At 65.5% G+C, this 115,343-nt stretch carries 92 protein-coding genes, 3 pseudogenes and 3 riboswitches (2 of these 98 only partly in view); of the genes and pseudogenes, 47 read left to right on the top strand and 48 right to left on the bottom strand.

The window, feature by feature from the left end; translation table 11 throughout:
- Window positions 1-349 carry the 5' portion of an IS66 family insertion sequence element accessory protein TnpB gene (gene tnpB, locus SBI20_RS02830; RefSeq protein ID WP_317973620.1) on the bottom strand. It extends 14 nt beyond the left edge of the window, so the window shows 349 of its 363 coding nt (coding positions 1-349); it begins with the start codon at window positions 347-349; the stop codon falls past the left edge of the window.
- Window positions 350-459: 110 nt separating this feature from the next.
- Here tnpB and SBI20_RS02825 point away from each other — a divergent pair.
- A pseudogene (locus SBI20_RS02825) lies at window positions 460-1,083 on the top strand (integrase core domain-containing protein); the annotation flags it as partial.
- Window positions 1,084-1,291: 208 nt separating this feature from the next.
- A pseudogene (locus SBI20_RS02820) lies at window positions 1,292-1,666 on the top strand (integrase core domain-containing protein); the annotation flags it as partial.
- Window positions 1,667-1,763: 97 nt separating this feature from the next.
- Here the strand turns inward: SBI20_RS02820 and SBI20_RS02815 are convergent.
- From SBI20_RS02815 to SBI20_RS02765, 11 genes and pseudogenes are all read right to left on the bottom strand, one after another.
- Window positions 1,764-1,968, bottom strand: a pseudogene (locus SBI20_RS02815) (transposase); the annotation flags it as partial.
- Window positions 1,969-2,167: 199 nt separating this feature from the next.
- A complete protein-coding gene (locus tag SBI20_RS02810) occupies window positions 2,168-4,600 on the bottom strand; it encodes a TonB-dependent receptor plug domain-containing protein (RefSeq protein WP_317973619.1) in 2,433 nt (810 codons plus the stop codon).
- Between the two features lie 79 nt (window positions 4,601-4,679).
- Window positions 4,680-5,942: a cystathionine beta-lyase gene (gene metC / locus SBI20_RS02805; protein WP_317973618.1), complete on the bottom strand. Its 1,263-nt coding sequence runs from the start codon at window positions 5,940-5,942 to the stop codon at window positions 4,680-4,682.
- A 124-nt stretch (window positions 5,943-6,066) separates the two neighbouring features.
- The gene (locus SBI20_RS02800; RefSeq protein ID WP_317973617.1) at window positions 6,067-6,558 is read right to left on the bottom strand and encodes an Lrp/AsnC family transcriptional regulator; all 492 of its coding nucleotides are present in this window, start codon (window positions 6,556-6,558) and stop codon (window positions 6,067-6,069) included.
- A 1-nt stretch (window position 6,559) separates the two neighbouring features.
- Window positions 6,560-7,219, bottom strand: a complete 660-nt coding sequence (locus tag SBI20_RS02795) for an RraA family protein (RefSeq protein ID WP_317973616.1) — start codon at window positions 7,217-7,219, stop codon at window positions 6,560-6,562.
- Complete coding sequence (locus SBI20_RS02790) at window positions 7,216-8,046, bottom strand: creatininase family protein (protein WP_317973615.1); 831 nt, start codon at window positions 8,044-8,046, stop codon at window positions 7,216-7,218. The genes SBI20_RS02795 and SBI20_RS02790 overlap by 4 nt, the downstream gene beginning before the upstream one ends.
- Window positions 8,043-8,906, bottom strand: a complete 864-nt coding sequence (locus SBI20_RS02785; RefSeq protein ID WP_317973614.1) for a carbon-nitrogen hydrolase family protein — start codon at window positions 8,904-8,906, stop codon at window positions 8,043-8,045. Before SBI20_RS02785 ends, SBI20_RS02790 begins: the two co-directional genes overlap by 4 nt.
- 1 nt (window position 8,907) lies before the next feature.
- Complete coding sequence (locus SBI20_RS02780) at window positions 8,908-11,715, bottom strand: M14 family metallopeptidase (protein ID WP_317973613.1); 2,808 nt, start codon at window positions 11,713-11,715, stop codon at window positions 8,908-8,910.
- The gene (locus tag SBI20_RS02775; protein WP_317973612.1) at window positions 11,712-13,028 is read right to left on the bottom strand and encodes an MFS transporter; all 1,317 of its coding nucleotides are present in this window, start codon (window positions 13,026-13,028) and stop codon (window positions 11,712-11,714) included. The genes SBI20_RS02780 and SBI20_RS02775 overlap by 4 nt, the downstream gene beginning before the upstream one ends.
- Window positions 13,029-13,047: 19 nt before the next feature.
- Complete coding sequence (locus tag SBI20_RS02770) at window positions 13,048-14,502, bottom strand: amidohydrolase family protein (RefSeq protein ID WP_317973611.1); 1,455 nt, start codon at window positions 14,500-14,502, stop codon at window positions 13,048-13,050.
- Window positions 14,503-14,536: 34 nt separating this feature from the next.
- The gene (locus SBI20_RS02765) at window positions 14,537-15,298 is read right to left on the bottom strand and encodes an IclR family transcriptional regulator (RefSeq protein ID WP_317973610.1); all 762 of its coding nucleotides are present in this window, start codon (window positions 15,296-15,298) and stop codon (window positions 14,537-14,539) included.
- Between the two features lie 450 nt (window positions 15,299-15,748).
- Between SBI20_RS02765 and SBI20_RS02760 the strand changes: the two genes are divergently transcribed.
- The 8 genes from SBI20_RS02760 (at window position 15,749) to SBI20_RS02725 (ending at window position 21,357) form a co-directional block, all read left to right on the top strand.
- Complete coding sequence (locus SBI20_RS02760; protein ID WP_317973609.1) at window positions 15,749-16,348, top strand: cytochrome b/b6 domain-containing protein; 600 nt, start codon at window positions 15,749-15,751, stop codon at window positions 16,346-16,348.
- A 9-nt stretch (window positions 16,349-16,357) separates the two neighbouring features.
- Complete coding sequence (locus tag SBI20_RS02755) at window positions 16,358-16,879, top strand: helix-turn-helix transcriptional regulator (RefSeq protein WP_317973608.1); 522 nt, start codon at window positions 16,358-16,360, stop codon at window positions 16,877-16,879.
- Window positions 16,872-18,119 (top strand): MgtC/SapB family protein, encoded by a 1,248-nt coding sequence (locus SBI20_RS02750; protein WP_317973607.1) that lies wholly within the window; start codon window positions 16,872-16,874, stop codon window positions 18,117-18,119. The genes SBI20_RS02755 and SBI20_RS02750 overlap by 8 nt, the downstream gene beginning before the upstream one ends.
- Before the next feature lie 145 nt (window positions 18,120-18,264).
- Complete coding sequence (locus tag SBI20_RS02745) at window positions 18,265-18,450, top strand: hypothetical protein (protein WP_317973606.1); 186 nt, start codon at window positions 18,265-18,267, stop codon at window positions 18,448-18,450.
- On the top strand, window positions 18,447-18,668 hold the full coding sequence (locus SBI20_RS02740; protein WP_317973605.1) for a hypothetical protein: 222 nt from the start codon (window positions 18,447-18,449) through the stop codon (window positions 18,666-18,668). Before SBI20_RS02745 ends, SBI20_RS02740 begins: the two co-directional genes overlap by 4 nt.
- Before the next feature lie 237 nt (window positions 18,669-18,905).
- A complete protein-coding gene (locus tag SBI20_RS02735) occupies window positions 18,906-19,112 on the top strand; it encodes a cold-shock protein (RefSeq protein WP_317973604.1) in 207 nt (68 codons plus the stop codon).
- A 399-nt stretch (window positions 19,113-19,511) separates the two neighbouring features.
- Window positions 19,512-19,730, top strand: coding sequence for a hypothetical protein (locus SBI20_RS02730; RefSeq protein WP_317973603.1), 219 nt, complete (start codon window positions 19,512-19,514; stop codon window positions 19,728-19,730).
- A 145-nt stretch (window positions 19,731-19,875) separates the two neighbouring features.
- Complete coding sequence (locus SBI20_RS02725; protein ID WP_317973602.1) at window positions 19,876-21,357, top strand: tetratricopeptide repeat protein; 1,482 nt, start codon at window positions 19,876-19,878, stop codon at window positions 21,355-21,357.
- Between the two features lie 55 nt (window positions 21,358-21,412).
- Here SBI20_RS02725 and SBI20_RS02720 read toward each other — a convergent pair whose 3' ends face one another.
- On the bottom strand, window positions 21,413-22,126 hold the full coding sequence (locus SBI20_RS02720; RefSeq protein WP_317973601.1) for a cistern family PEP-CTERM protein: 714 nt from the start codon (window positions 22,124-22,126) through the stop codon (window positions 21,413-21,415).
- A gap of 303 nt (window positions 22,127-22,429) precedes the next feature.
- Here SBI20_RS02720 and SBI20_RS02715 point away from each other — a divergent pair, with 303 nt between their 5' ends.
- The 4 genes from SBI20_RS02715 (at window position 22,430) to putA (ending at window position 29,587) form a co-directional block, all read left to right on the top strand.
- The gene (locus SBI20_RS02715; protein WP_317973600.1) at window positions 22,430-22,831 is read left to right on the top strand and encodes a hypothetical protein; all 402 of its coding nucleotides are present in this window, start codon (window positions 22,430-22,432) and stop codon (window positions 22,829-22,831) included.
- A gap of 102 nt (window positions 22,832-22,933) precedes the next feature.
- On the top strand, window positions 22,934-25,096 hold the full coding sequence (locus tag SBI20_RS02710; protein ID WP_317973599.1) for a TonB-dependent receptor: 2,163 nt from the start codon (window positions 22,934-22,936) through the stop codon (window positions 25,094-25,096).
- Window positions 25,071-25,832 (top strand): energy transducer TonB family protein, encoded by a 762-nt coding sequence (locus tag SBI20_RS02705; RefSeq protein WP_317973598.1) that lies wholly within the window; start codon window positions 25,071-25,073, stop codon window positions 25,830-25,832. Before SBI20_RS02710 ends, SBI20_RS02705 begins: the two co-directional genes overlap by 26 nt.
- A 101-nt stretch (window positions 25,833-25,933) precedes the next feature.
- Window positions 25,934-29,587, top strand: a complete 3,654-nt coding sequence (gene putA, locus SBI20_RS02700; protein WP_317973597.1) for a bifunctional proline dehydrogenase/L-glutamate gamma-semialdehyde dehydrogenase PutA — start codon at window positions 25,934-25,936, stop codon at window positions 29,585-29,587.
- 108 nt (window positions 29,588-29,695) lie between these two features.
- Here the strand turns inward: putA and SBI20_RS02695 are convergent, their stop codons facing one another.
- Window positions 29,696-30,808: an S-(hydroxymethyl)glutathione dehydrogenase/class III alcohol dehydrogenase gene (locus tag SBI20_RS02695; RefSeq protein WP_317973596.1), complete on the bottom strand. Its 1,113-nt coding sequence runs from the start codon at window positions 30,806-30,808 to the stop codon at window positions 29,696-29,698.
- A gap of 101 nt (window positions 30,809-30,909) precedes the next feature.
- Between SBI20_RS02695 and SBI20_RS02690 the strand changes: the two genes are divergently transcribed.
- Window positions 30,910-31,806 carry a LysR family transcriptional regulator gene (locus SBI20_RS02690; protein ID WP_317973595.1) on the top strand — a complete coding sequence of 299 codons (897 nt, stop codon included), beginning with the start codon at window positions 30,910-30,912 and terminating at the stop codon, window positions 31,804-31,806.
- 61 nt (window positions 31,807-31,867) lie between these two features.
- On the opposite strand, the gene SBI20_RS02685 is transcribed toward SBI20_RS02690, so the two are convergent.
- Window positions 31,868-32,419, bottom strand: a complete 552-nt coding sequence (locus tag SBI20_RS02685) for a flavodoxin family protein (RefSeq protein ID WP_317973594.1) — start codon at window positions 32,417-32,419, stop codon at window positions 31,868-31,870.
- Between the two features lie 202 nt (window positions 32,420-32,621).
- On the opposite strand from SBI20_RS02685, the gene SBI20_RS02680 reads away from it, so the two are divergent.
- On the top strand, window positions 32,622-33,014 hold the full coding sequence (locus SBI20_RS02680) for a winged helix-turn-helix transcriptional regulator (RefSeq protein ID WP_317973593.1): 393 nt from the start codon (window positions 32,622-32,624) through the stop codon (window positions 33,012-33,014).
- Between the two features lie 22 nt (window positions 33,015-33,036).
- On the opposite strand, the gene SBI20_RS02675 is transcribed toward SBI20_RS02680, so the two are convergent.
- The 4 genes from SBI20_RS02675 to SBI20_RS02660 form a co-directional block, all read right to left on the bottom strand.
- A complete protein-coding gene (locus SBI20_RS02675; protein ID WP_317973592.1) occupies window positions 33,037-34,311 on the bottom strand; it encodes an MFS transporter in 1,275 nt (424 codons plus the stop codon).
- Between the two features lie 102 nt (window positions 34,312-34,413).
- Window positions 34,414-36,204 (bottom strand): acyl-CoA dehydrogenase C-terminal domain-containing protein, encoded by a 1,791-nt coding sequence (locus SBI20_RS02670; protein WP_317973591.1) that lies wholly within the window; start codon window positions 36,202-36,204, stop codon window positions 34,414-34,416.
- A gap of 21 nt (window positions 36,205-36,225) precedes the next feature.
- Entirely contained in the window at window positions 36,226-38,586 is a 2,361-nt protein-coding gene (locus SBI20_RS02665; protein WP_317973590.1) for a 3-hydroxyacyl-CoA dehydrogenase/enoyl-CoA hydratase family protein, read from the bottom strand.
- Window positions 38,586-39,719 carry a thiolase family protein gene (locus tag SBI20_RS02660; protein ID WP_317973589.1) on the bottom strand — a complete coding sequence of 378 codons (1,134 nt, stop codon included), beginning with the start codon at window positions 39,717-39,719 and terminating at the stop codon, window positions 38,586-38,588. Before SBI20_RS02660 ends, SBI20_RS02665 begins: the two co-directional genes overlap by 1 nt.
- Window positions 39,720-40,042: 323 nt before the next feature.
- On the opposite strand from SBI20_RS02660, the gene SBI20_RS02655 reads away from it, so the two are divergent.
- From SBI20_RS02655 to SBI20_RS02640, 4 genes are all read left to right on the top strand, one after another.
- The gene (locus SBI20_RS02655; protein ID WP_317973588.1) at window positions 40,043-40,390 is read left to right on the top strand and encodes a DUF2147 domain-containing protein; all 348 of its coding nucleotides are present in this window, start codon (window positions 40,043-40,045) and stop codon (window positions 40,388-40,390) included.
- A 110-nt stretch (window positions 40,391-40,500) separates the two neighbouring features.
- Window positions 40,501-41,802, top strand: coding sequence for an OmpP1/FadL family transporter (locus SBI20_RS02650; protein WP_317973587.1), 1,302 nt, complete (start codon window positions 40,501-40,503; stop codon window positions 41,800-41,802).
- 196 nt (window positions 41,803-41,998) lie between these two features.
- Window positions 41,999-43,633 carry a long-chain-fatty-acid--CoA ligase gene (locus SBI20_RS02645; RefSeq protein WP_317976024.1) on the top strand — a complete coding sequence of 545 codons (1,635 nt, stop codon included), beginning with the start codon at window positions 41,999-42,001 and terminating at the stop codon, window positions 43,631-43,633.
- Window positions 43,634-43,696: 63 nt separating this feature from the next.
- Window positions 43,697-44,170 carry a MerR family transcriptional regulator gene (locus tag SBI20_RS02640; protein WP_411911488.1) on the top strand — a complete coding sequence of 158 codons (474 nt, stop codon included), beginning with the start codon at window positions 43,697-43,699 and terminating at the stop codon, window positions 44,168-44,170.
- A 21-nt stretch (window positions 44,171-44,191) separates the two neighbouring features.
- Here SBI20_RS02640 and SBI20_RS02635 read toward each other — a convergent pair whose 3' ends face one another.
- Window positions 44,192-45,139, bottom strand: a complete 948-nt coding sequence (locus tag SBI20_RS02635) for a DMT family transporter (RefSeq protein ID WP_317973586.1) — start codon at window positions 45,137-45,139, stop codon at window positions 44,192-44,194.
- Between the two features lie 152 nt (window positions 45,140-45,291).
- On the opposite strand from SBI20_RS02635, the gene SBI20_RS02630 reads away from it, so the two are divergent.
- Window positions 45,292-45,759, top strand: coding sequence for an Lrp/AsnC family transcriptional regulator (locus SBI20_RS02630; RefSeq protein WP_317973585.1), 468 nt, complete (start codon window positions 45,292-45,294; stop codon window positions 45,757-45,759).
- A 211-nt stretch (window positions 45,760-45,970) separates the two neighbouring features.
- Here SBI20_RS02630 and SBI20_RS02625 read toward each other — a convergent pair whose 3' ends face one another.
- Window positions 45,971-46,939 (bottom strand): bile acid:sodium symporter family protein, encoded by a 969-nt coding sequence (locus SBI20_RS02625; protein WP_317973584.1) that lies wholly within the window; start codon window positions 46,937-46,939, stop codon window positions 45,971-45,973.
- A 177-nt stretch (window positions 46,940-47,116) separates the two neighbouring features.
- On the opposite strand from SBI20_RS02625, the gene SBI20_RS02620 reads away from it, so the two are divergent.
- The gene (locus tag SBI20_RS02620) at window positions 47,117-47,986 is read left to right on the top strand and encodes a LysR family transcriptional regulator (RefSeq protein ID WP_317973583.1); all 870 of its coding nucleotides are present in this window, start codon (window positions 47,117-47,119) and stop codon (window positions 47,984-47,986) included.
- On the opposite strand, the gene SBI20_RS02615 is transcribed toward SBI20_RS02620, so the two are convergent.
- Window positions 47,941-48,897, bottom strand: coding sequence for a LysR family transcriptional regulator (locus SBI20_RS02615; RefSeq protein ID WP_317973582.1), 957 nt, complete (start codon window positions 48,895-48,897; stop codon window positions 47,941-47,943). The genes SBI20_RS02620 and SBI20_RS02615 overlap by 46 nt on opposite strands.
- A gap of 130 nt (window positions 48,898-49,027) precedes the next feature.
- On the opposite strand from SBI20_RS02615, the gene SBI20_RS02610 reads away from it, so the two are divergent.
- The 3 genes from SBI20_RS02610 to SBI20_RS02600 all read left to right on the top strand — a co-directional run bounded on the left by SBI20_RS02610 (window position 49,028) and on the right by SBI20_RS02600 (window position 51,217).
- A complete protein-coding gene (locus SBI20_RS02610; RefSeq protein WP_317973581.1) occupies window positions 49,028-49,726 on the top strand; it encodes a pirin family protein in 699 nt (232 codons plus the stop codon).
- A gap of 118 nt (window positions 49,727-49,844) precedes the next feature.
- Entirely contained in the window at window positions 49,845-50,189 is a 345-nt protein-coding gene (locus SBI20_RS02605) for a hypothetical protein (protein WP_317973580.1), read from the top strand.
- Between the two features lie 149 nt (window positions 50,190-50,338).
- Complete coding sequence (locus SBI20_RS02600; protein WP_317973579.1) at window positions 50,339-51,217, top strand: 3'-5' exonuclease; 879 nt, start codon at window positions 50,339-50,341, stop codon at window positions 51,215-51,217.
- 32 nt (window positions 51,218-51,249) lie between these two features.
- On the opposite strand, the gene SBI20_RS02595 is transcribed toward SBI20_RS02600, so the two are convergent.
- The 3 genes from SBI20_RS02595 to SBI20_RS02585 all read right to left on the bottom strand — a co-directional run bounded on the left by SBI20_RS02595 (window position 51,250) and on the right by SBI20_RS02585 (window position 56,381).
- Window positions 51,250-52,698: a tetratricopeptide repeat-containing sulfotransferase family protein gene (locus SBI20_RS02595; RefSeq protein WP_317973578.1), complete on the bottom strand. Its 1,449-nt coding sequence runs from the start codon at window positions 52,696-52,698 to the stop codon at window positions 51,250-51,252.
- Window positions 52,699-52,861: 163 nt separating this feature from the next.
- Window positions 52,862-53,728, bottom strand: a complete 867-nt coding sequence (locus SBI20_RS02590) for a sterol desaturase family protein (protein WP_317973577.1) — start codon at window positions 53,726-53,728, stop codon at window positions 52,862-52,864.
- Window positions 53,729-53,939: 211 nt separating this feature from the next.
- Window positions 53,940-56,381: a TonB-dependent receptor gene (locus SBI20_RS02585; protein ID WP_317973576.1), complete on the bottom strand. Its 2,442-nt coding sequence runs from the start codon at window positions 56,379-56,381 to the stop codon at window positions 53,940-53,942.
- 844 nt (window positions 56,382-57,225) lie between these two features.
- Between SBI20_RS02585 and SBI20_RS02580 the strand changes: the two genes are divergently transcribed.
- The 10 genes from SBI20_RS02580 (at window position 57,226) to SBI20_RS02535 (ending at window position 69,488) form a co-directional block, all read left to right on the top strand.
- Window positions 57,226-58,320: a putative urea ABC transporter substrate-binding protein gene (locus SBI20_RS02580; RefSeq protein WP_317973575.1), complete on the top strand. Its 1,095-nt coding sequence runs from the start codon at window positions 57,226-57,228 to the stop codon at window positions 58,318-58,320.
- Window positions 58,321-58,374: 54 nt separating this feature from the next.
- The gene (locus tag SBI20_RS02575; RefSeq protein ID WP_317973574.1) at window positions 58,375-59,190 is read left to right on the top strand and encodes an ABC transporter permease; all 816 of its coding nucleotides are present in this window, start codon (window positions 58,375-58,377) and stop codon (window positions 59,188-59,190) included.
- Entirely contained in the window at window positions 59,187-60,002 is an 816-nt protein-coding gene (locus tag SBI20_RS02570) for an ABC transporter ATP-binding protein (RefSeq protein WP_317973573.1), read from the top strand. The genes SBI20_RS02575 and SBI20_RS02570 overlap by 4 nt, the downstream gene beginning before the upstream one ends.
- Window positions 60,003-60,016: 14 nt before the next feature.
- Window positions 60,017-60,496 (top strand): CopG family ribbon-helix-helix protein, encoded by a 480-nt coding sequence (locus SBI20_RS02565; RefSeq protein WP_317973572.1) that lies wholly within the window; start codon window positions 60,017-60,019, stop codon window positions 60,494-60,496.
- Complete coding sequence (locus SBI20_RS02560; RefSeq protein WP_317973571.1) at window positions 60,493-61,356, top strand: urea amidolyase associated protein UAAP1; 864 nt, start codon at window positions 60,493-60,495, stop codon at window positions 61,354-61,356. The genes SBI20_RS02565 and SBI20_RS02560 overlap by 4 nt, the downstream gene beginning before the upstream one ends.
- A 19-nt stretch (window positions 61,357-61,375) precedes the next feature.
- Window positions 61,376-62,011, top strand: coding sequence for an urea amidolyase associated protein UAAP2 (locus SBI20_RS02555; RefSeq protein ID WP_317973570.1), 636 nt, complete (start codon window positions 61,376-61,378; stop codon window positions 62,009-62,011).
- Complete coding sequence (gene uca, locus SBI20_RS02550) at window positions 62,008-65,604, top strand: urea carboxylase (RefSeq protein WP_317973569.1); 3,597 nt, start codon at window positions 62,008-62,010, stop codon at window positions 65,602-65,604. The genes SBI20_RS02555 and uca overlap by 4 nt, the downstream gene beginning before the upstream one ends.
- Entirely contained in the window at window positions 65,601-67,370 is a 1,770-nt protein-coding gene (gene atzF / locus SBI20_RS02545; RefSeq protein ID WP_317973568.1) for an allophanate hydrolase, read from the top strand. The genes uca and atzF overlap by 4 nt, the downstream gene beginning before the upstream one ends.
- Window positions 67,371-67,409: 39 nt before the next feature.
- Window positions 67,410-68,363: a YncE family protein gene (locus SBI20_RS02540; protein WP_317973567.1), complete on the top strand. Its 954-nt coding sequence runs from the start codon at window positions 67,410-67,412 to the stop codon at window positions 68,361-68,363.
- 222 nt (window positions 68,364-68,585) lie between these two features.
- Window positions 68,586-69,488 (top strand): LysR family transcriptional regulator, encoded by a 903-nt coding sequence (locus SBI20_RS02535; RefSeq protein WP_317973566.1) that lies wholly within the window; start codon window positions 68,586-68,588, stop codon window positions 69,486-69,488.
- Here the strand turns inward: SBI20_RS02535 and SBI20_RS02530 are convergent.
- From SBI20_RS02530 to SBI20_RS02485, 10 genes are all read right to left on the bottom strand, one after another.
- Window positions 69,438-70,172, bottom strand: a complete 735-nt coding sequence (locus tag SBI20_RS02530; protein WP_317973565.1) for a TetR/AcrR family transcriptional regulator — start codon at window positions 70,170-70,172, stop codon at window positions 69,438-69,440. The genes SBI20_RS02535 and SBI20_RS02530 overlap by 51 nt on opposite strands.
- A gap of 73 nt (window positions 70,173-70,245) precedes the next feature.
- Complete coding sequence (gene fabI, locus SBI20_RS02525; protein ID WP_317973564.1) at window positions 70,246-71,019, bottom strand: enoyl-ACP reductase FabI; 774 nt, start codon at window positions 71,017-71,019, stop codon at window positions 70,246-70,248.
- Entirely contained in the window at window positions 71,019-72,242 is a 1,224-nt protein-coding gene (locus SBI20_RS02520; protein WP_317973563.1) for an acetate/propionate family kinase, read from the bottom strand. Before SBI20_RS02520 ends, fabI begins: the two co-directional genes overlap by 1 nt.
- Entirely contained in the window at window positions 72,239-73,645 is a 1,407-nt protein-coding gene (locus SBI20_RS02515) for a bifunctional enoyl-CoA hydratase/phosphate acetyltransferase (protein WP_317973562.1), read from the bottom strand. The genes SBI20_RS02520 and SBI20_RS02515 overlap by 4 nt, the downstream gene beginning before the upstream one ends.
- Window positions 73,646-73,684: 39 nt before the next feature.
- Window positions 73,685-75,466, bottom strand: coding sequence for a PHA/PHB synthase family protein (locus SBI20_RS02510; RefSeq protein ID WP_317973561.1), 1,782 nt, complete (start codon window positions 75,464-75,466; stop codon window positions 73,685-73,687).
- Window positions 75,463-77,016 carry a TolC family protein gene (locus SBI20_RS02505; protein WP_317973560.1) on the bottom strand — a complete coding sequence of 518 codons (1,554 nt, stop codon included), beginning with the start codon at window positions 77,014-77,016 and terminating at the stop codon, window positions 75,463-75,465. Before SBI20_RS02505 ends, SBI20_RS02510 begins: the two co-directional genes overlap by 4 nt.
- 26 nt (window positions 77,017-77,042) lie before the next feature.
- Entirely contained in the window at window positions 77,043-78,170 is a 1,128-nt protein-coding gene (locus SBI20_RS02500) for an ABC transporter permease (RefSeq protein WP_317973559.1), read from the bottom strand.
- Window positions 78,167-80,941 (bottom strand): ribosome-associated ATPase/putative transporter RbbA, encoded by a 2,775-nt coding sequence (rbbA, locus tag SBI20_RS02495; RefSeq protein ID WP_317973558.1) that lies wholly within the window; start codon window positions 80,939-80,941, stop codon window positions 78,167-78,169. Before rbbA ends, SBI20_RS02500 begins: the two co-directional genes overlap by 4 nt.
- Window positions 80,938-81,930 (bottom strand): HlyD family secretion protein, encoded by a 993-nt coding sequence (locus SBI20_RS02490; protein WP_317973557.1) that lies wholly within the window; start codon window positions 81,928-81,930, stop codon window positions 80,938-80,940. Before SBI20_RS02490 ends, rbbA begins: the two co-directional genes overlap by 4 nt.
- A 301-nt stretch (window positions 81,931-82,231) precedes the next feature.
- Window positions 82,232-83,269 carry an isopenicillin N synthase family dioxygenase gene (locus tag SBI20_RS02485; RefSeq protein WP_317973556.1) on the bottom strand — a complete coding sequence of 346 codons (1,038 nt, stop codon included), beginning with the start codon at window positions 83,267-83,269 and terminating at the stop codon, window positions 82,232-82,234.
- Between the two features lie 86 nt (window positions 83,270-83,355).
- Between SBI20_RS02485 and SBI20_RS02480 the strand changes: the two genes are divergently transcribed.
- Window positions 83,356-84,153, top strand: coding sequence for a hypothetical protein (locus SBI20_RS02480; protein ID WP_317973555.1), 798 nt, complete (start codon window positions 83,356-83,358; stop codon window positions 84,151-84,153).
- Here the strand turns inward: SBI20_RS02480 and SBI20_RS02475 are convergent.
- Both SBI20_RS02475 and SBI20_RS02470 read right to left on the bottom strand, forming a co-directional pair.
- Window positions 84,131-85,021: an EamA family transporter gene (locus SBI20_RS02475; protein WP_317973554.1), complete on the bottom strand. Its 891-nt coding sequence runs from the start codon at window positions 85,019-85,021 to the stop codon at window positions 84,131-84,133. The two genes, SBI20_RS02480 and SBI20_RS02475, sit on opposite strands and share 23 nt — an antisense overlap.
- A gap of 54 nt (window positions 85,022-85,075) precedes the next feature.
- Entirely contained in the window at window positions 85,076-87,136 is a 2,061-nt protein-coding gene (locus SBI20_RS02470; protein ID WP_317973553.1) for a phosphocholine-specific phospholipase C, read from the bottom strand.
- 237 nt (window positions 87,137-87,373) lie between these two features.
- On the opposite strand from SBI20_RS02470, the gene SBI20_RS02465 reads away from it, so the two are divergent.
- Window positions 87,374-87,628: a hypothetical protein gene (locus SBI20_RS02465; protein ID WP_317973552.1), complete on the top strand. Its 255-nt coding sequence runs from the start codon at window positions 87,374-87,376 to the stop codon at window positions 87,626-87,628.
- Window positions 87,629-87,731: 103 nt separating this feature from the next.
- On the top strand, window positions 87,732-88,070 hold the full coding sequence (locus SBI20_RS02460; protein ID WP_317973551.1) for a hypothetical protein: 339 nt from the start codon (window positions 87,732-87,734) through the stop codon (window positions 88,068-88,070).
- On the opposite strand, the gene SBI20_RS02455 is transcribed toward SBI20_RS02460, so the two are convergent.
- On the bottom strand, window positions 88,067-88,942 hold the full coding sequence (locus SBI20_RS02455) for an exonuclease domain-containing protein (RefSeq protein WP_317973550.1): 876 nt from the start codon (window positions 88,940-88,942) through the stop codon (window positions 88,067-88,069). The two genes, SBI20_RS02460 and SBI20_RS02455, sit on opposite strands and share 4 nt — an antisense overlap.
- A gap of 261 nt (window positions 88,943-89,203) precedes the next feature.
- Here SBI20_RS02455 and SBI20_RS02450 point away from each other — a divergent pair, with 261 nt between their 5' ends.
- The 5 genes from SBI20_RS02450 to tenA all read left to right on the top strand — a co-directional run bounded on the left by SBI20_RS02450 (window position 89,204) and on the right by tenA (window position 96,731).
- A complete protein-coding gene (locus SBI20_RS02450) occupies window positions 89,204-91,636 on the top strand; it encodes a TonB-dependent receptor (RefSeq protein WP_317973549.1) in 2,433 nt (810 codons plus the stop codon).
- Between the two features lie 129 nt (window positions 91,637-91,765).
- Window positions 91,766-91,875: riboswitch (TPP riboswitch) on the top strand.
- Window positions 91,876-92,006: 131 nt separating this feature from the next.
- Window positions 92,007-94,277, top strand: coding sequence for a TonB-dependent receptor (locus SBI20_RS02445; RefSeq protein WP_411911538.1), 2,271 nt, complete (start codon window positions 92,007-92,009; stop codon window positions 94,275-94,277).
- A gap of 38 nt (window positions 94,278-94,315) precedes the next feature.
- Window positions 94,316-95,446, top strand: a complete 1,131-nt coding sequence (locus SBI20_RS02440) for a phosphotransferase enzyme family protein (protein ID WP_317973547.1) — start codon at window positions 94,316-94,318, stop codon at window positions 95,444-95,446.
- A complete protein-coding gene (pnuC, locus tag SBI20_RS02435; protein ID WP_317973546.1) occupies window positions 95,446-96,069 on the top strand; it encodes a nicotinamide riboside transporter PnuC in 624 nt (207 codons plus the stop codon). Before SBI20_RS02440 ends, pnuC begins: the two co-directional genes overlap by 1 nt.
- A complete protein-coding gene (gene tenA / locus SBI20_RS02430) occupies window positions 96,066-96,731 on the top strand; it encodes a thiaminase II (protein ID WP_317973545.1) in 666 nt (221 codons plus the stop codon). Before pnuC ends, tenA begins: the two co-directional genes overlap by 4 nt.
- 23 nt (window positions 96,732-96,754) lie before the next feature.
- On the opposite strand, the gene SBI20_RS02425 is transcribed toward tenA, so the two are convergent.
- The 10 genes from SBI20_RS02425 to SBI20_RS02380 all read right to left on the bottom strand — a co-directional run bounded on the left by SBI20_RS02425 (window position 96,755) and on the right by SBI20_RS02380 (window position 111,273).
- Window positions 96,755-97,966 carry a multidrug effflux MFS transporter gene (locus tag SBI20_RS02425; RefSeq protein WP_317973544.1) on the bottom strand — a complete coding sequence of 404 codons (1,212 nt, stop codon included), beginning with the start codon at window positions 97,964-97,966 and terminating at the stop codon, window positions 96,755-96,757.
- A gap of 359 nt (window positions 97,967-98,325) precedes the next feature.
- The gene (locus SBI20_RS02420; RefSeq protein ID WP_411911537.1) at window positions 98,326-99,768 is read right to left on the bottom strand and encodes an efflux transporter outer membrane subunit; all 1,443 of its coding nucleotides are present in this window, start codon (window positions 99,766-99,768) and stop codon (window positions 98,326-98,328) included.
- Window positions 99,769-99,774: 6 nt separating this feature from the next.
- Window positions 99,775-102,939 (bottom strand): efflux RND transporter permease subunit, encoded by a 3,165-nt coding sequence (locus SBI20_RS02415; RefSeq protein WP_317973542.1) that lies wholly within the window; start codon window positions 102,937-102,939, stop codon window positions 99,775-99,777.
- A 6-nt stretch (window positions 102,940-102,945) separates the two neighbouring features.
- Window positions 102,946-104,130: an efflux RND transporter periplasmic adaptor subunit gene (locus tag SBI20_RS02410; RefSeq protein WP_411911487.1), complete on the bottom strand. Its 1,185-nt coding sequence runs from the start codon at window positions 104,128-104,130 to the stop codon at window positions 102,946-102,948.
- A gap of 422 nt (window positions 104,131-104,552) precedes the next feature.
- Complete coding sequence (locus tag SBI20_RS02405) at window positions 104,553-105,461, bottom strand: LysR family transcriptional regulator (protein ID WP_317973541.1); 909 nt, start codon at window positions 105,459-105,461, stop codon at window positions 104,553-104,555.
- An 81-nt stretch (window positions 105,462-105,542) separates the two neighbouring features.
- The gene (locus SBI20_RS02400; protein ID WP_317973540.1) at window positions 105,543-107,021 is read right to left on the bottom strand and encodes an efflux transporter outer membrane subunit; all 1,479 of its coding nucleotides are present in this window, start codon (window positions 107,019-107,021) and stop codon (window positions 105,543-105,545) included.
- Entirely contained in the window at window positions 107,018-108,028 is a 1,011-nt protein-coding gene (locus tag SBI20_RS02395) for an HlyD family efflux transporter periplasmic adaptor subunit (RefSeq protein ID WP_317973539.1), read from the bottom strand. Before SBI20_RS02395 ends, SBI20_RS02400 begins: the two co-directional genes overlap by 4 nt.
- The gene (locus SBI20_RS02390) at window positions 108,025-108,294 is read right to left on the bottom strand and encodes a DUF1656 domain-containing protein (protein WP_317973538.1); all 270 of its coding nucleotides are present in this window, start codon (window positions 108,292-108,294) and stop codon (window positions 108,025-108,027) included. Before SBI20_RS02390 ends, SBI20_RS02395 begins: the two co-directional genes overlap by 4 nt.
- Window positions 108,291-110,456 carry an FUSC family protein gene (locus tag SBI20_RS02385; protein WP_317973537.1) on the bottom strand — a complete coding sequence of 722 codons (2,166 nt, stop codon included), beginning with the start codon at window positions 110,454-110,456 and terminating at the stop codon, window positions 108,291-108,293. The genes SBI20_RS02390 and SBI20_RS02385 overlap by 4 nt, the downstream gene beginning before the upstream one ends.
- Window positions 110,457-110,550: 94 nt before the next feature.
- Window positions 110,551-111,273 carry a fumarylacetoacetate hydrolase family protein gene (locus tag SBI20_RS02380; protein ID WP_317973536.1) on the bottom strand — a complete coding sequence of 241 codons (723 nt, stop codon included), beginning with the start codon at window positions 111,271-111,273 and terminating at the stop codon, window positions 110,551-110,553.
- A gap of 256 nt (window positions 111,274-111,529) precedes the next feature.
- Between SBI20_RS02380 and SBI20_RS02375 the strand changes: the two genes are divergently transcribed.
- The 4 genes from SBI20_RS02375 to cobN form a co-directional block, all read left to right on the top strand.
- On the top strand, window positions 111,530-112,066 hold the full coding sequence (locus SBI20_RS02375) for a peroxiredoxin (protein WP_317973535.1): 537 nt from the start codon (window positions 111,530-111,532) through the stop codon (window positions 112,064-112,066).
- Window positions 112,067-112,143: 77 nt separating this feature from the next.
- Window positions 112,144-112,385: riboswitch (cobalamin riboswitch) on the top strand.
- A gap of 173 nt (window positions 112,386-112,558) precedes the next feature.
- Window positions 112,559-113,611 (top strand): HoxN/HupN/NixA family nickel/cobalt transporter, encoded by a 1,053-nt coding sequence (locus SBI20_RS02370; RefSeq protein WP_317973534.1) that lies wholly within the window; start codon window positions 112,559-112,561, stop codon window positions 113,609-113,611.
- A 112-nt stretch (window positions 113,612-113,723) separates the two neighbouring features.
- A riboswitch (cobalamin riboswitch) is annotated at window positions 113,724-113,962 on the top strand.
- Window positions 113,963-114,153: 191 nt separating this feature from the next.
- Complete coding sequence (gene cobW / locus SBI20_RS02365; RefSeq protein ID WP_317973533.1) at window positions 114,154-115,233, top strand: cobalamin biosynthesis protein CobW; 1,080 nt, start codon at window positions 114,154-114,156, stop codon at window positions 115,231-115,233.
- A gap of 24 nt (window positions 115,234-115,257) precedes the next feature.
- On the top strand, window positions 115,258-115,343 hold the 5' end (the start) of the coding sequence (cobN, locus tag SBI20_RS02360; protein ID WP_317973532.1) for a cobaltochelatase subunit CobN. It continues 3,169 nt past the right edge of the window; only the first 86 of its 3,255 coding nucleotides appear in the window; it begins with the start codon at window positions 115,258-115,260; its stop codon lies off the right edge, out of view.

Genomic DNA, 115,343 nt, shown 5'->3' with positions numbered 1-115,343 from the left:
CCGGTGGCGCTCCCCATGAGGGCCGCCGCCAGTCAATCCCTTCCCACAGCATGGCCAGTTGCGCGCAGGTCAGCCGCGCCACCGCATCGCCGCTGCTGGGCCAGGGAAACCGGCCCTTCTGCAGGATCTTGTAATAGAGGCAAAAACCCTGCCCATCCCAGTACAACAACTTGATCCGGTCACCCTTGCGGCCGCGGAACGCAAAGACCGCGCCGCTGGCGGGGTTCTGGCGCAGGTGCTCCTGCGCCAGAATGGCAAGGCCGGTGATGCTTTTGCGCATATCGGTCGTACCGCACGCCAGATAGACCCGCGCGCCGGTGCCAGGCCCGATCACGCCGCCGCCGTTCAACACTCAAAACCTCGAGCACCGCCACGCCGGCCTCCATCGCTCATGACGTACATAACGACGTCAATAACGACATGGCTTATCCAATCGAGGCGGTAGCAATCGGGCGCTTACTGTCAGTGCGGCGGCGGCGTGGCCGCAAACGGGCGCGGGGCAGCCGCACGCCGATGCCCGTGCCGCTGGCACCGGGGGCACGCTGGTCGATGGACTTTGTGTCCGACACCTTCGGCGCATCACGCAAGTTCATGATTTTGGCCATCAATGATGACTGCTTCCGCGAGAACCTGTGCCTGATCGCGGATACCAGCATCTCTGGTGCCCGGGTGGCGCGTGAACTCGACACGCTGGTGCGGCTCTATGGCAAACCGGCCTGCATTGTCAGCGACAATGGCACCGAATTCACCAGTCGGGCCATCCTCGAATGGGCCGGCAAGAATGGGATCGAGTGGCATTACATCGACCCGGGCAAGCCTCAGCAGAACGGGTTCATCGAGAGCTTCAACGGCTCGCTGCGCGATGAATTCCTCAACGAGGAACTGTTCGACAGCCTGGCCGATGCCCGCCGGAAGCTGGCCATCTGGCGCTACGATTACAACCACGTCCGGCCACACTCATCTTTGGGAAATCGAACGCCTGCACAAGCGCGTCGAGCGTTCGAGCAGGACGAAGCCATCACGCACGACGCGCTTGTGCAGGCGCAGGGGGCATCGTATTTAACTGCTGGACTCTCGTTATGATCGAGGGACTGACGGGGGGCAGGTCAGCAGCATTAACGCCCTAAGGGCGACGCGGTTCGGGCAGAATTAAGGGGCAGCCAGCCATAGCCACCTGGACACCTCCATTTACCGCTCGCCATAGTTCAGACGGCCCGCGATTGCCTCGTTATCGAGCTGGGTAACTGACAAACACCGCGATTGGTGCGCCGCCAAATAGCGTGAACGTTTACAGCCAAGGCTGCTGTCTGATAATGGCCCCAGCTACATCGCGGGCGAACTGGCCGAATATATCGAGGCCAACAAGATGAGCCACGTGCGCGGCGCCCCGTGTCATCCTCAGACCCAGGGCAAGATCGAGCGCTGGCACCAGACCCTGAAGAACCGCATCCTACTGGAAAACTACTTCCTGCCCGGCGACCTCGAGGCACAGATCAAGGCCTTCGTCGAGCACTACAATCACCAGCGATACCACGAGAGCCTGAACAACGTGACGTCCGCCGATGCCTACTTCGGCAGGGCCCCCGCCATCATCAAACAGCGTGAAAGGATCAAACGACAGACCATCGAGCATCGGCGCTTGCAACACCGCAAGCTCGCCGCCTAACATCAAACCCCAGACGAGGCCCGCACTCCGCTAATTTACGCCGTGAGTTGTGCCGAATGTTCTGACGACGGACAATCTCTCGTGGCGGTCGAGCTCAGCCATCGCAAAATATGCAGACGCCCTGCGGAGGATTCCGTTCGCCCGGCGGAGTTCCTTCACTTCACATTCAAGAGCCCTGATCCGGACCTTCTCATCGGCGCCCAGCGAAGACATCGCCTCCCACTCCGAACCGTAATCGGCGCAACCATACGCACCGCACGATCGCGGATCTCAGGTGAAAACTTGTTCCGGGTTCTGCTCATAACGAAAGCTCCTTCTCATCAATCGGAGCCTCCGGAAACCCGGGACGCTTCAATGGGCAACAATCGCCTCCATTTCCATGCTAAGGGACGGAGCGGCAAGATATTGCTATATTTAGTAAAATTTTAAGTCAGGCTCTCGGAGAAGGGCGGCCGGCGGGCAGGGTTGGTGCGCTGCCTGCCGGTCGCAGGGGGTGGGTACTTAGAAGTCGAACGAGAGGCGGCCGTAGTAATATCCGCCATACGCACCGAACGGCGAGTTGCTGCCGTAAGGTGAGCTGCCGATGGTGTTAGGCACAGTGTTCTTGTCCGGGTAGGTGTTGAACAGATTGTAGGCGCCGAACGACAGCTTCATCGCCGGGATGACCTGGTATCCGACTTCAAGGTCGGTGATCCACTTCGCGCCGTAGCTCTGGTCCGCCGTCGGTTGACCGTTGACCAGGTTGGCGAGGGCCGTCCAGCTGCCGTAGCGGGTTTCCTTGGCATTGATCGAGTACGGGCCCTTCGACCAGTTGAGGCCGAGGATGATCTTGTCTCGCGGCGTGAAGACCGTGAAGTAGCCCTGCGTCTGGCGGTCGAACAAGGTCAGGCCAAGGTTGGCCAGCTGTGCAGGATTGTCGGCGACGTGGGTGATCGTCGTTTTGTTATAGTTGTAGGCTGCGCTGGCTCGCACCTGCCCGAAATGGCCCAGTGAGAAGGTGTAGTTTGCCACCGCGTCGATGCCGCGGGTGCGGGTGTCGATGGCATTGGCGAAAAAGCGCACGTACTGGTTGCCCGAGAACCCGTTGTTCCTCAGGATCTGGCGCACCCCTGCGCTGGACAGAAGACCGGTCAGGGTGATGCGGTCGTCGATATTGATCTGGTAGGCATCGACGGTCAGCGTGAAGCGCGCCAGCGGCGTCATGGTCACGCCGAAGCTGTAGTTGCGCGACCGTTCCGGCTTGAGTGGCTGCGCGCCCAGCGCCTGCGCAATCGGCGAGCCGGTTTGCAGGATCTTGGACTCGATCAGCTGGTACGAGCCGTTGACGAGCGAGACCTGGGTGGCGGTCTGCGCGTAGGCTTGCTGCGAGAGTGACGGCGACCGGAAGCCATTCGAGAAAGCCCCCCGGAAGTTCAGCCAGTCGGTCGCCTTCCACAGCCCCGAGACCTTGCCGCTCCACACGTTGCCCGAGCTGTCGTCGTAAGTCTCGAAGCGGCCCGCGCCGGTAATCAGCAGCCGGTCGGTGAGATCGAGCGCCAGGTCAATATAGGCCGCGCCGACCATGCGCTTGGCGTTCGCCGCGTCCGCCGGAGTGATGACCGTCGCGCCCTGCGCGCCGATCGCGCCCGGCTGGCCCGCGAGCGGCGAGCCCGCCGGGTACACATAGCCGCCATTGGCCCACGATGCCGTATCGAGCGACTTGGTGACATAGCTTTCGTACCGGAATTCCGCCCCTGCCGAGACCTGCAGGTGGCGACCACCGAGAACTTCCAGGCCCTTGGACATGTCGAAGTTGGTGGTCCACTGGTCGAATGCGGCGCTGAAGGTGTCAAATCTGGTGGGGCTTGACGGGCCGAGCGAGGCGTTGAGCGTGTTGTCTGCCCCCGAACGCACGTAGTCGCGACCGTAAGTGGTGCTGAAATCGAGGTTCCAGCCACCGACCTTCTGCTTCATCCCGGCGGTCGCCTGCCAGTCGGTTTCCTTCATCGTGTAGTACGGCGTGAAGCCGTCCGGATAGATCTGGACGATGTCGCTGGTCGTGCTGGGATAGCGGCCCGCCTGCCCCACGCGCGCTTCGCGATAGCCGAAGGTGGCATTGGTGTAGATCGTCAGGGAACCCACATCGACATAACTGTTCTGGGCGAGGCTGACCGACTTCAGGTCCGGCAGGCCGCCCTGGTAGCGGCGGCGATCGCCGGTCGCCTCGCGCGGATCGTCGGCGCCGTTGATGCGGGGATAGATGCGGCCGGTGTAGTCAGAGTTGCGCACCGTTGGCTTCTGCAGCTTGCCTTCGGCGGAGATGACGATCGAGCCATTCCCGCCAAGATGGAAGCCCTTGGACAGCTGCGCAGAGACGGTCTCGCCGTCACTGCCATTGACGCTGTCGCTGTAGCGCCGGCCGGCCTCGATCGCCCCGCTGCCCGCATTGGGGTTGTCCTTGAGGATCACATTGATGACCCCGGCGATGGCATCGGTGCCATATTGTGCCGCAGCGCCGTCGCGAAGGACTTCGATGCGTGCGATCGCGCTGGCGGGGATCTGGTCGAGGTCGACCGGGTTGCCGCCCATCGAGGTCGATCCCGAGTTCAGGTCGATCAGGGCCGAGTTGTGGCGGCGCTTGCCGTTGACCAGAACCAGGACGTGCACGCCCGAAAGACCACGCAGACCAGCCGGGCGCGTGACCGAGTTCCACGACGAGGAACCAACCTGCTGCGACTGGAACGAAGGCACGAGCTGAGACAGCACGTCGCGCAGCTGCATTGAGCCACCGAGCTGGGCGATCTGCTCGCCGCTGATGACGTCGATCGGCGTAGGGCTCGTGGCCACGGTACGCGCCTGCCCGCGCGAGCCTGTGACGACGATGTCCTGACCGCCCTGCGTGCCGGGATCGTCTGCTGCCTGTGCAAAGGCGGTGCCACCAAGAGCAGCGCTCATCGCAAGGATGGACGAAGAAACAAGTATTCTACGCATTAAAACCCCCCAATATTTGTGCGGCGTCTCTGACGCCGCCGGATTAAGTGGCACTGTCCTCCTGGGCGCCCCGCCCTGGTCGGGTAGAGGCGCCTGTTTGTCCGGCGGGTTGTCCCGTCCCGGTGTGCGTGTTCCCGTCGGCAGCCGCCGCAAATGCGCAAAGCGCGCCGTCGAGTTCACGAATCAGGTCTGCGGTGTGTTCCAGCCCCACGTGGAGGCGGATCGCCGGATTGCCGGTTTGCGCCGCGAAAGAGCGCTGGCGGATCTGGCCGTTGCACGGGATGGCAAGGCTCTCGAATCCGCCCCAGGAAAAGCCGAGGCCGAACAGGCGCAGCGCATTGAAGAACGCGTGTTCGGCCATTTCAGGACCATTCAGCACGATCGTGACCAAGCCGTTGCCGGCGCTGAAATGGCGCCTGAATATCTCGTGCCCGCGTGTGCCGGGCAACTGAGGGCAGAGCACCTCGCGTACCATCGGCTGTCCCTGTAGCCAGGCCGCGACTTCCAGTGCTGCATCGCCGTGGCGTGCCAGCCGGGCATGCAGGGTGCGCAGGCCGCGCAAGGCCAGGTAGGCGTCATCGGCCGACACAGCCCAGCCCATGCTGCGCGATCCGCGCTTGATCAGTGCGGCCGCCTCCCCATTGGCGACAGCGCTGCCGAGGAAGACATCCGAATGACCGCACACGTACTTGGTGAGCGCCTGGACGGAGATATCCACGCCATGGGCAAGCGGCTTGAACAGCACGCCCGCAGCATAAGTGTTGTCGATCAGCGTGAAGATGCCACGCTCGCGTGCGAGGGCCGCAACACCTGGAACGTCGAGCATGTCGAGCGTCAGGGAACCTGGCGCCTCCAGCACGATCAGCCGCGTCCTTTCGCCAAGCATGGCGGCAAGATCGTCCATCGCGATGGCGGCAGGGAAATAGCGCGCCGAAACGCCGTAATCGGCAAGAGTGGTCGTGGCAAAGCGGCGGGTTGGGCCGTAGATGGTGTCACAGATCAGGATTTCGTCGCCGGTACGGCATATTGAGAGGATTGCACCGGTCACGGCAGCTAGCCCGGACGGATAAAGTTCAGCCCCCTCGCCGCCTTCGAGTTCGCAAAGCGCCTGTCGCAGCGCGGCCTGCGAAGCAAGGCCGCCGCGCCCATAGGTCGGTGTGGTTCTTCCAAATGCGCTGTAGTCATCGAGCAAAACCGTGGTGCCACGCTGAATAACAGGTGCGGCAGTTCGCAGAACGTCATCGTCGACATGAACCGGGTGGATCATGCGCGTCGCTTCGCTATTTCTGCCATAATCAATAGTCACAATTGGCATTCCTGTTCTGTCATGCGACCGCATTTTGGCCTGCTCGGTGATGTCATTTCCAATGTCAGGCAGCGGCCTCGAAGATCGCATCATGATTTCATGTTGAATTGCAAAATGATGCGCGTCATCCGGTGCGGCAGGGTGACGTGGATAGAGGAAGCTCCGTGGTGTTCTTCATTTCTTCCATCGCAAAGGCGGAGCTGACGTCTGTAAGTTTCACCATGCTGATCAGTTTCTTGTACACCGCGTCGTAGGCAGCGATGTTGGCGACCCGGATCTTCATCAGGTAATCGACATCACCGGTCATGCGGTACAACTCGACTATTTCGGGTATCGCTTCGACAGCACGCGCGAAGCTGCGCAGCCATTCCTCATTGTGTTCGCTGGTGCGGACCGAGACATAGGCGGTCAGCTCCAGTCCCAGCTTCGCCGGATCGAGCAGCGCCACGCGACCAGTGATCGTGCCAGCGGCTTCCAGTCTCCTGAGACGGCGCCAGCAACTGCTGTGCGAAAGGTGGACACGCTCGGAGAGCGCCGCCATCGAAAGGGTGCCGTCCTTCTGAAGGGCCGCAAGAATGCGGATATCGGCGTCGTCAAGGGTCAGGCGTGTGTTCATGTCAGGTCAGCCTCGCCAGAACCGGCTGCTCCAGCAGCCCTTCGAGCATGTTGCCTTGCGCAAGGCCGTCCCGAATGGTGCGTTCGCGATGTGCGCTGCGGATTGCACGATCAATGTCGTCTTCGGCTTCCTGCGTGGAAACAAAAACGACCCCATCGCCATCACACAGGGCAAGGTCACCGGGGTGCGCGACGGCACCGCCAATATTCACCGCCGCATTGAACCGCCCGCCAAGGCCCAGGCGGCGTGTCGTTTTGGCGGACACACCGCGCGACCAGACCGGAAGTCCCGTTTCGAGGATTTCGCAAAGATCCGTGACCGGACCATCGACGACGATCCCGGCAAGCCCCCTGGCCACCGCAGCCGCGGCGACCACGCCCCCCACCGCTGCGTGCAGCGTATCTCCGAGCCGGTCGATGGCGAGTACGTCGCCTTTGCGCAGACAGGACAGGGCCTCGTGCAAGAGTGCGCCGTCAGGGCCTGGCAACGCCAAGGTGACCACTGTTCCGCAGGCCTTCATCGTGGGCTTGAGAGGGCGCAGCTCCGGGGCACAAATACCCCAAAGACGCCAATGTCCAAGCGTCGATGTCTCGGTTTGGGCAAGCCGCCGCACGAGGTCAGGGGCGACTTGCGGGGGCATGGGCTGGCGATCATAGCTCATTTCGGGGCACCGGGGGCAAGGTCTGGCCGGCGAGGATCAGACTTTTGAAAGTGGCGGAGGAAGTCGGCGACATGTCCGATCAGGAAGCGCGTGAAGATCTGGCCCGCCCGCGCGCTCGACAGCGAAGGATCGCCCGAACCGATGCCATCATCGGCCACTTCCCCGGCGTCCAGCGGGAAGTCGATGGAGGTTCCGCCAAAGCGCGCGCTGGCAAAATGCGGGTCGGAAGGCAGGCCGAACACCGGCTTGCGCGGCGTGGCGCCCGACTTTGCCTGGCCGACCAGGCCGGGGGCCAGGTACATCATCACCGAAGTTACCGGATCGGCGCCGTGCCCGCGTGCCGCCGCAGCCTTGTCGCCATGGGCTTCTTCCCACACGGCATCCGGGAGTGAGCGCCAGAGATGGACAGCAGGCACCACCACGCCGGTCTCCCGGCGCACGGCGTGCACCACTTCGGCGATCAGCGGTGCATTGGTGGAGTGGCCATTGACGATGACGATGCGGTCGAGGCCGTGATCGAGGAAACTGTCGATCATGTCGCGCAGCACCGCACGGAAGGTCGATCCGCGCAGTTGCACTCCGCCGGGGAACCCGCGAAAGAACTCCGCGAAGCCGAAAGGCAGGACCGGAGCGCACACGGCCCCCGCCGCTTCGGCTGCGGCCAGGGCGATCCGCTCTGCGGCGAGGAAATCGCCCATCGGCGCGTGGGGGCCCTGTTCTTCCTGGCTGCCCAGCGGCAAGACGATGACCGGGCGATCATTCGCGATGCGTTCGGCAAAGGCCGCGTGGCTCAGGTCCTGAAGGGCGTGGGGGCGGACGCAGTTCACAGGCCTGCCCCTGCGAGGCCGGCCCCTGCGAGGGATGCCGTGATGCTGATCGCCTTGTTCGCAGCAACCGGGATCTGGCTGCGCACACGGTTCAGTATGCCCATGTCCACGCCCGCCGATGCGCTGCCGAGGCCTTCGGACACGCGCGCGACCACGGTGCCCCAAGGATCGATGATCATCGATTGGCCAAACGACTGCCTTTCGCCCGCAGGCGTCTGGTATGAACCCCACTGCCCTGCCGCTGCGACCCAGCATTCGGTCTCGATCGCACGGCTGCGCAGCAGCACTTCCCAGTGATCCTTGCCGGTCAGCAGGGTGAAGGCGGCGGGCACCGCGATCATCTGCGCGCCCTGTCGTGCCAGTTGCTGGTAGAGTTCGGGAAAGCGCACGTCGTAGCAGATCGAACAGCCGATCGTGAGGCCTTCACAGTCGTAGGTGACGATCGCGTCGCCCGGATCGACGGTGGCAGATTCATGGAACTTTGCGCCATCTGCCGTGGTCACGTCGAACAGATGGATCTTGCGATAGCGGGCACGCTCCTGGCCGTCGCGATCGAAGACGACCGTGGTGTTGTAGACGCGTCCGGGATTTTCCGACTGCTCGTAGAACGATCCTCCATGGATCCACACCTTGAGTTCGCGCGACAGGCGCGAGAGCAGCGTCCAGGTATCGCCATCGCGGTACGGTTCGGCGACGGCAGGCGCCCCGCCCGATCCACCGAGCCATTCGCAGTGCTCGGGAAGCTGTACCCAATCGGGGCGCTCCTTTTTCACGCAGTCGCGCACGGCGGCTTCGATGGCGACGAGGTTGGCCGCCTTGTCGTTGCGGGTGTTGAGCTGGATGACGGCTGCGCGCAGCATCTTACTTTCCTTGGGCAGTCTGGGCCGGACGCGCAGCGGACAGCGCGATGGCGTTGAACAGGATCTTGAAGGCTCCCTGGGTCTGGGCACGCAGGGCGATCTCAGGGCCAACGAGCACGACCTTGCCTTTGCCTTGCGGCACCGTGAGCACAGCGGCGGTGTCCTTCAGGTACTCGGGATGCCAGGCCCAGCCGCTGTGCAGCAGCGTGCCCTGCCCGAACGAGACGGCGATCGAGGTTCCCGGCGTGGTTGCGCGGAAAACCGGGCTGGAATCATAGAACAGGTCCACCTTGGGGCTGAGCCCCCAGGCGATCGGGTCTGCCGCATTCACATCGGCAGTCAGCACGGCGCCCGGCACGTAGAACCGGGTATCGGACAGTGGCACGCGCTTGCCGTCCCTCTCCGTCAGCAGCGGATCTGTGACCGGCAGCCTGAGCGCCGCAGCAAGGCCGGACGAGGACGAGCCCATTGCCAGCAGCGTGCCGCCTGCATCGGCGAAGGCTTTGAGTGCGGGGATGGTTTTTTCCGCGCTGATATCGCCGAGCGAGGCGCGGTATTTCGCAGGCACGTCCCCGGGGGCGGGCTGAACGCTGTCGAAGCGGCCACGGAACATGCCCCCGTCCACGCCCGAGCGCGCATTCGGAAGCGCGGCATCGGGCACGACGAGGATGTCATACTTCTTCGCCAGGCCGCCCTTGTCCAGTTCCTGCGGGTAGACGATCGCGTAAGGCAGTTCCTGCCCGTCGAAGATCCAGCGCAACCAGCCGGTCGGATGCAACCCGCCATAGAGATCGACGAGGGCGACCCGCGGCTTGCCGACGGCAAGACGCGCGCCCTGCGGCGCGGCGGCGACAGCCTGTATGGTCAGGCCCAGCGACTTTGCCCCCTCCTCGACGATGCTGCGCGCCTTGGCCGAAACGGGCACAAACCATGCGCCCGCTTCTGGGGCGCGACCGGCGATGGCAAGCGGTGTCCGGTATGCGCTCACCGCGATACCCGCCGCTTGCAGGCGGTTGACGAGGCGGAAGGAATCGTTCTGGTCGTGGCTGACGAGCCAGCCCCCGGTCGTGCCTTCGACACCCGCATTCGCGATCGGTTGCGCGTCAGGCGCGATCTCGCCGTTGACGGGGTGGCTTTTTACCGTGAAGGGATCGAGTACCCGGGTGAACGCAACCCCTGCCTGAAACGCGGGAGTATACCCCGAAGCATCGGCGGGCGGGATCGGCGGGCCACCGGGATAGGCGAAGTTGTTCGGGTAATGCTGCGGCTCGAACATGTCGAGGACATGGGCGCGATAGGCTTGCGCGGCCGGCACGATGTATGTCCCGGCGGGCCAGGTCTTGCCTGCGGCAGTGAAGGGTTCCTCGGCCCGGCTCATCTCCACGCCGAGGCGCGAGAGCGAGGTGAGGAACTTCGCGGTCGTCGGAAAATCGTGCTGGTCGACCGGAACGATATAGGCCCGCGCGTCACGCTGTGCCGGATCGTGCAGTATCTTTTCATAGAGGTCGGCGTCGATCTCGCTCCAGCCGCGCGTGCGCACCGGCTTGGGCTTGCCGCCGCGTTCCGCCAGCGCCGCGTGCGCGGCCTCGATGCGGTCCCTGGAGATCGTCCAGCTGTCGGTCGATCCCTTGGCGATGGCATTGGCACCCATCTGCCAGCGGTCGAACAGCAGCTTTTCGCGGTTGTTGGCGGCATATGTCAGCAGGCCGCGCGCGAGCGAGAGGCTGTAGGATACCGACTGCGCCATCGACCATGGGCCGGGCCTGACAGGCAGCGCCTGATCATTGCCGGGCACCTGTCGCTCGGGCACGAAGGGGATCGTTTCGGGCACCGGGCTGCCGATGATTTCCACGAGGATGCCCACCGCGTTGTGGAAGTAGGTGGAGGTGCGCAGATTGCCGTTATACCATGTGTCGTAGTGCGCCCCGCTGCGCGTAGTCGCGCCGCCCTTGTTCTCCGACAGCAGGCGGCTTTGCAGCGTGGCGCCCACTTCGTCGAGGCTGGAAATGACCAGCGGTTCGTAGTGATAATTGAACGGATCGCGGAACGGCGGGAGAAACAGCACAGTCCCCGCAGGGCCGGTCTGGTGCTGGTTCATCACGATCTGCGGGCGCCAGTCGCGATAAAGCACGCGCACCATGTTCTGCGTTTCGACCTGCGTGGCGAGGAAGAAGTCGCGATTGTTGTCGTGCCCGACATAGGGATGATAGAGGCGCGGCAGCGACTTGAAGTCTGCCTCGCGCTTCATCGGGTCCTTGAAGCGCATGTACCAGTCGGCCACGAACTGCTGGCCATCCGGATTGTCCGGCACGAACAGGGTGACGACGTTGTCGCGGATTTTCTGCGCCTCGGGGTCATCGGAGGAGACGAGATCGTGCACCTGTGCGATCAGCGCGGTCTGCGCCTCCACCTCGCTGGCGTGAAGGCCGCCGTCGATCCAGACCAGCGCCTTGCCGGTGGCGGCCATGACCCGCGCCCTGTCCGCGTCGATGCCTTCCGCAGCACCGAGCGCACGGCTGGTCTCGCGGTATTCGTCGAGTTTTGCGAGGTTCTCCGGCGAGGAGACGACCGCCATGATCTGTCGCCGCCCCTCGGTGCTCGGGCCGATATCAACCAGCTTGATCCGGTCGCTGACGGCGGCGAGAGCCTTCCAGTAGGCCATCATGTCGTCGTAGGACGGAACGTAACGGTCTTCCCCCATGTGATAGCCCAGGACCTGCTCGGGCGTCGGCACGGGCTTTGCTTGCGCAAACGCGGGAGCCGCGAGCGTCAGGCAGGTGGCCAGGAGGAAGGTGCGGGTCAGTCTCATCGGTCGATGGCCTTTGCAGGATCAGGCGCGCGCACGCAGGCGATCACGAGAAAGGAGAGCACGGCGGCGGCCGTGACATAGAAGGCAGGCGCAATGGTCACGCCGGTGATCCGCACCAGCAGAGTTGCGATGAACGGCGCGAAGCCGCCGAACAGCATCACCGCGCCGCTGTAGCCTACCGACAGCGCGGTGTAGCGGACGCGGGTCGGCAGCAGTTCGCACAGGTATGCCGGTGCCGTCCCGCTGAAAAGACCGGAGAAAATGCCCGCCACTGCCGTTGCCGTGATGACGGAGATCCCGCTGCGCGCCTCGGTCATGAACATGAACAGCGGGATCGAGACGAGCGCGAAACCCGCAGCGCTGGCGAGCAGGAACGGTTTGCGTCCGACCTTGTCCGAGGCCCAGCCCGCCAGCGGGATCACCGCAACATTGCACAGTGCGCCGGTCAGGGTGCCGAGCAATGCGTAGCGCGACGGCACTTCCAGAACCTGGCTGGCGAAGCTGACGAGGAAGGTGCCGTAAGTGTAGCCCGCCACGGTCCAGATCACGACCATGCCCGAGATCGTCAGGACGGTGCGACGGTGGATCGTCAGCGCCTCGCGCAATGGGTGCCCGGGAACCTCTGCCTCGGCTTTGAAGTGTGGCGTTTCAGGAACTTTCGTGCGCAGGTAGAAACCCATTGGCGCAATCAGGATGCCCAGCACGAAAGGCACGCGCCAGCCCCATGCCTGCAAATCGTCGGCGGGGAGCACGGTGTTCAGCGCCAGCGCCACCAGAACGGCAGAGACCACCGCAAGGCTGGTGCTAAGCTGTTGGAGCGCACCGAACAGGCCGCGACGGTTGGCGGGGGCATACTCTACCAGGAACGTGGTCGCCCCGCCCCATTCGCCGCCGGCCGCAAAACCCTGCACCAGGCGACAGACCACGAGCGCACACGGCGCCACAATTCCCACTGTGGCATATGTCGGAATGAGCCCGGTGGCGCATGTCGCGCCTGCCATCAGCATCATCGTCAGTACCAGCGCCGACTTGCGCCCGAACCGGTCCCCCATCGAACCCAGCACCATCGAGCCGACCGGCCGCATGACGAAGCCGACGCCGTAGGTCGCAAAGCTGGACAGGATCGTCGTCACCGGATCGGACGCCGGGAACATGGCGATGCCGATCTGCGCGGCGAAATACCCGTAGATGATGAAGTCGAACAGCTCGAACCAGTTGCCGATCATCGCCGAAGCCAGTGCCCGGGCAATGTCCTTGCGGCCCGGAACAGGGCGCGCAGCAAGTCCCTCGGCGGGAAGCGCCGTTGTCGTCATGGCAGGTCTTCCTTGGGTCTCAGGGCTTTTCGGCGGGCGAAGGCCTGGGCAGCGGGACCGGTACGTGCGGGGGGATGACGACCCCGCCGTCCCTCACCATCATGCGGCCATCCTTGAACACCATCGCAACCTTGCGCAGCGCGTCGATATCCAGATCCGGGCGGCCGTCGACCACGATGACATCGGCCAGCTTGCCCGGCTGGATCGAGCCGATGAGGTCGTCCATCGCCAGCAGCCTGGCATTGGTGAGCGTCGCGGCCTGAAGCGCCTGCGGGATCGAGTAGCCGCCCTTCACGAACCACTTGAGTTCGGCGAGGTAGATATTGGGGATCATCTTGTTCGCGTCACCGATCGTGTCGGTGCCCACGCCCATCACGATCCCGGCTTTCTTCATCTTCTCGAACAATGCGAAGTTCGCGTCCGAGGTCATCGTGAAGCGGCGCGAAGTCGAATCCCAGAAACCGCCCGCACGGTCGAGCACGTTCTGATAGACCTGTAGCGTTGGCACCGAGGCGGTGTGATGCTGCGCCATCTCGGCAATCGTCTTGTCGGTGCGCGGCAGCGGATGCTCGATCATGTCGATGCCTGCTTCCACCGCCATCTGGGTGTAGATGGTCTCGCAGTCGCACGTCACCTTCAGGCCGAGGCGATGCGCCTCGTCTACTGCGGCCTGGATTTCGTCCGGCGCGAAGTGGCTGGCAACCTTGATGACGCTGGCCCCCTTCTTGAAGGTCTCGCGCACCGCCGCACGCCAGGCGTCGGCGCCGTTCCGTTCCCAGGCATAGTCGGGACCGTGCGAGGGGCGCACCGGGCGCTCGGTGGCATGACCGCCCGTGCCGGTGATGATGTGTCCGGCAGTGAACACGCGGGGGGCCGGAATGGCATCCTGCGCGGCCCAGTCGGCCAGGCGGTAGGGAGCATCGCCCACGCCGTTGAGATCGCGCACGGAAGTGAAGCCCGCTTCGATGAACCAGCGCAGATTGCGCTCCCCGCGCAGAACACCGTCAGCATCTTCTGCCTGCACGTCGGAAGGGGTGTCATTGTCCGGGTAGGTCAGGTGGACATGCATGTCGATCAGGCCCGGCATGACGAACTTGCCGGTTACATCGATCACTTCCGCGTCGGCGGGCCACGCCGTGCTGTCGGGAGAAAGCACGGCCCGCACCCGCCTGCCCTGGATCACCACGCTTCCCGGTGCGACCCGAAGGGATTGCGTGTCGAAGACGAGGCCTCCGCGCAAGACCACGATCCGCCCCCCGACCGCTTCAGGCTGTTCGGGGATCATGCGCGGGGTGTGATCGGTGTTGGTCCCTGCCGCGATCCAGTCATGGCGGTCGGTCCGCCCGACCGCTGCATCAGGCGCAGGCGCAGCGGCGAAACCGGTGTTGGCAAGGCCCAGGCCGGACAGTGCAGCCCCTGCCAGGATCAGGTTCCGGGCGGCATTCGCACCGGACTTTCGAAAAGGATGCTTCATGATGTTTGCAACCGTCATGGGCTCGTCGAGCCAGTTACATATTGCCCTGTCCTGCCATTGCCTCTGCAATGCGGGAAATGGCGCCGGCCAGATGCGCCTGAAGGCGCGGTGGGTCTTGTCGGTAGCGCTGTGAAATACAGGCAAGGCCAAGCGCGGCCAGCGGCTGGCCCGGCCCGAGCGGAATGACCGCCGCAACGCCTGTTCCGCCGACGGCAAATTCGTCCTCGACTACGGCAAAGCCGGTCTCTCGTGCAGCCATTACCGCATCTGCCACAGCGCCCCGGTCGACGCGGGTTGCAGCGGTCAGCGATGCGCGGGGCACGCAGTCCAGCGCCGCGTCAAGAGCAGCCGTGTCCAGCCGGGCGAGCAGCACCCGACCGAGCGCCGTGCAGTATGCAGGCACCTTGCGCGGCAGTTCGATATCGAAACGGATGTCCGAGGGCGAAGCCTCTTTGGCGAGCAGGCGAACCATGCCGGCCGCATCGGGCATACCCAGCAGAACGGTTTCACCGGCCTCCGCCGCCAGCGTCGTCATCACCGGCGGAGCCACTCGCAAAATGCGCCCGTGCCGGGCAAAGCCGTCGCGACGGACCATGTCGTTCAGGCGGTAGGCGTCATTGTCCCCTTCACGGACCAGATAACCGCGCTTGTGCAAAGTTCGCAGCAAGCCCAGAGTGCTGCTTTTGGGGAGTTCCAGCCCGCGCGCGACTTCGCTCAGAGTCAGACCATCGCACCGGGCCGAAAACAGCTCCAGCATATCCAGCACGCGGGCTGCGGATTTTATCTCGTCGCTCATGCCGTCCCCGTCCAGCCGTGTGATTGTTCACGATTGAGAACTGATCGTTCATTCTTGTGAACATCATGACTGCATTTGGATCTGTCGTCAAATTGATGCTGCAAATGGGACAAGTCTCGTTTGTTGCTCGTTTTTTGGGAGAATTGGCGAAGAGTATGTCCCGATTTACGCCCGTTCGCCTGATGGATGTTCTGCAAAACCGGCCTCCGGGAAAGGCGGAGTCATTCGAATCGGCAACATCGTTCACGGATGTGAATGCAGAAAACATCATATAGGGTGTCGCGGCGCACCGGCGGTGCCGTCATTCGCGAGGGCGGAAAGGCGCCGTTCACGCCCACGGCAATGGATAAGCAGCCGCTTACGGCAGCCGGAATAAGCGCTGCTGCAATGGCGCCCCGGAACAAGGCGGTTCAGGTCAGCGGTCATTCGCACCCGTTCAGGAGCACCCGCATGACTATCGCCCTCACCAAATCACCGCGCAACTGGGACCCGGTGGTCAAACTGACGCATTGGAGCATCGTGGCGGCAGTGCTCTGCAATGGCGTTTTCACCGAAGGCGGCTCGTGGCCGCATATCTGGGTTGGCTATGCGCTGGCCGGAATGCTGGTGCTGCGCCTGCTGTGGGGGCTGGTGGGGCCACGCGAAGCGCGCTTTTCGGCCTTTCCGCCCAGCCTCCCGCGTGCGCTGGCCCATATTCGCGAGATCAGGGCCGGCAAAGTCCACGATCGGCCTTCCCACAACCCGCTGGGGGCCCTGATGGTCTATGCCATCTGGGGCACGCTGGGCATTATCATCGCCAGCGGCATTGCGATGGCGGGCCTGCCGCCCAGGGCGGTGACGCATGACCATCATGGCGTGGAGCGGGCCGCGCAGTCTGTCGATGAGGAGGGCGAAGATGGTGAAGGCGAGGAAAGCCCGCTTGGCGAAACGCATGAAGCTGCCGTCAACCTGCTCTACCTGCTGATCGTGTTGCATCTGGGCGGGGTCGTCTTTGAAACGCGACGCTCGGGGCGCGGGCTGGTGCTGGCCATGTTGCCCGGCCGACGGTAAACAGGCCCAATGCAACCTGCGACCCGATCTCTGGAACGCAAAGCCCTGATCCTGACGCTGGTACTGGGCTGTCAGGTGCTGGCGGCGATGTTCTTCACCCTTGATGTAGCCGGTGACATTGCCGAGGCGGGTCTGGGCTGGCACCTGTCGATCGAATTGCTCGCCACGCTGGCGCTGGCTGCCGGGGTGGTGGTGGGCGCCATCCATGTCCGCTCCCTGATCGAACGCGCGCGACAGGATCAGGCGCTGATCACTGCCGCGCGCGGGGCGATGGGGGCCCTGATCCGCACCCGGTTTGTCGAATGGCGGTTGACCGCTGCCGAGGCCGATGTGGCGCTGTTCGCGATCAAGGGGCTGGATGTGGCCGAGATCGCCGCCCTGCGCGGATCGGCGCAGGGAACCGTGCGCGCGCAATTGACCCGGATATATGCAAAGGCGGGCATCACATCGCAGACCGGCCTGATCGCGCTGTTCATGGAAGAGCTGATCGATCCGGCCTTCGCGCCGGGCAAGGAAAGCACGCATGGCTGACATTGCGCTGATGCACCATTTGCTGATTGCGCTGGGCATCGGCCTGCTGATCGGTGCGGAGCGGGAGCGGCGCAAGGCCCAGCGTCCGGCCTCTGCCGGGCTGCGTTCGTTTACCATCGCCAGCCTCATGGGCTGCGCCAGCGCGTTGACGCCGTGGAACTGGATGAGCGGTGTCATCCTGGCCTGCATCACCGCGCTCGCGCTGTTCAGCAACTGGCAACGCCGCGCCTCTGGCGATCCCGGCATCACCACCGAAATCGCGCTGATCACCACTACGCTGCTCGGCGCCTTGTCGGTCGGTGCGCCCGCTCTTGCTGGCGCAGGGGCGGTACTCATCACCATCATTCTGGCCGCCCGCGACCCGTTGCACCGCTTTGTGGGGCAGATGGTCACGGCTGATGAAGTGGCTGATGTGCTGCTGATTTCAGGCGCGACGCTGATCATCCTGCCCATGTTGCCCGATCGCCCCATGGGGCCTTTCGCGGCGCTCAACCCCCATGCCATCTGGCTGGTGGTCATCATGATCCTTGGCATCAATGCGGTGGGGCAACTGGCCACGCGGCTGCTTGGCGCACGACTGGGCGTGCCAATGCTGGGGCTGGTGTCGGGCTTTATCTCCAGTTCGGCAACGATTGGCGCGATGGGGGCCTGGGTGCGCGTCAATCCGGCGTCCCTCTCGGCAGGGGTCGCGGCAGCAGTGCTTTCAACGGTTGCCAATTATGTGCAGATGGCCGTGGTTATCGCGGTTACCGATCGCAGCGCCTTTGTGGCGACAGCCGCGCCCGTTGCCGCAGCAGCTCTGGCCGCGGCTCTCTCGGGCGGCTGGTTCATGATGGTGGCATGGCGCGAGACTTCGGCCGAACCTCCCAAGTTCAGTCGGTCATTCAATGTGATGATCGCGCTGATGTTTGCCGCGATGCTGGCTGGCATGCTGATCCTGGTCGCTGCGATGCGTGCATGGTTCGGTGCCGTGGGGATCGCGGCAGCGGCGGCGATTGGCGGCGTGCTGGATGTCCACGCCGCCGTGATCTCGATCGCGACGCAGGTGAACGAGAGAACGATCACTTCGACGCAGGCCATCGTGCCGGTGCTGATCGCCTGTACCACCAGCAGCATTGCCAAGATGCTGTTTTCGGCCACGGCAGGAACGAGAGCGTTTGCAGCACGGGTCATTCCCGCACAGGCCGGCATTATTGCGGCGTCATGGATTGCAGGGCTTGTGGCCTTGCAGATCCTTTGAAATCCTCATGGAAAAATTTAATTTATTGGATTTGATCTTACATTTTAATCTAAAATGTTTATATATACGGCATTGCGGCACTCATTTCGTAGGCAGCCGCGACTGAGAGACAGGTGTGCTCCCGCTTACACAAGAGGGACAGGGCATGGATCTCAATCACCTTTATTTCAGGCACCAGCTTTTGCTCATGCAGGCCAGCAGCGCCTCGAACGAGAGAATCAGTCTGAAGCACGAGGAAAAAGCTGCAAGAATTGCGCGCAGCATCGGTGCGTTTCAGGCCAGTGCCGGGGCAACAGCGGCTACCTCCTGGCAAGCGGATGGCGTGCAGTGAGCCGCGCGATGAACATCGGCCTGCCCGAAGCGCAGATCGCAGCGCTGTGCGAAAAAGCCGGGGTCCGCATCAGCGACATTGAAACCCTCCCCTCGGGCGGCACGCATCTGGTGTGCATTACCAGCGAAGGCGCCGAGGAGATCCGCCGCCGCCTGAAAGGACATCTGATCGAGGGGCCGGTGAAGCGCTTTCCCTTCTATCACGCCCGTCAAGACTGACGCCGAAGATCGTGCAAAATGGATGCGGCAATTTCGGTTGCGCCGAAAATGCCGGTTCCAGCTTGTAGATTGTCTAAATTGACTTTCCCGCCACCTCGGTATATCAGGGCTCTTGCTAACGTCGCCTGCGACGGAATTTGACTCCGATTCGTTCGGTTATTCTTCCTTTCACATGCTGCCAGCTCCGCCTGCACTTTTGCGGGCGGGTTCTCTTGTTTTCGTGAAAAGGAAACACCCATGCCTATCGGCACAGTCAAATTCTTCAATACCGACAAAGGCTATGGCTTCATCGCCCCCGAAGACGGCGGCAATGACAGCTTTGTTCATATCAGCGCCGTTCAGCAGGCTGGCATGAACACGCTGAACAAGGATCAGCGCCTGAGCTATGAAGTCGAAACCGATCGTCGCGGCAAGCAGTCCGCCGTCAATCTGGTTTGCGCCTGATCAAGATGTTCGCCGGTGTCCGCAGGGGCGCCGGGAACTGTCCGTCATGACGAAAGGGTTCCTTGCGTCATGATGGCCCGGCCTGGCCTGCTTGATCCGCTTTGCGTGATCGCGGGCCTGGCATGGGAAACTGCCCCCCGTCTTGCCCAATTTGAACGAGGCGGCCCCTCCTTTACCCTTCCCTTGCGTGGCCATTCGGCTGCGAATTATCTGAGTTTTCAATAAATTATATGCGTAATACTGTTGTCAAAAATCCTGTTTTCTCTGCAAAATCCCCCTCGCCCCGCCCTGCTTTCGCAGTCCCTTTGACATCGGGCGTTCTCTCTGCTGCCGAAATGCGCCGATTGGTGGCTGATATGGTGGATTGATCGACAAGCGCACCTCTGAGAAAGGACGGCCGTGGCCAACTCCAGCGCTTTTTATCAGGCATGTGCCGAACAAAGCCTGCGCAATGCAGAGGCCAGTCTTCTGGCCAATGTCCGTGAACGGCATCTGCATTCGGCAAAAGCATGGCAGGCCATGGCTGACCGTTTCGCCAGCATCGAGGCCAATCGCCGCGAAATTCAGGATAACCAGACATCCATCGGCACATCAGGCCATGGTGTATTGCCTCAATAAGCGGCTTGGCATTTCACCCGAGTGCTTTGTACTCTATCAGAGATCTTAAGATATTTTGCCGTAAGGCCGGAAAGAGTTGCGGAGGGCAGCGCTGATGGTGGACCGGAAACTCTGGATGGCGGGTTGCTGGCTGTGTACAATTTTTTTGTACGGGTGCGGGGCAGACCCCAAGGCAGCAGGCCAGCGCGCGGCGCGTGAATATGCCGCGCACGACTATGCGGCTGCGCAAACCGATCTTGCCACTGCTCTGTCTGCCACGCCCGATGATCCCGGCCTGCTGGAACTTCATGCCCGCAATGCGCTGGCTCTGGGGAACGGTGAAGCGGCGGCCAGTTCGCTCGACAAGCTGGCCCGGTCGCCCCATGCCCCGGCGGATATGCAGAAGCTTGTCGCGGAAGCGGATCTGCAACGCGCCCTGCCCGACCGCGCGCTTGCCGATCTGGGACAGGCTACAGACCCCGCCTCGCAGAGGCTGCGAGCCCTCGCGCTTCTCGCCAAAAAGGACCGGGCTGGCGCTTCGAAAGCAATTGCCGCAGCTCTGGCGCAGGCCCCCGATGATCCGCGCATTCTGGCGCTTGCCGCCCAGATGGACCTTCAGGATGGCAATCTCGATGTGGCGCGCGGCAAAATCAATGCCGCGCTGCGAAGCGGAGGCGATCTCCTCGAAGTCATGACCGCCGACGCCCAGATCGCGACCGCCCAGGGCGATCTGGCCCATGCCCTGGCCGCCTATGACCGCGCTGCCGGGCTCTATCCCGGCAACATCGCCATGCTCGCGGGCAAGGCTGGTGTACAGGGCGATCTGGGGCGCTGGTCCGATATGGAAAAAACGCTCGCGGTGCTGGGCAATTCCTACAATCGCGATGTAATCTATCTGCGGGCAAGGCTTGCCGCCGAGAAAAAGGACTGGGCTGGCGCACGCGCCATTCTTCAGGCTAACGAGAAGTCTCTCGAAGGGTTCGAGGAAGCCAATGCGCTTTACGGACATGTCCTGCTCAAGCTCGGCCAGCCTGCGCAGGCTTCCGCCCTTCTGGCGCCCCTGCTGATGCGCAACCCGCAAAGTGCCCTCGTCCGGCGTGAACTGGCGCGGGCCCAAATGGCGGGCAATGACCCCAAGGCTGCGCTCGCCACGCTCAGGCCGCTGAGCGAGACCGGCAAGGCCCTCCAGCCCGAGGACGCGCACCTTCTGGCCGAAGCAGCCCGGCAGGCCGGCGATCCCCAGGCTGCGGCGCTGGCCGCGCGGGCTCGCTTCCCCGATCCGCGCGCCCTGGCCGAAGAACTGGCCACGGCCGATGTCGCGATGAAAGCGCACAACTGGGGACAGGCGATTGCCAGCTACGAGCATGTTCTGGCGACCACGAACGGCAATGCCCTGGTCCTGAACAACCTTGCCTTCGCCCAGGCCCAGGTCGGCAATGCGGCCCGTGCGCTCGATCTTGCCAAAAGGGCTTATGCCCTGGCGCCGGACAATCCTTCGGTCATGGATACTTTGGGGTGGCAATTGCTGCGCGTGCCGGGCGAACATACCCGCGCCCTCCAGCTTCTGCGCAGTGCGGCAGAGCGGGCGCCGACAAACCCCACGATAAAGGCCCATCTGGAGGCCGCGCAGGCAGGCAAGGCCCCATAGCGAAAAGCCCTCCCGCTTGCGGATAGCGGGAGGGCTTTTCAGGAGCGGTGCGTTTTTAGCGGGCAATCCGCGCGAAGGGGCGGCGGCGCGCGAAGGCAAGGCCGATCACGCCCGCGCCGAACAGGCCCAGCATGCCCGGTTCGGGCACCGGAGTGCCTCCGCTCGTGCTGCTGCTGCTCGTGGTGCTGCTCAACGTGCCCGCCCCGCTGGCCGAACTGATACCCGGCACGCCGCTGATCGATTGATAGCGAACATAGAAATCGCTGAGCGTCAGCGACGAGACGGGCGAGGAAAACCCGAGCGCAAACGTGCCGCTCCCGGTTTGCCCGATGTCCAGGCCGCCGCCGCCGCCACCAGCGCAACTGCCGGTTGAAGCATCCTTGAAGCACACGTCGACCGAGCCGATCCCGTTGGGATATGTCGAGGACAATGTCGTGTAGCTGTAGGCCCCCGTGCTCGACGCCGATGCGATCGTCGGGTCCGTATTGAAGGCAAAGCTGGAAATGCGCGAGCCGGTGACCGGTGCGGACGAGGTGTTGCTGACCGTGTAGTCGAAATTGTAGGTATTGCCGGTGATGCCCGTCAGCGTGAATGTTGTCGATCCGGTCAGGCCCGAGATTGCCGTTCCGCTCGAAAAGCCGTTGTAATCGAGCGTGAAGCTGGTCCCGATGTCACCCGAACCGAGCGTGATGGAATCCGCATTGGCGGTTCCGCACATTGCCACGAACGCTGCAAGGGCAAGCCCTGCCCGATATGCGATACGCCCCATGTTCCCCGCCTTTTTTAATCAAGCAAAATAGCTAACCCAATATTAGGCACTTTTCATGCCAGTTCACCATATTGCTGCAATCAAAGCAAAACGATTCCTGTCAAAAGGCGATGGTGTAAATATTTCCGACGAATCCGGGGTGAAATAACGACTTTTGGGACGGGCTCTCAATTGTTGGACAGGGCATGTTACCCCTGCCTCCCCGGCAAGACGACGGAGGCGCCCGAACGACGGGCGGGGGCCAGCGAAGATGCATTCTGTCCGGTTGCCCTTCCCGCCTGCCCCGTATAACGGCATCGGGGAATGGGTATGTTGCGCAACTGGTGCCTGAACAGGCATTGGCTGGCTTTCGCGCTGGTCGTCTCGGCACTTGCCGTGCGCATGCTGGTGCCTCAGGGTTTCATGCCGGTCGCTTCGGGACATGTCCTGACGGTCGAGATCTGCGCGGATGCCAGCGGTCTCGATCATGTTCAGAACATCCTCGTGCCCGATCGCCCCACGTCTCATCCCGACGGACAGGATCACCACACGCCCTGCCCGTTTGCCGCCCATGCCATGCCGTTGCTGGGCGGGGCGGATGCGGTCTTGCTGCTGGCGGCCTTGCTGTTCGTCATGGTGCTGGCCCTGTCACGGGCCACCGGGGGCAGCCCTGCGCGTCCTGCGCGCCTGCGCCCTCCCTTGCGGGCGCCACCCGCCTTCTCCTGATACCTCGCAAAACCCGTGACCGGCAGGCTTGAGGCCTGACGATCCTTGTGAATGCGCGAGCCTCGCAAGCGGATGTTCGCGCCCAGTATTCAGGAATTTCCGATGAAAACCACGCGTTTTACGCTGGCATTGCTGGCAGGCGTGCCCATGCCGGCCCTGGCCCAGATGGCCGGGCAGGACACCACCGTCCTGCCCGACGTCGATGTCGATACCGATATGGCATCAGCCGCGACGGGCACCACGACGCTCACCCGTCAGGACATCCGCGCTCTGGCCTCCTCGACCAGTGACACCGCCGCGATCCTGGCCCGTGTGCCGGGTGTTTCGGGCAATACGGGCGGCGGTTTCTCGACGATGCCTGCCATTCGCGGGCTGAACGAGCAGCGCCTGACCGTGCTGGTCGATGGTCACCCCGTCGACGTGGCCTGCCCCAACGACATGAACCCGCCGCTCAGCTATACCGATCCCCAGACGGTCGGCAGCATCGATGTCATCACCGGTGTTTCTCCGGTCAGCGCCGGGGGCGATGCCATCGGCGGGGTGATTTCGGTGAAGAGCCCGCCGCCCCGTTTTTCGACCAGTGGCCACCTGTTGGTGACGGGCGAGGTTCAGGGTTATTACCGCAGCAACGATGACGGTTTCGGCACCGGACTGTCGCTGACGGTTGCGGGCGAGCATCTGTCGGCCACCTATACCGGCAGCTATACCAAGGCCGGCAACTATGGGGCCGGTGGCGATCTGGGCACGGTCCATTCCACCCAATATGCCAAGACCGACCACAAGCTGGCGCTGGCATGGCAGGGCGACATCGGCCTTGTCGAGCTGGCAGGCGGCTACCACCATTCTGCTTACGAAGGCTTTCCCAATCAGTTCATGGACATGACGGGGAACAATTCGTGGTTCCTGAACGGGCATTATCTGGGCAGCTTTGCCTGGGGCACGGTGGACCTGAAGGCCGATTATCGTGCGACCGACCACGAAATGAACTTTCTGGCCGACAAGGGCGGCGTGGCCGATGGCGGCATGCCGATGAACACGCGGGTGCGCTCGGGCGGCTATACGCTGGCGGTGGAGCTGCCGGTATCGGCGGGCACGATGCTGCGCCTGGGCAACGAATATCGCAACGAGCACATGGACGACTGGTGGCCGCCGGTCGCGGGCAGCATGATGATGGGGCCAAGCACCTACCGCAACATCAACAATGGCCAGCGCGAGCGAATTGCCGGCTATATCGAGGCCGAACAGCACTGGGGCGACCGTTTCGTCCTGACGGCGGGCGGACGCTATGACCGGGTGAACATGAATACCGGCAATGTCAGCCCCTATTCGACCAGCATGATGAACATGGCCGATGCCATGGCTGCGCAGGCCTTCAACGCGGCCAGCCACAAGCGCCATTTCAACGACTGGAGCGGGTCGCTGATCGGGCGCTATACCCCGACCGCAGGCGTGGTGCTCGATCTGGGCTATGCCCACAAGACCCGTGCGCCCAACCTCTACGAGCTTTACACCTGGGGTCAGGGCACGATGTCGAGCCAGATGATCGGCTGGTATGGCGATGGCAACGGCTATTTCGGCAACCTGAACCTGCGGCCCGAACGTGCCGACACGGTAAGCGGGTCGGTGACGGTTTCCGGCCATGGCGCGCTCAGCGGGGTTCGCGGCGTTTCTGGCAGCGACAAGCAGGGCTGGTTCGTCAAGCTGGCGCCCTACTACACCCATGTGAACGATTACGTTGACGCCCGCTTCGTCAAGTCGCTGGGACGTTTCAACCAGTTGCAGTTCACCAACGAAGAGGCTGCGTTCTACGGTCTGGATGTGTCGGGCGAGGCGACGCTCTGGAATGGCGGGGGACTGGGCCAAACACGCCTGAGCGCCACGCTCTCGTGGGTCCACGGCCAGAACCTGACGGACCATACCCCGCTCTATCACCAGATGCCGCTCAACATTCTGGCAAGCGTCCGCCACGAAGTGGGCAGCTTCAGCGGCGCGGTCGAGGTCAACTGGGTAGACAGCAAGACCCGTGTCGATACCGCCCGCAACGAACCGACGACGGCAGCCTATGCGCTGGTGAACTTGCGCACGGCCTATCAGTGGAAGGCATGGCGCCTGAGCATCGATATCGAGAACCTGCTCGACAAGGGCTATTTCCTGCCGCTCGGCGGCCTCTCGCTGGGCGACTACAAGGCCAGCGGGCGCACGGACCTGCGGCCTGTGGCCGGGCGTGGACGGTCGGTCAATGTCGGCCTTTCGCGTCGTTTCTGAGGGGCTTGTGCCCAAGGGGCCCGGTCGCGGCGATGCGACCGGGCCCCTTTTGCGCCGCAGGCTGGCCGGAATTGCGGCCAGCCTGCTGGCGCATGGCGCCGTGCTGGGCGTAGTGCTGGCCTGCGGGGAGAACCCGAGCAGGCCACGCCAGAACAGGCAGGCAGCGCAACTGGCGGTCTTCACGCTGTCCGCGCCCCGCCCTCTCCCCCATGAAGCGCCCCGTGCGGCGCGATCCTTGCGCAAAGCACCTTTGCAAACCCAGCCTGTGGTTCATGCGCCCGGCCCTCCGGGGGCTTCCCCTCCTCCGGGCGCAACCGGCACCCCCGCCCCCTCGCTGCGGACAGAGCCCTTTGCTCCCCCGGCCATCGCATCGCTTCCGGCGCTGGCGCCCATCGCGCCCCGTGCCCCGGCTGGTGAGCCGTCCAAGGCCAGCCAGAAAGCTGACAGGGCGGCGCTTCCGGCCGATTACGTACACAAGGTGTGGGCGCGGATCATGGCCTGTCGCCCGGCGGGGATTACCATCGACGGGCGCGTCACCCTCCGCTTCGATCTCGATGATCGCGGGCATCTGGCAAGCGTTGCGGTCGTAGGGCCCAGCGGCGTGGCCATGCTGGATCGGGCCGCTGTCGTGGCACTGCGACGGGCCGCGCCGTTTCCCCTGCCGCCCGCGCACGACGCAGCGGTGCCACTGCATTTCGAGGTACAGGTCCGTTTCGGCGCGGGGGGCGCGGATTGACGAGGGCATGGCCTGTCGCAGGATAAAAAATCAGTCCGATTGGTCTGGAAATGGCCTCAAATCGCCCGAACGGCCTATGGCTTGCGTGATAGCATCGGCCCATGGATCACACCGCGCCCTTCGCCCGCTTCACGGCCCCGCTTGCCGGGCACTCCCCCCTGCGTCAGGCGATCACCGCCGCCACCCGCCGCGACGAGCGCACCTGCCTCGCCGCGCTCGTGCCCCAGGCGCAAGTGCCTGCCGAACTGGCCCGGCCCATTGCCGCCACGGCCACAAGGCTGATCGAGGCGCTGCGCGCGGGCGCGCGGCCCGGCGCGGTGCAGGCCCTTGTGCAGGAATATGCGCTTTCCAGCCCCGAAGGCGTGGCGCTGATGTGTCTGGCCGAGGCCCTGCTGCGCATTCCTGACATGGCCACGCGCGACGCGCTGATCCGCGACAAGATCGCCCATGGCGACTGGCGCGGCCATCTGGGCAAGGACCGTCCGGTCTTTGTCAATGCAGCCTCGTGGGGGCTGCTGGTTACCGGCAAGCTGGTCAGCGCACAGGACGAGGCCGGGCTCGGCGCTGGCCTGACCCGCTTGCTGGGCCGTCTGGGCGAACCGGTGATCCGCCGCGCGGTCGATGCGGCGATGCGGATGATGGGCGAGCAGTTCGTGACCGGCGAAACCATCGACCTCGCCCTTGCCAATGCCGCCCCGCGCGAGGCGGTCGGCTTTGCCTTTTCCTACGACATGCTGGGCGAAGCGGCGATGACGGCGGAGGACGCCGACCGCTACAATGCCTCCTACGAAGACGCCATCACGGCCATCGGGCGGGCTTCGGCCGGGCGCGGGATCTATGCCGGGCCGGGGATCTCGATCAAGCTTTCCGCGCTCCACCCGCGCTATTTCCGGGCCAAGGTCGATCGGGTGAAGGCCGAACTGCTGCCCCGCGTCAAGGCGCTGTGCCTGATGGCCCGCGCCCACGACATCGGCCTCAATATCGACGCCGAAGAGGCCGACCGCCTCGAACTCTCGCTCGACCTGCTCGAAATGCTCGCGCTCGATCCCGATCTGGCGGGCTGGGACGGGCTTGGCTTCGTGGTTCAGGCCTATCAGAAGCGGTGCCCGTTCGTGATCGACTGGATCATCGACCTCGCGCGCCGCAGCGGGCGGCGGATCATGGTCCGCCTGGTCAAGGGTGCCTATTGGGATGCCGAGATCAAGCGCGCGCAAGTCGATGGCCTCGCCGATTTCCCGGTCTATACCCAAAAGGTTCACACCGACATCGCCTATGTCGCCTGTGCCCGCAAGCTGCTGGCCGCGCGCGACGTGGTGTTCCCTCAGTTTGCCACCCACAATGCCCAGTCGCTGGCGACGGTGCTCCATCTGGCCGGGCCCGACTTCAAGGTCGGCGACTACGAGTTCCAGTGCCTCCATGGCATGGGCGAAGGGCTCTATGATCAGGTCGTGGGCGCCGCCAAGCTCAATCGCCCGTGCCGCGTCTATGCCCCGGTGGGCACGCACGAGACGCTTCTGGCCTATCTGGTCCGCCGCCTGCTCGAAAACGGGGCCAATTCCTCGTTCGTCAACCGCATCGGCGACCCGGATGTGGCGGTGTCCGAGCTGGTGGCCGATCCTGTCGCGCAGGTCGTCTCCAGCGCCGATCCGGGCGCGCCCCACCCGGCGGTCGCCCTGCCCGGCGCGCTCTATGGCAGCCGCGCCAATTCGAAGGGGCTCGATCTGGCGGATGAAGCCGTGCTCGATGGCCTTGCCCCCCTGCTCGCCGCCAGCGCCCAGACCGATTGGAAAGCGGGTACGAGCGGGCGTGAGGGCGAGCCCGTTCGCAACCCCGCCGACCATGCCGACATCGTGGGTACAGTCTGGCCGATGACGCGCGAGGAAGCCGCCGGAGCCGTCACCCTTGCCCGCGAAGGTGCGGAGGCCTGGGCACAAGTGCCCGTGGGCGAGCGGGCAGCCATGCTCGAACGCGCGGCTGACCTGCTCGAAGCACGCGGAAGCCAGCTTCTCGGCCTGATCATCCGCGAGGCGGGCAAGACCGCCGCCAATGCCGTGGGCGAAGTGCGCGAAGCGGTCGATTTCCTGCGCTATTATGCCGCGCAGGCCCGCGAAACGCTGGAAGATACCGCCCCGCTCGGGCCGGTCGTGTGCATCTCGCCGTGGAACTTCCCGCTGGCGATCTTTGCCGGGCAGATCGCCGCCGCCCTCGTCGCGGGGAACCCGGTGCTGGCCAAGCCCGCGCAGGAAACCCCGCTGATCGCCGCAGTCATGGTCGGCCTGTTCCACGAGGCGGGCATTCCGGCATCGGCGCTCGTTTTCGTGCCCGGCGATGGCGCAATCGGCGCCGCGCTGGTAGAGGCCGAGGGCGTGGCGGGCGTGATGTTCACCGGCTCGACGCAAGTGGCGCGGATCATCCAGCGCACGCTGGCAAGCCGCAGCGATGCGCAAGGCCGCCCGATCCCGCTGATCGCCGAAACCGGCGGGCAGAACGCCATGATCGTCGACTCTTCGGCGCTGGCCGAGCAGGTCGTGGGCGACGTGATCGCTTCGGCCTTCGACAGCGCGGGCCAGCGCTGTTCGGCGCTGCGCGTGCTCTGCCTTCAGGACGACGTGGCCGACCGCACGCTGACCATGCTCAAGGGCGCGATGGCCGAACTGGCGCTGGGCAACCCGGTGCAACTGGCAACCGATGTCGGCCCGGTGATCACCGCCAAGGCGCAAGGCGTAATCGAGGCCCATGTCGCGGCGATGGCCGCACGGGGTTTCCGCGTCCATCGCGTGGCGCTGCCCGAGGCTGCGCAGGCCGGAACTTTCGTCGCCCCCACGCTGATCGAAGTGCCGGGCATCGACGCGCTCGGGCGCGAGGTCTTCGGGCCGGTGCTCCATGTCGTCCGCTATGCCGCACGCGATCTCGAACAGGTGATCGCGGCGGTCAACGCTACCGGCTATGGCCTGACGTTTGGCCTGCACACCCGCCTCGACGAAACGGTCGAGCGCGTGACCGGGGCGATCGACGCGGGCAATCTCTACGTCAACCGCAACACCATCGGCGCGGTGGTCGGGGTCCAGCCCTTTGGCGGGCGCGGCCTTTCGGGCACCGGGCCCAAGGCGGGCGGGCCGCTCTACCTCTCGCGCCTCGTGCGCGGGCGGGCGGGCGTTCCGACCGTGTTGAAGGGCGTGGCCACCAAGGGTGATCTTGCCGCCGCCGATCTGGCCGACTGGCTCGACCACAAGGGCGACCGGAAGGCGGCCCTTGCCGTCCGCGCGGCAATGGCGGCCTCGAAGCTGGGCGTGGAGATCGAACTGGCGGGCCCCGTGGGCGAAAGCAACCGCTACCGCATCGCGCCGCGCGGGGCCATTGCCCTCCATGCGGCGAGCGAGGCCGGGTTCTGGCGTCAGCTCGGCGCGGTTCTGGCCACCGGCAACAGCGCCGTCGTCATGTCCGGCGCGCCTCTGGCCCCCAATGCTCTGCTGAACAAAGCCCCTGCCGATTGGTCCAGGACGCTGGCCGACCGCGTGATCTGGGCCCGCCCCGGACGGCCCCAGATCCTGGCCGCCGCCCTCGTCGAGGAAACCGGCGCGCCTGCGCAGGCCGTGGCGCAGGCACTGGCCGACCGTGAAGGCATGATCGTGGCGCTCCATGCCGCCGATCCGGTGGACGGAAGCTATCCGCTCGACCTGCTGGTCGAGGAAGTGAGCGTTTCGATCAACACCACGGCCGCTGGCGGCAATGCCAGCCTGATGGCCATGGTATAAGCGGGAAAGCGTACAAAAAAGGGGCCGCGCGAGTGCATCGCGCGGCCCCTTTTTTATGGGCATTCAAGGCTGTGAGAGGCGAACCTGTGCCCGCCCCTCAAGACCGGATCAGAACACCACGACGCTGCGGATCGACTTGCCCGCGTGCATCAGGTCGAATGCGGTGTTGATCTCTTCGAGGCCCATGACGTGGGTGATCATCGGGTCGATCTCGATCTTGCCCTGCATGTACATGTCGACGATCTTGGGCACATCGGTACGGCCCTTGGCACCGCCGAAGGCCGTGCCGCGCCAGTTGCGGCCCGTCACCAGCTGGAACGGACGGGTCTCGATGGTCTTGCCCGCTTCCGCCACGCCGATGATGATGCTGGTGCCCCAGCCACGGTGACAGGCCTCGAGCGCGGTGCGCATCACTTCGGTATTGCCGGTCGCGTCGAACGTGTAGTCCGCGCCGCCATCGGTCATCTCGACGATCTTTGCGACGGTTTCCTCGCGGCTCAGCCCCTTGGAGTTGAGGAAGTCGGTCATGCCGAAGCGGCGGCCCCATTCCTCGCGGTCAGGATTGAGGTCGACACCGATGATCTTGTTGGCGCCAGCCAGACGTGCGCCCTGGATCACGTTGAGGCCAATGCCGCCCAGACCGAAGATCACGACATTGTCGCCGACCTGCACTTTGGCGGTGTTGATCACCGCGCCAACGCCCGTCGTCACGCCGCAGCCGATGTAGCAGCTCGACTGGAACGGGGCATCTTCACGGATCTTGGCGACCGCGATTTCGGGAAGGACTGTGAAGTTCGAGAACGTCGAGCAGCCCATGTAGTGGAAGATCGGCTGGCCCTTGTAGGAAAAACGCGTGGTGCCATCGGGCATCAGGCCCTTGCCCTGCGTGGCGCGGATCGCGGTGCACAGGTTGGTCTTGCCCGAGAGGCACGATTTGCACTGGCGGCATTCGGGGGTGTAAAGCGGGATCACGTGGTCGCCCGGCTTCACGCTGGTCACGCCCGGCCCCAATTCGCGCACGATCCCGGCGCCTTCATGGCCGAGCACCGAAGGGAACAGCCCCTCGCTGTCGAGCCCGTCGAGCGTATAGGCATCGGTGTGGCAGACGCCGGTGGCCATGATTTCCACCAGAACCTCGCCCGCCTTGGGGCCTTCGAGATCGAGCTCGACGATTTCCAGCGGTTTCTTGGCCTCAAAGGCCACGGCGGCACGGGTCTTCATCCGGGAATTCCTCCTTATCGAGGGGCTTGGCCTACATCATTGCATGGCGGGCACAAAGAGCGCATTTGTGCAAAAGTTTATTGCACCACCGGGATAATGCCATGTCAGACTGGGCGGGTCTGGAAGAACTCGTTGCCATTGCCGAAAACGGCACTTTTGCGGCCGCTGCCCGCAAACTGCGGCGCTCCACCTCGCATGTCAGCCGGGCCATTGCCGCGCTCGAACACCGCACCGGCACCGCCCTGCTCCACCGCACGACCCGGCAGGTCGCGCTGACGGCAGCGGGCCGCGAACTGGCCGAACGCGGGCGCCGCCTGATCGACGAGCGCGATGCGGCACTGGCGGTTGCCAGCGGCGACCTTGGCCTGCGCGGAAGCCTCAGGATAACCTGTCCGACCGCGCTTGGCCAACATTTCATCGCGCCGCTCGCGCTGCGCCATGCGATGGACAACCCCTCGCTCGACGTGACCCTCGATTTCAGCAACCGCGTGGTCGACATCGTGGCCGAAGGCTTTGATCTCGCCATCCGCACCGGTGCACAAGGGGATTTGCGCCTCGCGGCGCACCGTCTGGGCGGGCGCAACCTCGTGACCTGCGCGGCGCCGTCCTATCTCGACCGGATGGGGCGCCCGGAGACCATCGAGGATCTCGAACACCACGATTGTCTGATGGGCTCGTCCGATCACTGGCAGTTCCGGCGCGACCTTGCCGAAACGACCTATCAGCCGCGCGGACGCTGGCGGTGCAACAACGGCCCGGCAGTCACTTCGGCGGCGCTGGCCGGACTGGGCATCTGTCAAGTGCCTGATTTCTATGCCGCGCAGGCGATTGCGTCGGGCCTGCTCGAACCCGTGCTCGAAGCCTTCCGGGCGACCGAGGAGCCGGTCTGGGCGCTGCATCCGCGCCGCCGCCTCGTGCCGCGCAAGGTTGCCGATTTCATCGCCCTGCTGGGCCGCAAATTGCCCGAGGCAATGGCCAGAGGTGCTTCACTGGCGTAGCAAGAACGCGACCCATGTCATTGAAAAAATGCGGGGCACGCAGGCCCCGCATCCATTTTCATCAAGCCAGACGGGCCGCGATGGCCGCCACGCGGGCGCCATAGGTTTCCGCCGTCGCAAGGTCGCCCGAATGCACTTCATCGACCGAGGCATCGGCCGGAGCGCGGGTGAGCAACCCGACCGAACCGCCCAGATTGTTGGGATCGGCAATCGTGGCCGCCTTGGTGTTCGACGGAGGCACGCCAAGGCTCACCCAGATGCCGCCGTGCTGCGAGGCGAGCGTCTGGAGCGTGATCATCGCGACCTGCTTGTCGCCGTTGGGGCTGGCCGAATTGGTGAAGCCGCCGAAGACCTTGTCCTGCCAGGCGCGGGTGAACCAGGCCTTCGAGGTGGCATCGGCGAATTTCTTGAACTGCCAGCTCACGTTGCCCATGTAGGTGGGCGTGCCGAAGATGATCGCGTCGGCTTCGTTGACCAGCGCCCATTCGTCTTCGGTCAGGTTGCCTTCGGCGTCGATCGCCACGAGGGTTCCTTGCGCGCCGCGGGCAACGTGTTCGGCCACGACCTTGGTGTGACCATAGCCGGAATGATAGACAACGACAGTGCGGGCCATCGCGGGCCTCCTTGTTCATGAATGGGCAGGACTGCGGCGGCGGTTTGGCCTCACGCAGGAAATGTGGTATCCAATGGAAACCATGTTTCGATGCGATGCATAGTTCCGATTCGAAATCATGGTAAGAAGGCACTTGTCCGTAACGAGGTTACCTTGGGGAAACCGCCCAGGCTTGCGGAGAGTGGAGCTTTCGGAGAATGGCATGCCCTGTAGCGGCGGAAATTATAACGTTTATGACCCCGGCTGTCCGGCGCGGCAGGTTCTCGACAGGCTGGGCGACAAATGGGCCCTGCTGGTGCTCGATCACTTGCGCGGGGGTGAAGTGCGCTTCAACGGGTTGCGCCAGTCGATCCGGGGCATTTCGCAAAAGGTGCTCTCGCAAGTGCTCAAGCGCCTCGAACGCGATGGGCTGGTCTCGCGCACGGTCTTTGCCACGGTGCCGGTCACGGTCGTCTACGCGCTCACCCCGCTGGGTGAGACCTTGACCGAGACAGTCGCCGTGCTCACCCACTGGGCCGAGGCCAACATGGCCACCATCGCCACGGCGCAGGCCGATTACGACGCGCGAATGGAGGCAGGCCTTCTGCCCGGCTGATTTGCAGCCCAGCGGCCAGCGTTCAGCCCAGCGGATCGTTGCGCCGCGTGTCCTTGAGCATGAGCGCGGCGACCAGTGCCACGGCACACAGCACGGTAACATACCAGTAGAACCCGCTTTCGTGGCCCGTACTCTTGAGCGCGAGCGCAACATTCTCCGCCGTGCCGCCGAACAGGGCATTACCCAGGCCATAGGCCAGCCCGACCCCCAGCGCGCGAACGTGGACCGGGAACATCTCGGCCTTGAACACCCCGCTGACCGAGGTGTAGAAACTGTTGATCAGCAGCCCGGCCAGAACCAGCAGGCCCGCAGGCAGGCTCCCGCGCGGCCCATGGACATCGACATGCGCGAGCGCGGTGAAGATCGGGAACGTGGCGACCGTGGCAAGGGCCGAGAAGACCAGAATGTTGTTGCGCCGCCCGATCCGGTCGGACACCGCGCCCATGATCGGCTGAAGGATCATGAACACCACCAGCACGCCGAGCATCAGCAGGGTCGCGTCGGGCTTGGTCATCCCCACGGTCAGCACGAGATACTTCTGCATGTAGGTCGTGAACGTGTAGAACGAGAGGCTGCCCCCCGCCGTGAGCGCGACGACCAGCAGGAACGGTCGCAAGTGGACGGTCAGCAGCTCGCGAAGTGAACCGGCGCCCGCCTTGCCCTGCCCGGCCTTGCCGGTTTCGAGCATGAAGCGCCGCAAAACAAGGATCAGGCCGGCCCCGCCAGCGCCCAGCGCAAAGCCGATGCGCCAGCCATAGGCCTTCATCGCGGCCTCGCCCAGCCCGTGCTGCATGGCCAGAACCACGACCGTCGCCAGCAATTGCCCGCCCACCAGCGTGACATACTGGAACGAGGACCAGAACCCGCGATGGCCCTTGCCCGCGATTTCGCTCAGGTAAGTGGCGGCGGTGCCATATTGGCCGCCGGTCGAAAAACCCTGGATCATCCGCGCCAGCAGCAGCAGCGCGGGCGCGGCCAGCCCGACCTGATCATAGGTCGGCAGAACCGCGATCAGCGCCGCGCCACAGCCCATCATCAGCACCGAGACCACCATCGCGCGCTGGCGCCCGTGGCGGTCGGCCAGACGGCCAAAGTACCAGCCCCCGATGGGCCGGATCAGGAAGCCGACGGCAAAGATGCCGCTCGTCGCCATGATCTGAACCAGCGGATCACCCTTGGGAAAGAAGGCCGAGGAGAAATAGAGCGCGGTGAAAGCGTATATGTAGAAATCGTACCATTCTATGAGGTTACCCGCCGAACCTGCCAGAATTGCGCGCAAGCGCTGGGCATTGCTCATGGGGGCATTTTCCGCTCTGTCCATGGGCGGCCTTTTAGCCGCCGCCGCCCTGATCGCAAGGGCATCGCCTTGCGATCAGGGCGGAACTGTTGCGTGCCTGTGTCAGAATGCCGCTTCGGCGAAGTCCATGACCGCGCCCTTGCCCGCCTTGATCGTCAGATAGAGCGAGGCGGTCTGGGGCAGCAGTTTTTCAAAGAAGAACCGCGCGGTGTCGATCTTGGCCTTGTAGAATGCGGCGTCCGGGCTGCCCTGGGCCAGCGCCTGCGCCGCAATCTTGCTCGCCTTGGCAAAGCAGTAGCCCATCGCGACGAGGCCCAGCAGGCGCAAGTAGTCGCTCGCCGCCGCGCCGCCTTCCTCGGCATCCTTGAGCCCCCGCTCGGCGATCAAAGCCGTTGCGCCCTGAAGCGCCTTGAACGCCTGCCCCAGCCCGGTCGCCATCTTGCCGATGGCCGGGTCCTGGCTGTTGGCCTCGATGAAGTCGCTGACCGGGTGGAAGAAACTGCGCAGATAGCGGCCCATTTCGGCGGGCATCTTGCGACCGACCAGATCGAGCGCCTGGATGCCGTTGGTGCCTTCATAGAGCATGGCGATGCGTGCGTCGCGCATGTACTGTTCGACCCCGCTTTCACGGATATAGCCGTGGCCACCATAGCACTGGACCGCAAGGCTCGCGCTTTCGAGGCCAAGGTCGGTGAACAGCGCCTTGACCACCGGGGTCATCAGGGCGACAAAATCGGCGGCCCGCTGGCGCTGCTCGGGTGTTTCCCCGTGCTTTTCCGCGTCGAGCGCGCGTGCGACCCAGCCCGCCACGCCCCGGCACCCTTCGTTCCACGCGCGCATAGTCAGAAGCATGCGCCGCACATCGGGGTGGACGATGATCGGATCGGCGGGCTTGTCGGGATGCTTGACGCCCGAGAGCGAACGGCCCTGAACCCGCTCGCGCGCATACCAGACCGCCGACTGATAGGCCGCCTCGCCGATCCCCAGCCCCTGAATGCCCACGCCCACGCGTTCGGCGTTCATCATCGTGAACATCGCTTCGAGGCCGCGATGGGGTTGGCCCACCAGCCAGCCCTTGGCGTCCTCGAACTGCATCTGGCAGGTGGCCGAGGCCTTGAGGCCCATCTTGTGCTCGATCGCGGTGCAATGGGCGCCGTTGCGGACGGAAGGCTGGCCCTGCTCGTCGGGCAGGAACTTGGGCACGAGGAACAGGCTGATCCCCTTCACCCCCTTGGGGGCGTCGGGCAGGCGGGCGAGGACGAGGTGGACGATATTGGCGGTCAGGTCGTGTTCGCCCGCCGAAATGAAGATCTTGGCACCCGAAATCGCATAGCTGCCGTCCTCGCCCGGCACGGCACGCGTGCGCAGCAGGCCAAGGTCTGTCCCGCAATGGGGTTCGGTCAGGCACATCGTCCCCGACCATTCGCCGCTGACCATCTTGGGCAGGTAGGCCTGCTTGAGCGTGTCGCTGGCATAGACGGTGAGCGCGGCAATCGCGCCGTTGGTGAGGCCCGGATAGAGGCTGAACGACACGTTGGTCGCGCAGATCATTTCCTCGACCAGCTTGCCCAGCGCTTCGGGCGCGCCCTGCCCGCCCCATTCGCCCGGCAGGACGAGCGCGTTCCAGCCCCCGTCCACAAACTGGCGATAGGCATCGCCAAAGCCCTTGGGCGTGCGAACAGTGCCGTTTTCGAACGTGCAGCCTTCCTCGTCGCCGCTGCGGTTGAGCGGGAGCAGGACGTCCTGGCACAGGCGCGCGGCCTCGCCCAGCACCGCTTCGGTCAGTTCGGGGGTAAAATCGGCGAAAGCAGGCAGGCCGCCAAAGCCGTCGTCGGTGTGCAGTTCGTTGAGAACAAAGCCCATGTCACGCAAGGGCGCGGTATAGATCTGCATGGCAAATCTCCTTCGATCAGATCAGTTGCGAAGCGGCTTGCCGGTCTTGAGCATGTGCTCGATCCGGGCCTGCGTCGCGGGATGGCGCACGAGCGCCTGGAATTCGGCCCGCTCGAGGGCGAGGAGGTCATCCTCGGTGACGGTATCGACCAGATCGGCCTCGCCCCCGGTCAGGATGCGCGCGAGCGCGCCCGACACGACCACGTCGTGCGGCGTTGCAAGGCCCCGCGCGCGGAACCCCTCGACCGCCATGGCCAGCGCGGCCCTTCCCCCTTCGCCCGGCAGGCGGAACGTGGGCGGCTCGGGCGGGGCATAGCCTTCGACCATGGCCAGCGCGCGGGCCTTGGCATCTGCCAGCAGGCGTTCGCGGTTCATCGTCACCTTGTCGGTCGGGCGCAGGAAGCCATGCTCGATGGCCTGGGCCGCCGATTTGGAGACCGTCGCGGTCGAGACCGTCTCGAAGACCTTGGCCACGGCGGGCATCGGCCCTCTGGGCAGCGCCGGGTTCTTGAGCCAGCGATCGAGCATCTCGCCATTGCCGCCCCATCCGGGCACGAGGCCGACCCCGCATTCGACCAGGCCGATATAGCTTTCGGCATGGGCCTGGATCGCGTCGCAGTGGAGCAGCACTTCGCAGCCGCCCCCCAGCGCCATGCCCGCAGGCGCGCCGACCACCGGAAAGGGCGCGTATTTCAGCGCCTTCAGGGCCTTTTGCCCGCCCGAAACCAGTGTCTCGATCTCGCCCCAGGCCGCGATGTTCATCGCGAACAGGGCAAGGCCCAGATTGGCCCCGGCCGAGAAATGGGTGCCCTCGTTGTAGATCACCATGGCCTTGAACTTTTCCGCGACGAGCGGGATCGCCATGCCGATCAGCTTCATCACTTCGGCGTCGAGCGCGTTCATCTTGCCGGTGAATTCGAGCGCGACGACCCCGTCGCCCACGTCCCACAACGCCGCCGAGGCGGTCTTGAGCAAGGGCTTGGCGGTAAGCTTGACGTCTTCGAGCAGGAGCACGCCATCGGCCCGCACGACATCGTGATAGGCGCCATCAAGCCCCAGATATTGCCGCTTGCCACCCTCCACGCGGTAGAACGGACGCCCGGCGGCGAGCGTAACGATAGCGGGAACCGGGAGCCCTTCGGCTTCAAGGCGCTGGGCAAAGGCTGCCGTGCCGAGCTTGTCGATCAGCTCGAACGGCCCCCATTTCCAGTTGTAGCCCAGCTTCATCGCCGCATCGATGGCGACGATGTCGTCGCTCGCCTGCGGCACGAGGGCGGCGGCATAGGCCAGCGTCGGGCCGAGCACGGCCCAGGCATAGGCGCCCAGCTTGCCCGAAAGGCCGACCAGCGCACGCAAGTCCTTGAAGGCCGCGCCGGGCAGCGAGGGCGGCTTGGCGGCGGCGCGGTATTCCCCGGTGGAAAGGTCGATGGCCTCCTTGCGCTTCCCTGCTTCGCGGTTGAGGCGATAGAAGCCGCCCTTGCCCTTGCGGCCGATCAACCCGTCGGCGATCATGCGCGTGATCAACGGCTGCTCGATGGCGATGGCGCGATAGGGGTCATCTGCGGGCAGGGTTGCGGTCAGGCTGGCCTTGAGGTGCGGCATCAGGTCGATGCCGACCAGATCCATCAGGCCGAACACGCCGGTCTTGGGCACGCCCATCGGCTTGCCGACCACGGCATCGGCTTCCTCGACGCTCAGGCCCAGGTCGATGGCGGCGTTGATCGCCTGCTGGATCCAGAACGTGCCGACGCGATTGGCGAGGAAACCGGGGGTATCCTTGGCTCGCACCACGGTCTTGCCCAGCGCGCGGTCGGCGAAATCGGCGACCGCCTCGACCAGCGCGGGATTGCTCTGCGGCCCGGCGACGACTTCGATCAGGCGCATGTAGCGCGGCGGGTTGAAGAAGTGGGTGATCAGGAAATCGCGGGCAAAGGCCTCGCTGCGGCCCTCCACCAACTGGCCGAGCGGGATCGTCGAGGTGTTCGACGAGATCGCGCTGCCCGGACGGCGCACGGCTTCCAGCTTTTCATAGAGCGCGTGCTTGAGGTCGAGGCGCTCGACAATGGCCTCGATCACCCAGTCGCAATCGGCGACTTTGGTAAGATCGCTCTCGATATTGCCGACCTCGACCAGACGCGCGGCGCGCTTGCTCATGAAGGCGGCAGGTTCCGCCTTGAGCAGACGGTCGAGCGCGGCCTGCGCCACCGCATTGGGCTTGGCAGGGTCGCGCACCACGTCGAGCAGGAGCACGGGAACCCCGGCATTGGCCACTTGCGCGGCGATGCCTGCCCCCATCGTGCCTGCGCCGATCACGCAGACTTTGCCGATACCCGAAGGCCTGATGCCCGAAGAGGGGCCTGCGGAAAGAGATGTGCCGTTCATCAGATCGCCTCCAGAACCGTCGCGATGCCCTGTCCGCCGCCGATGCACTGCGTCGCCAGCGCATACTTGCCACCGGTGCGTGCCAGCAGCGAGGCGGCCTTGCCCACGATGCGCGCGCCCGTCGCCCCCAGCGGATGGCCCAGCGCAATGGCCCCGCCATCGATGTTGATCTTCGCCAGATCAAGCCCGAGGTCGGCGATGCAGGCCATGGACTGGGCGGCGAAGGCCTCGTTCAGTTCGATCACGTCGAGATCGCTCACGCCGATCCCGGCACGCTCCAGCGCCTTGCGGCTCGATTCCACCGGACCGATCCCCATGATCTCGGGCGCGCAGCCGGAAATGGCCACGCTCTTGATCCGGGCCAGGATCGGCAGGCCATGGGCGCGGGCATAGGCCTCGCTGGCGACGAGAACCGCGCTCGCCCCGTCGGTCAGCGGCGAGGAGGTGCCTGCGGTCACCGTGCCATTGGCGCTGAAGGCGGGCTTGAGACCAGCGAGCGTTTCCGCGCTCGTGCCCGGACGGGGGCAACCATCGGTGTCGACCGTTCCGGCCTTTGTCTCGATGGCGACGATCTCGTCCTTCATGTGCCCGGCGGCGATGGCGGCGGCGGCCTTGTCCTGGCTCGCGACGGCGAAGGCTTCCTGCGCCGCGCGGGTCAGGTCGTACTGGCGGGCGAGGTTCTCGGCAGTGTCACCCATGCCGATATAGGCCTCGCTGTTCCTGGCCAGCACCGGGTTGGGCAGCGGGTTGAAGCCCAGCATGGGCACCCGGCTCATCGATTCGACCCCGGCGGCGATGAACACGTCGCCCGCGCCCAGCGCGATCTGGCCGGCGGCATAGTGGATCGCGCTCATCGACGAGCCGCAGAAGCGGTTGACGGTCATCCCGCCCACGCTGCGCGGCAGGCCCGCGATCATGCCGATCAGGCGGGCGACATTGAAGCCCTGTTCGCCCTCGGGAAACGCGCAGCCCACGATCAGATCCTCGATCGCATCGGGGGCGATGCCAGTGCGGGCGATCAGCCCGGCAACGACGGCCGCGGCCAGATCGTCGGGCCGCGTACGGGCGAGCGCGCCCTTGCCGGCAAGGTGGAACGGCGACCGGGCATAGCCGGCAATAACCGCATTCGTCATGGGCAAGCATCCTCTTCCTGTTGTGGCGAGGCCCTTGAATTGTGCCACCGGCACGGATTCGCGACTGGCCTTGCTGTTGTCCGTAATGGTGCGCAAGTTTCCCTATACGTCAACCAATTTTTAAGGCATAGAGTGAGTCGAAACTGCGACAGAATGTCGTGTCAAAATCCGGATGGCGGCCCGATGCGAGTCTGGCCACCAATCCGGGGGTGAGGATAAAAACGATGAAAGGCAAGCCGTTACTGGTATTGGCCGTGGTGTCCCTGACAGGGATGCCATTTGCCGCGCATGGACTCCCTGATCAAACCCGCCCTGAACAGGCCATGGGGCGCTGGTCCACCCCTTCCCGCCATGGTGTCGTCGAGATTGCCGCCTGTGGAAGTTCGATCTGCGGGCGCCTGATGGAATCCGACCACATCCGCGCCAATCCGGCCTATCCCGACAGCGCCAATCGCGATCCGGCCCTGCGCAGCCGCGCGCTCAAGGGCCTGACCATTCTTCAGGGTTTCCGCCGCGACGGCGAGGGCTGGAGCGGCGGGACGATCTACAATCCCGAGGATGGCGGCACCTACAAGGCCACCGTGACACTGGCCGACGCCAATACGCTCAAGCTCAAGGGCTGCATTGTCTGGCCCTTGTGCAAGACCCAGACGTGGAAGCGTCTTCCCTGAAGAATGGCTCACAAGCCACAGATTTCACGCATTTTCAGACAAGACTGATCCCAAAAAGACAAGTCCCGCCGCAACGACGGCACGATAACCGAAAAAAACGGGAGAGAGAGATGAACCTGATCCATCGCAAGGCGCTGGGCATTGCCACGCTTCTGGCCGGAACGGCGGGGCTGGCAAGCCCCGCGCTGGCCGGCGGCTTCTACCTTCAGGACCAGTCCACCAAGGCCTCGGGCCGCGCCTTTTCGGGCGAAGTGGCCGATACGGGCGCGGAAAGCCTGTGGTGGAACCCGGCCAGCATCGCCGGGATGACCGGCGGCGAATCCGCCATGAGCGCCACGGGCATCCTGCCCACCGGCCGGGTCGATGATGCGGGCACGCTGATCGTCCGTCCGGGCCAGAGCCCGGCCCCCGTCGGCGGCGTGGCAAGCGCCCACAATCCGATCCACAAGGGCGTTGTTCCGGCAGGCGCCATCGCCCATTCGCTCGGCCACGGGTTTGCCGCAGGGCTTGCCTTCACCGCCCCCTACAATTTCACCACCGAATATGCTCCTGACAGCTGGGCACGCTATGGCGCATTGACCACGAAACTGCGCACCATCGACTTCCAGCCCTCGCTGGCATGGCAAGTAACTCCGGTGATCGCGCTGGGCGCGGCGATCAACATCGAACATGCCGATGCCCGGCTCGGCAATGCCCTGCCCAACCTGCTGGCATCGCTGCCCGATGGCAGCCAGACGCTTTCGGGCAAGGGTTGGGACGTGGGCTGGTCGATCGGCAGCCAGTTTCGTGGCAAGCGGGTGACGCTGGGGATCAGCTACAAGTCCGCCATCACCCACAAGCTCAACGGACAGGTGGAAGTCACCGGGCTGCTCGGGCCGCTGGCCCCGCGCAATGGCACGATTGCCACCCATGCGCGCTTTACCACGCCCTGGCAGGTGACTTTTGGCGGGCGCTGGGCGATCACTCCGGCCCTCACCCTCAATGCCCAGGCCACGCGCTTTGGCTGGTCAGAGTTCGACGCGATCCGGCTGGGAGCCCCGCTCAACACGGCGATCCCGGAAAACTATCGCGACACCTGGGCCGTTGCCGCCGGGTTCGACGCGCAAGTGGCCCCCAAGTGGACCGTGCGCGGGGGTATCCAGCGCGATGTCAGCCCGGTCCGCCCCGACGATCGCGACGCCCGCGTGCCCGATGCCAACCGCTGGAACTTCGCGCTGGGCGCCACCCACCTGATGGGCAAGGCCATCAAGATCGACGTGGCCGCCAATTACATCACGCTCGATGATGCCCCGATCAACCGCGTGACCGCCGCCTATGCCGGCACGGCGGCGCAGACGCCGGTTCTGGTCGATGGCACGCTGAGCAAGGCCCATGTGGTCGTCCTCTCGCTGGGAGGCCGCCTCGCGTTTTGATCCACACGTCCGCGCACTCGAAGGCCTGAAGCCTCCCGGTGCGCGGAACCGGACACTGTTTTCCTTTTCTGATCCAGATACCCATCGGAGAACCGCCATGGTCGCCGCCCTCACGATGCCCCCTTCGTCCTCCGCGCCTGGCGCATCATCGGCCCCCTTCCGCGATACGCTGTCGCCCGACTGGTCGCCTCCTCCCATGCTGCTGGGCGATCTGATCGACCAGACGGTGCGCGACCATGGCCCGCGCATCGCCGTCGATTTCATGGGCCGGACCTGGACCTATCGCGCGCTGGGCCGAATGATCGAGCGCGCCGCACGCGGCTTTCAGGATCTGGGCGTGGTCAAGGGCGACCGCATCGCGCTGTGCCTGCCCAACACGCCCTACTACATCGTGCTCTATTTCGCCGCGCTCAAGATCGGGGCGGTCGTGGTCAACCTCAACCCGCTCTACACGCCGGGCGAAATGCGCCACCTGCTCAAGGACAGCGGCGCGCGGATCGTCGCCGTGCCCGACTTGCGCGAGATCCACGGCAAAGTGCGCGACCTGGCACAGGAATGCGCGCTTTCGAAGATCCTCGTCTGCCCGATGGCAGGGATCCTGCCGCAGGTGAAGGCCTGGGCCTGGCGCCTGTTCAAGCGGCGCGATCATGCCCGCTATGCCCATGATGCGCTCCACATGCGCTTTTGCGACCTCATCGCGCGCGGCGATCCGGTCAGCCCGGTGGCGCTGGTGCCCGAAGACCTCGCCGTGCTTCAGTATACCGGTGGCACCACCGGCACCCCCAAGGGCGCCATGCTCACCCACCGCAACCTGACCGCCAACGCCCTGCAACAACAGGCCCATATCCACGGGGATCTGCCCCCGCCCCAGCGCACGCTGGCGGTGCTGCCGTTCTTCCATGTCTTCGCGCTGACCGCGGTGCTCGATTTCTCGATCCTGGCCGGGGCCGAACTCGTGCTGATGCCGCGTTTCGAGATGGGAGCCTTCCTCGCCACGATCCGGCGCAAACCGCCCACGCTGTTTTTCGGGGTGCCTACGCTGTTCATCGCGATCAATGCGCTCGACGATGCCCGTGTGCCCGATTTCTCGCGGTTGCGGGCCTGCATTTCGGGCGGGGCGCCGCTGCCGCTCGAAGTGCGCGAAACTTTCGAGAAGCGCACCGGCGCACGGGTCTGCGAGGGCTATGGCCTGACCGAGGCCTCGCCCATCGTGACCTGCAACCCGGTCGATGGTGAAATCCGCGCCAACAGTTGCGGGGTCCATTTCCCCGGCACACAGATCGAAATCCGCGATCCCGACAATCCGGGCACGATCCTGCCCCTTGGCGAGAATGGCGAGGTCTGCGTGCGGGGCCCGCAAGTCATGGCCGGGTACTGGAAGCGCCCCGAGGAGACCGCGCAAGTCTTCATCGAGGGCGCGCTGCGCACGGGCGATATCGGCCATCTCGACGCGGACGGCTATCTCTATCTCGTCGACCGGCTCAAGGACGTGATCCTCTCGGGCGGCTACAATGTCTATCCGCGCGTGATCGAGGAGGCTGCCTATCTCCACCCGGCCATCGAGGAAGCCATCGCCATCGGCATTCCCGACACCTATCGCGGACAGAGCGCCAAGCTCTTCGTAAAGCTCCATGCCGGGCATTCCATCAGCCCGGAAGACCTGCTGGTCTTCCTCGCCGGGCATCTCAACAAGATCGAGGTGCCCCGTGCCGTCGAGATCCGCGACAGCCTGCCCCGGACCATGGTGGGCAAGCTTTCCAAGAAGGAACTCGTCGCCGAGGAGCGTGCCCGCCGTGAAGCGGCCAAGGCGAACGAAGCCGGCAACGCTTGAACGTGACACGACAATCCTGTCTGCTTATGGCACAAGCTCCCGTGCCACCGGAGGCCAAGACCCGTGACCCTCGACATCGAAACCCATGCCGATCCGCCCCCGCCGCCCCCACAGCAGCAGGACGCGCCTGAACCCTCGCCCGAGGAAAAACTCCAGGGCATTCAGGACGTGGCCCGCAAGCTGGGGGTGACCCACCGGACCTTGCGCTTCTACGAGGACAAGGGCCTGATCGAACCGGCCCGTGTGGGCAGCACGCGCATCTACTCGCATCGCGATGTGGCGCGCATGCAGTTGATTTTGCGCGGCAAACGGCTGGGCTTCACCATTCGCGAGATCAAGGAATTTCTCGATCTCTACGATGTCGATCCCACCCGGCTCGAACAGTTGCAGCACCTCGTCAGCCACATTCGCATGCGGCTCAGGAAGCTGGAAAGCCAGCGTGTGGCGCTGCAAAAGACTATGGCCGAGCTTCAGGCCATGGAAGAAGAGGCCCTCGAACGGATCGGCCTGCTCAAGGATGCGCCAGCAAAGGACTGACGGGGAGAAAAGCGAGGCCGGTCAGGAGTTGAGCGCCGCCGGGCGCAGGCGCCGGAACAGCCGCGCGGCGAGCGCGGGCAGCAGGCCCGCACTGCTCACGATGAGGATGCCCGCCAGGATCAGCAGCGCCCCGCCGATGAACGCGGCGTCGAGCCGGTCGCCCAGCAGGACCACCCCGGAGGCGACCCCGAACATCGGGGTCATGAAAGTGAGCACGCCCAGACGCGAGGCGCTGTAGCGACGCAGCAGCGAATACCAGCACAAATAGCTGGCAAAGGCGACCACGATGACCTGAAAGGCGAGGCTTGCGATCAGGGGCGTGGTAACCGTCACGCGGGTTTCGCCCAGAACCGGGGCCAGCATCGTGCACAGCACGAAGGCCCCGGAAAGCTGGAAGAACAGCGCCACCGAAGCGGGCGCATTGGCCATGGCGCTGTTGCGCAGGACCATCGAGGTACAGGCCCAGCCACAGGCCCCGGCCAGTGCCAGCGCATCACCCAGACGCATCTGCGGATAGTGCGCGCCATCCCCGCCCCCGCTGAACGCCAGCACGACCCCGCCAAAGGCCAGCGCGATACCGAGCCATTGCGCGGGTTGCAGGCGTTCATCCCGGCGCAGCAGCCCGAGCCCCAGCGCCGCGCCGATGGGAGCGGTATAAAGGTAGATCGTCACATGCGAGGCGCTGGTGAAGCGCAGCGCCTCGCCCGCCATTACGAATTCGGTGCCGAACAGCGCGCCGATGGCAAGGCCGGGCAGCACGGTGTGGCGGTTGATCGCATGGGCATCGCCCCGCCAGAAAATGACGCAAAGTGTGGCGAGCGCGGCCAGCCCCGAACGCAGCCCCATCTGGAGGATCGGGCTCATGGCCGCTGCGACCAGCTTGATCGGCACCTGCTGTGCTCCCCAGATCGCGCAGAGCACGACCATGATGGCAACGGCGGTGGCGTCGATAGGCTTGCGTTCGATCACGATGGAATCCGAAAAAATCAGGGGGGATGCAAACCGCCCGGCCTGTCTCCGGCGCGATCTGTCTTGAACCAATACCACTATTCATGGCATTTCGGGGCTGTGATTTCGGGCTGATCACGAATTTTTCACTCGCCCGGGGAGCCTTTGGCGCAATGTCCGCTCGCAAGCTCGATGACTATGATCGCGCCATCCTGCGCCTGCTCCAGGACGACGCCACCCGGCCCCAGCGCGAGATCGCGCAGCGGGTCAACCTCTCGGCCCCGGCAGTCCAGCGGCGGATCGCCCGTCTGAGCGAAGATGGCGTGATCGAGAAGATGGCCGCGCTTGTCGATCCGGTGGCGGTCGACCTGCCGATCACGGTTCTCGTCGAAGTGGCTCTCGTCGACGACCGTTCTCCAACGGTCGTGGCGGCCAAGGCCTTCTTCCGGGCCGCGCCCGAAGTCCAGCAGTGCTATCTGGTGATGGGCACGATCTGCTTCGTGCTGGTGGTGGTGGCGCCCTCGCTGGCCGATTACGAGCGCACCTCGGCCCGGCTCTTTGCCGACAACGAACTCGTGCGCTCGTACAGTTCGACGATGGTGCTCGACAGGGTGAAGACCGGCCTCACCCTGCCAATTTGAGAGTCTGATTTGAAATTCGCCCAAGAGGCGAATTTCGGTTCGGCACCGGCCCACTCCCGTCCCGAAGAACACGAAAACGTCCGGGGGACGTTTTCGCTGAGGGGGCCGACCTCCCATAGGGTACTATCGTTGGGAGGTCGGGTGGGGGAGTGGACCGGTGCCGAGCGATCCGAAACGGGAGTTTCGGATCAGACACTGACAGAATGCCGCCTCAATCCTGATCGCGCGCGGCATAGCGGCGGGCCAGCGTCGCGCAGACGAAAAGCTGGGCCTGATGGAACAGCATCAGCGGCAGCACGATCAGGCTGACGGCATGGCCGGCGAACAGGATCGTGGCCATGGGAATGCCGCTGGCCATGCTCTTCTTCGAGCCGCAGAAGACGATGGTGATCTCGTCCTCCTTCGAGAAGCCCAGGCGGCGGCTGGCAAGGGTGGTTGCCACGATGACCATCGCGAGGATCACCAGGTCGATCACCAGAACCACACCCAGATCGAGCGGCGCCAGACGTGTCCACACGCCCGCCACCATGCCCGCGCTGAACGCGGCATAGACCACCAGCAGGATCGAGCCGCGATCGACATAGCCGACGATCTTCTTGTAGCGGGCCAGGAACGGCCCGATGAACGGCCGCGCGACCTGCCCGGCCGCGAAGGGCAGCAGGATCTGCATGGCGATGGATTCGAGGCTGTGGAGCGAAAAGCCCCCGCTGGCCGAAGTCGGCAGGACCAGCGCGGTCAGCAGCGGGGTCAGCACGACACCCACGAGGTTGGAGACCGAAGCACTGCACAGCGCGGCGGGCACATTGCCACGCGCGATCGAGGTGAACGCGATCGAGCTTTGCACCGTGGAAGGCAGCACGCACAAGTAGAGCAGCCCAAGCGCAATATCAGGGGCGACCAGCCCGCCAATGGCATGGACCACGAGGATCCCGATGATCGGAAAAAGTATGAAAGTGCTGGCAAAAACCAGACCCTGAAGCCGCCAGTGGGCGAGCCCCTGCCACACGGCCTGTGGCGCCAGACGCGTGCCATAGAGGAAGAACAGCAGCGCGACCGCCACCGTCACGGCCATGTCGGCCCAGGCCACTCCGGCGCCATGGGCGGGGAACAGCGCGGCCAGCGTGATCGTGCCGATCAGCATCAGCAGGTAGGGATCGATGAGCGTGCGGAGCCTTTGCATGAGCGGCCTGTCCTTGTTTTGCGCCTCTGGGTTTTGCGCCTCTGGTTTTTTGCGCTTCCAGCTTGCCTTGCGCGTTAGGCGGGTGCGCGATCATGCACAATCTTGATCATCGTGATAATAGTCATTCAGAATTGCGATAATTGACCTGTCCCGCCCCCGATGCGATAGCCTTGGGCCATGATTGGCCCCGACCTTCTGCTTGCCTTCGTCACGGTTGCCGAATGTGGCAGCTTCACCGGCGCGGCGCGGGTTCTGGGGATGCGGCAATCGACCGTAAGCCAGCAGATCCGCCGCCTCGAAGACCTTGCGCGCCGCCGCCTGCTCGCCCGCGACACCCACCGCGTGGCGCTCTCGACCGAGGGCGAGGCTTTTCTCGATCATGCCCGCCGGGTTCTGGCCGCGCATGGGCAGATGGACGCGCATCTGGCCGGCATGCGGCTGCGCGGGCGGCTGCGGTTCGGGGCTTGCGAGGATTTCGTGCTCTCGGCCCTGCCCGACGTGCTGGCGCTGTTTGCCAGTCGCCACCCCGATGTCGACGTGGCGCTGACCGTGGGGTTGAGCGAGACGCTCTACGACCAGTTCGACGCCGGGCAACTCGACATGGTGCTGGTGAAAAAGCGCAAGACCGAACGGCGCGGGGTGACTGCCTGGCGCGAGACGGTGGGCTGGGTTTCCCGGCCCGACCACCGCGTCGAACCGGGCGAGCCGGTCCCGCTCCTGCTCTATCCGCCGCCAAGCGTGACCCGCGCGCTGGCGCTCGACACGCTCGAGCGCGAAAGGCGGACATGGCGGGTGGCCTTCACCAGCGGAAGCCTGAGCGGATTGACGGCAGCGGCCCGCGCGGGGCTTGGTGTCATGCCCCATTCGCTGCGCCTCATCCCTCAGGGGCTGGCCCCGGTCCGTCTCCATGGCGACTTGCCCGAACTGCCCGGCATCGAATTTGCCGTGCTGGGCCCGGGCGGCAACCATCCGGCAGCAGAAGCCCTGACCGCCGCGATCCTTCACTGGGCCGATGTCGGTACGTCTTCTTCCGGTTTTGCCCCTTGAACGGGTGAAACCCACGCCGCCCGGCTCAGGCGGGCGGCCAGAAAATCGATCAGCACCCGCACCCGCGCCGGGCGATGGAGGCCCGGCGGGGTGACGAGATGGAGCGCGATGTCGGGCAGGCGCCACTCGGGCATGACCTCGACCAGTTGGCCCGAGGCCAGATGGTCCCAGACCATGAAATCGGGCTGAAGCGCAAGGCCCAGCCCGGCCAGCAGCGCCGGGGCCAGCGCATCGGCATTGTTGGCCCCGAGCCGCCCCTTAACGGTCACCACATAGTCTCCTTGCGCGGCATGGTGAAAGCGCCACGAGGCGGGAAGATCGAGGTTGGTATAGAGCAACCCCTCGTGATCGGACAGTTCGCGCGGATGGACGGGCGTGCCATGGGCGGCCAGATAGGCGGGGGCGGCCACCAGCGAGCGGCGCACCGCGCACAGCCGCCGCGCCCGCAGCGAGGAATCCCCCAGTTCGGCGATGCGCAGCACCACGTCGTGCCCGCCGCCCACCACATCGACCCGCGCATCGGACAGATCGAGATCGAGCGCGACATGCGGATACAGCGCCATGAATTCGGGCAGGAGCGGCGCGACATGGCGCAAGCCGAAGCTCATCGGCACGGCCAGCCTCACCAGCCCGCGCGGGGTGTCGCCCTCGGCGCCCGCCTGTGCCTCGGCGGCCTCGCCATCGGCAAGGATGCGCCGCGCGCGTTCGAGCACGCCGCGCCCGCTTTCGGTCAGCGCCAGACGGCGGCTGGTCCGGTGCAGCAAGGGCACGCCGAGCCGCGCCTCAAGACGGCCCAGCGCCTTGGATACCGTGGGCTTGGACAGCCCCAGCGCCTCTGCGGCGGCGGCGAACGAGCCGGTATCGACGACTTTGGCAAAGATCGCCCAGGCTTCGAGGTCGGGAAGAGACATTGATAAAATTCCTTCACCGATGGTTTTCCATCATTGCCATTTCTTTGCAAGCGGGAATGCCTAGATTGGCCCCAACAGCCGCAGACGAAGCCCTTACCCAGCCTTTGCAGACGGCATCAGGAGACAAATCATGATCGAACTGCGTCCCTTTTCCGGTATCGGCCGCGCCAACCACGGCTGGCTCGATGCCGCCCATCACTTCTCTTTCGCCGACTACTACAACCCGCAGCGCATGCACTGGGGCAACCTGCGCGTGTGGAACGACGACACCATCGCCTCGAAGAGCGGCTTTCCGCCCCACCCCCATGCCGACATGGAGATCATCACCTATGTCCGCGCCGGGGCGATCACCCACCGCGACAATCTGGGCAACCAGGGCCGCACCGCGGCGGGCGACGTGCAGGTCATGAGCGCGGGCACCGGCATCACCCATTCCGAATACAATCTGGAAGACGAAACCACCCGCATCTTCCAGATCTGGATCATGCCCACGCGCCGGGGTGAAAAGCCCAGCTGGGGTGCGCGCCAGTTCCCCAAGGCCGACCGTGCGGGCGAACTGGTCGTTCTGGCCAGCGGCTATACGCAAGACAAGGATGCCCTGCCGATCCGCACCGAGGCCCGCCTCGTGGCCGCGACCCTGAAGGCCGGGCAGAGCGTCGACTATGTGCTGGGCGCCGAGCGCAAGGGCTATCTGGTTCCCGCCACGGGCCGCATTTCGGTCAACGGGGTGGAAGCCAACGCCCGCGACGGGCTGGCCATTGCCGATGTCGACACGATCACCATCACCGCGCTGGAAGAAAGCGAAGTGGTTCTGGTCGACACGCTGTAAAAGTCGCTTCGGCGTCATCTTGTCCTGAACGGGCGGCCTTCCCACATGGGGGCCGCCCACCTGACCCTCGCTTCTTCCCGTTCCCCTCCCATCCCCTGCATGCAAAGGCCATGACGCCATGACTGCTGCCCCCGCTCCCTTCCCCGCTTCTCCGGCTCGCTCGTCCACGCTCTCGCGCCAGGACTGGCTGGCGGCTCATCTGGGCACGCAGGATGCCGAGACCATCGGGTGCCGGGCCATGGCCGCGCCCCCTGCGCAGCGGGGCCGGTGGGGCCGGTTCAAGCTCTGGCTGCTGGGCGACAATGCACCGATGCCGCTGGCCGATCCGCGCCTCGAGGCGGTTCGCCGGTTTGCCTGCGCCACCCATGCCGGGATCGATCCCTCGCAGGATCTGGTGGGCGAGCTTCACGGCTTCGGCCTGGCGCCCCCCCAGATCGAGGCGATTGCCCGCTTCGCCGCGTAAACGGACCTTTCACCGGCAGCAAAATCGGCCTCGTGGACTGGACAAGGCCGGGCGCAGGGGGGAAAGGACGGCCACTTGTCCTGTCCCCGCCAGCCCCCTCTCCCTCCAAGCCCGGCCCGGAGCCCGATTTCCCGCATGACTGCCCTCGCATGACTGTTGTCGCCCCCGACGAATTTGCCCGCGCCGCCCGCTTTCTGGCCCAGAGCGAGGACTACCGCGTGCTGCGCCGCCTGCGCCCCGTTCACCAGTTCCATCGCCCGCGCGAGAATGCCGCGCTGCGCGTGGGGGTGGTTCTCGACGTCGAGACGACCGGGCTCGACGCCGAGACAGACCGGATCATCGAACTGGCCATCCAGCGCTTCCGCTACGACGAGGCGGGCCATATCGTGCAAGTGGGCGCGCCGCGCGTCTGGCGCGAGGATCCGGGCGTGCCGCTCGATCCCCGGATCACCGCACTGACCGGCCTGACCGACGAGGTGCTCAAGGATCAGGCCATCGACGAGCCTGCCGCGCTCGACCTTCTGGCCAGCGCCGATCTGGTCGTTGCCCACAATGCCCGGTTCGACCGCCCCTTCGTCGACAGGCGCCTGCCTGCCGCTGCGGGCAAAGCCTGGGCCTGCACGATGGCCGAAGTGGACTGGCTGGCGCTCGGTTTCGACGGGCGGGCGCTGGCTCATCTCGTCTCGCAATGCGGGTGGTTCTACGAAGGGCACCGCGCGCAGAACGACATTCTGGCCGTGCTCTACCTGATGGCCCATGACCTCGACGACGGGCGCACCGTCCTTTCGCATCTGCTCGAAGCCTCGGCACAGGACAGCTTCCGCGTCAATGCCATAGACGCTCCCTACGAGAGCAAGGACCGCCTCAAGGTGCGCGGCTATCGCTGGAACGCGGCCATGCGCCACTGGAGCAAGGACATTCCCGCCAGCGAGGCCGACGACGAACGCACCTGGCTGCTCGAACAGGTCTATGCCGGGCATGGCGCCCCGGCCTTCCTGCCGTTGACCGCCGTGGAGCGCTATCGCTAGCCCAATTGGCCAGACTTAAGCGTTGGCCGGGCTTAAGCGATGGCGATACCCTCAGCGGCAAAGAACGCCGCGACAGGGGCCAGCGCCTCTTCGTGGCGTTTCCAGCGGGCGAGCGCGTCGCGGTAGATCGGGCGGCGCACTTGCGCGGCGCTCGGGGTCGAGACCGGGGCGGCGTTGCGGTGGAAATCGAGGCAGGCCGCGTCCCACTCCAGCCCGCAATGGGCCAGCAGGCGGCGGCTCTCCCCTTCCTGATCGGCGACGAGGGCCTCGTAGGAAACTTCGAGGATGCGGCCCGGCAAGGCTTCCTGCCAGAAGGCCATGAGGCGGTGGAAGCGGGCGTAATAGCGCGCGATGTCGATCAGGTCGTAGCTGTAGTCGTAGTAGCGCGAGGAAATCGCAAAGAGATTGCGGAAGTTGGACAGCACCGTGTCCATCGGATGGCGGCGCAGGCAGACGATCCGCGCCTGTGGCAGGGCCTGCGCGATGAAGCCCGCATACTGGAAATTGCCGGGAAACTTGTCGATGAAGCGCGCGCCCTCGCGCCGCCGGTGATGGCGGGCGCGGGCCAGATAGTCGTGCCCGATCGCGGCAAGGTCTGCCGATGCCGCCGACACGATGGTTTCAGGGTCGAGCACGGTGCGCGTGCGCGTACCCGCCGCGCGCTTGACCGCCAGCGGCATGGCCTGAAGCTCCCCCGCGCTTTCGACCTGCGGGTGCGAGGACAGGATGCGATCGACCAGCGTGGTCCCCGTGCGCGGCATGCCGATCACGAAAATCGGCGCCTCGTCCGAAGCACCGGTGACAGACCGGGCGGCAAGACGCGGCCAGGCCGCCTCGATCGCATCGAAATTGGCGGCATCGACCGTGGCGAAATCATAAGGCAGGCGCGCGCGATATTCACCATTGGTGGCGAGCAGTTGCGCCATGGCTGCCCCGCCCTCGCCCAGATCGTCCTGCTCCTTGGCCAGCGCATAGCCGAGCAGCAGGCGATCACGCGGATCGCGCGCCTGCCCCAGAACCTGCCCAAGGCGGGCGACATGGTTGCCCTGCGGGCTCACCTTGCGCAGACCGGCGAGCAGGTGATGCGCGCGCGCATCGCCCGGAACGCGCGCCAGCAGCGCCTCGATCACCTCTTCGGCTTCGTCCACTTTCCCCAGAAACCCGAGGGCTGCGGCCAGATTGTAGCGATAGTCGCTCACCTCGGGCGCGGTTTCGACGGCAAAGGCAAAGTGGGGCAGCGAGGCGGCATGATCGCCGAGCCGGGCATAGACGCAGCCCATGGTATCGCGGCTGAGCGCGTCATCGGGCAGGTCGGTTTCGGCATCGGCCAGTGTCTGCGCGGCGGCGCCGTCCTGACGGGTGAGGATCTGGAGCCGGGCGAGTTGGGCGCGATATTCGCCGCGCGGGGCCAGTGCGATGGCCTGTGCCAGTTCGGCCAGCGCCGGACCGATCGCCCCCTGCCCCGCCTGCGCCATGGCCATCAGGAAACGCCCCTCGGCGGCAGTCTCGGGCCGGGCGACAAGCGCGGCGGCAAGCCGGGCGGTTGCCCCCAGATCGCCCCGCGCAAGCGCCTCACGCGCGGCGACGGAGCGGGACGCAGGAGGCGCGATCGAAGGCGAAAGAGAGGTCAGAACGCGGATCCTGTCAGACGTGGTGGCGGCGCTTGCGCATGGCCTCGATAACAGGAACGAACGGGAACAGGAACTGCTCGCGGATCGACAGACGGCGCAAGTCGTCCTGACCCACCACGGTCGCCTCGCCATCGCGGAACGTGCCGAACACCCGGTCGATCAGGATCAGGCTGTTGGCATAGTTGCACCGGGTGCTTTCATAGTCGGTCGAATGGTGCAGGCTGTGATGGCGGATGGTGGTGAGGAAGAACGAATAGAACGGGGGCGGATCGGCGCGCACATTGGCATGGGCAAAGCCCGAGACGACCTGACCGACACTCGCCGCACACAGGATCGCTGCCGGCGTGAAATCGAGCAGGGCGATAATCCCCAGGCTGATCAGGAACAGTTCGAGCGGATTGCCGACATAGCCCTTGAGGGCGTTGAGCTGGGTGATGTGGTGATGGGGGGCATGGGTCAGCCACAACGGGGTCCAGTTGTGCATGCCGCGATGCATCCAGTACTGGCCAAACTCGAACAGCGCGAAAATGATGCCGACCTGGGCCAGAAACGGCAGGTGTTCGAGCCAGGGCGTTGCCAGCCCCAGATGGGCCTTGGCCGCCTTGAGCGGCGCTTCGGCAAAGAATTCGGTCGCGCGCGAGATCACGATGGTACCCAGCACGACATAGAAGACGTCGGTGGCAAATTCCCGCCAGTTCATGCGCCAGCCCGCGTGGCGCTCGAACAGCCATTCGAGGCCCAGGATGAAGGCCGAGACCACGGTCGAAAGGATCGTGAGCGTCCACGGGTTGTCGACCACCGACCGGGGTGCATAGCCCCAGAACAGGACGACGGCGAGCAGGGTGGCAGGCGGGATCAACCCGATGAGACGCTGTTTCATGACACTTCGTTCTCTATTATCCGCGCCCGTCGCGTGTTCACGCCGGGATCGGAGCGCCTGAAAGCGGGCTCCGAAAAGCGGGCTGATTGTCGAAAAGCGCGGCCATCGCGCGCGCGGGGCATGAAAAAACCGGCCCCGTCACCCCCGGCCTGCCCCTGCCCGAGGGCAGAAGCAGACCGACAGGAGGCAACGGGCCGGTACACGCGGTTTCTTACTTGTAGTGGAAGCGCAGGTCGATGCCGACCCGGCGCGGCGTCAGCACGCCATAGGCATAGTAACGCTCGACGACATCGGTGCGGACCTGGTTGTACGAGGACTTGTCGTTCTCGACGGCCGTGACAGCATACTTGTCGAAGATGTTGTCGGCATAGACACTCACGTCGAACGTACCGCCATGGTAGGTGAGCGACGCACGGCTGGTGTTGTAGGCGGGCATGACCTCGCCATTGCCGCGCAGGCCCACGCGCGAGTAGATGTCGCCGGTAAAGGCCGTCGTCCAGCTCGCCTCGATGTCGTGGCCATTGGCCAGCGGATAGGTGTAGGTCGCCCCCACCGCGCCCGAGTTCCTGGTCGAGCCGGGCAGGCGGTCGCCGGAGAAGGCGCTGTAGGGAACGCCCTGGCTGACGACGAGATCGGCCACGTCCTGGGTCAGGTGAGCGTCAGTGTACGAATAGTTGCCGCGTACCGACAGACGATCCGTAACCTTGAGCTGGGCCGAGAAGTCGATGCCCTGCGAAATGGCCTTGCCCGCGTTGACGGTAATGCCCACCGCCCCGTTGACCGTCGTGCTCTGGATCTGAAGGTCGTTCCAGTTGATGTGATACCCGCTCAGGGTGAAGTCGAGGCGCTTGTTGAACAGCGAGCCGCGAATGCCCAGTTCCGCGTTGCGGGTCTTGTCGGGGCCGTAAGCCAGTTCGTTGGGCATGGCGCAAACGTTCTGGCCGGGCGGAAGCGGCAGCACGCAAGGCGCCACGCGGTTCACGTTACCGGGGCGATAGCCGGTGCTGTAGGTAAAGTAGGCCATCAGGTTCGGGCTGAACTTGTACGAGGTGTTGGCCTTCCACACGACACCGTCCGAGCCGGTCGAGCCGCTGCGGATACGGCTCGGATCGAACACGACCAGCGGATAGGGCGTGCGACGCTGGCCACCGGACAGAAGCGGCGTGTCGGTGCCGCCTTCGGCAAAGGCGTTGTACGAATAGTAGCGGATGCCGCCGGTGACCTGCCAGGCCTTGGTGATGTGGAACGTGCCTTCGCCGTAGACCGCCTTTTCCTTCATGCGGGTGTTGACGAACGACATGTATTCCAGATTGTCGGGACGGTAGATACCGGCCCAGTCCGCATAGCCGGGCACATATTCGCGATACTGCGAGCCATAACGCATGTTGTTGTAGAAGCCGCCGAGCACCCAGCTGAACGGCCCGCCATGGGTCGAGACCAGGCGCAGTTCCTCGTTGAACTGGTGATACTTGACCGTCGAGCGGTTGTACGACGAGAACTCGGGGAAGGCTTCATAGCCATAGTCGAGGTCGAGCAGGAGGTCGGTGTTGTCGCGCTGGGTGTGGTTGGTCTGCGTGGTGAAGGCAGTGGTCGAAACCAGCTGCGCCACGTGGCCAAGGTTGGCGAAGACTTCGGCTGAATAGAGGTCCGACTTGCGGCTGGTGGGTTCCAGATAGCGCCACGGTGCCTCGTAGCGGCCAGTGCCCATCACGCCCGCGCCATTGGCCTGCGCGCCGCCGGTCTTGGTGATCTGGTGCGCCCAGGTGAAGTAGGCCTTGAGGTCGGGATTTACCTCAAGCAGCAACTGGTTGCGCGTGGTGAAGGTGTGTTCGTAGTTCACGTCCTTCTTGGAATAGAAATTGGCGGCCTGCTGGGCGGGCGTGCCGAACGAAGCGCCCTCGCCCGTGGCGCTGCGACCGGGCTGCGGGTCGGACACGCCCGGCTGGCGCAGCAGGTAGTTGTAATCGATGAAGCCCGGATTGTCATAATAACCCACCGTGCTGCGCAGCGCGATGTGGTCCTTGAGGATCGGGATGTTCACCGTGCCATCGGCATTGATGCCCGCCGAACGGCTGTGCGATTCCCCGAACCAGCGCCCGTGGAGATCGACCGAATAGTGCTCGGCATCGGGGCGGCTGGGCATGTAGCGCACCGCACCGGCCAGCGTGCCGAGGCCATAGAGGGTGCCCTGCGGCCCCTGAAGAACTTCGACGTGATCGATGTCGAGCAGCTTGAAGTCGACGTAGAGCGGCACTTCGCCCAGGTAGACACCCACCGCCGAGTTGGCATTGGCGCCGTTCACCGAAGAATCGCTCGAATTGACGCCGCGCAGAACGATGTTGCCGCTCGACCCCGGCCCGGTGTCGACCACCGTCATGCCCGGCGTGAAGGCGGCCAGCCCCTTGACGTCGTCGATGCGCTGGCGGGCCAGTTCGGACGGACTGATCGCGCTGATGTTGATCGGCGTGTCCATCAGGGTGGTGGCACGGCGGGTGGCCGTCACGACGATGGCGTTGCCCTCCCCGCCCGCATCGGCGGCGCTCGCGTCGGGAGCGCCAGCATCGGGAGCGGTCTGGGCCAAAGCCGGGACGGAAGCGCAGCCCATCATCATGGTCGCGCAATAGAGTGTGGTACGGAAAGTTCGTTTGGTCACGTCAGCCCTCGCCTCGCTCGAAAAGCCAGTTGCCGAAGACATCCTCTTTGTTTTCACACGGGCCCGCCCAGTCGGGCCAGGGCGGGCTCTTTGCGAACCTCGCCAGTCAATTGCATTCCAGTACGCAGACACGTCTGCGCGCTTTGTCCGAAAGGCCGGCAGCCCCCTTTTGATCTGCCGTTCGACACCTGGACACGACCTGCTCCGTCAAGTCAGGAGCAAATATCCCGAGAGAAAGGCGCAAGTACCCGTTTGCAAAAGTGCATCACGCACTGTTCGCATCATCGATATTGCGTCAAACTCTACTTTGTTCCGCCCGAGATGCCCCGCCTTGCGACGGGCCATCTGCGCCGGATTCCTCATTCGTGTTTTGGTGTCGCCCTGAACATCGACACCCACCACGGTACCGATATTACATAATCGGTCAAGCGTAATAATTCATGAGCCATTCAGTATGACGCCCGAGTGGGTGCAGCGCGAAAAACAGGCATTTTTTGCCTGAAACAGGGGCCGGACAGAGCCATCGCCCGCGCCTCATGCGATGCAGGATTGCCACAGGAAGCCCTCGCGCGCGCCGTCAAAAGCCCCTTGCTTGATTCGCGATTCGGCCGCACCATCGATAGCAGAACGGCAAGATGTCGCCCCGCAGCATGCCTGCGTCAGGTGCGGACTTGCGACCAGAAAACCCACCATCAGTGATCACAAGGCGGCGTCTTTCCGGCGTGGCGCGGGCGCTCTCCTGTTGCAGATGCATTATTATTACCAAATGCAGAACTTGTAATATTTTTGCATGGACAAGGCCGCGCATTGCAGCGATGGTGCGGTTGCGAACAGGGAGCGAATCATGATCAAGAAGATCGGTGAGGCGGGCAAGGTTGCCCTGATGGCAGGCATGCTGGCCGGAACCGCAATGCTGGCAGGCTGCTCGCCGGCTCCCGCCGGACAGGCCCAGAAGAAGACCGAATTCAACATCGGCTGGTCGATCTATGCCGGCTGGATGCCCTGGCCCTATGCCCAGCAGGCCGGTATCGTCAAGAAATGGGCCGACAAGTACCACATCAAGATCAACATCGTTCAGGTGAACGACTATGTTGAATCGGTGAACCAGTTCAACGCTGGCAAGTTTGACGGCGTGACGGTTACCAACATGGATGCGCTGACCATTCCGGCTGCTGCCGGCAAGGACACCAGCGCGATCATCATGGGTGACTATTCGAACGGCAACGATGGCGTGCTGCTCAAGGGCGCCAATTCGATTGCGGCGCTCAAGGGCAAGCAGGTCTACCTCGTCGAGCTGTCGGTCTCGCACTATCTTCTGGCACGGGCGCTGGGCACGGCGGGCCTTTCGCTCAGCGATGTCAAGACGGTGAATACGTCGGACGCCGACATCGTGGGCGCGTTCTCCAGCCCCGATGCGCAGGCCGCTGTCGCCTGGAACCCGCAGCTTTCGGTCATGCGGGGCCAGCAGGGGGTCAACCAGGTGTTCAGCTCGGCCCAGGTGCCCGGCGAAATCCTCGATCTGCTGACGGTCGACACTGCCACGCTCAAGGCCAATCCCGATCTGGGCAAGGCGCTGGCAGGCATCTGGTATGAAACCATGGCCCTGATGAAGCGTCAGGATGCGCAAGGCAAGGCCGCGCGCGCCGCCATGGCCAAGCTGGCCGGCACCACGCCCGAGGTCTTCGACAACCAGCTCAAGACGACCTTCCTCTACGACGATCCCAAGGCAGCGGTTGCCGCCACCGGCTCGCCCTCGCTGGTCACCACGATGACCCGCGTGCGCGATTTCAGCTTCTCGAAGGGGCTGTTCAAGGGCGCCTCGTCGGCGGACGCGGTCGGCATGAGCTTTCCGGGAGGCAAGACGCTGGGCGAAGCACAGCATGTCACGCTGCGCTTCGACGACAGCTTCATGAAAATGGCGGCTGACGGGAAGCTCTGAGCCGCCCTTCCGGGGCCAAGTTTGTCCGCAAGTCTGATCGAGGGAACACGCACCATGCGGTGGGTCAACCGTAACATGCGCCGCAACGACCGTCTGGTCGCCGGGGCCATTCCGATCCTGATCCTGGTGATCGGCTACCTGATCATGGCGGCCCAGCGTCATGCCGCCAATCCCTCGGACAAGATCCTGCCGCTGCCCGGCGCGATGATCCAGGGCATGGCCGCACTCGTCGCACAGCGCGATCCGCTGTCGGGTACGTTCCTGTTCTGGACCGATACCCTCGCCAGCCTCGAACGTCTGGGCATGGGGCTGGGCATTGCCACGATCATGGCCCTGCTGGTTGGCCTCGTGCTGGGCGTGCTGCCGCCGGTGCGCGCCACGTTCGGGCCGCTGGTGACGGGCATCGCGGTGATCCCGCCGATCGCGCTGCTGCCGATCCTGTTCATCGCGCTCGGGCTTGGCGAGACGGCCAAAGTCGCGCTGATCGTGGTGGGTATCGCCCCGGTCATGATCCGCGACATCACCGACCATGTCGCCGCACTCCCGCGCGAGCAGATCATCAAGGCCCAGACCTTGGGCGCGAGCAGCTGGCAGATCATGATCCGCGTTGCCCTGCCCCAGGCCATGCCGCGGCTGCTCCAGGCGGTGCGTCTGGCGCTGGGCCCGGCCTGGGTCTTCCTGATCTCGGCCGAGGCGATCGCTTCGGACACCGGGCTTGGCTATCGCATCTTTCTGGTCCGCCGCTACCTCTCGATGGACGTGATCATCCCTTACGTGGCCTGGATCGCGCTTTTGGCCATCGTCATGGACGTGGCGCTCGATCAGGCCAGCAAGCGTCTCTTCCCCTGGGCCCATGGAGCAAGCCATTGACCGCGCTCCTCTCCTTCCGCGACATCTGGGTCGAATTCGGCGACCGGATCATCCTCGAAAAGATCAACCTCGACATTGCCGAGAAGTCGATCGTTTCCATCGTGGGCCCTTCGGGCGCGGGCAAGAGCAGCCTTTTGCGGCTCGTGCTCGGCCAGCAGGCCCCCTCGCGCGGGCGCATCCTGCTCGATGGTGCCCCGCTGGCCAGCGAATGCGGGCCTGACCGGGGCGTCGTGTTCCAGCGCTATTCGGTGTTTCCGCACCTGACCGCGCTTCAGAACACGATGTTCGGCATCGAATGCGCCAAGGCGCCGCTCACCGCACGCCTGTTCGGCTCGGCCCGGCGCGCCGCCCGCGAGGAAGCGGTCGCGATGCTCGAAGCGGTCGGCCTTGGCCACAGCCTCGACCAGTATCCGGCGGAACTCTCAGGCGGCATGCAACAGCGCCTCGCCTTTGCCCAGGCGCTGATCAAGCGCCCGCGCATCCTCCTGCTCGACGAGCCGTTCGGCGCGCTCGATCCGGGCATCAGGGCCGACATGCACGCCCTCGTGCGCCGCCTGTGGCGCGAGCACGGGCTGACCATCATGATGGTCACCCACGACTTGCGCGAGGCGTTCTCGCTCGGAACCCGCGTGCTGGCCATCGACAAGGTGCGGCACGATCCCCACGCCCCCCACCGCTTTGGCGCCAAGGTGGTCTACGACCTGCCCTTGCGCCAGCGTGACGAGTCCGAAGGGCTTGAAGGGGCCGAAGATGCCGCGCCCGAAAAGGAGCCTGTCCCCGATCAGGCCCACCCCCAAGCCGTAGCGCACTAAGAAAGGACCCGACGATGAGCAGCGAACCTGCCAGCCTTGCCAGGCTCAGCATGAGCCTGCCCGCGGACCTCTTCCGCAAGCTCGACATGATGGTCGAGGAGCGCCAGCTTCCCTCGCGCTCGCAGCTGATTGCCGAACTGATCCGCCATGCCCTGGCCGAGCACGAGGCGCTCACCCGCCCCGACGAGATGCTCGCCGGCACGATCACCCTCGTCTATCGCGGTGATCGCGGACGGGTCCGCCACCAGCTCGCGCAGACCCAGGCCGACTACCTGATCGAAGTGATCTCGTCCCAGCATGTGTTTCTGGAAGACGACCAGTCGCTCGAAGTCCTGCTCGTGCAGGGCCCGGCGATCCGCCTCAAGGATCTTTCCGACGCCCTGCGCCGTGTGCGCGGCGTCCAGCAACTCGAACTTGTCACCACCACCGCCTTGCTGCCGCCCATCTATGTTCAGGATGCGGCCAAGGACGCCTCTGATGGAGCGGCTGCATGACCGACACGCTCACCCAAACTCCCGCTGCAAACCCCACCGGCAGCCCGCTGGCCAACCCGCTGGCCGCGCGTGACCATGCGCGCGCCATGGGGGGAACCGTGGTGGAATCGATGCCCGTGCTGCCCCCGGTCGCCACCGACCTGCCCGAGGGCGTGGCTGCCGGTGATCTCGTCTGGGAAGAAACCATCGCGGCAGGGGGCTATGCCACCCGCGTCCTTGCGCGCGGCACCCGCCTGCGCCTGATCGACGTCAAGGGCGATGCCTGCGCCGGTCTTCAGGTGTTCAACGCGGCCATGCCGACCGAGCGCCTGAACGTGGCCGATACCGTCAAGGTCCAGTGGAACGCCTATCTGGGCGCGGGCAAGCTCCTGCTTTCGGACATGGGCCGCGTGCTGATGAGCCTGGTCGAAGATGGCGCCGCCACCCACGACTGTTTTGCGGGCACCTCGAACGCGGCCACCAACCTTGCCAAATATGGCGAAGGGCGCAACAGCGGCGCCTTTCCCAATGGCCGGGACCGTTTCCTGCTGGGCGCGGCCAAGCATGGGCTGGGTCGCCGCGACGTGCACCCGTGCATCAACCTGTTCAAGGGTACCCGGATCGAAACCGACGGCACGATCACCCCGCTGGTCGGCCCTTATGAGCCGGGCCGCGAAGTGGTGCTGCGCGCGGAGATGGACGTGATCGTGGTGATCGCCAACGTGCCCCACGTACTCGATCCCCGCCCCGCCTATACCGCGACCCCGCTGCGCGCCACTGCATGGCGCGGGGCCGTGACCGGGCAGGACGATCCCGTGCGCAACGCGACGCCCGAAGGCCTGCGCGCCTTCCTCAATGTCGAAGACTACTTCCGCCGCTGAAAAGGTAGGGGCCATTTCCATGAACGCAGATATTCATCTTGCCGGTCTTTCGGGCGCCGTGGTCCACGACGAAGTGGTGCCTGCCCGCGCGCCCTGGCTTCATCATGTCGCCGCCGGGCAGACGCTGCGCATCGTCGACCTTGAAGGCAACCAGGCGGTCGACTTCCTGATCTATTCGGCGGCGGATGATGCCGAACGCTACAGCGCGCAGGATACCGTGGCGGCGCAGGGCAACCTGTTCCTGCGCAAGGGCACCGTGCTGATGTCGAACGAAGGCCGCCCGTTGATGACCATCGCGGGCAGCGCGGTCGAATACCACGACACGATCGGCGGCGCTTGCTCGTGTGAGTCCAATACCTTGCGCTATGGTCATCACACCAAGTCGCAACATGCCTGTGTCGAAAACTTCCTTGAAGCCAACCTTCTGGAAGGGCGCGGCAAGCGCGACATCGTCTCGAACATCAACTTCTTCATGAACGTGCCGGTCGAAGCCGACGGTTCGCTGGGCATCGTCGATGGCATTTCCGCGCCGGGCCTCACGGTCGACCTGAAGGCCGAGATGGACGTGATCGTGGTGGTCTCCAACTGCCCGCAGATCAACAATCCGTGCAACGCCTTCAACCCCACCCCCGTTCGCATGATCGTGACCGCATGAGCTTCGATACCGTCCTCATCGCCAACCGGGGCGCGATTGCCACCCGGATCATCCGCACGCTCAAGACCATGGGGCTGCGCTCGGTCGCGGTCTATTCCGAGGCCGACGAGGGTTCGCTCCATGTCGCCATGGCCGACGAGGCCGTCTGCATCGGGGGCGCCCGCGCCACCGAGAGCTATCTCAACATTCCCGCGATCATCGCGGCAGCGAGGCAGACCGGCGCCGGGGCGATCCACCCCGGCTATGGCTTCCTGGCCGAAAACGTCGAATTTGCAGATGCCTGCGCGGCGGAAGGGATCGTCTTCATCGGCCCCACGCCCGAGAATATCCGCACCTTCGGCCTCAAGCACAGCGCCCGCGAACTGGCCGCTGCCCATGGCGTTCCCCTGGCGCCGGGCAGCGACCTTCTCACCGACGAGGCGGCCGCGCTTGAGGCCGCAGACCGCATCGGCTACCCGATCATGCTCAAGGCCACCGCTGGCGGCGGCGGCATCGGCATGCGCGTGTGCGAGGACGCAGACGCCGTGCGCGAGGGCTTTGCCACGGTCGCGCGCCTGGGCAAGAGCAACTTCGGCGACGCCGGGGTCTTCCTCGAACGCTATGTGCGCCGCGCGCGCCACGTCGAAGTGCAGATCTTCGGCGATGGCGAGGGGCGTATCGTCGCCCTTGGCGAGCGTGACTGCTCGCTCCAGCGCCGCAACCAGAAGGTGGTCGAAGAGGCCCCTGCCCCACTGCTGCCCGAAAAGGTCCGTCAGGATCTCTACGCCGCGGCGATCAATCTGGGTCAGGCGGCGCGCTATCGCTCGGCGGGCACGGTCGAATTTCTCTACGATTCCGACCGTGAGGAGTTCTTTTTCCTCGAAATGAACACCCGTCTTCAGGTCGAACACGGCGTGACCGAAGAGGTCATGGGCGTCGATCTGGTCGAGTGGATGATCCGGGGCGGCGCGGGCGACTTCGCCTTCCTCGATACTGCCCCGACCCGCCCGAGCGGCCATTCGGTGCAGGTCCGCCTCTACGCCGAAGACCCCGCGCAGGACTATCGCCCGACTTCAGGCACGCTGACGGCGGTCGAATTCCCCGCCGACATCCGCACCGAAACCTGGGTCATGGCCGGCAGCACGGTCAGCGCCTGGTACGATCCCATGCTCGCCAAGCTGATCGTTCACGCCCCCACGCGCGAGGAAGCTGTGCTGGCCATGCAGGCCGCGCTCGACAAGGCGCGCGTCGACGGGATCGAGACCAACTTGCGCTGGCTGCGCTCGGTCGTCCGCTCGGACGCCTTCACCAGCGGCGAAGTTTCGACCCGCGTGCTCGACACCATCGCCTTTGCCCCGCGCAGCTTCCGCGTGATCAGCGGCGGCACGGCCACCACCGTGCAGGACTGGCCCGGTCGCCAGCACCTGTGGGACGTGGGCGTGCCCCCTTCGGGCCCGATGGACGACCAGTCGTTCCGCCTCGGCAACCGCCTGCTGGGCAATGCCGAAGGCACCGCCGGGCTTGAAGTGACCCACACCGGACCTTCGCTCGCGTTCTCGTCTTCGGCGCGTATCTGCCTGACCGGGGCCGATTTTGGCGCCACGCTCGATGGCGTCCCGGTCGAGCGCGGGGTGGCTGTCGATGTGGCCGCCGGCCAGACGCTCACCATGGGCCGCACCCGTGGCGGGGGTATGCGCGGCTATATCCTGTTTGCCGGCGGGCTCGACATCGCGCCCTATCTCGGCAGCCGCGCGACCTTCGAGCTCGGCCAGTTCGGCGGCCATGCCGCGCGCCGTCTGGTGGCGGGCGATGTCCTTCATCTGGGCGATGAACCGCTCGAAGCTCCGCTGGAATCCACCGGCCTTCCCGCGCTGCCCACTGAATGGACCTTGCGCGTCCTCTATGGCCCGCATGGCGCGCCCGATTTCTTCACGCCCGAAGACATCGCGATGGTCGTCAATGCCGACTGGCAGGTTCACTACAACTCCAACCGCACCGGCGTGCGCCTGATTGGCCCCAAGCCCAAGTGGGCGCGCTCGGACGGGGGCGAAGCGGGCCTCCACCCCTCGAACATCCACGACAACCCCTACGCCATCGGCGCGGTGGATTTTACCGGCGACATGCCGATCATTCTGGGCCCCGACGGGCCTTCGCTGGGTGGTTTTGTCTGCCCGTTCGTGGTGATCGCCGCCGACCAGTGGAAGATCGGTCAGCTCGTGCCGGGCGACCGCCTGCGCTTCGTGCCGGTCAACATCGCCGATGCCAAGGCCGCCGATCTGGCCCAGCAGACCCTGCTTTCGAGCGGAGACGTTCCGGTCAGCACACCCGCGCGCGAGGTGGAGACGCTCAACCCCGTCCTCGCGGAAATTCCCGAGACGGCGGGCCGTCCGCGCACGGTCTATCGCCAGCAGGGCGACCGCAACATCCTGGTCGAATATGGCCCGATCGTGCTCGACATCGAGTTGCGCATTCGCGTCCATGCCCTGATGACCGAGATGGAGCGTCTGGCCCTGCCCGGCGTGATCGACATCGTGCCCGGCATCCGTTCGCTTCAGCTTCACTTCGACGGCATCGCCCTTGATCAGGCAGCCGCCCTTGCCGCGCTGATCGAGGCCGAGGAGCGCCTGGGCGATCTGGAAGACTTCGCGATCCCCTCGCGCATCGTCCACCTGCCCTTGAGCTGGCGCGATCCGGCGACCATCGAGACGATCGAGAAGTACATGAGCGCGGTGCGCGACGACGCGCCCTGGTGCCCGGACAACATCGAGTTCATCCGCCGCATCAACGGCTTGCCCGATGCAGCCGCGGTAGAGAACCTGATCTTCGAGGCCAATTACCTCGTCATGGGTCTGGGCGATGTCTATCTCGGCGCGCCGGTCGCCACGCCGGTCGATCCGCGCCACCGTCTGGTCACCACCAAGTACAACCCGGCCCGCACCTGGACCCCGCCCAACGTGGTGGGCATCGGCGGGGCCTATATGTGCATCTATGGCATGGAAGGCCCCGGCGGCTACCAGTTGTTCGGGAGGACCATTCAGGTATGGAATTCGCACCGTCAGACCGATGCCTTCATCGAAGGCAAGCCCTGGCTGCTGCGGTTCTTCGACCAGATCCGCTTCTACCCGGTCAGCGCCGAGGAACTGGTCGAATGGCGCCGCGATTTCCCGACCGGTCGCCGTTCGATCAGGATCGAGCAGTCCGAGTTCCGTCTTGCCGACTATCGCGCCTATCTGGCTGAAAACGCGGAAGGCATTGCCGAATTCGAGGCCCGCCGCAAGGCCGCCTTCGACGAGGAACGCGCCGACTGGCAACGCAAGGGCGAGTTCGACCGGGTGACGGATCTGGCCGATGCCGATGCCCCCTCGGCCAGCACCATCGAACTGCCCGAGGGCGCCGATCTGGTCGAAGCGCCGTTCGGCGGAAGCGTTTGGAAACTGCTCGTGGCCGAAGGCGACGACGTGAAAGCCGGGGATACCATTGCCGTGCTCGAAGCGATGAAGATGGAATGCCCGGTCGAAAGCCCCGGCAGCGGCACCGTGGCCGCGCTCTACATGGAAGAAAAGCAGGCCCTCCAGCCCGGCGCGCCGATGCTCGCCCTGCGGAGGCACGCATGAGCGCGCCCGAGCGGCTGAGCGTCGCAGGGATTGCGGCAGCCGTCCATGCGGGCGCGACCACCGCGCTCGCCGTGGCCCACGAATGTCTGGAACGGATCGCCGCCTATGACGCGATCCAGCCCCAGATCTGGATCGGGCGCCCCACGGCAGAGGCCCTGCTCGAACAGGCCGCCGCCATCGACGCGCGCGTGGCGGCAGGGGAACACCTGCCGCTCGCGGGCGTGCCCTTTGCGGTCAAGGACAATATCGACGTGGCGGGCCTTGCCACCACGGCGGCCTGCCCGGCCTTCGCCTATGAGCCCGAAGCCTCGGCCACGGTCGTTGCACGCCTTCTGGCGGCCGGTGCGCTGTGTCTGGGCAAGACCAACCTCGACCAGTTCGCCACCGGCCTTGTCGGCACGCGCAGCCCCTATGGCATCCCGCGCAATGCCTCCAACCTCGCTTATGTGAGCGGCGGATCGAGTTCGGGCTCGTCCGTCGCGGTCGCCGCAGGCCTTGCCGCCTTCGCGCTGGGCACCGACACCGCCGGTTCGGGCCGCGTGCCCGCCGCCTTCAACCACCTGATCGGTTTCAAGCCCACCAAGGGCCGCTGGAGCACGCAAGGGCTGGTTCCGGCCTGCCGTTCGCTTGACTGCATCTCGGTCTTCACGTCCGACACCGCCGATGCGCGCCTCGTCGATGGTGTGGTGGCCGGGTTCGACGTCGCCGATGCCTGGTCCAGGCCCTTGGCAAACCGCCCCGTCGGCCACAAGGTCATCGGCGTTCCCCGCCGCGACCAGCGCGTGTTCTTTGGCGACGCGGAATCCGAATATCTCTATGATCGCGCGCTCGAAAAGCTCGCCACGCTGGGCACGATCGTCGAGATCGACATCGAACCGCTCAAGGAAGCCGCGCAACTGCTCTATGGCGGCCCGTGGGTGGCCGAGCGCACGGCAGCCATTGCCGGGCTCCTCGCCAGCAATCCCGAGGCCATCGATCCCACGGTCCGCACGGTGGTCGAACCCGGCCTGACCCAGGGCGCGGTCGAACTGTGGAACGGCATCTATCGCATGGCCGAACTCAAGCGCCATGCCGACGGCCTGTTCGAACAGATCGACATCTTCGCCTTCCCCACCACCGGCACGACTTATCGCGTGGCCGAACTGGCCGTGGCCCCGGTTGCCCTCAACAGCAACCTTGGCGCCTATACCAACTTCGTGAACCTGCTCGACATGGCCGCGCTGGCCGTGCCGGCCGGGGTGCGCGCCAATGCCACGGGCTTTGGCATTACCCTGATCGGCCCGGCAGATACCGACCGTGCCCTGCTCGACATTGCCGACGAATATCTGGCGATTGCCGATCTTCCCCCCGTTCCCCCGCTCGACCTGGAGGGCAAAATGCAGACCGTGAAACTCGCCGTTGTCGGAGCCCACCTCAAGGACATGCCGCTGCACTGGCAGCTCACCTCGCGCAACGCGACGTTCGTGGAAGCAACGCAGACCGCGCCCACTTATCGCCTCTATGCGATCGCCAACAGCGTGCCGCCCAAGCCCGCACTGATCCATGCCGAAGATGGCGCGGCCATCGCGGTCGAGGTCTATGAAATGGGCGTCGCTGAATTCGGCAGCTTCACCGTCGAAGTGCCCGCCCCGCTCGCCATCGGTACGGTGACCCTCGCCGATGGCACCAGCGTCAAGGGCTTCGTGGCCGAACCTCGCGCCATCGAGGGCGCCCGGGACATCACCGATCTGGGGGGCTGGCGCGCGTTCATCGCCCAAAACGCCTGAAGACCCGCCCTCCCCGCCCTTTTTTTCAGGAGACCCGGCATGGTCCGCAACCGGTTGATTTTGGCGGCAGTGGCCGCGCTTGCCCCACTCGCCACTCCCGTGGCCAGTCCTGCCCGCGCAGAGGCCCCGGCCCCGCAGGTGATTGCGGTGCCCGGCTTTGCCGACTTCCTCGCGGTTGACGGCAAGACCGTCTGGGCCACCAACCGGGGTCGGGTCGAGCACTGGTCGCGCAAGGGCAAGCTGGCGCAAGTCGCCACGCCCCACCCGTGCGGGGCCATGGCTGTCAGTGATGGCGCGCTCTGGGTTGCTGATTGTCAGGACAAGGCGATCAAGCGGATCGATCTCAAGACCGCGAAGATTGTCGCCACGATCCCCACCGGGATCGCGAACCCGGCGGGCGAGCTCAATGTCGTGGCCGGGGCTGGCTCGATCTGGGTGGCGAGCGATGCTGCCGGGACGCTCGCCCGCATCGATCCGGCGACCAATGCGGTCGCCGCCACGGTCGCGGTCGATCCGGGCACCTGGTATCTGGCCTTCGGCTTCGATGCGGTCTGGGCGGTGAGCGCCGACAAGCAGACCCTCCAGCGCGTGGACCCGAAGACCAACACCGTCACCGGGCGCGTGGGTCTGGGCGCGCAGCCCGGTTTCCTGGCCGCAGGCGCCGATGGGGTCTGGGTTCAGGAACAGGGTGATGGCACGCTCGCGCGGATCGATCCGGCCAGCGTGACGCTCGCCGGGCGGATCAAGGTCGGTGCCAACCTCAAGTGGGGTGACATCGACACCGGGCTTGGCAAAGTCTGGCTGCGCACGACCGACGATCAGGTCTTTGCCGTGATCGACCCCGAGACGATGACGGTCGCCGCGCGGCAGGGAAAGCCCGCTGGCAGCGGGGCCTTGCGCTTCACGCCCAAGGGCGTGTGGACGACCGCCCATGACCAGCACACGCTGACCTGGTGGCCCGCGCCCGAAAGCCTGGTCAAGCCGGCGGCCTGACCCGGTTCATTCCTTTTCGTCCCGCGAGCCTGTCCGCTCGCGGGACATTCATGAGCAGGTATCACGACCGGCAGAATACTCCGCACGGTTGCAACATGTATGGCGGGCGGCTAGAAGTTCAGGTTCCGTTCCTCGCACGATGACGCGCCTGCTGACCTCGCCGATGGGCAGCAGGACGGGCTTTGCGAGCAACGTCCTTCGGACCCACGAGAGTACACCGTCATGAGCTATGACCGTTCCGACCTCGCCTCGCTGGCGGCATTTCTGGTCGTGGCCGAGGAACGCAGCTTCACCCGTGCTGCGGCCCGTCTGGGGACTTCGCAATCGGCGCTCAGCCACGCGATGCGGCGCCTGGAATCCAAGGTCGGTGTCCGCCTGCTGACGCGGACGACCCGTGCGGTCTCGCCCACCGATGCGGGAGACCGCATGGTCGAGGTGATCGGCCCGGCGCTCGACCAGATCGCCACCGGCATCAGCGAGATCACCAGCCTGCGCGACAAGCCTGCCGGCAATATCCGCCTGACGGTTACCGATAATGTGGCGCGCACGGTGCTCTGGCCGGTCCTGCGCACGCTCCTGCCCGAATATCCCGACATCCATGTCGAAGTGAACGTAAACAATGGCTTCGTCGATATTGTCGAGGAGCGTTTCGATGCCGGGATCCGCCTGGGTGAAGCGATCGACCGCGACATGATCGCCGTGCGCGTCGGGCCGCAACTGCGCATGGCCTGCGTGGGCGCGCCTTCCTATTTCGAACGCAACCCGATCCCCCTCACTCCACACGACCTGTCCGCCCATTCGTGCATCAACTGGCGCATGCCCACCGCAGGCGGGCTCTATGCGTGGGAGTTCGAGAAGGACGGGCGCGTGATGAACGTGCGGGTCGACGGGCAGCTTACCTTTGCGGGTACGGAACTCGCCATCGATGCCGCCGAAGCCGGGCTCGGCCTTGCGGTGACCATCGAGGATCAGGTTTCCGAGGCTATCGAGGAAGGCCGTCTCATCCGCGTACTCGAAGACTGGTGCCCGCCTTTCCCCGGCTATCACCTCTATTATCCGAGCCGCCGGCAGGCTTCACCGGCTTTCAGCCTGCTGATCGAGGCCTTGCGCTGGCGCGGCGACTGACGGGCGAGCGCCGAACTGGCCACCAACGATCAGTGCGCCAAATCCACGGGCCAGCAACTGCGCGAGGAAGTCGGGGTATCCGGCACTGATCGTTTGCCCGCTGCGCAGCGCGACAAACAGCGCCTCGGTCCCCGAGGCATAGATGATCGCACTGAGCAATTGCCGCTCGCCGGGCGAAAGCCCGCGCGAGGCGGCAAGTTCGTCGACATTGGCGGCGATATCGGCCATCAGGACATCGATCTGGCGCGCGCCGAACAGGCGTGAGCGGATGTGATGCTGGTTTTTCTCGAAAAAAGCCGGCCCTTCGGGAATGGCCAGAACGACATCCATGAACACGCGGTATCCGCGCGCGAGCATGGCCTCGACATCCTCGACAGCCACGCCATCCGGCCCCTGCGCGGCCACTTGCGCGCTTTTGGCGCGCGCCTGTGCAACCTCGATGCGGACGCGATCGACCAGATCGGCAATCAGCTTCCCGAAGACAGCCTCCTTGGTTCCGAAGTAGTTGTAGAAACTGCCCGCCGAGACATCGCTCTGGGTGACGATATCGCGCACCGTGGCACCATCGAGGCCTATCGAGGCGAAAACCTTCCAGGCCGCCGCCTCGATCTTCTCCATGTTGCGCGCACGGGTCGTCTCGCGCTTCTCCGATGGTCCATAGGGGCCCTTGCGGGTGTGAGGCATGACCATCCGATCCGTTGCTGGTCGTTCCGTTACCGGCCCCTTGTCCATTGTTCCGTCCATGGCGCCTGGGCGCTCAAGCCATCAAATGCGCGCCCCCGTCAACCGGAATCACCGTTCCGGTTATGTGACGGGCTGCATCGCTGGCCAGAAAGGCGGCCAGTGCGCCCACGTCGTCGATCGTGGCGAGTGTGCCTTCCGGCGCCAGCGCGCTGGCACGGTCGAGCAGTTCGTCGAACCGGTCGATCCCGCTGGCCGCCCGCGTGGAAATAGGCCCCGGCGAGATGGCATGGGCGCGAATGCCCTTGGCGCCCAGTTCGGCGGCGACATAGCGGGTCGTGCTTTCGAGCGCGGCCTTGACCGGCCCCATGAGGTTGTAATGCGCAACCACGCGCTCCGATCCGTAGAACGTCACGCTCAACAGGGCCCCGCCCTTGTCCATCAGCGGTTCGGCCAGATGGGCCATGCGCACGAAACTGTGGCATGAGACATCCATGGCCAGGGCAAAGCCTTCGGCCGAGCTGTCGACGACCCGCCCGAACAGGTCGTCATGCGGGGCAAAGGCAATCGAGTGCAGCACGAAATCGAGCCTTCCCCATTCCTTGCGGATCGTTTCGAAGACCGCTTCGAGTTCGCCCGGCACGCGCACGTCGCACGGAAGCAGCATGTCCACGCCCAGCTTTTCGGCCACCGGCGCGACAAACGGCTTGGCCTTGTCATTGAGATAGGTTGCCGCAAGGCTCGCCCCGCAACGGGCAAAGGCGGCCGCGCAGCCTGCGGCAATCGAATGTTCGTTGGCAATGCCCACGACAAGCCCGCGCTTGCCGGACAGATCGACCAGAGGCGTCATCAGGAATCTCCCTTGGCGGCATCCATGAAAGGCTGGGTGAGCGAAAACGTGTGAAGCGCGATCTGGCGTTCTTCGTCAGTGGGGATCACGCGCACGATGACCCGGCTTTCCGGGCTGCTGATCACGGGGGCATTTGCCGCATTGGCCGCCTCGTCGAGGACCAGCCCCGTCCAGGCCAGGCGCGCGCAGATGGCCGCGCGGATGACCGGGTCGTTCTCGCCGATCCCGGCGGTGAAGACGAGGCCGTCGAGCCCTTCGAGCGAGACCATCAGGGCGCCCATCTGGCGCGCGGCGGTCCACACGAAGGATTCGATGGCCTCGGCCGCGCGCGGATCATCGCTGGCATGAAGGCTGCGCATGTCGCTCGACAGTTCGGACAGGCCCAGCAGGCCCGAGCGGCGATAGAGCATGCTTTCGACCTCGTGCGCGGAAAGACCTTCCTGCAATTGCAGGTGGATCACCGCGCCGGGATCGAGCATGCCGGTGCGGGTTCCCATGATCAGCCCGTCGAGCGCGGTAAAGCCCATCGTGGTGTCGACGCTCGCCCCCCCGCGCATCGCGCAAAGGCTCGCCCCGTTGCCCAGATGGGCGACGATCACCCGCCCTTGCGCCAGCGCCGGATCGAGCGTGGCCAGACGGGCCGAGACATATTCGTAGGACAGTCCGTGGAAGCCATAGCGGCGCATCCCCCGCGCGGCATAGGCACGCGGGAGCGGCAGGCGCGTGGCGACGCCGGGCATGGCATGGTGGAAGCCGGTGTCGAAACAGGCGACCTGCACCAGATGAGGGGCCTTGCGTGCGATCTCGCGGATCGCGGCGAGGTTGTGGGGCTGGTGGAGCGGGGCGAGCGGGGAAAAGGTATCAAGTTCGGCAACGAGCGCTTCGTCGATCAGGCGCGGTGCCCAATAGCGCCCGCCGCCATGGACCACGCGGTGACCGACCGCGACGATGGCGTGATCCTGAAGGTGATCGTGGGCCCAGTCGTAGAGCTCGCTGAGCAAGGGCTCGTGGGTCAGCCCGGCGCCGCCGTCCTTGGTTCCCTCGCCCCAGCTTTTTTCGAGCAGGATTTCGCCCGTATCGCTGTGGATGCGGATGCGCGGGGCCGTGCCGATCCCTTCGAGCTTGCCTCCGGCGACATGGACCGGCCCTTGCTCCTCAAGATGATAGAGGCCAAACTTGATACTCGATGAGCCCGAGTTGAGGCTGATGATCGAGCGGGTCATGCGTTTTTCCCGCCGGTCTGGGCTGCTGCTGCCAGCAGCACCACCACCGCGCACGAAGCGAGGCGCGTGCGCAGGCTGTCGGCACGGCTCGTCAGGATGATCGGCACCCGCGCGCCCAGCACGATCCCGGCGGCATCGGCCCCGCCCAGGAACGTCAGTTGCTTGGCCAGCATGTTACCCGCTTCCAGATCAGGCACGACGAGGATTTCGGCCTGTCCGGCCACGGGCGAGACGATCCCCTTCTCGCGCGCGGCGGCCGCGCTGATCGCATTGTCGAAGGCCAGCGGGCCATCGAGCAGGCCGCCGGTGATCTGTCCCCGGTCAGCCATCTTGCACAAGGCCGCCGCGTCGAGCGTCGAGGCCAGCGCCGGGTTGATCGTCTCGACCGCCGAGAGGATCGCCACTTTGGGCTGCGCGATCCCGATCACATGGGCCAGATCGATGGCGTTGCGAATGATATCGGCCTTTTCCAGAAGGTTGGGCGCGATATTGATGGCCGCATCGGTGATCAGCAGCGGGGTCGGATGGCCCGGAACGTCCATCAGGTAGACGTGGCTGATGCGCCTTTCGGTGCGCAGGCCCCCATCGCGTGAAACAGCCGCCCCCATCAGTTCATCGGTATGGAGCGAGCCCTTCATCAGGGCCTGCGCCTCGCCCGAGTGGATCAGGGCGACCGCCGCGCTGGCAGAGGCATGGCTGTGGGGCGTATCGACGATGCGGAAGGCGCCAATGTCGGCCCCCGCCTCGCTGGCAGCGGCCTGAATGCGGGCGGTGGGCCCCACGAGGATCGGCGTGATCAGCCCTTCCTCGAAGGCCTCGATCACCGCGCTGATCGCGGCCACGCTGCACGGGTGGACCACGGCGACCGGCATGGCCTGATGGCCGCGCGCCGCTTCCATCAGGCGGCGATAGCCATCGTGGTCGGCAAAGCGGATGTCGGGCAGCGCGGCGCGGGGGCGGCGGATCTTCTCGGATGGCGCCTTGACCTTGGCGATGCCCGAGATCACTTCCTCGCCCGCCTGGTTGGTGCAGGTGCAGGCGAATGTCACGAAGTGGTGATGCTCGTCCTTTCCGGTAACGACGACCTGCGCGGTGATCGTGTCACCCAGTCCGACCGGTCGCTCGAAACGCAGGCTCTGTTCAAGATAGATCGTGCCCGGCCCCGGCAACTCGGTTCCCAGCACTGCCGAGATCAGCCCACCGCCCCACAGGCCATGAGCGATGACCTTGTGGAACATGTCGGTCGCGGCGAATTCAGGATCGACATGGGCCGGATTGACGTCGCCCGAGGCCAGCGCGAAGAGCTGGATCTCGCGCTGGCCGAGCGTGCGCGAGATCTGCGCGCTCTCGCCCACGGTGATTTCCTCGAACGTGCGGTTCTCGATCATATTCGGGGCAGGCATATCCGGGGCGGGCGTATTTGCGGGGGTGGAGGTCATCGGTCAGTTCTCCAGAACGTATGTGCCCGGCGCGGCGGCGATCGGGAGATAGCCCTTGTCCGGGGCGCCCATCGGCGGAGGCGGCACGGGAGAGCCGGAATGGGCGTCGAGCCAGCGGCCCCATGCCTCCCACCACGATCCCTCATAAGGGTTTGCCTGGGTCAGCCAGTCGTCGGGCGAAAGCGCGGCCTGGCCTTCGCGGCGTTCAAGCATGTGATAGTGGCGATGCTTGTGGCCCGGTTCGGAGACGATCCCGGCATTGTGCCCGCCGCTCGTCAGCACGAAGGTGATCGCCGCGCTGGTGAGCATGTGGATCTTGTGGACCGAATGCCACGGGGCGACATGGTCGGTCTCGGTGCCCACCACGAACAGCGGCTGGCGGATCGAGGAGAGCGCAATGGCCCGGCCATCGGCCAGAAAACGCCCTTCGGCCAGATCGTTGTGCAGGAACAGGCGGCGCAGGTATTCGCTGTGCATGGCATAGGGCATGCGCGTCCCGTCCGCGTTCCAGGCCATCAGGTCGTTGACGCCCGGCCGCTCGCCCATCAGGTACTCGTTGAGGACGCGCGACCACACCAGATCGTTGGGGCGCAGCATCTGGAACGCGCCGCCCATCTGGTGGCTGTCGAGATAGCCGCGTTCCCACATCATGCTGTCGAGCAGGTTGAGCTGGCCCTCGTCGATGAACAGGCCCAGTTCGCCCGGTTCGGTAAAGTCGGTCTGCGCGGCCAGCAGGGTAACCGAGGCAAGGCGCTCGTCGCCCTCGCGCGCCATGGCCGCCGCCGCGATGCTCAGCAGCGTTCCGCCCAGACAATAGCCGAGCGCATGAATATGCGCCGCGCCAGTGATCGCCTGGATCGCCGTCAGCGCGGCCATCGGGCCAAGCTGGCGATAATCGTCCATGTCGAGGTTGCGGTCCTCGCTGGTGGGATTGTGCCACGAGATCGCGAAGACGGTATAGCCCTGCCCGACCAGCCAGGCGATCAGCGAATTGTTGGCTGAAAGATCAAGGATGTAATATTTCATGATCCAGGCAGGCACGATCAGCACCGGCTCGGGCTTCACTTCGGCGGTCGTCGGGCTGTACTGGATCAGTTCGATCAGCCGGTTGCGATAGACGACCTTGCCCGGCGTGGCGGCGATGTCGCGACCGATCTGGAGCGGACTTTCCTTCGGATCGGGGCCGCCGCGCGTCAGCTCGGCAAGATCGGCGAGGAACAGCTTTGCCCCTTCGACCAGACACATCCCGCCGGTATCGAGGATGCGCTGTTGCAGGACCGGATTGGTCGCCAGAAAATTGCTGGGGGCGGCCATGTCGAGCATCTGGCGGACCGCAAAGGCAGTGATCGCCTCGTGATGGGCGCTGACCCCCGAAATGCCGGTCGTGGCGTTGCTCCACCACTGCTGGGCAAGCAGGAAGGACTGGGTGATCATGCCGAAGGGGCCTTGCTGCCAGGCCGGATCATCGAAGCGGTGATCCTGTGGCAGGGGCTTGATCGCCGGGGCTCCGGGATGTTCGGGATTGGGGCCATGGCAACACTGGTCGGCCAGGCGCAGCCATTGCCGCACCGCCTTGCCCAGCAGATCGAGCCGCTTTCCGGGCGAGGCGGCCAGATGGAGCGCCCAGTCGGAAAAGGCCTGGGCCACGGTGACCGGCGAAAGTCCCCCGGTCATGCTGGCGATGCCTGCAAAGGCCGCGCGGTCGAGGGTTGCGGCCAGACCGTCGAGCGGATCGGGCGCGGGGGGCGGAGCTGCGGGGGGATGGTAGGCAGCAGGCTCGGTCATCGGGGGGAACTCCCTTGCAAGACTGGCAGGGCAGGATGGGCGGATGAAACGGATGGGCCGGGTGCGGGCGGGCTCCAGCCACCACCCAAGGCCCGGTAGAGTTGCACGGTGGCGCTGCGCTGGGCAATGCGGGCCTGTTCGAGCTTGTCGGCGTCGGACAGCGTATCGAGCCGGGCCTGAAGCACATCACCGAGCGTGACACGCCCGGCGCGATAGAAAGCCTGTGCCTCGTCCGCCCGGCGGGCCGAAAGCGTGCGGGCAGAGACAAGCCCGGCGACCCGCGCATCGAACCCGGCGCGCAGGCCATAGGCGGTCTCGACTTCCTCCAGCGAGGACAGGACCGTGCGGTCCTGCGCGGCCAGCGCACCTTCCAGTTCGGCCTGTCCCGCCGCGATCCGCCCGCGCAAGAGCCCGCCGGTGAAGATCGGCACGCTCGCCTTGACGTTGAGCAGGCCCATCGTCCCCCCGAAGCCGGGCAGGCCCGAAAGACCCAACTCGCCGTTCTGCCCCGAAAAACCGATGCTGAAACGCGGGTAGAGATCGGCCTTGTAGCTCTTGAGCTTGGCCGCCCGCGCCGCGACCATGGCCATGCTCGCGCGTACATCGGGGCGGCGTTCGAGAATGGTCGAGGGCCATTGCCCCGATGGTGGCGGCGGAACCGCAAGATCGGAGCTGCCCCCGCGCCGCGGCACCACGTCGACCATCGCTTCGGGCAGCGCGCCCGACAGGATCGCAAGGCGGCGGCGGCGCGCATCGATCAGGGCCAGAAGCTGGGGACGCGTGGCTTCAAGCGACGCTGCGGCGGCCTGCGCGCGGGTCAGGTCGGGCTTGCTGGCCTGGCCGGTGCCCTGCCGCGCGGCGACATACGCGGTCAACGCGCGCGTGGCCTCAAGGCTCTGGTCGAGCAGCGCAAGCCGCGCCTCAAGCCCGCGCCATTGCTGGTAATTCTCTACCACATCGGCCACGACCATCAGGCGCACGCCCTGCGCCATCCAGTCGACCCCGCCAGCCATGGCTTGTGCGGCAGCGACATCGGCATGGCGCCCGCCGAAAATGTCCGGCTCCCACTGCGCGCCAAGGCCAACCAGATAGCCACCGCCGGTCGCGCCGCGCGTGAAGGGCGACAGGACCGAACCTGCCGTGCCATCGATCCCGGTATCGCCGGCATTGCCCCAGCCCGCCCCTTGCGCGGCGATGGTCGGATAGAGCGCGGCCTCGGCCACCGAGGCGAGCGCGCGCGCGGCCTCAACATGGGCGCGCGCCACGCGCAAGTCGGTATTGGCGGCCAGCGCCGCGTCCACCAGCCTGTCGAGCGCGGGATCGCCCCAGGCGGTCCACCACTGGTCGAGCGCGGCGGCGCCCTCCCCTTGCGCAGCGCCCTGTGCGGCAGCTGCATCGAGGCGGGCCGGCGCCACGACTTGCGCGGCGGGCGCTGGCCGGGAGGGCGGCGGGGCGGCGCAAGCTGCCAGCGCCAGAACCAGCGTGGCCGGTACCATGCGCATGGCCGAACGGCAGGGAAGCGAAAGCGGGGCGGCGTGTCGAAGAGCCATATCTATCCCTGAGGTCATCCCTGGGGTCACCCTTGCCGGGCCAGCATCGTGCGGAAACGTTGAACAGCCAGGATCACGAAAGCCGTGCCCCAGCCACAGATCATCACCAGTTCGGGCAAGACCGTATGCAGGCCCGCGCCGCGATAGAGCACGGCTTGCGACAGGCTGACGAAACGGGTCGTGGGCAGCAGGCGGGCAATGGCCTGAACCGGCACCGGCATGCTCTGGAGCGGGGTGGCCGCGCCCGAGAGCAGGTAGGCAATGGCGTAGACCGGCACCGCGAACAGCCCGAACTGGGGCATGCTGGGAGCCATCGTGGCCATCCACATGCCCAGCGCCGTCACCGAGAACAGATAGAGCATCATCGCCCCGGCAAACAGCAGCAGCGATCCGGCCAGCGGCACCCCCAGCGCCCCGTGGACCACGAACCACAGCGAGGCCATGGCGACGACCAGAATGATCAGCCCATTGGCGAGGATCTTGGCAAAGGCGATCTCGCTGGCCCTGACCGGCATGACCAGAAGATGCTCGATGGTGCCGTGTTCGCGCTCGCGGATCACCGCCGCGCCGACCAGAATGATCGAGAGCACAGTGACATTGGTCACGATCTGCATGACGGCAGTGTACCATGCCGATTGCGAGTTGGGGTTGTAGAGCGTCTGGCTCGTCACCGAGAACGGCAGGCTGGCGATGATCCCGTTCTGATGGAGAAAATCGAGCACTTCGGTAGCGAAGATCTGCTGGAAATAGGACGCGCCCAGCCCGGCCTGCGTCATTGCCGTGGCATCGACGAGGATCTGCACCGACGGACTGCGCCCGGCCAGGACATCGGCCTGAAAACGCGGGGGGATCTCGATCACGAAGATCGTGCGCCCCTGATCCATCGAACCTGCCACATCGGCCCGCGAAATGGCCACGGGGGTCTGGAAATAGGGCGGGCGGATCGCATCGGCAAGGCGCCGCGACAGCTCGCTGTGATCATCGTCGATCAGGGCCACGGTCGCATTCGACACTTCGGCCTTGACCCCCTTGGACACGATCAGGACCGCCGCCGTGAAGGCAAAGATGATCAGCACGAGCAGCGTCGTGTCCTTCATCACGCTGCGCAGTTCCTTGGCGCCCAGCAGCCAGACATTGATCAGCCAGCGCTTCATGCCTCCTGCTTCCCCAGCATGAACCGCGCGGCGGTGATGAAGGCGAGGCCAAACCCGCCCAGCGCCAGATAGGCCTGCGCAAAGCTGTCCATGCCCAGCCCCTTGGTGAACGTGCCAAGGCTCACGATCTGGAACCACGAGGACGGGAACCCGACGCCAACCCAATAGCTGCCGCCAACGAGCGTGGAGACCGGATAGAGCAGCCCGGAAAAGTTGACGGAGGGCACGAGGCAGATCAGCGCGGTCGCAAAGATCGCCGCAACCTGGCTGCGCACCAGTGTGGAGATCAACATGCCCAGCCCCGTCGAGGCCAGCACGAAGAGCGCGGCCCCGATCGTGAGCGCGACCAGCGACCCCTTGAGCGGAACCCCCAGCACGAGGATGATCGTCGTCACCAGACTGACATAGCTGATCATGGCCAGCCCCGCATAGGGCGCCTGCTTGCCGATCAGGAAGGCCCCCGTGCCTGCGGGCGAGGCGTGGAGATTGGTGATCGAGCCGATCTCCTTCTCGCGCACGATACCCAGTGCCGTCAGCATGGCCGGGATCAGGATCATCGTGAGCATCAGCACGCCCGGCGTGATCGCATAGATGCTGCGGAAATCCTGATTGTAGATGAAACGCGGCTCGATGCTGGCGGGCATCGTCAGGCCCCCGGCAGCAACCAGCGGCGAGGCGCCAAGCATCTGCGCCTGATAGGCCAGCACGACCCCGTCGGCGTAGGCTCGGATATTCGACGCGGGAAACGGGCTCGCCCCGTCGATCAGCACGCCCACTTGCGGATGGCGGCCACTGGCCAGATCGCGCCCGAAATCGGGCGGAATGTCGAGCACCATTTGCGCCTTGCCCTCGCGCAGGCGTTCGCGCGCGGCCTCCTCCCCCTCAACCGGAGCGACCAGGGTGAAATAGCGGGTTCCCTCGAAACGGCGGACGAGATCGCGGCTCGCCCCGCTCTGGTCGTGGTCGAGCACGGCCATGCGCACGCCCTGCACGTCGAACGAGATCGAATAGGCGCACACGCACAGCAGGACCAGCGGCCCGGCCAGCGCAAAGGCGAGGCGCACCTTGTCGCGCGCGAGTTCGATGGCCTCGCGCCGGGCAAAGGCCCAGGCAAAGGCGAACCAGCGCTCCAGCCAGCCCGTAATCCCGCCGCCGGTCACGACCGGCGCGGCCTCGCCACGCGCATGGTCGACAGAATGGGCCGGTGCAGCAGGCGCCGGATCGGCTTGCGCCTCCAGCACGGTGATGAACGCGTCTTCAAGCCGCTGTGCGCCCTGTTCGCGGGTCAGCCCTTCGGGCGTGCCGACAGCCAGCACGCGCCCGCGATGCATCAGCGAGATACGGTCGCAGCGTTCCGCCTCGTTCATAAAATGGGTCGAGACGAAGATCGTCACCCGCTCCTCGCGCGAGAGGCGCAGGAGATGGCCCCAGAACATGTCGCGCGCCGCCGGGTCGACGCCCGAGGTCGGCTCGTCGAGGATAAGGATTTCAGGGCCATGGAGGCAGGCGGCGGCCAGTTGCAGGCGCTGGCGAATGCCCAGCGGCAGCGAGGCGGGCACCGCATCGGCATGCTCGACAAGGGCGAACTGGCGCAGTGCCTCGTCGACCAGCGCCCCCGCCTGCGCGGCAGGCACCTGATAGAGCCGCGCATGGAGCATCAGGTTCTGGCGCAGCGTCAGCTCTTCATAGAGCGAAAAGGCCTGCGACATGTAGCCCACGCGCATGCGCGTCTTCATGTCGCCCGGCGCAATCGGGCGCCCGAACAGGCTGGCCGTGCCGCTCGTCGCGTCGAGCAGGCCCGTCAGCATCTTCATCGTCGTCGTCTTGCCGCAGCCGTTCGAACCGAGAAAACCGAAGATTTCGCCCTTGCCGATGCGGAAGCTCACATCGTCGACCGCGACGAAATTGCCGAACCGCCGGCTCAGGTGCTGGGCCTCGATGGCCGGTGCCTCGCCGGTGTCCTGCCATGGGCCGGGATCGGGCAAATCGGTGGCCGGGCGCTTTTCGGGGGGCAGCAGGCTGATATAGGCCTGTTCGAGATTGCTTGCGCCTGTCTCGCGCAGGATGTCGGCCGTGGCCCCTTGCGCGATGATCCGCCCGGCATCCATCGCCACGAGGTGGGCGAAACGCTCGGCCTCTTCCATGTAGGCGGTCGAGACCAGCACGGTCATCTCGGGCCGTTCGGCGCGCATGGCGTCGACCAGATCCCAGAACTGGCGTCGCGAGAGCGGGTCGACGCCCGTGGTCGGCTCGTCGAGGATCAGGAGGTCAGGGTCGTGGACGAGCGCGCAGCACAGGCCCAGCTTCTGCTTCATGCCGCCCGAAAGCTTGCCCGCCGGGCGATCGGGGAACGGGGCGAGGCCCGTCGCGTCGAGCAGGCGGGCCTGATGGGCCGCGCGCTGGGCCGCGTCGAGGCCGAACAGCCGCCCGAAAAAGTCGATGTTCTCGGCCACCGAGAGCGTGGGATAGAGATTGCGCCCCAGCCCCTGGGGCATATAGGCCACCCGCGCGAGAAAGGCCGAACGCTGCGCGTTGTCGCTGTCGGCCAGATCGGTGCCCAGCACCTGCAAGCGGCCTTCCTGAAGCCGCTTGACCCCGGCGATCAGGCCCAGCAACGTCGATTTGCCCACCCCGTCGGGCCCGACCAGCGCCACCGCGCCGCCGCGTGGCAGGTCGAGGCTGATCCCGTCGAGCGCCAGAACCGCCCCATAGCGATGGGAAACGCCTTCAACGCTGATCGAGGTGTGCGTGGCGTTCCCCGAAGCCGTCATGCGCCTGATTTCACCGGAGCGGACTTCGTCAGGTCGGGCCAGGCATGGCCCTGCTCGGTGCGGACATAGCCATCGGCGGTCATCCCGGCCTTGAGCTGCCCGGCATAGCGGCGCGCGACATCGGCAGGGATCTGGAGCTTGACGCGATAGGACAGCGTGTCCCGCTCGTTGGCGGTTTCAACGAACTTGGGCGTAAACTGTGCGTCGCTGGCCACGAAGCTGACCCGCGCGGGCAGCGCCGTGGCAAAGCCCTGTGGCACGATCCGCGCCTCGTCGCCCAGACGGATGCGCGAGGCTGCCGCTGCGGGCAGGAAGATCGTGAGCGTCACGTCCTCGGGATTGACAACCGAGACCAGCCGCCCGCCCGGCGCCATCATCGTGCCCGGCTCGACGATCCGGTACTCGACCCGCCCCGGCCCCGGCGCACGGATGCGCAAATCGTTGAGCACGTTGGAGACCTGCCGGATCTGGGCATCGGCCTGGGCAATGGCGCCGCGCGCCTCGCCCACGGCGCCGCCTGCCGCGCTCACGCTTTCGCTCGCCCCCGAGAGAGCCAGACGGCGCTGGCGCAACTCGACATCGGAAACCAGCGCGCGATCATGAAGCCCGGCGGTCTGCGTCCAGTCGAGCCGGGCGAGATCGGCCTGGCTGCGGTGCGCCGCCTGTTCGCCTTGCGCCCGTTCGAGCCCGCCCTGCGCCCTTTCGCGTGCCGCGCGGGCGCCATCGAGCTGGGCCAGCGCATCGGCGTCGTCCTGCTGGGCGATGACTTGCCCGGCCTGCACCACATCGCCCTCATGGACGAGAAGCGAGACCAGCCTGCCGGGATATTTGACCGCGATGTCGGTTCGCGTCATCTCGATCCGGCCATTGCTGCGCACGACCCAGTCGGGCAACCTGTCGGCCTGGACATAGTGGCGCCATGCAAGGCCACCGGCCACGGCCCCACCGGCGCAAACGAGCGCGAGAGCGATCAGAGCAGACCGCTTCACCCGACAACCCCGCCCCGATTGGCCCCGGCCCAATTGGCGGCCAGAACCGCATCACGCATCTGCATCACCATATGGGTTCCCGCTCCACCAGCGCAAGATCATGCCTTAGCGGCCAAAAATTCCGTTTTTATTGCGCGACATCAATCCACGGAGAATCGCGTGCAAGCACGCTGCCCTGCCCATCTGATCACGCAGACCGGCATGATTAGTCCAAAAAATGGCCGATGTGTCAAGTTTTCCATGCCACCAGTCGGATCAGCGCCTGCGCCACCTGCCTCACGACTGAAACATGTTCGGAAAATCAGACGGATACAGCCTTGTAGCGGGCCTCCTGCCCGAACGAGGACAGCGCGCGCGCCGCCTCGGGAAGTGTGATCTGTCCATGCGCGAGGCGTTCCTTGAGATACGTGAAGGTCTGCATGGTCTGGGCATAGAGATGCTCGCCCGCCACAAGGCCCGCCCGCGCCGGGTTTTCCGGGGTCACGAAACGGGGCAGCGGCTCGATCCGGGTGTCGTGGTCGAGGCAGAAGAACAGCGGAAACGAATAGCGCTCGGCACTGACCTTGCGCACGCGGTGCGAGGTGGCCACGAAGGCCCCGTTGGTGAGGATTTCGAGCATGTCGCCGACATTGACGACATAGGCCCCCGGCACCGGCGGCGCGTCGATCCACTGCCCTTCCCCGTTCAGCACTTCAAGGCCGGGGCTGGTGGCATGAAGCAGGGTGAACATCTCGTAGTCGGTATGGGCCCCGATCCCCACGACATCGACCGCGAGCGGATCGTGGGGATAGTGGATCAGCCGCAACTGGCTGGGCGGACAGGAAAGAACATCCTCGAAATGGTCGGACGCCTCGCCCATGGCCTGGGCAAAGCCGCGCAGGAGCAGGCGCCCCACCGCGAACGTGGCATCATAGTAAGCCTGAACCGCCTCGCGAAATCCGGGCAGGTCGGGCCACTGGTTGGGCCCGAGGAGAACATGGCCATCGCGGCAGGCCGGATCGTCGGGCGCAAGGTCGATCGAGAGGTCGTAGGCTTCCTTGCGGTCCTTGCTGGCCCCCTGAAACACTTCCTCACCCTCGGGCACATAGCCGCGATGGTTGGTCGAGCGCCCGATGTAGACATCCATCTTGGCTTCGAGGGGCTGGGCAAAGAAGCGCTCGGCCATCGCGCGCACCCCCTCGAACAGGGCCTCGGGAACACCATGACCGGTCACATAGAGAAAGCCGACCTCGCGCGCGGCGCGAGCCAGTTCCCCGGCCACCCGCGCCCGGTCCTCCGCCCGCTCCGAGCGCAACCCGGAAATGTCGACCAGCGGAATGGAAGTGAACCCGGTACCCATGAATGCATCTCCCCGCGCCGCACGTTTGCGACTCCATCGACAAGCAACGTCTGGCAATACCATGGGATAGCGCGCAAAAGCATCTGATGATCACCATGGATGCCCTGCCCGGCCTCTGGCGCCGTTCCCTTCTGGCCTGGGCCGATGGCCGCCGCGACACCACCACGCAGGTTCATTGGCTGCAAGGCCCCAGCCTCTATGCCGACTTGCGCCAGCCCGAGGCCCGCCCTTCGTTTGCCGGTGTCACCGGCTTCGATGATCTCGACACCGCGCAGATCGCCTGGATGGCCCGGCAGGAAGCCTTTGCCGGAAGGCTTGCCCCGGCAGGCCAGTTCTTCGAATGGCACCGGGCCATCGATTTCCAGCCGCCCGCCGCGCTGCCCGATGCCGGGCGCCTCTGGCTGGAAGACGGCATGATGAAGGAGGAAGGGCGCGACCTGCCCTATCTCGAACACTGGCATCACGACAGCGGGGCGAGCACCCCTTGCGGCGCCCTGCTGCTCCACGAGGCGCAGGGCGACCGCCCCGGCCTGCTGGTCTGGGCCGGAAACCTGTTCATGATGGCCCGTGGACGCAAGGAAGCCCTGCCCACCGGGGCCTGTCTGGGAGACCTGATCCGCGCCGCGCCCGACATTGCCACGACCCGTGCCCTGCTCGATTGCGAAATTTCGCTGGGTGTCCGGCATGACGGCCAATGGACAATCACCGCCTCGACCCTGCCGTGGCAGGAAGGGCGCGTGCTTGCCCCCGGTCTTTCAGGCGGGCAACTGACCACCCGCGCCATGGACGCCCGCAGCATGGATGAACGCGGGGCCCGCTGCCAACGGATCTGGACGATCCGCGAGCACGAAGGCGATCCGCTCAGTCCCCTGTTGCGCGCCTGATCCCCGCCGCACTCGCCATGCTGCCCACTGCCGCGACCACGAACAGGCCGACCGCCAGCCCCTGAAGCGGCGCCAGCCTCTCTCCGAGCGCGACATAGCCAACCAGACAGGCCATGGCCGGCGCAGTGCTGAGCAGGATGCCCATCGTACTCGTCGGCAGGCGCCGCATGGCTTCCATTTCCAGCGAATAGGGCAAGGCGCTCGACAGCAGCGCCACCCCCAGCCCGAGGGCGAGGATATGGGGATGCAACAGCGCGATCCCGTCCGACAGGAAGGCGACCGGAAGCGCGGGCAAGGCCGCCACCATCATCCCCCAGGCCACCGCGTCCCCGCCAATGATCGGCGCCACCTGCCGCCCGGCCAGAATATAGAGCGCCCAGCAGCCCCCCGCCAGCAGCGCAAAGGCCATCCCCGACAGGGAGACCGGAGCCCCCGCATGCCCGCCCAGTGGCATGAGCAGCGCCAGCCCGAGACAGCCGACCGCAAACCACACGACATCGAGCCCCCGCCGCGATGCCCACAGCGCCACGCCCAGCGGCCCGAGCGTTTCGATACCCGCCCCCAGTGCGATGGGAATGCGTGCAAAGGCCTGATAGATCGACAGGTTCATCACCCCGAGCGCCACGCCATAGACCGCCAGCGCAGGCCATGCCGGACGCGGGGGCACGCGTCGCCACGCCCGCCGCGCCAGCATCAGGACCAGGGCCGCAAACACCAGCCGCAAGCTGGCCATGCCGAGCGGCCCGATCACCCCGAACAGCCCCTTGGCAAGGGCGGCCCCCAGAAACTGGATGACCATCCCCCCCAGAACCGCGCCCGATCCGGCGGCGAGGTCGCGTGCTGTCCTGTCGGTTCCGTCCTTGCTCATCGGGCCTTCATAGCCCCGGAGCCAAGCCCCCTCAATCGTTTGCCAAAGACCGTGTCAGACAGAAACCTGCTGTCCCATGGCCGGATCGGACCAGCTGGTCTTGCCCGTCTCGACATGCCCGGCAAAGCGACGCACAAATCCGTCCGGTCCTTCGACCAGCAGGTCGTACCAGTGATGGCTTTCGACGATGGGGACGCGCACCGAGCGGGTCTTGCCCGGCGCGAGGCTGACTTCACCCAGCGACCCGGCATCATAGGCCAGCCGCCGCAGCGAAAGCCGCACCGGGACCGCACCGGCATTGGCGAGCCTGAGGATCACCGCATCGCCGGCTTCTTCGAGCGTTACGCGCACGCCGCCCGGCGCCTCCTCGCCCGCCAGTTCGCGCACAAACCCGTTGGGGCCGCGCACGACCAAACGATAGGGGCCCTGCGCCAGCCCCGGCAGGCGGTCGTCCAGATGGCTTCCTGCGCCCACGGTATAAGTCCAGGGGCCAGCCTCCCCTTTCCGGTCGTAGACCTGAAAAACCGCCCCTTGCGCACCATCGTTGCGGAAGGTCAGGCGCCAGTCCGCACCTTGCCCGCTCTCCTCGACCGCCAGCCGATAGGGCAGCGCACGCGCCGGGCGCTGGCCCGGTTCCTGCCGGGGCAAGACCTGCTGCGCAGGCGGCGCGGGATGGGCAAGGCTGGCCTGTGCCGCCACCCGCGCGCGATAATCGCCGATGACGGGCAAGGCATGGAGCGCCGACCCATCGGGATCGGCAAAGTCGAACATCGAGGTCAGGTCTCCGGTCACCGCGCGGCGCCAGGGGCTGATATTGGGCTCCATCACCCCGAAGCGCTGTTCGAGGAAGCGGATCACCGAGGTATGGTCGAACACCTGCGAATTGACGAAGCCCCCGCGCGACCAGGGCGAAACCACCAGCAAAGGCACGCGAATGCCCAGCCCCACCGGCTCGCCCTGATAGGCCTCGCCGCGCGTGTCGATCGTGCTGAGCCCCTGTTCGCGCGCAATGGCCGGAACCGGGCCGGGGATATGGTCGAAGAAGCCGTCGTTCTCGTCGTAATTGATGATCAGCGCGGTCTTGGCCCAGACTGCGGGATTGGCCACGAGCGCCTCGACCAGCCGGGCGGTCAGGGATTCGCCATAGGCCGGGGTCGCTTCGGGATGTTCGGAATAGCGATAGGGCGCGACGATCCACGAGACTTGCGGCAGGCTGTCGGCGGCAACATCCCTGGCAAAGGCGGCAACCAGATGCTCGGCCTGCGAGGTGGCCGCGGTTTCAAGGCTCGATCCCTCGACCCAGGCCCGCCCCCGGCGATAGAGCGGGGATGCCTTGTCGATCCCCCGGAACTGCGCGAAAAACGCCAGCGAATTGTCGCCGAAGTTCTCGTATTCCTGATAGAGCTTCCAACTGATCCCGGCATTCTCCAGACGTTCGGCATATGTCGTCCAGCGGGAAACCGCCGGGAAATCGGCCTTGTCGCGGGCCATGTCGGCCGTCCAGTTGCCATCATCGACATTGTCGACGGCCTGCGCGCGCGCATCGCCCACGCTCAGCCCGCTCGTCCCCGAAAACAGGAACATGCGATTGGGGTTGGTCGGCCCGTGGATCGAGCAGAAGTACTGGTCGCCAATGGTGAAGGCATCGGCCAGCGCGTGATAGAAGGGGATGTCCTTGCGCACGAAGTGGCCCATGGTCTGGGGGGTCTTGTGCCTGATCCAGCTATCGTACTCGGCCCATTGCGCAAAAGCGCCCTTCCAGCTGTGGTCGAGGCTGGCCATGCCCTGGGCATTGCTGATCGTGCCATCGAGATGGAACGGCAGGACGACACCCTTGCCATCGGGCGTGGGCTGGTGGAACACCGAAGCCCCGCTGCGCAGCAACAGGGGGCGCGGATCACCAAACCCGCGCACGCCGCGCATGGTCCCGTAGTAATGATCGAACGAGCGGTTTTCCTGCATCAGGACAACCACATGCTCGACATCCCGGATCGTGCCCGTGCGGCGATTGGCCGGAAGGCTGAGCGCGCGGGCAATGGCCGCCGGCATCGTGCCGGCTGCCGCCGCGCCAGCCACGGCCTGAAGAAAAGTGCGACGCGAAGGCAGGTGCTTCATACTTGTTTCCGCAATAAAAAGACGTTCAAGCCACCGCTTTGGAGGGCGAGTTTGAAGGCATGATGACGGTTTCGAAAATCCGGTCGTCATCCGGCCTGTTCTCTTGCCCCCTGAAGGTTTCCCTTGTCTTTTGCGCCGGGAAGGAGAACCTTCGGAAGGTACAGGGTTCCGCCAGTGGACTCGCGAAGAACGGCTTGGAAACAAGTCCGGCAAGGGAACAGGACAGGGATTACGACGATGGAAGGTGTCGAAATCGATTCCGGCGAAAAGGCGATCATCATCCTGCAAAGCCTGATCTGCTATCTGCGCGAGAAGAACATGTTCAGCCGCGCCGATATCGAAGAACTCAAGGCAAGGGTCGATGCGCGCATTTCGGCTGCCGAAACCATGCCCTGCGACCTCGCCGCCGCCACGGCCGCCGCGCGCGAGATGGAAAACCTCGAAAAGTATTGCGGCAAGCACTATGGCGGGAAGCACCGCCGGAGCAATTGAGGGCTGCGTTCCGCTTGCGGCCTGTTTGGCTTGCAGCCAGCCATCGGCCCGCTATGAAGCCTGCGGTCGCCGCTTCTGGCGCTCCCCTTCATTGGCAGACCTGATGGCCCGCAAGCATTCCCGACGTGATCCTTTCGACGACCTCCCCGACGAGGAAGAGGCTGCACCCGCACCGGTGCCCTGCTGGCTTTGCGGGCGCCCCACCGGTTCGACCATCGTGTGGCATCACCCCACCCCCAAGAGCCGGGGTGGCCGCGATGTCGTGCCCATGCACGGCATCTGCCAGCAGACGCTGATCACGAATTTCACCAATTCCGAGCTTCAGCGCTATGGCATGGACGTGGACGGGCTGCTCGCCAATCCGGCGATCCGCAAGTTCGTCGACTGGGTGGCCAACAAAGACCCCGATTTCACCGCCACGATTGCGCGCAAGAAGCGCTAGAACGCCCCGATCCGCTTGCGCAGGACCGCCTCGGTCAGGATGGCGATGTCTCGGCCTGCCCTGCGCAGCTCTTCCGCCTTGCGATAGGCCGGGCTGGCTTCGACAAAGCGTCCGTAAGGGTGCTTCGTGGCCACCAGCAGCATCGTGGTCGTCCGCCCGACACCGGCCACGATGCGACCGCCTGCCTGCGCGACCCATTGCGCCAGAGGCCCGTCGACCGCCTCGCCCAGCAGGGCCACCCGCATGCCGGCCAGCGGCCCGTCCGGGGCCGGTTCGGGCGCGCGGGCGCGGGCCTTGGGCGGGGTCGCCAGCCAGGCTTCGAGCGGGGTGCCGGTGTGCTCGATCGCCCGGAGGATCACCTGCCCCGCCGCGCGGGCATCGCTCAGCGCATCGTGGTGGCGATGGGAAAGCCCCAGAAAATCGGCCAGGACATTGAGTCTGTGGCTCGTCAGATCGGGCCAGGCCCGCTTGGCCACGCGCACGCTGTCGAGCCAGCGCGCGGTGATCGGCGCGCAGCCTGTCCGGGTGCAGGCCGCCGCCAGCGCGCCCTTGTCGAAGCTGGAGTGCGCGACCACCACGCGCCCGGCCAAGTGGGCTTCGAGCCGGGCGTGGACTTGCGCGAAATCGGGCGCTCCGGCGACATCACGCGCCGTGATCCCATGAATGCCGATGTTGAAGGCCGAGAACGTATCGCGCGGATCGACCAGCGTTTCATAGGCGAAGACTTCGCCCCCGTCCCTGTAGCCGACAATGCCGACCTGACAGATGCTGCTGACCCGTTCGCAAGCCGTCTCAACATCGATGACGACAAAATCGGGATCGGGATAGTCTGGCGAGGTACGCATGGTCGAAATGGGCGCAGGAGCGTTCATCGCCCTTTTCTAGGCGGCGCGGTCAAATTCCACAACGGCGCGGTTGCCCTCCATGCGGCGGGCTCAAGGGCCCTGAAGAGCTGGTGCAAAAATGCCGCAATCCGCACCTTGCACGCAACGAAACAGAAAATCATTCTCAACAAGACTTGCTAGTGCGAGCGACTCGCATTAATCGGCAACGTCAGGAGGCAGACGGGGCGCGGCGCAATCCGCCGGAGCAACTGCTTCTGACAGAACAACACAGGCTCGAAGGAATTCACGTTGAGGACCACTTCCAACCGCTCTGACGACCGCCTCGATGCCCGAACGGGAGCTTCGCGCTTCCTCGCGCTCGGCTGCGTCAGCCTGATTGCGGTGGGCACCCCCGCCCTGGCCCAGGAAAGTACATCGACTGCTGCAGGGGAACCCAAGGTTCTGGGCAGTGTCACCGTCACCGACACCGCCGTTACCGAAGGCAGCTACAAGACCGACAAGGCCTCCTCGCCCAAGTATACCGCCCCGCTGCTCGATACCCCGCGCTCGGTCTCGGTGATCCCCTCGCAGGTTCTGGCCGACACGGCCACGGCCTCGCTCACCGATGCCCTGCGCCTCGTCCCCGGCATTACGCTGGGCGCGGGCGAAGGCGGCAGCCCGCAGGGCGACCGTCCCTATATCCGTGGCACCGACGCGCAGAATTCGATGTACCTCGACGGCGTGCGCGACATCGGCGCGGCCAGCCGCGAAGTCTTCGCGGTCGACCAGATCGAGGTCGTCAAGGGCTCCGACAGCACGATGGGCGGGCGCGGCAACGTGGGCGGCGCGATCAACATGGTCTCCAAGCTGCCCGTCGAAGGCCGCTTCGCCGATCTTTCGGCGGCCACCGGCACCTCGCAGTACAAGCGCCTGACCGCCGACATCAACCAGCCCCTCGGCCACAACATCGGCCTGCGCATCGCGGCGATGTACCACGACCAGAACGTGGCCGGACGCGATGCCATCTGGCAGAGCCGCTGGGGCGTGGCGCCTTCGGTCAAGTTCGGCCTGACCGGCCCGAGCAGCCTGACGCTGGCCTACTATCACCTCGACACCAACGAACTGCCCGATTCCGGCATTCCCTATCAATACACCATCAACAATGCCCCTGCCGGCGTGACCGAGACCGGACCCGTCAAGGTCCGCCGCGGCACGTTCTATGGCCTGGTCGACCGCGATTTCCGCCGGACCCACGCCAATACCGGGACCGCGACCGCCCAGCACGAGTTCGGCAATGGCCTGACCTTGCGCAACACGTTCCGCTATGGCGTGACCGACCAGAGCTACGTGCTCACCCAGCCCGACGACAGCAAGGGCAATGTCGCCAATGGCTATGTCTGGCGCCGTGCCAACACCCGCTACAGCGAGACGACCGGGCTGATCAACCAGACCGACCTGTTCGGCAGCTTTGCCATCGGCCACATCAAGAACACCTTCACCGTGACCGCCGAGATCAGCACCGAGAAGGTCAAGGTCGGTGCGTTCCAGTCCAACCCGAGCACCGGCACCGCGATTTCGACCGGCAGCGGCTATACCGGCAGCTTCCCCACCGGCGGTCTGTGCGGCACGGCCTCGATCACGACTTACAACTGCACCACCGTGGGCGCGCCCAACCCCTATGATCCGTGGGTCAGCTATGCCTCTGACGGGTCTTCGACCGTCTCGCCGATCGGGCGCTCGCTGCCCCAGACCTGGACCCGTGCACGCACGATGACCAAGGCGATCTCGGTTCTCGACACGATCGACATCACCAAGAGCCTGCTGCTCAACGTCGGGGTTCGCTACGACCACTACATCACCCGCACCAGCGCCGGCCTTGCTGCCAGCGCCACCGACGAAAGCGGGCGCACCTGGGTGAGCCGCCGCGACGACATCGTGTCCTATCAGGCTGGCCTGACCTGGAAGCCCGCGCCCAACGGCAGCATCTACTTCTCGACCTCCAGCGCCGCCACCCCGCCGGGCTCCTACCTTGCCAACGGGCAGGAAACCAATGCGCTGGGCACCGACCAGAACGCCGCCGACGCGCTCAAGGTCGAACGCACCAAGTCCTATGAAGTGGGGACCAAGTGGAATGTCTTCGACGAAGGCCTTTCGCTCACCCTCGCCGCGTTCCGCACCGATACCAGCAATGCCCGCTCGATCGATGCCAACGGCCTTGTCAGCTTCATCGGCGAACGCCTGATCAAGGGGATCGAGTTCTCGTTCTCGGGCAATATCACCCCGCGCTGGAACGTCTTTGGCGGCTACACCTACATGGACTCGACCATCGTCGATGGCGGCTATACCGTCACTTCGGGCCTGACCGCGCCTTCGGTGAACACCGGCAAGCGCTTCCCCAACACGCCCGAACACAGCTTTACCGCGGCCACGACCTACAAGGTCACCGACCGCATCACGCTGGGCGGCAATGCGCAATACATGGGCAAGGTCTATGGCGGCTATTCCGACTTGCGCTCGGTGAGCAATGGCGCGGTGGTGATCAGCAAGACGCTGGCCCGCGAAGTCCCCGCCTACTGGCGCTTTGACGCCAACGCGCAGCTTCAGGTGACGCCGCGCTTCGCGCTTCAGGTCAACGTCAACAACGTCTTCAACAAGCGCTATTTCGACCGCGCCTTCACCACCCACTTCGTCAACCAGGCCGCAGGCCGCACCGCGATCATCACGGCCCACGTCAAGCTGTAAAGATCGCTTTTTCCGAAGAACAGCCGGCGCTGGAAAGGGGTCCCTTTCCAGCGCCGGTCCTGTTTTGCGGTCTGTCGATTATTTTTGCGACTTGTCTCTTTCCCCGACGCCACGAAACGTCTAGTGGCCCGCACATCCCCGGGGGGCCGCTGATGCGCGGCTGAGAGGTGGTCAGCAGACCACGACCCGCTGAACCTGATCCGGTTGACACCGGCGTAGGGAGGGTCGACGGCTGCAATTCCGGCGTCCCTCCGTGTGGAGCGGACGAGACATGACGGCCTGTTTTTCCCCTTGTTTTCAGAATTTGGCACCCTCGTTTCAGCGCAGCGGCCTGCGCCATGCCGCGCTCGTCGGGGCCAGCCTGGCTGCCCTGCTGTCGACGCAGAATGCCCATGCCGCCGATGCAGGCGCCAATCCAGACACCAGCGCAGACAGCGCCGATTCGGCTGACCGCATCGAGGTGATCGGCCATCGCGATCCCGAAGGGCTGCTCCCCGACCAGAACGCGCCGCAGGCGATCAGCGCGATCGGCAGTGATTTTCTGCGCAAGCAGGCGCCCACGCTCAATGCCTATCAGCTGGTGGCCATGCTGCCGGGCGCCAATGTGGCCTCCAGCGATCCCTATGGCCTTTCGGTCAGTTCGGGGATCACCCTGCGCGGGCTGGGACAGGACCAGATCGGCGTCCTGATGGAAGGCGCGCCGCAGAACGACATCGGCTATTTCTATGCCTATCCCTCGCAGTTCGCCGATACCGAGAATCTCCGGCAGATAACGCTGGCGCAAGGGGCCGCCGACATTGCCGCACCGGTGGTTTCGGCGGCAGGCGGTGTCATCGCGCTCAGCCTGAGCGATCCGGCTGACAGGATGGGCGGTCTGGTCGATGCCTCGGTGGGGTCATACAACGAGGCACGCGGCTTCGTGCGCTTCGACACCGGCGAAATCGGCAAGACCGGGCTCAAGGCCTTCGTCTCCTTCTCCAACAACCGCGCCGACAACTGGCGCGGGGCCGGTTTTGACCGCCGCCGCCATGTCGATGCCAAGATCCTCAAGGAATGGGGGCAAGGCAACCGTGCCGCGCTGGCGCTCTCGTACAACGACGCGATCACCTCGACGTATCCCAGCCCGTCGATGGCCGACTGGCAGGCCTCGGGGCGCAAGTTCAACTATGATGCCCGCTATACGCCGGGCAATACCAACTATTGGCGGCTCTATCGCGCGCCGTTCCGCAATTTCTATATCTCGGCGCCGGTCCACCTGCACCTGAATGACCGGCTCGATTTCGACACTACCGGCTATTTCCAGATCGGTTTTGGCAACTCGCCCTATGGCACGCAGCTGAGCACGACCGGCAACTATCTGGGCACCGAATTTCTGGCCGACCCGATCAGCCTGCCCGGCGCCGTCAACGGACAGGCGACAGTGCTGGGCAACTGGATGGCCAGCCAGATGCGCGTGGGCGATGTCGCCAGCCTGACCTTCAGGGCCGGAGCCCACAAGATCACCGCCGGGCTGTGGTTCGACTATGGCACCGACCGCGTGACCCAGAGCTATACCCCGCTCAAGGACAACGGCCATCCGCTTGAAGCCTGGGGCGACGAGGCCACCGCCATCCACACCGCCGACGGGCGCGTGCTGGCCTACGAGAACGAGCGCACGGTCACCGTGACCAAGGGCTTTTTCGTGGCCGACAGCATGGCGCTCACCCACAAGCTCACGCTCGACATCGGCTTCAAGGGCGTGAACGTGCTGCGCAATGGGCGCAATTACCTGCCCGGCCCGCAGGACGCCGTGCGCTCCGACATCTTTGCCGCCCTGCCCCGCGCGGCGCTGCACTGGCAGATCGACGGGCACCAGCAGGTCTTTGCCAATATCGTCACCAACTTCCGCGCGCCCAACGAATTTGCGCTGCTCAACAGCTACTACCTGGGCAAGCCGGTCACCCAGGGGCGCGGCGACCTGCGCCCCGAACGCTCGCTTTCGCAGGAACTGGGCTATCGCTACATCGGGCCGAGCCTGTCGTTCTCGCTCACCGGGTTCCACTATCATTTCCGCAACCGGCAGGTCTCGACCATCGTCAACAGCGGCGGCGCGCTCGTCAATGCGACGGTCAATGGCGGCAGCCAGACGAGTTGGGGCGTCGATGGCGAGATCGACTATCGCCCGGCGCGCGGGATGAGCATCTATCTGTCGGGTGAAGCGCTCCACACCCGCATCGACAGCGACCTGCCCGTGGGCGACGATTTCCTGCCCACGCGAGGCAAGCATGCCGTGGCCAGCCCCGGTTTCCAGTTCGCGCTGGGCACCACGTATGACCGGGGCCGCCTGTTCGGCAGCACCACGCTCAAGTATGTCGGCCACCAGTATGCCACGTTCATGAACGACGAGCGCATCAGGGGCTATGCCACGTTCGATCTTTCGGTGGGCGTCCATCTGGCCGGGCTGATCGACGACAAGACGATGGACTTGCGCCTGAACGCCATCAACCTCACCAACCCGCATGTCCTGTCGGGCGTGCAGTCGGTCAGCACCAATGCGCAGGACACCATCGGGCGCAATGGCTCGGTGATCGCGAGCGCGGCCCCACGCTATTACGTGGGCAGCGGCAGGGCCTTCGTCGCGACGCTCTCACGCGCTTTCTGAGCGCCATGACGCAGACCGGTCGCATGCCTGAGGGCCACATGGTGCATGGAATGGGCATGGCGCTCGAAGCGCCAGCCTGGCCTGCCATCACGCCTGCCGAAGCCGGGGCCGTGCTTGCCCGCTTCCCGGCCTCGGCAGGCCGCCCCTTCACCCTTGCCTGGCATTCACCCCGGCCCTTCTCTGCCGCCGTGCGGGTCGAGGTTCCCGAAGGCACCTTCTTCCTCAAGCGCCACCACGCCCGCCTGCGCAGTCCGGCCACCCTCGCCCCCGAACACGCGTTCATGGCCCATCTCCATGCCCGTGGCCTGCCCGTGCCCCTGGTGGAAACCACGCACGATGGCGCGAGCGTGCTGGCGCAGGGGGACTGGACCTACGAATTGCTGCGCCCCGTGCCCGGCGCGGACCTCTATCGCGACCGGCAATCGTGGACCCCGTTCCTCAAGGCATGCCATGCTCCTGCCGCCGGGGCCGCGCTGGCCCGGCTGCATCTGGCCGCCCGCGATTTCAGGGCACCCGCGCGGCCCGATTGCCCGCTGGTCGGCAGCTTCACGATCCTGCCCGCCCCCGATCCCATGGCAGCGGCGCGCGCTTATGTCGCCGCGCGTCCGGCGCTGGCGGGCTGGCTGGAGGATAAGGGATGGCAATCGCGCCTTGCGGCCCTTTTCACGGCACTGGGCACGGCGATGGCGGACCCTCCGGCCATGCCAAGCCCGTTGCAACGCCCCTTGTGGACCCACAACGACTGGCACCCGTCCAACCTGCTCTGGGCAGACGACAACACGGTCGCCGGGATCATCGATTTCGGCCTCGCCACGCAAACGAGCGCGCTGCACGATCTGGCCACGGCCATCGAACGCTGCGCAATCCCCTGGCTCGATCTGGCCTCCGCCGATCCGGCGGCCTGCGCGCAGGCCGCGCTGGGCCTGATCGCGGGGTATCGCAGCCTTGTCCCGCTTTCCGGGGGGGATCTGGCACGCGTGATCGCGCTGCTGCCGCTCGTCCACATCGAGTTTGCCCTGAGCGAAGTCGATTACTTCATCGGCATCCTGAACGACGAGGCGCAGGCCATGATCGCATGGGACGACTATCTTCTGGGGCATGCCCAGTGGTTCCTGTCGGACGCCGGGCGCGCCTTCCTCGGCGCCCTCGAACAGGGAGCGCAGGCCTGATGCCGGTTCTCGAAATCATCGCCGTCCTCGTCAGCATTCTGGGGGTCTGGCTGACGGCGCAGCGGCGGATGCTGTGCTGGCCGGCAAACCTGCTGGGCTGCATCCTCTACTTCAAGCTGTTCCTCGACGCGCGGCTCTATGCCGACATGGTGCTGCAAGTCCTGTTCGGGGCCAGCATCCTCTATGGCTGGGTGGCCTGGGCGCGGAGCAAGACGCAGACAGGCAAAACCCGCAGTGGCGTGGGCGAGAGCAAGACAGTCGAAGTCCGCCCGCTGCCCCTCGCCCATGCGCTGGGCTGGCTGGTGGCGGGCGCGCTGGGCGGGCTCGTCATCGGCTGGTTCACCAGCCATTATACTGACGCGGCGCTGCCATGGATGGATGCCATGCTCAGCAGTTTCAGCCTCGTCGCCCAGGTCTGGACCGCGCGCCGACAGGCCGCGAACTGGCTGCTGTGGATCGCAGTCGACGTGATCTACGTCGGCATGTTCGTTTACAAGGCCTTGTGGCCGACAGCCGGGCTCTATGCGGCAATGGTCGTGCTGGCAGCGATCGGATACCGCCGCTGGCGCGCAGACCATGCCCGTTCAACACATATGCATCACGATCAGCAAGGGAATGCATGATGGGATTTTGCGACACGATCTGGGCTGAAGTGGCCCCCTTGCGCGAGGCGATCCTCGCCCATCCGTTCCTCACCGGGCTGGCCGACGGGACCCTGCCGGGCGAGACGTTCCGGCACTATATCGTGCAGGACAGCCTCTATCTGGCCGAATATGGCCGTTCTCTGGCGCTGGCGGCAGCACGCGCGCCCGATGCGGCGGCGCGGCTCGAATTTTCCGATGGCGCGAAAGTCGCCGTGGTGGTCGAACAGGCGCTCCATCAGGCCTTCTTCAACCAGTTCGGCGTCAGCCCGGAAATGGCCGAAGCCACCGAGCCGACCCCGGCCTGCCTCGGCTATACCAGCTATATCGCCTCGCTGGCGGCCACGCGCAGCTATGAAGAACTGATCGCGGGCATCCTGCCGTGCTTCTGGGTCTATTGGGAGGTGGGCTGCGCGATCAAGCCGCGCGCGACCACGCCCAACCCTTATGCCGCATGGATCGACAACTATGCCGATCCCGCGTTCGGCGAGGCGACCAAGAGGGTCTGCGCGCTGGTCGATGCGGCGGCGCAGGAAGCCTCTCCGGCAACCCGCACCGCGATGGCCCGCGCGTTCAAACAGGCCACCCGGTTCGAATGGATGTTCTGGGATTCAGCCTGGCGCCGCGAGAGCTGGCCGATCTGATCCCGTTCGGGGCGGTTATCTGCTCACGCCGCCAGGCGCACCGCGCGCGGCACCCGTGTCAGCATGGCCGCCCCCACACAGGCCCCTACCCCGGCCAGCGCCATGATGAAGCCCAGTGGCCGGGGCGTGCCATCGGCAAAAAGGCCCACGAGCCCCGAACCGAACACCCCGCTGCCATACTGGAACGCGCCCACCAGCGCGGAGACGGCGCCGGCCTGTCCGGGGTAGTCGCTCAGCGCCCCGGCAATCGAATTGGCGACGATGAAGCCCGTGCTGGCCACGAACAGGAACAGCGTGAAGAACAGCCCCCACAGGCCGCCCACATCCCAATAGGCCGCCACCGCCGATCCCACGCCCGCAACGGCAGCCAGCGTCGTGCCCCAGAGCAGGAGCGTATCGCTGTCATGGCGCGCAACCAGACGGGCGTTGATCGCGTTCGAGCCCATGATCCCGACGATCCCGACACCGAACAGCAACCCGTAGAGCTGGGGCGGAACGTGATGATAGGTGATATAGGCAAAGGGCGTTCCGGCGACATAGGCGAACATGCCGACGTAGAAGAAGCCGCCCCCCGCCGCATAGGCCATCAGCCGCGGCTCGCGCACCAGACGCGCATAATGGCCCAGCACATCGAGCAAGCGGCCATCATGGCGCTGCGCGACGGGCAAAGTCTCGGGCAGGGTATAGAGCGTGGCCAGGTTGAACAGGCCAATGCCCACCTGCAACCAGAAGATCGCCCGCCAGCCCGCCATGGCCGCCACCTGTCCGCCCACGATCGGGCCGACCAGCGGGGCCACGGCCATGACCACCATCAGCGTCGAGAGCACCCGCGCCGCCTGAGGCCCGACGAAAAGATCGCGCACCATGGCCCGCGCAATCACCACCCCGGCTGCCGCACCGAGCGCCTGCAACAGCCGCCATGCGACAATCGCCTGGGCGCTGCCCGCCAGCGCGCAGCCGGCAGAGCCAAACAGGAACAGGACGATACCGATGGCAATCGGAGCCCGGCGCCCGTGGCGGTCGCTGATCGGGCCCCACAGCAATTGCCCGAAAGCGAACCCGACGAGATAGCCGGTGATCGAATACTCGATCATGCCATTGCTGGCCCCCAGCGAGCGCGCCATGGCGGGCATGGCAGGAAGATAGACATCGGTCGAAATCGACGCAAAGCCCATCAGCATGCTGAGCACGCCCAGCACTTTCCATCCGACCGAAGGCTTTCCTTCGTCGTTCACTTGCATGGCCAATCCAGTCTCAAGCTTGGGTTGCAGCCCCCTAGCGCGTTCTCAAACCGGGTGGAACCACTAGGCGCTGCAGAAAACACGCTAAAACAAAAACCTGAAGCGGTTGACCCGATACAACCGGATCAACCGCTTCAGCGCAGGCACGAACCATCGCCCCGGCCTTTCAGAGCCCGACCCAAAAGTCCTTCGGGTCGGTTTGGCGGGTCTTTTGCGCCACCACGGCGTCGGCTGTTCGCCACGATGCTTCCAGCATCGCTCGGCTCTCAGCCTCCTTGTGGTGACCCAAAATCCCTCGCCAAACCTCCGCCGACCGACTTTTGGGTCGGGCTCTCAGGCGGGCGGCATCAGGGTCAGACGCCGCCACCGAGCGCGCGGAACAGTTCGACCGCGTTGGTCTGCCGCTCCAGCCGTACCGAGACCAGATCCTGCCGGGCCGCATAGTAGGTCCGCTCGCTGTCCAGCGTGGTCAGGAACGGATCGACGCCTTCCTTGTAGCGGGCCTGGGCAATCGTCAGGGCGCTGTGGGCGGCCCCTTCGCGCTTCTGCTGGGCATCGAGCTGGGTGCCGATCGTCTCGCGACGGGCCAGCGCGTCGGCGGTCTCGCGAAACGCGGTCTGGATCGCCTTTTCATACGTCGCCACCATCGCGTCACGCGTGGCCTTGGCATAGCGCAAATTGTTGATGTTCTTGCCCATGTCAAAGATCGGCAACGTGGCCGAAGGCGATGCCGACCAGTTCAGGCTGCCATCGCGGAACAGGTTGGCAAAGCCCATGCTCATCGTGCCGACCGCCGCGGTCAGCGAGATCTGCGGGAAGAAGGCCGCCCGCGCCGCGCCGATATTGGCATTGGCCGACCGCAGGTCATGCTCGGCCGAGGACACGTCGGGCCGCTTGAGCAGCACGCTCGATGCCAGCCCGCCGGGCAATTGCCCGATGGTTGCTTCGGTCGTGTCCAGCCCCTCGGGCAGCATCGCGTCGCCAACGGGCGTGCCGACCAGCAGGTCGAGCGCGTTGCGGTCCTGCGCCACGGTCGTGGTCAGCCGCGCGATATCGGCGCGCGCCTGCTCGAAGCTGGTCCGGGCCTGTTGCAGGTCGAGGTCCGAGGCCACGCCCATCTTCGCGCGGTCCTGCGTGATCTCCAGCGTCTGGGCGAAGGCCGCGTGGGTATCGCGGGCGATGGCCAGTTGCTCGCGGTCCGCCGCAAGCTGAAGCCAGGCATTGGCCACTTCGGACACCAGCGAGACTTGTGCCGCCGCCCGGTTGTCGATGCTCGCGAAGTATTCCTCCTGCGCCGCCTGGGTCAGGTTGCGCACGCGGCCAAACAGGTCGATCTCCCAGGCCGAGACCCCCAGTTGCCCGCGATAGAGGTTGTAGCGGGTGCTGTTGGCCGGACCGCCCGCAGAGCCTCCGCTGCCCCCGGTCAGGCCGCTCAACCCGCTGGGAACCTGGGCGATGTCGCCGCTGGCCCCGGCCGAAATGGTCGGGAACAGGTCGGCACCCTGCACTTTGTAGCGGGCCCGCGCCTGGGCGATATGGGCCACCGCAACGCGCAAGTCGCGGTTGTTTTCGAGCGAAAGGCCGATCACCGCGCGCAGGCGCGCATCGGTGAAATAGTCCTTCCAGGCCATCGGCGCGGCGTCCGAAGCCTGGGCCTGTGTATCCGCCCCCTGCCCGATGCCGGACGAGACCGAAGGCGCCACCGGCAGGTCGGGGCGAACGTAGTGCGGTGCCATGTTGCACCCGGCCAGCAACAGGCCGGGGGCAAGCAAAGCCAGCGTCTTGCTGTGCTTGATCATGGATCAGGATTCCTGAGCGACATGGCCTTCGGGCTGGTCCTGACGGAACAGCTGCTTGACCAGACGGAAGAAGGTGGGAACGAAGAAGATCGCCAGCAGGGTCGCCGAGAGCATGCCCCCGACCACGGCCCAGCCGATGGCGTTCTGGCCGCCAGACCCCGCGCCATGCGAGAGCGCCAGCGGCAGCACGCCGAGCGTGAAGGCAAAGCTGGTCATCAGGATCGGACGCAGGCGCAGCCTGGCCGCCTCGACGGCTGCCGCCCCCGCGCTCATCCCTTCGCGCATCATTTCCTCGGCGAACTCGATGATCAGGATCGCGTTCTTGGCCGAAACACCCACTGTCGTGATCAGGCCGACCTGAAGGTAGATGTCGTTGGACTGGCCGGTCAGCCACGAGGCGAGAACCGCGCCGAACACGCCGAGCGGAACCACCAGCAGCACCGCGAGCGGCACCGACCAGCTTTCATAGAGCGCGGCAAGGCACAGGAACACGATCAGCAGCGAGAGCGCGTAGAGCATCCCGGCCTGGCCCGAGCTCTTTTCCTGCTCGTAGCTCAGCCCGGTCCATTCATAGCCGATCCCGGCGGGCAGCTTGCTGGCCAGTTCCTGCATGGCCTGCATCGCTTCGCCCGAGCTGTGGCCCGGCGCGGGCGCGCCCATGATTTCCATCGACGACTGGCCGTTGTAGCGCTCAAGCTTGCTCGGCCCGAAGATCCAGTGCCAGTTCGAAAAGGCCGAGAACGGCGCCATGGTGCCGTTGCTGGCCCGCACATAGAGGGTGCCCATGCCATCGGGGGTCATGCGCGCACTCTCGTCGGCCTCGACATAGACCTTCTTGACGCGGCCACGGTCCATGAAGTCGTTGATGTAGCTGCCACCCAGCGCGGTCGAGAGGGTATCGTTGACGTTGGACAGGTCGAGCCCGAGCGCACCGGCCTTGTTCTGGTCGATGTCGAGCTTGATCTGGGCGAGATCCTCGATCCCGTTGGGACGCACCATGGCCAGGCGCGGGTCCTTGGCGGCGGCGGCAAGCAACTGGTTGCGGGCTTCGAGCAGCTTGTCGTGGCCGACGTTGCCGGTGTCCTTGAGCTGGAAGTCGAAACCGTCGGCATTGCCCAGTTCGAACACGGCGGGCGGACCAAAGGCGATGATCTGGCCGCCACGGATCTTGCTGAGCGCGCCATAGGCCCGCATCGCGATGGCATTGGCACTGTTGGCCGCACCCTTGCGGACCGACCAGTCCTTGAGGCGCACAAAAGTAAGGCCCACGTTCTGCGCCTGCCCCACGAAGCCGAAGCCTGCCGCGTTGTAGACGCCCTCGACGTTGTTCCCCTCGACCGTCTTGAAGTAGTCGGTGACGCGGTTCATCGTGTCTTCGGTCTGTTCGAGCGTCGCGCCATTGGGCAAGGTCACCTGCGCGAACAGGAAGCCCTGGTCTTCCGAAGGCATGAACCCGCCCGGCAGACGGACGAACACGATCGCCAACCCGGCCACGACGAGGCCATAGACGACCAGCGAGCGCTTCCAGTTGCGGTCGACCTTGCGCACGCCATCCTTGTAGCGTTCACGGCCCTTGTCGAACGTGCGGTTGAACCAGGCAAAGAAGCGGTCGAACAGGCCCACGATGCCCTTGGCGTCGGGACGGGCATGTTCCTGCCCCATGTTGTCGCCCGCCTTGAGGATCGTGGCGCACAGCGCCGGGGTCAGGATCAGGGCGACCAGCACCGAGAGGATCATCGAGATGACGATGGTGAGCGAGAACTGGCGGAAGATCACGCCCGCCGACCCGCCGAAGAAGGCCATGGGCAGGAACACCGCCGTAAGCACGAGGCCGATACCGATCAGCGCGCCCGAAATCTCGTCCATCGAGCGCAGCGCGGCTTCCTTGGGGCTCAGGCCATCCTCGTGGATCAGGCGTTCGACGTTCTCGACCACGACGATGGCATCGTCGACCAGCAGGCCGATGGCCAGCACCATGCCGAACAGGGTGAGCGTGTTGAGGGTGAACCCTGCGTAATAGAGCACCGCGAAGGCACCCAGCAGAACGACCGGAACGGCAATCGTGGGGATCAGCGTGGCGCGCCAGTTCTGGAGGAACAGGAACATCACGAAGAAGACCAGCACGATGGCCTCGAACAGGGTGTGGACGACTTCCTCGATCGAGAGCTTGACGAATTCCGAGTTGTCGAGCGGATAGGCGACCTTGACGTCCGAGGGGAACTGGGTCGCGATCTGGGTGATCACCGTCTTCACGTCCGCCACGGTCTGGAGCGCATTGGCCCCCGAGGCGAGCTTGATGGCAAAGGCGGACGCCGGGTGGTTGTTGTAGCGGCCACGGAAATTGTAGTTTTCCGCGCCCAGTTCGACCCGCGCGACATCGCCGATGCGCACGCTGGAGCCATCCTGGTTGGTGCGCAGGATGATGTTCCGGAACTGCTCGGGCGTGCTCAGGCGCGTCTGCGAGGTGACGATGGCGTTGATCGCCTGTCCCTTGGCCGCCGGAAGCGAACCGACCTGCCCCGAAACGATCTGCGCGTTCTGGGTGCGAACGGCCGCTTCCACGTCCTGGATCGTGAGGTTCAGGTTCGACAGCCTGATCGGATCGACCCAGATGCGCATCGCATATTGCGCGCCGAACATCAGGGTGTCGCCCACCCCGTTCACGCGGCTGATCGGGTCCTTGAGCTTCGAGGCGATCATGTCGCCCAGATCCCGGTCGTTGTGGCTGTTGTTTTCCGAGTAGAGCGTGAAGAACATCAGGAAGTTCTTGGCCGCCTTGGTGACGATCAGGCCCTGGCGCTGGACTTCCTGCGGCAGCATCGGGGTTGCCTGCTGAAGCTTGTTCTGCACCTGCACTTGCGCGATGTCGGGATTGGTCCCTTGCGCGAAAGTCAGGATGATCGACAGGTTGCCCGCGCTGTCGCTGGTGGTTGCGAAATATTCGAGGTGATCGAGGCCGCTCATCTGCTGCTCGATGACCTGCGCGGTCGTCTGTTCGAGCGTGCGCGCGTCAGCGCCGGGCAGCACAGTCGTGATCTGGACCGCAGGGGGGGCGATCGAGGGGAACTGGGCGATCGAGATCGAGCGCAGGGCCAGGCCCCCCGCCATCATCAGGATGATCGCGATGACCCATGCAAAGATGGGTCTGTTGATGAAAAAGCGCGACATGCAGCCTTATTCCTTCCCGAGTTCGGGACGTGCGCCCTGTCCGGGGGCGGCCATGGACTGCTGGGGGGCAGCGGCCTTGGCAGCATCGCCCGGCTTCACCTGTTGCAGCCCTTCGACGATCACGCGATCACCGGCCTTGAGCCCTGAATTCACGATCCACTTGTCGCCCAGCGCCGTGCCAAGCACGAGCTTGCGCTCCGCGACCTTGCCATCGCTGCCCAGAACGAGCGCGACCGCATCGCCATGGGCATCGTGGCTGACCCCCTGCTGGGGCACCAGAATGGCGTTGTGGCGAACGCCCTGAACGATTTTGGCGCTCACATACATGCCCGGCAGCAGCGTGCCGTCAGGGTTGGGGAAGCGCGCGCGGATGGTTACCGAGCCGGAACTGGGGTCCACCGTCGTATCGGTGAAGGCCAGCTTGCCCTGAAGCGGATAGGTCTTGCCATTGGGCAGGACCAGTTGCACCGCAACGGTCGAAGCCCCATCGCGCGAAACCCCGCCAGCGCGGATCGCATCCTTGAGATTCAGCAGCTTGTCTGCGGATTCTGTCACGTCGACATAGACTTCGCTGATCTTGCTGATCGTCGCGAGCGGATCGGCCTGGCCGGTCTGGGCCAGCGCGCCGACCGTCAGCAGCGAACGCCCGATGCGCCCGCTGATGGGCGCGCGGATGCGCGTGAAACCAAGGCTGACATTGGCCGACATGACATCGGCGCGGCGGGCCTGCACGGTCGCGGCGGCCTGCCGCGCGGCGGCATCGGCATTGTCGTAGTCCTGCTGGCTGACCCCCTTGACCGCCAGCAGGCGCCCGTAACGGTCGGCCTGAAGGCGGGTCGAGCGGATCGAGGCCGAAGCCATGGCCAGATTGCCCTGCGCGCTGGCCAGTGCGGCGCGATAGGGCGCGTCCTCGATCTCGTAGAGGACCTGCCCTGCGCTCACCAGCGCGCCTTCCTCGAACAGGCGACGGCGGATGATGCCGTTGACCTGCGGGCGCACTTCCGAGGTTTCGAGCGCCACGACCCGACCGGGAAGCAAGGTCTCGATCCCGGCATCCTGCTCCTGAAGGGTGACGACACCGACTTCAGGCGTGGCGGGGGCCGGGGCCTGCGGCTGCTGCGAGCAGGCGGCGGCCACGAACGGGAGCATGCTCGCGGCCAGCGTCCGACCGATGGTCCATCTCATTGTCATTTCTCCGACGCACCTGAATGCCTGACAGCCCCGACATTCTTGCGAAACATGTCGAGGACGCCTGACATCAGACCCGATTATGATGATGCGTGCCAGGAGGTCGCGCAAAACCCGCGCGAGGCCACCTGACGCCTGATACAGTGTTTAAATGGCAGGCAATGGCTTGGCTATATGCCGTACTTTTGATGCAGTTATGAATCAGGTCGATAAATGCGTGCCGGAAACACCTGTTTCCGGCCCCGCCAGAATGGCCCCTGCCCGCGCCAAACCCACACAGAGCACGCTTCAGGGGCAGGATGTGAAGCTAAAAAACCGGAGTCACGAGCCAGAATCGTTGGAATATCAGCCAAAAAGCCCATGCACGGTGCTGTTCCGGCCATGGGGCGAGCATCCATCAATAAAGCAGCCTTGTCAATGAGCCGTCACTGCAAGCCGTCGCGCAAGGTGTCGAGCACCACTTCAAAGGCTGCCGTCGGCTGCTTGGCCGCCGGATAATAGAGGCAATAGCGCCCGAAACCGGGGCACCAGTCCTCCATCACGCGCTCCAGCCGCCCATCCTCCAGATAGGCCTGGACCGAGATTTCCTTCATGAAGGCAATCCCCACCCCCTTGAGCGCCGCCACCAGGATCTGCGCGGGATCATTGCTGACGAATTGCCCCTGTGGCCGCACGCTCACGACCTTGCCGTCCTTCTCGAACTCCCACGCATAAAGGTTGCCGACCGACTGCATGCGAAAGGCCAGGCAATTGTGTCCGTTGAGGTCGGCAGGCATGCGGGGCCGCCCATGGGCCTCGAAATAGGCCGGGGTCGCCACGGCGGCCATGCGCAGTTCCGGACCCAGCGGCAGGACGATCATGTCCGAAGCCAGATGATCGCCCAGACGCACCCCGGCATCGCACCGCTCGGCCACGATGTCGGCCATCGCATTGTCGATCAGCAGTTCGAGGTTGATCTCCGGGTATCTGGTCAGGACATCGACCATCGCGGGCTGGATGACACTCGCGGCGATATGGTCGGAGGCGACGATGCGCACCATGCCGGCCGGGCGGTCGTTGTGGCCGCTGATGCAGGTGAGCACCTGCTCGATCCCGTCGAGATGGCGCCCGGCCTCGTCGAGAAGCCGTTCCCCTGCCTCGGTCAGGCCCACGCTGCGGGTGGTACGGGTCAACAGGCGCACGCCGATCCGCTCTTCGAGAACCTTGATCGTGTAGCTGAGCGCCGACTGCGTGACCCCCAGCTTGGCCGCTGCGCGCGTGAAATTGAGTTCGCGCGCCACGACGACGAACGTGGTCAGGTCACGGATGACGTCGCGGCGATGTTCGATGGACATGGCAGGGTCATAGGCCCGCAGGACGGCCCAGCGCAATCAAAAGACCGCAATCAAGAGATCGGGCAAAAGACCGGGCACGCCTCACTTGCCCTGCTCCACCCCATCGAGCGCGATGCCCTCCACCGCCGGGGCTTCCTCCCAGCCTCCGCCCAGCGTCATAAACAGGCTGACCTGATCCTGCGAGACCTGGGCGGTGGCCTGCGCGAGGCTGTTTTCGGACTGGATCAGCGTGCGTTCGGCGTCGAGCGTATCGAGAAACTCGCCCACGCCCCCGGCATAGAGGCGCTCGACATTGCGCTGGGCGGTGGCGGCATCGTCGCGCGCAGCGCCCAGCGCGCGTTCGTTGTCCATCTGCCGGGCCAGCCGGACAAGCGCAGTGTCGCTCTCGCGCAGGGCCGTCAGCACCGTGCCGTCGAACCGGGCGAGCGCGCCCCGCGCGGCGGCATTGGAACCCGCGATCTGCGCCCTCGCCGCGCTCAGGTTGGGCACATGCCAGGTGATCAGCGGCCCCACGCTCCAGTGAAACGCGCGCGATTGCGCCACATGGCCCAGCGCGGTCGCCGTCGTCCCGAACGAACCGCCCAGCGAAACCGACGGATAGAGCCCCGCCGTGCTCACCCCGATGGTCGCGACGGCAGCGGCCAGCGAACGCTCGGCCTGACGCACATCGGGCCGCCGCGCCAGCAAGGCCGCCCCGTCGCCCACGGGGATGGGCTGGCGGACGAGCGGTGGCGTCGCGCATGTGGCCACGGCAGCGGGAAAAGCCTCGGGCGTGTCACCGGTCAGGGTCGCCAGCGTGAACAGCGCCGCCTGCCGCGCGGCATCGAGGCCGGGCAGCCCCGCTTCGGTCTGGCGCAAGAGCGTGCGCGCCCGGACGACATCGTTGGCCCCGGCAATCCCGGCGTCAAAGCGCCGCTGCGTGACATCGAGCGCATGGCGCGCGACCGCGATCGAGCGTTGCGTCACCGCGATCTGCAAGCCTGCCGAACAGACCGAGGCATAGGCCGAGGCCGTCTGCCCCGCGACATTGACCCGCGCCAGATCGAGCGCGGCCTGTGCCGCCCCGACATCGGCCCGCCCGGCCTCGACCGAGCGGCGCAATTGCCCGAACAGGTCGAGGTTGTAGGAAAGGCTCGCCGCCGCATCATAGATCGCGGTGGTCGGAATCGATTGCCCGACCCCGCGCGCATCGCCCGACAGCTTGGCATAGCTGGGATCGACGGTGAGGCCCGTCTGGGGCGTGCGCTGCACCTCGATCTCGCGCAATTGCGCGCGCGTCTGTTCGAGCGTGGCGAGCGCAACCCGCAAGTCGGTATTGTGGACCAGCGCCTTGTCGACCAGCGCATCGAGGCGCGGATCGTCATAGAGATGCCACCAGTGGGCGGGCAACGGGCGGGCCGCCTCGAAGGCCGCCGCGCCTTGCGTGGCGAGCGGGGGAACCGGTGCCTTGCCGGTCATCACCGCTGGCGCGCGATAATCCGGGCCGACCGTACACCCGGCCAGCAGCGCCAGGGGCAGGCCCGCCGCCAGCGCGGACGCCCTGAGCAAACCCCGCTTCACGACGGCTTCCGGCCAGACCGGAGGGTAGCCTTCCCGCCCGTCTCCCCGTCGGCCTGGCCATCGGTCAAGATCGTGACCGTGGCCGTGCGCCCGGCCACCAGCCGCAGACCGGCGGGCACGCTGTCGATCGCCACGCGAACCGGCACGCGCTGGGCCAGACGGACCCAGCTGAACGTGGGGGTGATGTTGGGCAGGAGAACGCCCGAACTGTTCTGCTGGCGGTCGGTGATCCCCGCCGACAGGCTCTCGACATGGCCCCACAGCGGGCGTCCGTCGCCCAGCAGGGTGATCTTCGCCCTGTCGCCGATCTCGAAGCGGTGGAGCTTGGTTTCCTCCAGATAGCCCAGCACATAATAGCTGTCGGTATCGAGCAGCGCGAAGCGGGGCGAACCGGCGGTCACGAAATCGCCCGGACGCAGGCTGAAACCGGTGATGAAGCCATTGACCCCCGCCCGGACCGACGAGCGGTCGAGATTGACATGGGCGAGCTTGCGGTTGGCGACCGCCTGATCGAGCCCCGCCCGCGCCTGGGCGAGCGTGGCCTCGGCCTGCGCCAGCGCGGCCCGGTCCTGCTCGACGGTGGTCGTGCGCTGGTCCTGCACCTCGCGGCTGACCAGATCGCCAAGGCTCAGATAACGCGCCTGTTCGCGGCGGGCATTGGCCAGGGCCGCCTGCGCGCTCACGATCCCTGCGCGGGCATTGGCGATATTGGCTTTTGCGGTGGCGACGGCGGCCTCGGCCTGCTCGAACTGAGCCTCGTAGCGGTCCTCGTCGATGGTGAACAGCACGTCGCCGACATGGACGAACTGGTTGTCGTGTACCCGGATCTGCGAGACGAGGCCGCTCACGTCGGCGCTCACCTGAACCACATCGGCCTCGACACTGCCATCGCGCGTCCAGGGATCGTTCTCGTAGTGGCCCCACACGACAAACAGCGCGACCCCCGCGCCGGCCAGCAGAAGAAGGGTAAGCGCGACGCGTCCAAGCGCCGGCATCAGTCTGGTCATCGGGTCAGTCCACCAAAAGAAAAAGGAGCAAGGCCGCTGTGGGGAGAAAGGATAGCCATGATGATCCCCAGGGGGTCGAGCACCACCACCAGTCCGAGAAGGATGCAGAACAGCGAAAGTTCCACGAGCGAACGGTGCCACACCAGCCGGTAGAACCCCAGCCGCATCAGGACGATCGAAAGGATCACCGTGAGCATCAGGGCCAGCAGGACTTGCGGCACCAGCGGCGAGAGGATCACCCCGCCAATCAGGAAGTTCTGTTTCATGATGCAATCGGGCCCGGCGGCAGGGAACGGATATCGGCGAGGGCAAGGTAGAGGCCGGTGAGCGCTTCGAGAAGATGCTCGTGATCGTGCACATCGGTGCGCGCGGCTTCCTCAAGCGCATCGTCGACCAGCACGAGCAGCGCCTCGCCCGGAAGATCGCCGGACAGGTCGCCGCGCGGATCATCGCCAAGCTCGGCAGGGCGCATCGCGGCCAGCAAGGGCCGCTCGAACCGGTGCCGCTCATAGACCCGCGCGACCTCGCGCCGGACCTGTTCGAGCTTGCCGGCAAGCACGGGCGGCATATGCGCCGCCTCGGCCCGGATGATCATCAGGTTCATGCCCACCGCAAAATCATCGATCATCCGCAGGCGTGGCAGCGGCTTTCCGTCGGCCACCAGTTCGGCGGCGGGAAAATAGAGCGCAAGGCGGTCGATCGCGAGGAACAGGAAGCGCTGCGGGTCGGGCAAATGCCGTGCCCGCGCGATGTCATAGACATCCTGCCGCGCTGCGCCGACCAGACGGCGCACGCTGAAGCGTCCCCGGTCATAGTTGCAGGCATGAAGCCAGGCGATGGCGATCATCAGCCCCACCAGCGATCCGTTGAGGGTTTGCAGGCTCTGGTTGAAATCCCCGGCATAGGCATCCTGAAGCCCGAGGAACGAGAACACGTAGACGCAGATCAGCATGCCGGCCATGCTCATCGTCATCAACAGTCCTGCGGGCAGGAGCAGGCACCCCAGCACCGCGATCAGCACCGGAAAATCGGTGACACGGGGCAGGATCGCGAACTGATAGAGGAACACGAACGCAAAGGCGGTGATGATCCACGTCATCAGCCCGGCGCTCGAGCGCAGCACCTGCCCCTGCCCGATCAGGAACACGCAGCCGATCAGCGAGAACAGCAAGGCCCCGCCTCCCGCGTTCCAGGCCGTGCAATACCACAGCACGGCGGCGCTGGTCATCGAGAGGACCATCGGCAGGATGTCGAGCACCGCCCCCAGATAGTCGACGCTGCGCACGGGCCGCGCCGCGCGGGCGATCACGTCGAGGCGGCGTGGCAGGGCCTCGCCCGTCTCGACCGACCGCAAGGCCAGCAAAAGATCGCTCCAGTCGCGCACAAAGGCCGCCAGCCGCGTGATCAGCCCGCGTTCGGTCAGCGTGGTGCGCCCGTCGCGGGGGTCGAGCGCGGCCCGGCGCGCCTGCAAATCGGCGATCAGCGCATCGCCCCGCGTGGCGATGCTCACCGCCTGAGAATGGCCGGCCGCATGGCTTTCGCGCACCCAGTCGCTGACCGCATCGAGCACTGCGCCCAGATGGCTGTGCAGCAGCAGGTCGCGCCGGAGCGAGCGCGCCCAGATCTCGATGCCCGCCAGATCGGCAATCAGGCTGACCGTCTGGCGCCGCACGAGATCGATCTGGCGCCGCCGGGGCACGACCGCGACCACATCATAGGGAAGCTGGACCGCCTTGCCGTCGATTTCGCCCACAGCCTTGGTCAGGTCGCGCAAGCCCTGCCGCAAGGCCATGCGGCGCTCGTCGCCTGAAGTCTGGGCGGCGGTCAGGCTGAGCGCGTCGAGCACCCAGTGCTGCACGTCGCCCCGCCATTTGGTCATCGTGTCGAGAAAATCGGGCGTCATCGGCCGGGGCCAGAACATCGCGTCGACCGCCGTGACCACGAGGATGCCCAGCGTGATCTCGGCCACCCGCGCGGTGGTTGCAGCGAACACGTTCTCGGGCTGCATCAGGTTCGTCAACCCGATCACCGCCATGGTGATCCCGGTCGAGAACCACAGGTAGTTGCTCGGGGTCCGGTCGGCCTGCCGCAGGAACGTGGCCAGCGTGACGACCGCAATCGTCGCGGTCACCAGAATGCCCAACTGGTCGCCGAACAGGGCGGTCAGGCCGATCATCATCACCCCGCCCGCCAGCGTTCCGATCAGGCGGAACATCGCCTTGGAGCGGATCGCCCCGGATTCAGGGGGCGTGAGCACGCTATAGATCGTCAGCACCGCCCAATAGGGCTTTTCAAGCCCCTGGCTGAACCCGATGAACAGCGCCACGGCCGCCGCCAGATAGGCCTTGGCCGAAAACACCAGATCGCGCAGCGTCGGAATACGCAAGGATTCGTAAACGCCAGCAAAGCTGAGCGGCGGGGCGGCCATGGCCGATCAATCTCTTTCCATGTCCGGCAAGGCAAACGCATGCCGGGCAAACATTCCGGGACCAGAAACTCTCAGGCAAACCCTGTTTGCGCTGTCACGACCGAGCATTGTCCGGGACAGACCGGTCGCCGATCGTCACAACCACCGGCTCAAGCCCGTCGACCTGCCCGACCAGACGCGCGCCCACGCCCACCGCGCCGACCCCGGCGGGCGTGCCGGTGAAGATGAGGTCGCCCGGCTGCAAGGCCTGCCAGCGCGAGAGTTCCGCGACGAGTTCGGCCTCGCCCCAGATCATCGCGCCAAGGTGGCCCGACTGGACACGCACGCCATCGACATCGAGCGTGATCGCGCTGTCCCCGTCGAGCGGGGCGCCCCCCGGCGTGATCGCCCCGACCGGCCCGGCGCCATCGAAGCTCTTCGACATGTCCCACGGACGGCGCGCCGCCTTGGCCTCGTCCTGACGGTCGCGGCGGGTAAAATCGATCCCCACGGCATGGCCGAAGACATGATCGGCCACGGCCTCGGGCGCGATGTCAGCGCCGCCAACGCCAATGGCCACGACGAGTTCGATCTCGTGGTGCAGGTTGGCGGTCTGCGTCGGGTAGGGCAGGTTCGCCCCTTGCGCACCGCCTGCGTCGAGAATGGCGTGGGGCCCCTTGGTGAAGAAGAACGGCGCCTCGCGCACCGGATCGGCGCCCATCTCGCGGGCATGATCGGCATAGTTGCGCCCCACGCAGAAAATCCGCCCGACCGGAAAACGGGCCGTGCTGCCCACGACAGCCAGGCTGGGCGCGGGAGGAAGCGAAGGGACAGGCATTTCAGTCATGGCCGATTTGTGCGGCATGGCGCCTGCGCTTTCAAGCGCGTTTGCGGGTAAAAACAGGGGTTCTGCGCCGCAAACGCCCTGACCTGCGTTTTTTGCGCAAGTTTGCGCGCGCCTTTTGCCCGTTCCGCATTACAACACCCGTAAACAGCCGGGCCCGTTTCCGCCCCCAATTTCCGCCAAGGAGCATCCCATGACCGCCCTCATCGCTTCACCCCGTTTCCTCGCTTCACGCAGCAAGGCCCTGTTTATGCTTGGCTCTCTTGGCACCCTGGCCCTTGCTGCCAGCGCGGTTCCGGCACAGGCCGCACTTCCCGCAGGCACCATCGCGCCTGATTTCACGCTCAAGGCCGCGCAAGGGGGCAAGGCCATGGACTTCTCGCTCAGGAAGAGCCTGAAGAAGGGCCCCGTCGTGCTCTATTTCTTCCCGGCGGCCTTCACCAGCGGCTGCACGATCGAGGCCCATGCCTTTGCCGAGGCAACCGATGCCTTCAAGGCCCAGCACGCCACCGTGATCGGCGTGACGGCTGGCAACATCGAGCGCGTAGCCGAATTCTCGAAAGTCGAATGCCGCGACAAGTTCGCCGTCGCCGCCGACCCCGGCGCCCGGATCGCGGGGCTCTACAAGAACCAGATTTCCTTTAATGGCCAGACACTTTCCGACCGGACTTCCTACGTCATCGCACCAGACGGCAAGATCGTGTCGAGCTATACCGACCACAATCCGCTGACCCACATCGAAAAGGCCATGGCTGCGGTCAAGACCTGGAACGCCAGCCACCGCTGAGCGCCCTCCAACGCCACTGCGGCCCCCATGCGGGCCGGATGCGGGCTTGACCTTGATGGGCCCGCGTCGATAAATGGCCTTCCAGATCGTGCCGGTGCCCCAAACGGGGCTTAATCGGGAATACGGTGCGGGCGCCTGCGGGCGCCCCAATCCGTGGCTGTCCCTGCAACTGTAAGCGGAGAGCGCGATGCTTACGTCTTCCCCCGCATCGAGGGGGAGGCAGCCACTGGACCGGACGCAAAATCATGCGAGGTCTGGGAAGGCAAGCATCAAGCGATGACCCGCGAGCCAGGAGACCTGCCGGCATCCGGTCGCTCACGCCATGGTCCAGGGGATGGCCAGGGCACGGTGAACTCGCCCCCGGCAAACTGCGTCCGGGTGAACTCCGTCAGGGCGACGCTGTAGCGGCTCGAACCGGCTGCGCGGAAGGCTGTGCCTTGCGCGTGGACGGCTTCGGGCCTTGTCGTCCTTTTGCCGAAAGTTCGCCCCGCGATGGCTGTCTCTTTCTCCCGTTTCTTCCATGGCGCCCCGCTCAAGCGCCGCATCCTCATCCTGCTCGCCGCCCTGGTCCTCGCCAATCTGGCGGCATGGGCCTGGGCGCTGGGCGCCCTGGGCGCGCAGCCGCTGCTGCTGGGCACCGCCGCGCTCGCCTGGAGCCTTGGCCTGCGTCACGGGGTCGATGCCGATCACATCGCGGCCATCGACAATGTCACGCGCAAGCTCATGCAGCAGGGCCAGCGCCCGATCGCGGTGGGCTTCTGGTTCGCGCTCGGCCATTCGGGCATCATCGCCGCGCTTTCGGTGGCGGTCGCGCTCACGGCCAATGCGCTCAGCCGCTTTGAAGCCTTCCGCGAAGTGGGCGGCGTTCTGGCCACGGGCATTTCGGCCTTCTTCCTGTTTGCCATTGCCGGGCTCAACCTCGCGATCCTGCGTTCGGTCTGGCAGGCCTTCAGGCGCGCACGCGCCGGTCTTCCCCACGACGAGGAGAGCCTCGACATGCTGCTCGCCTCGCGCGGGGGGCTGGCAAGGTTGCTGCGCCCGCTGTTCGGCCTTGTCAGCAAGAGCTGGCACATGGCCCTGCTCGGCTTCCTGTTCGGGCTGGGCTTCGACACGGCCACCGAAGTTGCCATTCTGGGGCTCTCGGCCAATCAGGGCGCCGATCATCTGGCGCTGGGCACGATGCTCGTCCTGCCCGCCCTGTTTGCCGCAGGCATGGCGCTGGTCGATACGCTCGACGGGGTGATCATGCTGGGCGCCTATCGCTGGGCCTTCGTCAAGCCAATCCGCAAGCTTTACTACAACATCACCATCACGGCGATCTCGGCGCTGGTGGCCATCGTGATCGGCGGGATCGAGACATGCGCGCTGATCGGCGACAAGCTGGCGCTCACCGGCTGGCCCTGGAACATGGCCGCAAAGGCTGCCTCACACTTCAACGCGCTGGGCTTTGCGATCATCGGCCTGTTTGCCGGGTGCTGGCTCATCAGTTTCGCGATCTATCGCTGGAAGCGACTGGACGAAATCGACATTTCCGCCTCCGCCTGACATTGGGCCTCATCTGCCCGCCCTCATCTCCACGATTGCACAGTGGCGGCGATGCGGCTAGGAGCACTCCCGAAAGCACGGAGCCTGTCCTACAAGGATTGGCCCCATGCCTTCACATCAGACTCGCGCCGGTGCCCCGAAAGGGGCTTAATCGGGAATGCGGTGAGGAGAAAAGGCGCCTTGCGCCTGTTCCCCAAATCCGCGGCTGTCCCTGCAACTGTGAGCGGATAGCGCGATGCATGGCCCCTTCGACGGGGCAGCCACTGGAGGCCGCAGGAACGCGGCGCTGGGAAGGCATGCATCAAGCTGTGACCCGCAAGCCAGGAGACCTGCCGGCGCACCGGTCGCTCTTGCCCGGGTCCAGGGGATGGCCAAGGCACGGTAACACTTCCGTCTGAGCGACGAAAACCATGTGGCCGGAGCTGCATGGGCCGTGCGGTCTCGGGCGATTTTCGCGCCTGCCCCTTGCCGTGCGCCAGCCGGACAGCCTTGTGTCCGGTACGCTCCGCCCTGTCTCGCTCGGGCGCGGGGAGTGTGTGCATATGGCCGATCTGGGCCCCGATCTGGGCAAAGTGCCCGTCACCATCGTCACCGGCTTTCTGGGCGCGGGGAAGACCACTCTCATCAGCCACCTGATCCGCCATGCGGGCGGGCGGCGGCTGGCCGTGGTGGTCAACGAATTCGGCACGCTGGGGGTCGATGGCGACATTCTCCAGTCCTGCGCGATCCCCGATTGCCCGGCGGAAAATATCGTCGAGCTGGCCAATGGCTGCATCTGCTGCACGGTCGCCGATGATTTCATCCCGACTGTCGAGCGCCTGCTCGCGCTCGAACCCCGGCCCGATCACATCCTGATCGAGACCTCGGGCCTCGCCCTGCCCAAGCCCCTGCTCAAGGCCTTCGACTGGCCCGCCATCCGCAGCCGGATCACCGTCGATGGCGTGCTGGCGCTGGCCGATGCCGAAGCGGTGGCCGCGGGCCGTTTCGCGCCCGACCCGGTCGCGCTCGACGCCCAGCGCGCCGCCGATCCGGGGATCGACCACGAGACCCCGTTGGCCGAAGTCTTCGAAGACCAGCTCGCCTGCGCCGACATGGTGCTGCTCACCAAGGCCGATCTGGCCGGGCCCGAAGGCCTTGCCCGCGCCCGCGCCGCCATCACCGCGCTGGCCCCGCGCGCCATCCCGGTGATCGAACTGGCCGAAGGCGTGGTCGATCCGCGCGTGATCCTCGGCCTTGACGCCGCCGCAGAAAACGATCTGGCCGCCCGCCCCTCGCACCACGACGGGCAGGACGACCACGAACACGACGACTTCGCCAGCATCGTGGTGACGCTGGGCGCGATTACCGATCCCGACGCACTGGCCCGCGCCATCGAGACCCTCGCCCGCGATCACGCGGTGCTGCGCGTAAAGGGCCATGCCGCCGTCGCGGGCAAGCCGATGCGCCTGCTGGTTCAGGCCGTGGGCACGCGCCTGCGCCAGAGCTACGACCGCCCGTGGCGCCCGCAAGACCCGCGCGAAACCCGCCTCGTGGTGATCGCCGAGCGCGAGGCGCTGGTGTCCGAAGCCATCGAGGCCGTGCTCAGGGCCGTGCCCCAACAGGAAGCGGTGCAGGCAGGCTGAAGCGCAAAGCGGGAAGCTGGCCCCATGCACATCGTCTTTCGCGAAACCCACGGGATGGAGGAAACCGCCAGCCCGCAAGACCTCGGGCAGGCGCCCGCGCCCCTCGTGGT

This window comes from Novosphingobium sp. IK01, assembly GCF_033242265.1.
GTDB classification, from domain to species: domain Bacteria; phylum Pseudomonadota; class Alphaproteobacteria; order Sphingomonadales; family Sphingomonadaceae; genus Novosphingobium; species Novosphingobium pituita.
Note: the sequence above shows the minus strand (reverse complement) of the source record. Positions and strands in the feature narration are given on the sequence as shown.

Bases quoted from the DNA above. Each gene is read 5' to 3' on its own strand.
- SBI20_RS02810 (WP_317973619.1), bottom strand. From the start codon at position 4,600: ATGAGCGCTGCTCTTGGTGGCACCGCCTTTGCACAGGCAGCAGACGAT.
- SBI20_RS02800 (WP_317973617.1), bottom strand. From the start codon at position 6,558: ATGAACACACGCCTGACCCTTGACGACGCCGATATCCGCATTCTTGCG.
- SBI20_RS02795 (WP_317973616.1), bottom strand. From the start codon at position 7,219: ATGAGCTATGATCGCCAGCCCATGCCCCCGCAAGTCGCCCCTGACCTC.
- SBI20_RS02785 (WP_317973614.1), bottom strand. From the start codon at position 8,906: ATGCTGCGCGCAGCCGTCATCCAGCTCAACACCCGCAACGACAAGGCG.
- SBI20_RS02780 (WP_317973613.1), bottom strand. From the start codon at position 11,715: ATGAGACTGACCCGCACCTTCCTCCTGGCCACCTGCCTGACGCTCGCG.
- SBI20_RS02775 (WP_317973612.1), bottom strand. From the start codon at position 13,028: ATGACGACAACGGCGCTTCCCGCCGAGGGACTTGCTGCGCGCCCTGTT.
- SBI20_RS02770 (WP_317973611.1), bottom strand. From the start codon at position 14,502: ATGAAGCATCCTTTTCGAAAGTCCGGTGCGAATGCCGCCCGGAACCTG.
- SBI20_RS02765 (WP_317973610.1), bottom strand. From the start codon at position 15,298: ATGAGCGACGAGATAAAATCCGCAGCCCGCGTGCTGGATATGCTGGAG.
- SBI20_RS02760 (WP_317973609.1), top strand. From the start codon at position 15,749: ATGACTATCGCCCTCACCAAATCACCGCGCAACTGGGACCCGGTGGTC.
- SBI20_RS02755 (WP_317973608.1), top strand. From the start codon at position 16,358: ATGCAACCTGCGACCCGATCTCTGGAACGCAAAGCCCTGATCCTGACG.
- SBI20_RS02750 (WP_317973607.1), top strand. From the start codon at position 16,872: ATGGCTGACATTGCGCTGATGCACCATTTGCTGATTGCGCTGGGCATC.
- SBI20_RS02745 (WP_317973606.1), top strand. From the start codon at position 18,265: ATGGATCTCAATCACCTTTATTTCAGGCACCAGCTTTTGCTCATGCAG.
- SBI20_RS02735 (WP_317973604.1), top strand. From the start codon at position 18,906: ATGCCTATCGGCACAGTCAAATTCTTCAATACCGACAAAGGCTATGGC.
- SBI20_RS02720 (WP_317973601.1), bottom strand. From the start codon at position 22,126: ATGGGGCGTATCGCATATCGGGCAGGGCTTGCCCTTGCAGCGTTCGTG.
- SBI20_RS02715 (WP_317973600.1), top strand. From the start codon at position 22,430: ATGGGTATGTTGCGCAACTGGTGCCTGAACAGGCATTGGCTGGCTTTC.
- SBI20_RS02710 (WP_317973599.1), top strand. From the start codon at position 22,934: ATGAAAACCACGCGTTTTACGCTGGCATTGCTGGCAGGCGTGCCCATG.
- SBI20_RS02705 (WP_317973598.1), top strand. From the start codon at position 25,071: ATGTCGGCCTTTCGCGTCGTTTCTGAGGGGCTTGTGCCCAAGGGGCCC.
- putA (WP_317973597.1), top strand. From the start codon at position 25,934: ATGGATCACACCGCGCCCTTCGCCCGCTTCACGGCCCCGCTTGCCGGG.
- SBI20_RS02695 (WP_317973596.1), bottom strand. From the start codon at position 30,808: ATGAAGACCCGTGCCGCCGTGGCCTTTGAGGCCAAGAAACCGCTGGAA.
- SBI20_RS02690 (WP_317973595.1), top strand. From the start codon at position 30,910: ATGTCAGACTGGGCGGGTCTGGAAGAACTCGTTGCCATTGCCGAAAAC.
- SBI20_RS02685 (WP_317973594.1), bottom strand. From the start codon at position 32,419: ATGGCCCGCACTGTCGTTGTCTATCATTCCGGCTATGGTCACACCAAG.
- SBI20_RS02680 (WP_317973593.1), top strand. From the start codon at position 32,622: ATGCCCTGTAGCGGCGGAAATTATAACGTTTATGACCCCGGCTGTCCG.
- SBI20_RS02675 (WP_317973592.1), bottom strand. From the start codon at position 34,311: ATGAGCAATGCCCAGCGCTTGCGCGCAATTCTGGCAGGTTCGGCGGGT.
- SBI20_RS02670 (WP_317973591.1), bottom strand. From the start codon at position 36,204: ATGCAGATCTATACCGCGCCCTTGCGTGACATGGGCTTTGTTCTCAAC.
- SBI20_RS02665 (WP_317973590.1), bottom strand. From the start codon at position 38,586: ATGAACGGCACATCTCTTTCCGCAGGCCCCTCTTCGGGCATCAGGCCT.
- SBI20_RS02660 (WP_317973589.1), bottom strand. From the start codon at position 39,719: ATGACGAATGCGGTTATTGCCGGCTATGCCCGGTCGCCGTTCCACCTT.
- SBI20_RS02655 (WP_317973588.1), top strand. From the start codon at position 40,043: ATGGGGCGCTGGTCCACCCCTTCCCGCCATGGTGTCGTCGAGATTGCC.
- SBI20_RS02650 (WP_317973587.1), top strand. From the start codon at position 40,501: ATGAACCTGATCCATCGCAAGGCGCTGGGCATTGCCACGCTTCTGGCC.
- SBI20_RS02645 (WP_317976024.1), top strand. From the start codon at position 41,999: ATGCTGCTGGGCGATCTGATCGACCAGACGGTGCGCGACCATGGCCCG.
- SBI20_RS02630 (WP_317973585.1), top strand. From the start codon at position 45,292: ATGTCCGCTCGCAAGCTCGATGACTATGATCGCGCCATCCTGCGCCTG.
- SBI20_RS02625 (WP_317973584.1), bottom strand. From the start codon at position 46,939: ATGCAAAGGCTCCGCACGCTCATCGATCCCTACCTGCTGATGCTGATC.
- SBI20_RS02620 (WP_317973583.1), top strand. From the start codon at position 47,117: ATGATTGGCCCCGACCTTCTGCTTGCCTTCGTCACGGTTGCCGAATGT.
- SBI20_RS02615 (WP_317973582.1), bottom strand. From the start codon at position 48,897: ATGTCTCTTCCCGACCTCGAAGCCTGGGCGATCTTTGCCAAAGTCGTC.
- SBI20_RS02610 (WP_317973581.1), top strand. From the start codon at position 49,028: ATGATCGAACTGCGTCCCTTTTCCGGTATCGGCCGCGCCAACCACGGC.
- SBI20_RS02605 (WP_317973580.1), top strand. From the start codon at position 49,845: ATGACTGCTGCCCCCGCTCCCTTCCCCGCTTCTCCGGCTCGCTCGTCC.
- SBI20_RS02600 (WP_317973579.1), top strand. From the start codon at position 50,339: ATGACTGTTGTCGCCCCCGACGAATTTGCCCGCGCCGCCCGCTTTCTG.
- SBI20_RS02595 (WP_317973578.1), bottom strand. From the start codon at position 52,698: ATGGCCATGGCGCAGGCGGGGCAGGGGGCGATCGGTCCGGCGCTGGCC.
- SBI20_RS02590 (WP_317973577.1), bottom strand. From the start codon at position 53,728: ATGAAACAGCGTCTCATCGGGTTGATCCCGCCTGCCACCCTGCTCGCC.
- SBI20_RS02580 (WP_317973575.1), top strand. From the start codon at position 57,226: ATGATCAAGAAGATCGGTGAGGCGGGCAAGGTTGCCCTGATGGCAGGC.
- SBI20_RS02575 (WP_317973574.1), top strand. From the start codon at position 58,375: ATGCGGTGGGTCAACCGTAACATGCGCCGCAACGACCGTCTGGTCGCC.
- SBI20_RS02565 (WP_317973572.1), top strand. From the start codon at position 60,017: ATGAGCAGCGAACCTGCCAGCCTTGCCAGGCTCAGCATGAGCCTGCCC.
- SBI20_RS02560 (WP_317973571.1), top strand. From the start codon at position 60,493: ATGACCGACACGCTCACCCAAACTCCCGCTGCAAACCCCACCGGCAGC.
- SBI20_RS02555 (WP_317973570.1), top strand. From the start codon at position 61,376: ATGAACGCAGATATTCATCTTGCCGGTCTTTCGGGCGCCGTGGTCCAC.
- uca (WP_317973569.1), top strand. From the start codon at position 62,008: ATGAGCTTCGATACCGTCCTCATCGCCAACCGGGGCGCGATTGCCACC.
- atzF (WP_317973568.1), top strand. From the start codon at position 65,601: ATGAGCGCGCCCGAGCGGCTGAGCGTCGCAGGGATTGCGGCAGCCGTC.
- SBI20_RS02540 (WP_317973567.1), top strand. From the start codon at position 67,410: ATGGTCCGCAACCGGTTGATTTTGGCGGCAGTGGCCGCGCTTGCCCCA.
- SBI20_RS02535 (WP_317973566.1), top strand. From the start codon at position 68,586: ATGAGCTATGACCGTTCCGACCTCGCCTCGCTGGCGGCATTTCTGGTC.
- SBI20_RS02530 (WP_317973565.1), bottom strand. From the start codon at position 70,172: ATGCCTCACACCCGCAAGGGCCCCTATGGACCATCGGAGAAGCGCGAG.
- fabI (WP_317973564.1), bottom strand. From the start codon at position 71,019: ATGACGCCTCTGGTCGATCTGTCCGGCAAGCGCGGGCTTGTCGTGGGC.
- SBI20_RS02520 (WP_317973563.1), bottom strand. From the start codon at position 72,242: ATGACCCGCTCGATCATCAGCCTCAACTCGGGCTCATCGAGTATCAAG.
- SBI20_RS02515 (WP_317973562.1), bottom strand. From the start codon at position 73,645: ATGCCTGCCCCGAATATGATCGAGAACCGCACGTTCGAGGAAATCACC.
- SBI20_RS02510 (WP_317973561.1), bottom strand. From the start codon at position 75,466: ATGACCGAGCCTGCTGCCTACCATCCCCCCGCAGCTCCGCCCCCCGCG.
- SBI20_RS02505 (WP_317973560.1), bottom strand. From the start codon at position 77,016: ATGGCTCTTCGACACGCCGCCCCGCTTTCGCTTCCCTGCCGTTCGGCC.
- SBI20_RS02500 (WP_317973559.1), bottom strand. From the start codon at position 78,170: ATGAAGCGCTGGCTGATCAATGTCTGGCTGCTGGGCGCCAAGGAACTG.
- rbbA (WP_317973558.1), bottom strand. From the start codon at position 80,941: ATGACGGCTTCGGGGAACGCCACGCACACCTCGATCAGCGTTGAAGGC.
- SBI20_RS02485 (WP_317973556.1), bottom strand. From the start codon at position 83,269: ATGGGTACCGGGTTCACTTCCATTCCGCTGGTCGACATTTCCGGGTTG.
- SBI20_RS02480 (WP_317973555.1), top strand. From the start codon at position 83,356: ATGATCACCATGGATGCCCTGCCCGGCCTCTGGCGCCGTTCCCTTCTG.
- SBI20_RS02475 (WP_317973554.1), bottom strand. From the start codon at position 85,021: ATGAGCAAGGACGGAACCGACAGGACAGCACGCGACCTCGCCGCCGGA.
- SBI20_RS02470 (WP_317973553.1), bottom strand. From the start codon at position 87,136: ATGAAGCACCTGCCTTCGCGTCGCACTTTTCTTCAGGCCGTGGCTGGC.
- SBI20_RS02465 (WP_317973552.1), top strand. From the start codon at position 87,374: ATGGAAGGTGTCGAAATCGATTCCGGCGAAAAGGCGATCATCATCCTG.
- SBI20_RS02460 (WP_317973551.1), top strand. From the start codon at position 87,732: ATGGCCCGCAAGCATTCCCGACGTGATCCTTTCGACGACCTCCCCGAC.
- SBI20_RS02455 (WP_317973550.1), bottom strand. From the start codon at position 88,942: ATGAACGCTCCTGCGCCCATTTCGACCATGCGTACCTCGCCAGACTAT.
- SBI20_RS02440 (WP_317973547.1), top strand. From the start codon at position 94,316: ATGGTGCATGGAATGGGCATGGCGCTCGAAGCGCCAGCCTGGCCTGCC.
- pnuC (WP_317973546.1), top strand. From the start codon at position 95,446: ATGCCGGTTCTCGAAATCATCGCCGTCCTCGTCAGCATTCTGGGGGTC.
- tenA (WP_317973545.1), top strand. From the start codon at position 96,066: ATGATGGGATTTTGCGACACGATCTGGGCTGAAGTGGCCCCCTTGCGC.
- SBI20_RS02415 (WP_317973542.1), bottom strand. From the start codon at position 102,939: ATGTCGCGCTTTTTCATCAACAGACCCATCTTTGCATGGGTCATCGCG.
- SBI20_RS02410 (WP_411911487.1), bottom strand. From the start codon at position 104,130: ATGACAATGAGATGGACCATCGGTCGGACGCTGGCCGCGAGCATGCTC.
- SBI20_RS02405 (WP_317973541.1), bottom strand. From the start codon at position 105,461: ATGTCCATCGAACATCGCCGCGACGTCATCCGTGACCTGACCACGTTC.
- SBI20_RS02395 (WP_317973539.1), bottom strand. From the start codon at position 108,028: ATGACCAGACTGATGCCGGCGCTTGGACGCGTCGCGCTTACCCTTCTT.
- SBI20_RS02390 (WP_317973538.1), bottom strand. From the start codon at position 108,294: ATGAAACAGAACTTCCTGATTGGCGGGGTGATCCTCTCGCCGCTGGTG.
- SBI20_RS02385 (WP_317973537.1), bottom strand. From the start codon at position 110,456: ATGGCCGCCCCGCCGCTCAGCTTTGCTGGCGTTTACGAATCCTTGCGT.
- SBI20_RS02380 (WP_317973536.1), bottom strand. From the start codon at position 111,273: ATGCCTGTCCCTTCGCTTCCTCCCGCGCCCAGCCTGGCTGTCGTGGGC.
- SBI20_RS02375 (WP_317973535.1), top strand. From the start codon at position 111,530: ATGCTTGGCTCTCTTGGCACCCTGGCCCTTGCTGCCAGCGCGGTTCCG.
- SBI20_RS02370 (WP_317973534.1), top strand. From the start codon at position 112,559: ATGGCTGTCTCTTTCTCCCGTTTCTTCCATGGCGCCCCGCTCAAGCGC.
- cobW (WP_317973533.1), top strand. From the start codon at position 114,154: ATGGCCGATCTGGGCCCCGATCTGGGCAAAGTGCCCGTCACCATCGTC.